General features: G+C 62.0%; 102 protein-coding genes, 1 tRNA gene and 2 pseudogenes (2 of these 105 cut by a window edge). 45 read left to right on the plus strand and 60 right to left on the minus strand.

What is annotated here, in order from left to right; genetic code table 11:
* The 6 genes from PYH37_RS27585 to PYH37_RS27610 form a co-directional block, all read left to right on the plus strand.
* Positions 1-524, plus strand: partial view of an ABC transporter substrate-binding protein gene (locus tag PYH37_RS27585; protein ID WP_280735987.1) — the 3' portion only. It extends 682 nt beyond the left edge of the window; 524 of the gene's 1,206 nt are visible here — the last part of the coding sequence; its start codon lies beyond the left edge, outside the window; the stop codon is at positions 522-524.
* Between the two features lie 13 nt (positions 525-537).
* Complete coding sequence (locus PYH37_RS27590; RefSeq protein WP_280734652.1) at positions 538-1,320, plus strand: ABC transporter ATP-binding protein; 783 nt, start codon at positions 538-540, stop codon at positions 1,318-1,320.
* A gap of 1 nt (position 1,321) precedes the next feature.
* Positions 1,322-2,023: an ABC transporter ATP-binding protein gene (locus tag PYH37_RS27595; RefSeq protein WP_280734653.1), complete on the plus strand. Its 702-nt coding sequence runs from the start codon at positions 1,322-1,324 to the stop codon at positions 2,021-2,023.
* A 3-nt stretch (positions 2,024-2,026) separates the two neighbouring features.
* Positions 2,027-2,914, plus strand: a complete 888-nt coding sequence (locus tag PYH37_RS27600) for a branched-chain amino acid ABC transporter permease (RefSeq protein ID WP_280734654.1) — start codon at positions 2,027-2,029, stop codon at positions 2,912-2,914.
* A 1-nt stretch (position 2,915) separates the two neighbouring features.
* On the plus strand, positions 2,916-3,908 hold the full coding sequence (locus PYH37_RS27605; RefSeq protein ID WP_425336128.1) for a branched-chain amino acid ABC transporter permease: 993 nt from the start codon (positions 2,916-2,918) through the stop codon (positions 3,906-3,908).
* A gap of 141 nt (positions 3,909-4,049) precedes the next feature.
* Complete coding sequence (locus PYH37_RS27610) at positions 4,050-5,645, plus strand: GMC family oxidoreductase (protein WP_280734657.1); 1,596 nt, start codon at positions 4,050-4,052, stop codon at positions 5,643-5,645.
* A gap of 40 nt (positions 5,646-5,685) precedes the next feature.
* On the opposite strand, the gene metH is transcribed toward PYH37_RS27610, so the two are convergent.
* The 4 genes from metH to PYH37_RS27630 form a co-directional block, all read right to left on the minus strand.
* Positions 5,686-9,459, minus strand: a complete 3,774-nt coding sequence (metH, locus tag PYH37_RS27615; protein WP_280734659.1) for a methionine synthase — start codon at positions 9,457-9,459, stop codon at positions 5,686-5,688.
* Positions 9,460-9,774: 315 nt separating this feature from the next.
* Entirely contained in the window at positions 9,775-10,938 is a 1,164-nt protein-coding gene (pmi, locus tag PYH37_RS27620; RefSeq protein ID WP_280734660.1) for a mannose-6-phosphate isomerase Pmi, read from the minus strand.
* Between the two features lie 17 nt (positions 10,939-10,955).
* Positions 10,956-11,450, minus strand: a complete 495-nt coding sequence (locus tag PYH37_RS27625; protein ID WP_280734662.1) for a heme-degrading domain-containing protein — start codon at positions 11,448-11,450, stop codon at positions 10,956-10,958.
* 66 nt (positions 11,451-11,516) lie between these two features.
* Positions 11,517-12,413: an ROK family protein gene (locus tag PYH37_RS27630; protein ID WP_280735988.1), complete on the minus strand. Its 897-nt coding sequence runs from the start codon at positions 12,411-12,413 to the stop codon at positions 11,517-11,519.
* A gap of 237 nt (positions 12,414-12,650) precedes the next feature.
* Here PYH37_RS27630 and PYH37_RS27635 point away from each other — a divergent pair.
* Positions 12,651-12,727: transfer RNA gene (locus tag PYH37_RS27635), tRNA-Arg, on the plus strand.
* A gap of 312 nt (positions 12,728-13,039) precedes the next feature.
* On the opposite strand, the gene PYH37_RS27640 is transcribed toward PYH37_RS27635, so the two are convergent.
* Positions 13,040-14,899: an ABC transporter ATP-binding protein gene (locus PYH37_RS27640; RefSeq protein WP_280734663.1), complete on the minus strand. Its 1,860-nt coding sequence runs from the start codon at positions 14,897-14,899 to the stop codon at positions 13,040-13,042.
* A 324-nt stretch (positions 14,900-15,223) separates the two neighbouring features.
* On the opposite strand from PYH37_RS27640, the gene PYH37_RS27645 reads away from it, so the two are divergent.
* A complete protein-coding gene (locus tag PYH37_RS27645) occupies positions 15,224-16,018 on the plus strand; it encodes a protein-L-isoaspartate O-methyltransferase family protein (protein ID WP_280734664.1) in 795 nt (264 codons plus the stop codon).
* A 424-nt stretch (positions 16,019-16,442) separates the two neighbouring features.
* Positions 16,443-17,522 carry a mechanosensitive ion channel family protein gene (locus PYH37_RS27650; protein WP_280734666.1) on the plus strand — a complete coding sequence of 360 codons (1,080 nt, stop codon included), beginning with the start codon at positions 16,443-16,445 and terminating at the stop codon, positions 17,520-17,522.
* Positions 17,523-18,193: 671 nt separating this feature from the next.
* Here the strand turns inward: PYH37_RS27650 and PYH37_RS27655 are convergent.
* The 3 genes from PYH37_RS27655 to choX form a co-directional block, all read right to left on the minus strand.
* The gene (locus PYH37_RS27655; RefSeq protein WP_280734667.1) at positions 18,194-19,219 is read right to left on the minus strand and encodes an IS110 family RNA-guided transposase; all 1,026 of its coding nucleotides are present in this window, start codon (positions 19,217-19,219) and stop codon (positions 18,194-18,196) included.
* Positions 19,220-19,450: 231 nt separating this feature from the next.
* Entirely contained in the window at positions 19,451-20,269 is an 819-nt protein-coding gene (locus PYH37_RS27660; RefSeq protein ID WP_280734668.1) for an alpha/beta fold hydrolase, read from the minus strand.
* Entirely contained in the window at positions 20,269-21,207 is a 939-nt protein-coding gene (gene choX, locus PYH37_RS27665; RefSeq protein ID WP_280734669.1) for a choline ABC transporter substrate-binding protein, read from the minus strand. Before choX ends, PYH37_RS27660 begins: the two co-directional genes overlap by 1 nt.
* 100 nt (positions 21,208-21,307) lie before the next feature.
* On the opposite strand from choX, the gene betI reads away from it, so the two are divergent.
* From betI to PYH37_RS32525, 3 genes and pseudogenes are all read left to right on the plus strand, one after another.
* Positions 21,308-21,913: a choline-binding transcriptional repressor BetI gene (gene betI / locus PYH37_RS27670; protein ID WP_280735989.1), complete on the plus strand. Its 606-nt coding sequence runs from the start codon at positions 21,308-21,310 to the stop codon at positions 21,911-21,913.
* 213 nt (positions 21,914-22,126) lie between these two features.
* A pseudogene (locus tag PYH37_RS27675) lies at positions 22,127-22,809 on the plus strand (glutathione S-transferase family protein).
* Positions 22,733-22,912 carry a GNAT family N-acetyltransferase gene (locus PYH37_RS32525; RefSeq protein ID WP_425336129.1) on the plus strand — a complete coding sequence of 60 codons (180 nt, stop codon included), beginning with the start codon at positions 22,733-22,735 and terminating at the stop codon, positions 22,910-22,912. Before PYH37_RS27675 ends, PYH37_RS32525 begins: the two are co-directional and overlap by 77 nt.
* A 7-nt stretch (positions 22,913-22,919) precedes the next feature.
* Here PYH37_RS32525 and PYH37_RS27680 read toward each other — a convergent pair whose 3' ends face one another.
* The gene (locus PYH37_RS27680; RefSeq protein WP_280734670.1) at positions 22,920-23,225 is read right to left on the minus strand and encodes a hypothetical protein; all 306 of its coding nucleotides are present in this window, start codon (positions 23,223-23,225) and stop codon (positions 22,920-22,922) included.
* Positions 23,226-23,409: 184 nt separating this feature from the next.
* On the opposite strand from PYH37_RS27680, the gene PYH37_RS27685 reads away from it, so the two are divergent.
* A complete protein-coding gene (locus tag PYH37_RS27685; protein WP_280734671.1) occupies positions 23,410-23,811 on the plus strand; it encodes a hypothetical protein in 402 nt (133 codons plus the stop codon).
* Positions 23,812-24,235: 424 nt separating this feature from the next.
* Here PYH37_RS27685 and PYH37_RS27690 read toward each other — a convergent pair whose 3' ends face one another.
* The 3 genes and pseudogenes from PYH37_RS27690 to PYH37_RS32530 form a co-directional block, all read right to left on the minus strand.
* Entirely contained in the window at positions 24,236-25,261 is a 1,026-nt protein-coding gene (locus PYH37_RS27690) for an IS110 family RNA-guided transposase (protein WP_280734667.1), read from the minus strand.
* Positions 25,262-25,498: 237 nt separating this feature from the next.
* The gene (locus PYH37_RS27695) at positions 25,499-25,846 is read right to left on the minus strand and encodes a YciI family protein (protein WP_280734672.1); all 348 of its coding nucleotides are present in this window, start codon (positions 25,844-25,846) and stop codon (positions 25,499-25,501) included.
* Between the two features lie 380 nt (positions 25,847-26,226).
* Positions 26,227-26,328 (minus strand): annotated as a pseudogene (locus PYH37_RS32530) (META domain-containing protein); the annotation flags it as partial.
* A 157-nt stretch (positions 26,329-26,485) separates the two neighbouring features.
* On the opposite strand from PYH37_RS32530, the gene dxr reads away from it, so the two are divergent.
* Entirely contained in the window at positions 26,486-27,667 is a 1,182-nt protein-coding gene (dxr, locus tag PYH37_RS27705) for a 1-deoxy-D-xylulose-5-phosphate reductoisomerase (protein WP_280734675.1), read from the plus strand.
* Positions 27,668-27,684: 17 nt separating this feature from the next.
* Here the strand turns inward: dxr and hemA are convergent, their stop codons facing one another.
* The 4 genes from hemA to PYH37_RS27725 all read right to left on the minus strand — a co-directional run bounded on the left by hemA (position 27,685) and on the right by PYH37_RS27725 (position 32,934).
* On the minus strand, positions 27,685-28,899 hold the full coding sequence (gene hemA, locus PYH37_RS27710) for a 5-aminolevulinate synthase (protein ID WP_280735990.1): 1,215 nt from the start codon (positions 28,897-28,899) through the stop codon (positions 27,685-27,687).
* 210 nt (positions 28,900-29,109) lie between these two features.
* On the minus strand, positions 29,110-29,907 hold the full coding sequence (locus PYH37_RS27715; protein WP_280734676.1) for an FAD binding domain-containing protein: 798 nt from the start codon (positions 29,905-29,907) through the stop codon (positions 29,110-29,112).
* Positions 29,908-29,922: 15 nt separating this feature from the next.
* Positions 29,923-32,268: a xanthine dehydrogenase family protein molybdopterin-binding subunit gene (locus PYH37_RS27720; RefSeq protein WP_280734677.1), complete on the minus strand. Its 2,346-nt coding sequence runs from the start codon at positions 32,266-32,268 to the stop codon at positions 29,923-29,925.
* Positions 32,269-32,445: 177 nt separating this feature from the next.
* Positions 32,446-32,934, minus strand: a complete 489-nt coding sequence (locus PYH37_RS27725) for a (2Fe-2S)-binding protein (protein ID WP_280734678.1) — start codon at positions 32,932-32,934, stop codon at positions 32,446-32,448.
* 424 nt (positions 32,935-33,358) lie between these two features.
* On the opposite strand from PYH37_RS27725, the gene PYH37_RS27730 reads away from it, so the two are divergent.
* The 4 genes from PYH37_RS27730 to PYH37_RS27745 all read left to right on the plus strand — a co-directional run bounded on the left by PYH37_RS27730 (position 33,359) and on the right by PYH37_RS27745 (position 43,897).
* The gene (locus tag PYH37_RS27730; protein WP_280734679.1) at positions 33,359-33,616 is read left to right on the plus strand and encodes a glycine zipper domain-containing protein; all 258 of its coding nucleotides are present in this window, start codon (positions 33,359-33,361) and stop codon (positions 33,614-33,616) included.
* 233 nt (positions 33,617-33,849) lie between these two features.
* On the plus strand, positions 33,850-35,763 hold the full coding sequence (locus PYH37_RS27735; protein ID WP_280734680.1) for an autotransporter assembly complex protein TamA: 1,914 nt from the start codon (positions 33,850-33,852) through the stop codon (positions 35,761-35,763).
* A gap of 101 nt (positions 35,764-35,864) precedes the next feature.
* Entirely contained in the window at positions 35,865-42,914 is a 7,050-nt protein-coding gene (locus PYH37_RS27740; RefSeq protein ID WP_280734681.1) for a translocation/assembly module TamB domain-containing protein, read from the plus strand.
* Positions 42,915-43,111: 197 nt separating this feature from the next.
* Positions 43,112-43,897, plus strand: a complete 786-nt coding sequence (locus PYH37_RS27745) for an APH(3') family aminoglycoside O-phosphotransferase (RefSeq protein ID WP_280734682.1) — start codon at positions 43,112-43,114, stop codon at positions 43,895-43,897.
* A 32-nt stretch (positions 43,898-43,929) separates the two neighbouring features.
* On the opposite strand, the gene PYH37_RS27750 is transcribed toward PYH37_RS27745, so the two are convergent.
* Together PYH37_RS27750 and PYH37_RS27755 are read right to left on the minus strand one after the other, a co-directional pair.
* Positions 43,930-44,409, minus strand: coding sequence for a VOC family protein (locus tag PYH37_RS27750; RefSeq protein ID WP_280734684.1), 480 nt, complete (start codon positions 44,407-44,409; stop codon positions 43,930-43,932).
* Positions 44,410-44,516: 107 nt separating this feature from the next.
* Positions 44,517-44,948 carry an Lrp/AsnC family transcriptional regulator gene (locus PYH37_RS27755; RefSeq protein ID WP_280734685.1) on the minus strand — a complete coding sequence of 144 codons (432 nt, stop codon included), beginning with the start codon at positions 44,946-44,948 and terminating at the stop codon, positions 44,517-44,519.
* Positions 44,949-45,088: 140 nt separating this feature from the next.
* Here PYH37_RS27755 and rocF point away from each other — a divergent pair, with 140 nt between their 5' ends.
* The 3 genes from rocF (at position 45,089) to PYH37_RS27770 (ending at position 48,065) form a co-directional block, all read left to right on the plus strand.
* Complete coding sequence (rocF, locus tag PYH37_RS27760; RefSeq protein WP_280734686.1) at positions 45,089-46,012, plus strand: arginase; 924 nt, start codon at positions 45,089-45,091, stop codon at positions 46,010-46,012.
* 78 nt (positions 46,013-46,090) lie between these two features.
* Positions 46,091-47,296 (plus strand): ornithine--oxo-acid transaminase, encoded by a 1,206-nt coding sequence (gene rocD, locus PYH37_RS27765; RefSeq protein ID WP_280734687.1) that lies wholly within the window; start codon positions 46,091-46,093, stop codon positions 47,294-47,296.
* 289 nt (positions 47,297-47,585) lie between these two features.
* Complete coding sequence (locus tag PYH37_RS27770; protein ID WP_280734688.1) at positions 47,586-48,065, plus strand: chemotaxis protein CheW; 480 nt, start codon at positions 47,586-47,588, stop codon at positions 48,063-48,065.
* A gap of 76 nt (positions 48,066-48,141) precedes the next feature.
* Here the strand turns inward: PYH37_RS27770 and PYH37_RS27775 are convergent, their stop codons facing one another.
* The 7 genes from PYH37_RS27775 to PYH37_RS27805 all read right to left on the minus strand — a co-directional run bounded on the left by PYH37_RS27775 (position 48,142) and on the right by PYH37_RS27805 (position 56,291).
* Positions 48,142-48,375 carry a formate dehydrogenase subunit delta gene (locus PYH37_RS27775; RefSeq protein WP_280734689.1) on the minus strand — a complete coding sequence of 78 codons (234 nt, stop codon included), beginning with the start codon at positions 48,373-48,375 and terminating at the stop codon, positions 48,142-48,144.
* Positions 48,365-49,192: a formate dehydrogenase accessory sulfurtransferase FdhD gene (fdhD, locus tag PYH37_RS27780; RefSeq protein WP_280734690.1), complete on the minus strand. Its 828-nt coding sequence runs from the start codon at positions 49,190-49,192 to the stop codon at positions 48,365-48,367. Before fdhD ends, PYH37_RS27775 begins: the two co-directional genes overlap by 11 nt.
* A gap of 74 nt (positions 49,193-49,266) precedes the next feature.
* Entirely contained in the window at positions 49,267-52,146 is a 2,880-nt protein-coding gene (gene fdhF, locus PYH37_RS27785) for a formate dehydrogenase subunit alpha (protein ID WP_280734691.1), read from the minus strand.
* 237 nt (positions 52,147-52,383) lie between these two features.
* Positions 52,384-53,940 carry a formate dehydrogenase beta subunit gene (locus PYH37_RS27790; protein WP_280734692.1) on the minus strand — a complete coding sequence of 519 codons (1,557 nt, stop codon included), beginning with the start codon at positions 53,938-53,940 and terminating at the stop codon, positions 52,384-52,386.
* Positions 53,937-54,416: a formate dehydrogenase subunit gamma gene (locus PYH37_RS27795; protein WP_280734693.1), complete on the minus strand. Its 480-nt coding sequence runs from the start codon at positions 54,414-54,416 to the stop codon at positions 53,937-53,939. The genes PYH37_RS27790 and PYH37_RS27795 overlap by 4 nt, the downstream gene beginning before the upstream one ends.
* 186 nt (positions 54,417-54,602) lie before the next feature.
* The gene (locus PYH37_RS27800; RefSeq protein WP_280734694.1) at positions 54,603-55,499 is read right to left on the minus strand and encodes a LysR family transcriptional regulator; all 897 of its coding nucleotides are present in this window, start codon (positions 55,497-55,499) and stop codon (positions 54,603-54,605) included.
* 21 nt (positions 55,500-55,520) lie between these two features.
* Positions 55,521-56,291 carry an SDR family NAD(P)-dependent oxidoreductase gene (locus tag PYH37_RS27805; RefSeq protein ID WP_280734695.1) on the minus strand — a complete coding sequence of 257 codons (771 nt, stop codon included), beginning with the start codon at positions 56,289-56,291 and terminating at the stop codon, positions 55,521-55,523.
* Between the two features lie 173 nt (positions 56,292-56,464).
* Between PYH37_RS27805 and PYH37_RS27810 the strand changes: the two genes are divergently transcribed.
* From PYH37_RS27810 to PYH37_RS27850, 9 genes are all read left to right on the plus strand, one after another.
* On the plus strand, positions 56,465-57,253 hold the full coding sequence (locus PYH37_RS27810) for a DeoR/GlpR family DNA-binding transcription regulator (RefSeq protein ID WP_280734697.1): 789 nt from the start codon (positions 56,465-56,467) through the stop codon (positions 57,251-57,253).
* Positions 57,254-57,360: 107 nt separating this feature from the next.
* Entirely contained in the window at positions 57,361-58,878 is a 1,518-nt protein-coding gene (gene glpD / locus PYH37_RS27815; RefSeq protein ID WP_280734698.1) for a glycerol-3-phosphate dehydrogenase, read from the plus strand.
* Between the two features lie 50 nt (positions 58,879-58,928).
* Positions 58,929-59,999 (plus strand): ABC transporter ATP-binding protein, encoded by a 1,071-nt coding sequence (locus tag PYH37_RS27820; RefSeq protein ID WP_280734699.1) that lies wholly within the window; start codon positions 58,929-58,931, stop codon positions 59,997-59,999.
* Positions 60,000-60,019: 20 nt separating this feature from the next.
* A complete protein-coding gene (locus tag PYH37_RS27825) occupies positions 60,020-61,090 on the plus strand; it encodes an ABC transporter ATP-binding protein (RefSeq protein ID WP_280734701.1) in 1,071 nt (356 codons plus the stop codon).
* Position 61,091: 1 nt separating this feature from the next.
* Positions 61,092-61,958, plus strand: a complete 867-nt coding sequence (locus PYH37_RS27830) for a carbohydrate ABC transporter permease (protein ID WP_280734702.1) — start codon at positions 61,092-61,094, stop codon at positions 61,956-61,958.
* Positions 61,959-61,978: 20 nt separating this feature from the next.
* Complete coding sequence (locus PYH37_RS27835) at positions 61,979-62,800, plus strand: carbohydrate ABC transporter permease (RefSeq protein WP_280734703.1); 822 nt, start codon at positions 61,979-61,981, stop codon at positions 62,798-62,800.
* Positions 62,801-62,812: 12 nt separating this feature from the next.
* Positions 62,813-63,094 (plus strand): DUF2160 domain-containing protein, encoded by a 282-nt coding sequence (locus PYH37_RS27840; protein ID WP_280734704.1) that lies wholly within the window; start codon positions 62,813-62,815, stop codon positions 63,092-63,094.
* A gap of 79 nt (positions 63,095-63,173) precedes the next feature.
* Positions 63,174-64,898 (plus strand): ABC transporter substrate-binding protein, encoded by a 1,725-nt coding sequence (locus PYH37_RS27845; protein ID WP_280734705.1) that lies wholly within the window; start codon positions 63,174-63,176, stop codon positions 64,896-64,898.
* A gap of 447 nt (positions 64,899-65,345) precedes the next feature.
* Positions 65,346-66,263: a DMT family transporter gene (locus tag PYH37_RS27850; protein WP_280734706.1), complete on the plus strand. Its 918-nt coding sequence runs from the start codon at positions 65,346-65,348 to the stop codon at positions 66,261-66,263.
* Positions 66,264-66,267: 4 nt separating this feature from the next.
* On the opposite strand, the gene PYH37_RS27855 is transcribed toward PYH37_RS27850, so the two are convergent.
* Positions 66,268-66,696, minus strand: coding sequence for a Fur family transcriptional regulator (locus PYH37_RS27855; RefSeq protein WP_280734707.1), 429 nt, complete (start codon positions 66,694-66,696; stop codon positions 66,268-66,270).
* 134 nt (positions 66,697-66,830) lie between these two features.
* Between PYH37_RS27855 and PYH37_RS27860 the strand changes: the two genes are divergently transcribed.
* From PYH37_RS27860 to PYH37_RS27880, 5 genes are all read left to right on the plus strand, one after another.
* Positions 66,831-67,736, plus strand: coding sequence for a metal ABC transporter substrate-binding protein (locus tag PYH37_RS27860; protein WP_280734708.1), 906 nt, complete (start codon positions 66,831-66,833; stop codon positions 67,734-67,736).
* Complete coding sequence (locus PYH37_RS27865; RefSeq protein ID WP_280734709.1) at positions 67,733-68,668, plus strand: manganese/iron ABC transporter ATP-binding protein; 936 nt, start codon at positions 67,733-67,735, stop codon at positions 68,666-68,668. Before PYH37_RS27860 ends, PYH37_RS27865 begins: the two co-directional genes overlap by 4 nt.
* Positions 68,665-69,525, plus strand: coding sequence for a metal ABC transporter permease (locus PYH37_RS27870; RefSeq protein ID WP_280734710.1), 861 nt, complete (start codon positions 68,665-68,667; stop codon positions 69,523-69,525). The genes PYH37_RS27865 and PYH37_RS27870 overlap by 4 nt, the downstream gene beginning before the upstream one ends.
* Positions 69,522-70,373 (plus strand): metal ABC transporter permease, encoded by an 852-nt coding sequence (locus PYH37_RS27875; RefSeq protein WP_280734711.1) that lies wholly within the window; start codon positions 69,522-69,524, stop codon positions 70,371-70,373. Before PYH37_RS27870 ends, PYH37_RS27875 begins: the two co-directional genes overlap by 4 nt.
* A gap of 247 nt (positions 70,374-70,620) precedes the next feature.
* Complete coding sequence (locus PYH37_RS27880) at positions 70,621-71,508, plus strand: DUF6030 family protein (RefSeq protein WP_280734713.1); 888 nt, start codon at positions 70,621-70,623, stop codon at positions 71,506-71,508.
* 56 nt (positions 71,509-71,564) lie between these two features.
* On the opposite strand, the gene PYH37_RS27885 is transcribed toward PYH37_RS27880, so the two are convergent.
* Positions 71,565-71,996 carry an Lrp/AsnC family transcriptional regulator gene (locus PYH37_RS27885; protein WP_280734714.1) on the minus strand — a complete coding sequence of 144 codons (432 nt, stop codon included), beginning with the start codon at positions 71,994-71,996 and terminating at the stop codon, positions 71,565-71,567.
* A 124-nt stretch (positions 71,997-72,120) separates the two neighbouring features.
* Between PYH37_RS27885 and PYH37_RS27890 the strand changes: the two genes are divergently transcribed.
* On the plus strand, positions 72,121-73,224 hold the full coding sequence (locus tag PYH37_RS27890; protein ID WP_280735991.1) for a saccharopine dehydrogenase family protein: 1,104 nt from the start codon (positions 72,121-72,123) through the stop codon (positions 73,222-73,224).
* A 183-nt stretch (positions 73,225-73,407) separates the two neighbouring features.
* Here the strand turns inward: PYH37_RS27890 and PYH37_RS27895 are convergent, their stop codons facing one another.
* Together PYH37_RS27895 and PYH37_RS27900 are read right to left on the minus strand one after the other, a co-directional pair.
* Positions 73,408-73,734: a hypothetical protein gene (locus tag PYH37_RS27895; RefSeq protein ID WP_280734715.1), complete on the minus strand. Its 327-nt coding sequence runs from the start codon at positions 73,732-73,734 to the stop codon at positions 73,408-73,410.
* A 7-nt stretch (positions 73,735-73,741) separates the two neighbouring features.
* On the minus strand, positions 73,742-74,536 hold the full coding sequence (locus PYH37_RS27900; protein WP_280735992.1) for a DUF899 domain-containing protein: 795 nt from the start codon (positions 74,534-74,536) through the stop codon (positions 73,742-73,744).
* A gap of 122 nt (positions 74,537-74,658) precedes the next feature.
* Here PYH37_RS27900 and PYH37_RS27905 point away from each other — a divergent pair, with 122 nt between their 5' ends.
* Complete coding sequence (locus tag PYH37_RS27905; protein ID WP_280734716.1) at positions 74,659-75,879, plus strand: helix-turn-helix domain-containing protein; 1,221 nt, start codon at positions 74,659-74,661, stop codon at positions 75,877-75,879.
* 9 nt (positions 75,880-75,888) lie between these two features.
* On the plus strand, positions 75,889-76,575 hold the full coding sequence (locus PYH37_RS27910; RefSeq protein ID WP_280734717.1) for a Vgb family protein: 687 nt from the start codon (positions 75,889-75,891) through the stop codon (positions 76,573-76,575).
* A gap of 155 nt (positions 76,576-76,730) precedes the next feature.
* Here PYH37_RS27910 and PYH37_RS27915 read toward each other — a convergent pair whose 3' ends face one another.
* From PYH37_RS27915 to PYH37_RS27945, 7 genes are all read right to left on the minus strand, one after another.
* The gene (locus PYH37_RS27915; RefSeq protein WP_280734724.1) at positions 76,731-77,135 is read right to left on the minus strand and encodes a F0F1 ATP synthase subunit epsilon; all 405 of its coding nucleotides are present in this window, start codon (positions 77,133-77,135) and stop codon (positions 76,731-76,733) included.
* 125 nt (positions 77,136-77,260) lie between these two features.
* Positions 77,261-78,775, minus strand: coding sequence for a F0F1 ATP synthase subunit beta (gene atpD / locus PYH37_RS27920; protein ID WP_280734725.1), 1,515 nt, complete (start codon positions 78,773-78,775; stop codon positions 77,261-77,263).
* Positions 78,776-78,799: 24 nt separating this feature from the next.
* The gene (locus PYH37_RS27925; RefSeq protein WP_280734726.1) at positions 78,800-79,681 is read right to left on the minus strand and encodes a F0F1 ATP synthase subunit gamma; all 882 of its coding nucleotides are present in this window, start codon (positions 79,679-79,681) and stop codon (positions 78,800-78,802) included.
* Between the two features lie 27 nt (positions 79,682-79,708).
* Positions 79,709-81,238, minus strand: coding sequence for a F0F1 ATP synthase subunit alpha (atpA, locus tag PYH37_RS27930; protein ID WP_280734727.1), 1,530 nt, complete (start codon positions 81,236-81,238; stop codon positions 79,709-79,711).
* Positions 81,238-81,804 (minus strand): F0F1 ATP synthase subunit delta, encoded by a 567-nt coding sequence (locus PYH37_RS27935; protein ID WP_280734728.1) that lies wholly within the window; start codon positions 81,802-81,804, stop codon positions 81,238-81,240. The genes atpA and PYH37_RS27935 overlap by 1 nt, the downstream gene beginning before the upstream one ends.
* Positions 81,805-82,052: 248 nt before the next feature.
* Positions 82,053-82,439, minus strand: coding sequence for an AGROH133_08824 family phage infection protein (locus PYH37_RS27940; protein ID WP_280734729.1), 387 nt, complete (start codon positions 82,437-82,439; stop codon positions 82,053-82,055).
* Positions 82,440-82,602: 163 nt separating this feature from the next.
* Entirely contained in the window at positions 82,603-84,807 is a 2,205-nt protein-coding gene (locus tag PYH37_RS27945; RefSeq protein WP_280734730.1) for a primosomal protein N', read from the minus strand.
* A 173-nt stretch (positions 84,808-84,980) separates the two neighbouring features.
* Here PYH37_RS27945 and fsa point away from each other — a divergent pair, with 173 nt between their 5' ends.
* The gene (gene fsa, locus PYH37_RS27950) at positions 84,981-85,634 is read left to right on the plus strand and encodes a fructose-6-phosphate aldolase (protein ID WP_280734731.1); all 654 of its coding nucleotides are present in this window, start codon (positions 84,981-84,983) and stop codon (positions 85,632-85,634) included.
* A 138-nt stretch (positions 85,635-85,772) separates the two neighbouring features.
* Here the strand turns inward: fsa and PYH37_RS27955 are convergent, their stop codons facing one another.
* Complete coding sequence (locus PYH37_RS27955) at positions 85,773-86,687, minus strand: GNAT family N-acetyltransferase (RefSeq protein WP_280734732.1); 915 nt, start codon at positions 86,685-86,687, stop codon at positions 85,773-85,775.
* A 134-nt stretch (positions 86,688-86,821) separates the two neighbouring features.
* On the opposite strand from PYH37_RS27955, the gene PYH37_RS27960 reads away from it, so the two are divergent.
* Complete coding sequence (locus PYH37_RS27960; protein WP_280734733.1) at positions 86,822-87,757, plus strand: tyrosine recombinase XerC; 936 nt, start codon at positions 86,822-86,824, stop codon at positions 87,755-87,757.
* A gap of 182 nt (positions 87,758-87,939) precedes the next feature.
* Positions 87,940-89,016, plus strand: a complete 1,077-nt coding sequence (locus PYH37_RS27965) for a TraB/GumN family protein (RefSeq protein WP_425336130.1) — start codon at positions 87,940-87,942, stop codon at positions 89,014-89,016.
* Positions 89,017-89,167: 151 nt separating this feature from the next.
* Here PYH37_RS27965 and lpdA read toward each other — a convergent pair whose 3' ends face one another.
* From lpdA to sdhC, 18 genes are all read right to left on the minus strand, one after another.
* Complete coding sequence (gene lpdA, locus PYH37_RS27970) at positions 89,168-90,574, minus strand: dihydrolipoyl dehydrogenase (RefSeq protein ID WP_280734735.1); 1,407 nt, start codon at positions 90,572-90,574, stop codon at positions 89,168-89,170.
* Between the two features lie 24 nt (positions 90,575-90,598).
* The gene (locus tag PYH37_RS27975; protein ID WP_280734736.1) at positions 90,599-91,351 is read right to left on the minus strand and encodes an SDR family oxidoreductase; all 753 of its coding nucleotides are present in this window, start codon (positions 91,349-91,351) and stop codon (positions 90,599-90,601) included.
* Complete coding sequence (locus tag PYH37_RS27980; RefSeq protein WP_280734738.1) at positions 91,348-91,851, minus strand: hypothetical protein; 504 nt, start codon at positions 91,849-91,851, stop codon at positions 91,348-91,350. Before PYH37_RS27980 ends, PYH37_RS27975 begins: the two co-directional genes overlap by 4 nt.
* Positions 91,852-91,853: 2 nt before the next feature.
* A complete protein-coding gene (locus tag PYH37_RS27985) occupies positions 91,854-92,495 on the minus strand; it encodes a LysE family transporter (protein ID WP_280734740.1) in 642 nt (213 codons plus the stop codon).
* Positions 92,492-92,917 (minus strand): VOC family protein, encoded by a 426-nt coding sequence (locus PYH37_RS27990; protein ID WP_280734742.1) that lies wholly within the window; start codon positions 92,915-92,917, stop codon positions 92,492-92,494. The genes PYH37_RS27985 and PYH37_RS27990 overlap by 4 nt, the downstream gene beginning before the upstream one ends.
* Positions 92,918-92,932: 15 nt before the next feature.
* Entirely contained in the window at positions 92,933-93,322 is a 390-nt protein-coding gene (locus PYH37_RS27995; protein WP_280734743.1) for an MAPEG family protein, read from the minus strand.
* A 51-nt stretch (positions 93,323-93,373) separates the two neighbouring features.
* Entirely contained in the window at positions 93,374-94,639 is a 1,266-nt protein-coding gene (gene odhB / locus PYH37_RS28000) for a 2-oxoglutarate dehydrogenase complex dihydrolipoyllysine-residue succinyltransferase (protein ID WP_280734744.1), read from the minus strand.
* A 61-nt stretch (positions 94,640-94,700) separates the two neighbouring features.
* On the minus strand, positions 94,701-97,697 hold the full coding sequence (locus PYH37_RS28005) for a 2-oxoglutarate dehydrogenase E1 component (protein ID WP_280734745.1): 2,997 nt from the start codon (positions 97,695-97,697) through the stop codon (positions 94,701-94,703).
* 257 nt (positions 97,698-97,954) lie between these two features.
* Positions 97,955-98,857, minus strand: a complete 903-nt coding sequence (gene sucD / locus PYH37_RS28010; RefSeq protein WP_280734746.1) for a succinate--CoA ligase subunit alpha — start codon at positions 98,855-98,857, stop codon at positions 97,955-97,957.
* 5 nt (positions 98,858-98,862) lie between these two features.
* A complete protein-coding gene (gene sucC, locus PYH37_RS28015; protein ID WP_280734747.1) occupies positions 98,863-100,059 on the minus strand; it encodes an ADP-forming succinate--CoA ligase subunit beta in 1,197 nt (398 codons plus the stop codon).
* Between the two features lie 28 nt (positions 100,060-100,087).
* Positions 100,088-101,050: a malate dehydrogenase gene (mdh, locus tag PYH37_RS28020; protein WP_280734748.1), complete on the minus strand. Its 963-nt coding sequence runs from the start codon at positions 101,048-101,050 to the stop codon at positions 100,088-100,090.
* A 181-nt stretch (positions 101,051-101,231) separates the two neighbouring features.
* Positions 101,232-102,386 (minus strand): cell division protein ZapE, encoded by a 1,155-nt coding sequence (gene zapE / locus PYH37_RS28025; RefSeq protein WP_280734749.1) that lies wholly within the window; start codon positions 102,384-102,386, stop codon positions 101,232-101,234.
* Between the two features lie 119 nt (positions 102,387-102,505).
* Complete coding sequence (locus PYH37_RS28030; RefSeq protein ID WP_280734750.1) at positions 102,506-103,045, minus strand: protease inhibitor Inh/omp19 family protein; 540 nt, start codon at positions 103,043-103,045, stop codon at positions 102,506-102,508.
* Between the two features lie 142 nt (positions 103,046-103,187).
* A complete protein-coding gene (gene msrA / locus PYH37_RS28035) occupies positions 103,188-103,784 on the minus strand; it encodes a peptide-methionine (S)-S-oxide reductase MsrA (RefSeq protein ID WP_280734751.1) in 597 nt (198 codons plus the stop codon).
* 199 nt (positions 103,785-103,983) lie between these two features.
* Positions 103,984-104,763 (minus strand): succinate dehydrogenase iron-sulfur subunit, encoded by a 780-nt coding sequence (locus PYH37_RS28040; protein ID WP_280734752.1) that lies wholly within the window; start codon positions 104,761-104,763, stop codon positions 103,984-103,986.
* Between the two features lie 18 nt (positions 104,764-104,781).
* Positions 104,782-106,623, minus strand: coding sequence for a succinate dehydrogenase flavoprotein subunit (sdhA, locus tag PYH37_RS28045; protein WP_280734754.1), 1,842 nt, complete (start codon positions 106,621-106,623; stop codon positions 104,782-104,784).
* 7 nt (positions 106,624-106,630) lie between these two features.
* Complete coding sequence (gene sdhD, locus PYH37_RS28050) at positions 106,631-107,011, minus strand: succinate dehydrogenase, hydrophobic membrane anchor protein (RefSeq protein ID WP_280734755.1); 381 nt, start codon at positions 107,009-107,011, stop codon at positions 106,631-106,633.
* Between the two features lie 12 nt (positions 107,012-107,023).
* Complete coding sequence (gene sdhC / locus PYH37_RS28055; protein ID WP_280734756.1) at positions 107,024-107,419, minus strand: succinate dehydrogenase, cytochrome b556 subunit; 396 nt, start codon at positions 107,417-107,419, stop codon at positions 107,024-107,026.
* 305 nt (positions 107,420-107,724) lie between these two features.
* Here sdhC and PYH37_RS28060 point away from each other — a divergent pair, with 305 nt between their 5' ends.
* Positions 107,725-108,360, plus strand: coding sequence for a hypothetical protein (locus tag PYH37_RS28060; RefSeq protein WP_280734758.1), 636 nt, complete (start codon positions 107,725-107,727; stop codon positions 108,358-108,360).
* Between the two features lie 9 nt (positions 108,361-108,369).
* Here the strand turns inward: PYH37_RS28060 and PYH37_RS28065 are convergent, their stop codons facing one another.
* The 5 genes from PYH37_RS28065 to tsaD all read right to left on the minus strand — a co-directional run bounded on the left by PYH37_RS28065 (position 108,370) and on the right by tsaD (position 112,002).
* Positions 108,370-109,026, minus strand: a complete 657-nt coding sequence (locus PYH37_RS28065; protein ID WP_280734759.1) for a class I SAM-dependent methyltransferase — start codon at positions 109,024-109,026, stop codon at positions 108,370-108,372.
* A gap of 4 nt (positions 109,027-109,030) precedes the next feature.
* The gene (locus PYH37_RS28070) at positions 109,031-109,462 is read right to left on the minus strand and encodes an EVE domain-containing protein (RefSeq protein WP_280734760.1); all 432 of its coding nucleotides are present in this window, start codon (positions 109,460-109,462) and stop codon (positions 109,031-109,033) included.
* 6 nt (positions 109,463-109,468) lie between these two features.
* The gene (locus PYH37_RS28075) at positions 109,469-109,762 is read right to left on the minus strand and encodes a YciI-like protein (protein ID WP_280734761.1); all 294 of its coding nucleotides are present in this window, start codon (positions 109,760-109,762) and stop codon (positions 109,469-109,471) included.
* Positions 109,763-109,895: 133 nt separating this feature from the next.
* A complete protein-coding gene (locus PYH37_RS28080) occupies positions 109,896-110,897 on the minus strand; it encodes an NAD(P)H-dependent glycerol-3-phosphate dehydrogenase (RefSeq protein ID WP_280734762.1) in 1,002 nt (333 codons plus the stop codon).
* 10 nt (positions 110,898-110,907) lie between these two features.
* Positions 110,908-112,002 carry a tRNA (adenosine(37)-N6)-threonylcarbamoyltransferase complex transferase subunit TsaD gene (tsaD, locus tag PYH37_RS28085; protein WP_280734763.1) on the minus strand — a complete coding sequence of 365 codons (1,095 nt, stop codon included), beginning with the start codon at positions 112,000-112,002 and terminating at the stop codon, positions 110,908-110,910.
* Positions 112,003-112,077: 75 nt separating this feature from the next.
* Between tsaD and hemC the strand changes: the two genes are divergently transcribed.
* The 3 genes from hemC to PYH37_RS28100 form a co-directional block, all read left to right on the plus strand.
* On the plus strand, positions 112,078-113,007 hold the full coding sequence (hemC, locus tag PYH37_RS28090; RefSeq protein ID WP_280734764.1) for a hydroxymethylbilane synthase: 930 nt from the start codon (positions 112,078-112,080) through the stop codon (positions 113,005-113,007).
* Positions 113,008-113,010: 3 nt separating this feature from the next.
* The gene (locus PYH37_RS28095) at positions 113,011-113,724 is read left to right on the plus strand and encodes a uroporphyrinogen-III synthase (protein WP_280734765.1); all 714 of its coding nucleotides are present in this window, start codon (positions 113,011-113,013) and stop codon (positions 113,722-113,724) included.
* A 166-nt stretch (positions 113,725-113,890) separates the two neighbouring features.
* Positions 113,891-115,061, plus strand: partial view of a COG4223 family protein gene (locus PYH37_RS28100; protein WP_280734767.1) — the 5' portion only. Its footprint extends 62 nt past the window's final position; only the first 1,171 of its 1,233 coding nucleotides appear in the window; it begins with the start codon at positions 113,891-113,893; the stop codon falls past the right edge of the window.

Here is a 115,061-nt window from a genome sequence, read left to right on the forward strand (position 1 = left end):
GGCTCGACACCTCGAACGCGATCAAACAGGCGGCCGAATTCGGGATCGTCCAGGGCGGACAGCGGCTCGCAGCACTGCTCTTCACTATTGCCGAGGTGCACGGCCTCGGTCTGGATGCGGCACAAGGGCTGACGCTCACGGAAGGCTTCTACTGGAATCGCAACGAAGAAACCGCGAAATTCGGCAAGCGCTTCATGGAGCGCACAGGCAGGATGCCGAACATGACGCATGCCGGCACCTATTCAGCCGTCCTGCAATATCTGAAAGCGATCGAAAAGGCCGGCAGCGACGATGCCGACGCGGTCGCCAAGGAGCTGCGCGCTTTGCCGGTCAACGACATCTTCGCGCAAAACGGCACGGTCGCGCCAAATGGGCGGATGATCCATGACATGTATCTGCTCGAGGTCAAGAAGCCGGAAGAGAGCAAGGAACCCTGGGACTATTTCAAGGTCCTCGCGACCATTCCGGGCAAGGAAGCCTTCATCGACCCGGCCAAGAGCGGCTGCGACCTCGTGAAATCCTGACCGGCGACAAGCGATGACCGCAGCGATCTCTTCGCAGAATGAAGCGCCGCGGGTGGTTTTGTCCGCCCGCGGGCTTCGCCGTGACTTCGGCGGCTTCACCGCAGTCAAGGACGTCGATCTCGATGTGCATCATGCCCGCGTGCACGCGCTGATCGGGCCGAACGGGGCCGGCAAGACCACCGTCTTCAATCTGCTCACCAAATTCCTGCAGCCGACCCACGGCACCATCACGCTGCTTGGAGAAGACATTACCCGCACCGCGCCCGAAAAGGTCGCCCGCATGGGTCTCGCGCGCTCCTTCCAGATCTCGGCGGTGTTTCCGCATTTGACGGTGCTCGACAATGTCCGCGTCGCCCTGCAGCGGCCAAACCGCCTTGCCACGCAGTTCTGGAAACCGCTTTCCGCACTCGAAGCCTTGAACGCCGAGGCCGACCAGCTGATCCGTTCCGTAGGACTCGAGAAGGAGCGCAACGCCATCGCCGCCGATCTCTCCTACGGCCGCAAGCGGGTGCTCGAGATCGCCACGACACTGGCGCTCGATCCGAAGGTGCTGCTGCTCGACGAGCCGATGGCCGGCATGGGCCACGAGGACGTCGGCATGGTCTCCGAGATCATCCGCGAGGTGGCGCGCGAGCGGGCAGTGCTGATGGTCGAGCACAATCTCTCCGTCGTCGCCACCCTCTGCCACCATGTTACGGTCCTGCAGCGCGGTGAGATCCTGGCCGAGGGCGACTATGCGACGGTGGCAGAGGATCCGCGCGTGCGCATCGCCTACATGGGTACGGAGGAGGCCTGAGATGAAACCGCTGCTCAAGGTCTCGGGCCTCAACGCCTGGTATGGCGAGAGCCACATTCTGCACGGTGTCGACATGACCGTCGGCGAGGGCGAGATGGTCACCCTTCTCGGCCGCAACGGCGTCGGCAAGACGACCACACTGCGCTCGATCATGGGAATCGTGCGCGAGCGCAAGGGTGAGATCAATTTCGCCGGCGAGGACCTGATCCGCGTGCCGCTCCATCGGGTCGCCCATCGCGGCCTCGGCTTCGTTCCCGAGGAGCGCGGCATCTTCTCGACCCTTTCGGTTTACGAAAACCTCCTGCTGCCGCCGGCGGTCGCCACGGGTGGCATGACGATCGACGAGATTTTCGAGCTCTTTCCCAACCTCCACGAGCGCCGCAACAGCCAGGGAACCAAGCTTTCCGGCGGCGAACAGCAGATGCTGGCGATCGCACGCATCCTGCGCACCGGAGTTCGGATGATGCTGCTCGATGAGCCGACCGAGGGGCTAGCCCCGGTCATCGTTCAGCGCATCGGCGAGGTGCTGAAAAAGCTGAAGGAACGCGGCATGACGGTTCTTCTCGTGGAGCAGAACTTCCGCTTCGCGAGCAAGGTCGCCGATCGTTTCTATCTCATGGACCATGGCCGCATGGCCGGGGAATTCCCGGTCTCGGAACTTTCCGAGCGCATGGACATGCTGCACGACGTGCTCGGGGTGTAAGCCATGACGATGATTTTCGGAATTCCGCTCCAGGCCTTTCTCGGGCAGTTGCTTATCGGTCTCATCAATGGCTCCTTCTACGCGCTCCTGAGTCTCGGCCTAGCGATCATCTTCGGTCTGTTGCGCGTCATCAATTTTGCCCACGGCGCGCAATACATGCTCGGCGCGTTCCTCGCCTGGCTGCTGCTGTCGCATTTCGGCATCGGCTACTGGCCGGCGCTCGTCATCGCGCCGCTTGCCGTGGCCCTGCTCGGCGCCGCCATCGAACGCACCATGCTGCGCCGGCTCTATACGCTCGATCCGCTCTACGGCCTGCTCTTCACCTTCGGCCTGGCGCTGACCGTTGAAGGCACCTTCCGCTATCTCTACGGCGCTTCCGGCCAACCCTATGCGACCCCGGCGCTGCTAACCGGCGGCGCCAATCTCGGCTTCATGTTCCTTCCCATCTATCGCGGCTGGGTCATCGCCTTTTCGCTGGTGGTTTGCCTCGGCACCTGGCTCGTTATCGAGAAGACCAAGCTCGGCTCCTATCTGCGCGCCGCGACGGAAAATCCGGTGCTCGTGCAGTCCTTCGGCATCAATGTGCCTTTCCTGCTGACATTGACCTACGGTCTCGGCGCGGGACTTGCGGCGCTTGCCGGTGTGCTGGCGGCGCCAATCTATCAGGTCTCGCCGCTGATGGGATCGAACATCATCATCGTCGTCTTCGCCGTAGTCGTCGTCGGCGGCATGGGCTCGATCATGGGTGCGATCATCACCGGCTATTTGCTCGGCGTCGCGGAAGGCTTGACCAAGGTCTTCTATCCGGAAGCCTCCAACATCGTGATCTTCGTGATCATGGCCATCGTTCTCTTAATACGGCCGGCAGGCCTCTTCGGCCGGGATGCCTGATATGACGCTTACACTCGAAATGCAGAAACAGAAGGGACGCTCGCCTGTCATCGTTCAGACAGTGTTTCTCGGCGTCGGCCTTGCGCTTCTCCTGCTCGCGCCACTGTTCTTCTACCCCGTCTTCCTGATGAAGCTCTTGTGCTTCGCGCTCTTTGCCTGCGCCTTCAACTTGCTGCTCGGCTATACGGGGCTGCTTTCCTTCGGCCATGCCGCCTTCTTCGGCGGCGCGGCCTATTTCACCGCGCATGCTGTCAAGGAATGGGGTCTGCCGCCCGAACTCGGCATCCTCGTGGGTGTCGCCGGTGCCGCGCTCCTGGGCGCTGTGATCGGCTTTTTCGCCATCCGTCGCCAAGGCATCTATTTCGCGATGATCACGCTGGCGCTGTCGCAGATGTTCTATTTTTTCTGCCTGCAGGCCGAGTTCACGCATGGCGAGGACGGCATCCAGTCGGTACCGCGCGGCCATCTGTTCGGCTTCATCGATCTCTCGCACTGGACGAACATGTATTATTTCGTGCTCGCCGTGTTCGTCATCGGCATCGCCATCATCTGGCGGATAATCAATTCGCCTTTCGGCATGATCCTGAAATCGATCCGCGAAAACGAAACGCGCGCCATTTCGCTCGGTTATTCGGTGAGGAACTACAAGCTCGCAGCCTTCGTCATGTCGGCCGCGCTCACCGGTCTCGCGGGAGGCATGAAGGCGCTCGTCTTCCAGCTCGCAACACTCACCGATGTCGGCTGGCAGATGTCGGGCGAGGTTATCCTGATGACGCTGCTCGGCGGCATCGGGACGCTGATCGGTCCGCTCTTCGGCGCCGGCCTCGTCGTGACGCTACAGAACTATCTGGCGACATCGGAATTCCCGGTGACGATTATCACGGGGGTCGTCTTCATGGCCTGCGTGCTTTTGTTCCGTCGCGGCATCGTCGGCGAGTTTTATAACTCGCGCCTCGGCCGCAAGCTCGGCTTCGAGCATCGCCACAAGCACTGAACACTGGAGCGGGATGAGGAAAAAGCGTGAAGCGGTTTTCTATCCGTATCCCGCTCCAATTTCTTGGAATCGATCACGACGGTTTCGTGATCGGGCGGTCCGGGGCCCAACCACGCCGGACCTGACATTAGAGAAGAGCCTATGGACACGTTCGACTACATTGTCGTCGGAGCGGGCAGCGCCGGCTGCGTGCTCGCCAACCGCATATCGGAAGATCCGGATCGCCGCGTTCTGCTGCTCGAGGCCGGCGGCAGCGACAACTATCACTGGATCCATATCCCGGTTGGCTACCTCTATTGCATCAACAATCCGCGTACCGACTGGTGCTTCACCACCGCGCCTGAGCAAGGCCTCAACGGCCGTTCACTCGGCTATCCTCGCGGCAAGGTGCTCGGCGGCTGCTCCTCGATCAACGGCATGATCTATATGCGCGGCCAGGCTCGCGACTACGACCACTGGCGCCAGCTTGGCTGTACCGGCTGGAGCTGGGAGGATGTGCTGCCGCTTTTTAAGAAATCGGAAGACCACTACCGCGGCGCCGATGACATGCATGGCGCGGGCGGCGAATGGCGGGTCGAAAAAGCCCGCGTCCGCTGGGCCGTGCTCGACGCCTTTCAGAAGGCGGCGAGCGAGGCGGGCATTCCTGAAACGGACGATTTCAACCGCGGTATCAATGAAGGCTCCGGCTATTTCGATGTCAATCAACGTTCCGGCATTCGCTGGAATACGGCCAAGGCGTTCCTGAAGCCCGCCAGGCACCGGCGCAACCTCGTCATCCTGACGAAGGCGCATGTGCGCAGACTGATGATTGAAGAGGGGCGCGTCGCCGGCGTCGAGTTCCAGCACGACGGCGTCGCCAAGCGGGCACGAGCGCGGCGCGAGACGGTGCTGTCGGCCGGCACTATCGGCTCACCGCATATTCTCGAACTCTCCGGCATCGGCGACCCTGAAATCCTGCGGCAGAACGGCATCGAGGTCCGCCACGAATTGCCCGGCGTCGGCGAAAATCTGCAGGACCACCTGCAGCTCCGCCTCGTCTACAAGGTCACGGGCGTTCCGACGCTGAATGAGAAGGCCACCTCGCTCTTCGGCAAGGCCGCGATCGGTCTCGAATATCTCGCCCGCCGCTCCGGCCCGATGGCGATGGCGCCGAGCCAGCTCGGGATCTTCACCCGCTCGGGCCCGGAAAAGGAAACACCTGACCTGCAGTACCACGTCCAGCCGGTCTCATTGGAAAAGTTCGGCGAACCAGTGCACCCCTTCCCGGCAATCACCGCCAGCGTCTGCAATCTGAGGCCCGAAAGCCGCGGCTTGGTGCACCTCAAGGGACCGGATTTTGCCGCCGCGCCCGACATTCGCCCTCGCTACCTGACCGCCGAGGCCGATCGCGGCGTGGCGGTCAACGCAATACGCCTCACCCGCCGCATCGTCTCGCAGCCTTCCTTCGCGCGGTTCAATCCGGTCGAATTCAAACCCGGGCCTGGCTACGAGACGGATGAAGAACTGCAGCGCGCGGCCGGCGATATCGGCACGACGATCTTCCACCCTGTCGGCAGCTGCCGGATGGGCGCCGACGCGGACAGCGTCGTCGACCCGGAACTGCGCCTGCGCGGCCTTGAAGGTTTGCGCATCGCCGATGCCTCGATCATGCCGACCATCACCTCCGGCAACACCAATTCGCCGACGATCATGATTGCCGAGAAGGCGGCAGAGCTGATTCTGGCGTCGAACAGGTAGAACGCAGGCCGAGCGGGCGTCGAGACCGAGGTGGTCGGGGTTACTCCGCCGCCTCGGCTTCCGGTATCGGTACGTAGTTGAGGATCGGCGAAAGCCAGCGCTCGATCTCGCGAACGCCCATGCGCTTGCGCTCGGCGTAGTCCTCCACCTGGTCGCGTTCGATCTTGGCGACGCCAAAATAATAGGCGTCGGGATGGCTGATATAGAGACCCGAGACGGACGATCCCGGCCACATGGCGTAGTTTTCAGTCAGTTGGACACCGATCGCCGTCTCTGCATCGAGCAGCCGGAACAGAGTTTCCTTTTCCGTATGGTCCGGCTGAGCTGGATAGCCGGGCGCGGGGCGTATCCCGGCATAGGGCTCGGCGATCAGTTCCCGCGGGGTGAAGGTTTCGTCGGGAGCATAGGCCCAGAGCTCCTTGCGGACATATTCATGCATGCGCTCGGCGAAGGCTTCGGCGAAGCGATCGGCGAGAGCCTTTACCATGATCGAGGAATAGTCGTCATTGGCGCGCTCGAAGCGCTCAGCGATCGCCACTTCCTCGATCCCCGCGGTGACCACGAAACCGCCAAGGTAATCCTGCTTGCCGCTGTCGGCGGGAGCGACGAAGTCGGCAAGTGCAACATTCGGTCGGCCGTCCCGTTTCGTCAGTTGCTGACGAAGCGTGAAGAAGGTGGCAAGCTCCCGATCGCGTCCCTCGTCGGTGAACAACCGGATGTCGTCGCCGACCGCACCGGCTGGCCAGAAGCCGACGACCGCCTTCGGTGCGAACCATTTCTCCGCGACGATCTTCTCGAGCATCGCCTGCGCATCGTCGAAGAGCTGGCGAGCGGCCGGTCCCTGCTTCTCGTCGTCGAGAATCCTCGGATAGACGCCCTTAAGCTCCCAGGTTTGGAAGAACGGCGTCCAATCGATATAGCGCGCGAGCTCGGCGAGGTCCCAGCTTTCGAAAACGCGCGTGCCGAGGAAGGAAGGCGTTTTCGGCTGATGGGCATCCCAGTCGATTTTATGCGCGTTCGCACGCGCCTGCGAAAGCGGCAGACGTCGCTTCTCCGCTTCATTGCGCGCGTGCGCATCGGCGACTTTGTGATACTCGGCGCGGATGGTTTCGTTGTAAGCGTCGCGCACCTCCGGCGAAAGCAGGCTCGACACGACCCCGACGGCCCGGCTGGCATCGGTGACATAGACCGTCTGGCCGAGGCTGTAGCGCGGATTGATCTTTACCGCAGTGTGCACACGGCTGGTCGTCGCACCGCCGATCAGGAGCGGAATGTCGAAGCCTTCCCGCTCGAGCTCGGAAGCGACGTGAACCATTTCGTCGAGTGACGGGGTGATGAGTCCGGAAAGTCCAATGATGTCGACTTTCTGTTCCTTGGCCACTTCGAGGATCTTTGCCGAGGGCACCATGACACCAAGATCGATGATCTCGTAATTGTTGCAGGCTAGCACGACCCCGACAATATTCTTGCCGATGTCGTGGACGTCGCCCTTCACAGTCGCCATCAGAATCTTGCCGGCGCTTTCGCGCTGTCCATCGCCGCCGTTGGCGCGCTTTTCCGCCTCCATGTGCGGCAGCAGCACGGCTACGGCCTGCTTCATCACCCGCGCCGACTTCACGACCTGCGGCAGGAACATCTTGCCGGAACCGAAGAGATCGCCGACGACGTTCATTCCCGCCATCAGCGGCCCTTCGATGACATGCAGCGGACGTTTGGCGGCAAGCCGCGCCTCGTCCGTATCCGCTTCGATGAATTCGGTGATGCCGTTGACGAGCGCATGTTCCAGACGCTTTTCGACCGGCCACTCGCGCCAGGCGAGGTCCTTTTCTTTTCCTTGCGCGCCGGCCTGCCCGCGATAGCGCTCGGCAATCTCCAGCAGGCGCTCGGTCGCATCCGCACGGCGATTGAGTACCACGTCCTCGCAGGCCTCGCGCAGCTCCGGATCGATCGTGTCGTAGATGGCGAGCTGGCCGGCATTGACGATGCCCATGTCCATGCCCGCCTGAATGGCGTGATAGAGGAACACGACGTGCATCGCCTCGCGCACCGGCTCGTTGCCGCGGAAGGAGAACGAGAGGTTGGAAACGCCGCCCGAGATATGCACATGCGGCAGCTCCGCGATAATCGCGCGCGTCGCCTCGATGAAGTCGACACCATAATTGTTGTGCTCTTCGATCCCCGTTGCGACGGCGAAGATATTCGGATCGAAGATGATGTCTTCCGGCGGGAAGCCTGCCTTTTCCGTGAGCAGCCTGTAGGCCCGGCTGCAGATCTCGACCTTGCGCGTCTTGGTATCGGCCTGGCCCTTCTCATCGAATGCCATTACAACGACGGCGGCGCCATAGGCGCGTACGAGACGCGCATGATGCAGAAACGCCTCTTCTCCCTCCTTGAGCGAGATCGAGTTCACGAGCGCCTTGCCCTGCACGCATTTGAGGCCCGCTTCGATGACTTCCCATTTGGATGAGTCGATCATCACCGGCACGCGGGCGATGTCAGGCTCGGAAGCAACGAGATTCAGGAATTCGACCATGGCCCGTGTCGAATCGATCAGGCCCTCGTCCATATTGATGTCGATGATCTGGGCGCCGTTCGCCACCTGGTCGCGCGCGACATCGAGTGCAGCGGCATAGTCGCCCGCGGTGATCAGCTTGCGGAATTTCGCCGAGCCGGTGACGTTGGTGCGTTCGCCGACATTGACGAAGGGAATGTCCTCCGTGAGTGTGAAGGGCTCTAGCCCGGAAAGCCGCATATGCCGTTCGATTTCCGGGATCTGGCGCGGCGGATGCTTGGCGACCGCTTCGGCGATCGCGCGGATATGCGCAGGCGTCGAGCCGCAGCAGCCGCCGACGATGTTGACGAGCCCATCGCGCGCGAAGCCTTCCACCTGCGCCGCCATCGCTTCCGGGCTCTCGTCGTAACGGCCGAATTCGTTCGGCAGGCCGGCGTTCGGATAGGCGCAGACGAACGTGTCGGCGACCGTCGAAAGCTCGTCGATATGGGCACGCATCGCATTCGCCCCGAGCGCGCAATTGAGCCCGATGGTGAAAGGCTCCGCATGACGCACCGAATACCAGAAGGCGGTCGGCGTTTGACCGGATAGCGTCCGGCCGGAGAGATCGGTGATCGTGCCGGAAATCATCACGGGCAGGCGGATCCCCTTCTCCGTAAAGACTTCCTGCGTCGCAAAGATCGCCGCCTTGGCGTTCAGCGTGTCGAAGATCGTTTCGATCAGGATGATCTCGGCACCGCCGTCGATCAGGCCCCGGACCTGTTCGGCGTAAGCCAACCTCAGATCGTCGAAGCTGACGGCGCGATAGCCGGGATTGTTGACGTCCGGCGAGATGGAGGCAGTACGGTTGGTAGGGCCGAGCGCGCCCGCAACGAAACGCCGCCTGCCATCCGCAGCCTCCGCCCGCTTCGCCGCCCGCCGCGCCAGCCGCGCGCCGTCGCGGTTAAGCTCGTAGACCACATCCTCCATGCCGTAGTCGGCCTGGGCGATCCGGGTCGAGGAAAAGGTGTTGGTTTCGAGGATATCGGCGCCGGCGATGGCGTAGCTGTAGTGGATCTCCTCGATGGCCTTCGGCTGCGTCAACGTCAGGAGGTCGTTGTTGCCCTGCTGGTGACAGGCACAGCCGCCGAAACGCTCGCCACGGAAATGATCTTCGATGAAGCCGAGCTGCTGGATCTCGGTGCCCATGGCACCGTCCATGATCAGAATTCTTTCGCGCGCCGCCTGTCGCAGCGCCTGGGAGATTTCCGAGCCATCGGGCCTGGGCGAAACCTCTCCAAAAAGGAGGTCGACGGCGGACATGGGAAATCTCCCGTTCTGAAAACGACAAATAATTATCGATTTTGTCACATAAAGATATCTTTATGTCAACATACGCGGCGATCACAATATGGCTTTCGGCAAATAAAAATGGCCCGCCGTGGTCACGGCAGGCCATTTTGAACGCATTCGCTCGCCTCGGCCCGGCAGATGAGAGCCTTCGCGCACCCCTCATCCGGCCCGCCGGCCACCTTCTCCCCGCAGGCGAGGCAAAGGAGACTCGCAGAAGGCTCCGAGCTTAAGAACCCCCTCTCCCCGCCTGCGGGAGAGGGTTGGGCTGAGGGCAAAATCAATTACCTACGCACGCATCCGTTTCAGGCAATCCTCGAGTTCGTAGATCGCGCAGACGATGTGATAGAAGCTGCTTGCCGGCGCCGGTTCTTCGATAAATGCACCATCGGCCTGCTGCTTGTCGCGCCAGAGACCGCGGATTGGCGTCTCGAGAAAGCGCTCGAGCGCGGCCGCAGCACGCGCGGCGGAGGCGACATAGCGTTGCCGCTCGGCGCCCTCGGACAACGCCGCGAAACGGATCGCCGCCTTCAGCCATTCGGTTTGCGGCCAGACCCGCGCAACCGCATCGGCGACCGAAAAATCGTCGAAGAGCGTCATCATCGCGACGTCCCGCTTCCGGCAGATCCCGTGCGTCTCGCCGATCTCGAAGAGCCGCCGGGCTTTGATGATCGCTTCGGCGTTGCCGCGCCGTTCCGCCCAGCGGAGAAGAAGCCAGGCCCATTCGAACTGGTGGCCCGGCTCGAGGATACGGCCCTTCTCGCCGGAAAAGGGCATCCAGTCGTGGTCGAAGAACTCGCGCAGCGCTCCCGTCTTGGGATCGATAAAGCGCTCCATCGCGAGATGTGCGATTTCGTCGGCGAGATTGGCCCAGGCAATCCGGTCGAAGCCCTCTATGGCTTCGCTCGCAAGACATGCCTCAAAGAGATGCATATGCGGATTGGAACCGAGCGGCAGGCGTGGCGGGTTGTCCTCCTCGAAACCGGCGACCGGGTGCTTGCAATAGCTTTCGAGCTTTCGCCTGAGATCGTCGCTGCGCGCGATCATCTCCGCCTTTCGCTCGGGAAAGACCTCCGCCAGATAGGCAAAGGCAAGTAGGGCGAAGGCCTGATTGTAAAGGTCGAATGCCGGATCGAGCAGCCGGCCGTCGGCATCCGCAAGCGCGCCGTAAAAGCCGTTTGGCTGCCGGTAGACACGATCGAAATAGGCAAGCCCGCCTTCGCTGACGGTGCGCCAGTCCCCGCGCCAGCCGCGCCGTCCTGCCTCGGCGAAGCAATAGACCTGCCGAGGCTGCACGCGCGAGCGGCGATTGGCCCGGGTCGGCTGTCCTTGCATGTCGATCGTCTCTACGAAGCCGCCCCCCGTTTCATCGACACCCTTTTGGCGCCAGAGCGGCAACGCGGCATCGGCGAGCCAGTCTGCGAGTTCGCCCGCCTGCGAGAAAATATCCATGCCTTGGCCGTTCCTCATCAACTCTCGAGCTTCAGCGCAGCGTGATCCGCACCAAGGAGTTCCGCCAGCGCCTCGACCACGAGATTATGATCGTCGCGTTGCGGCAGCCCGGAGACCGTGACGGCACCGATGCAACCCGTTCCCCTGACGACGATCGGGAAACTGCCGCCATGGGCCGCGTAATCGGCGTCCGGCAGGCCGAGCTTCGCTTGCAGGTTCGTCTGCTGTTTGAGGAGGCTGAGGCCCGTGCCATAGCTGCTCTTGAACAGCCGGAAAACCGTGTTCCGCTTGCGCCGTACCCAGTTCGGGTTGTCCGGCGTCGCGCCTTCCAGTGCCGCGTAGAAAACCTGCATGGAGAAAAGCGTGACGTCGATGACGACGCCGAGCTTGCGCTCGGCTGCCATGCGGCGGAGCGTCGAACCGAGTTTCCAGGCCATTTCGAGGTCGAAGCGCTCGAACTGCAGTTGCCGTTCCTGCAGCGCTATACGGCGCAGATCATTGTCGATATTCATGGTGCCTCCGCTTGTCGTGATCGATTGGGATGCATGAGACGCAAGATGCGGGCGGAAAATTCCCGGCTAGCTCTTCCAAAGCCATGCGGCGCCGCGCACGCCGGAACTGTCGCCGTGCACCGCCTTGCGAATCGGCGTCTCGAAACTGTCGCCAAAGAGATATTTCGTAATTAATTCCGGCAATTCCTCGTAGATCTCGTCTACATTGGACATGCCGCCGCCAAGCACGAAGACATCGGGATCGACGACATTGGTCAGGAGCGCAAGGCTGCGGGCGAGACGATCGACGAACCGTTCATAGATGCCCGCCGCCACCGGATCGCCGGCACGTTTCGCCTCGATGATATCCCGGCCCCGACGGTCGACGCCGGTCGTCGTGCGATAGTCAAGTTCAAGCCCGGTGCCGCAGGCGTACATATCGAGGCAGCCGAGCTTGCCGCACCAGCATTTATGGCCGGGATATTCCTCTTTGGTCATCCAGGGCAAGGGATAGTGGCCGATTTCGGCGGCCACACCCTGATAGCCGGCATGCACCTTCTTGTCGATCGCCAGCCCCCCGCCGTGCCCGGTTCCGACAATCACGCCGAACACCACCCGCGCGTCCTTGCCGGCTCCGTCGACCGCCTCGGAGACGGCAAGGCAATTGGCGTCATTGGCGAGGCGCACTTGGCGACCGAGGGCCGCCTCGAGATCGCGGCCGAGCGGCTTGCCGTTGATGAGCACGGCGTTGGAATTGCGCACGATGCCGGTGCGCGGATTGGGGCTGCCGGGAATGCCGATCCCAATCGATCCGCGCTCGCCGGCCGTCGCTTCGGCAGCAATCACAAGATCGACCACGGCGCGGATGCAATCGTCATAGCCGCTGGTCGGGGTTGGAACGCGATGCCGGGCACGCGTTTCGCCATCGCGACCGAGCGCGATGACTTCCATTTTCGTGCCGCCCCAATCAATTCCGATGAACATATCCGGATCAGGTCTCAGGATGAAGGTCGCTTCAGAAGGGACGGTCATCTCCTCGGCCGCCGCCGGCCTTTGCTTAGCATTCACGGCACCCGCGATGCTAGCCCTACGAGCGCACGGCGTTATCAAAATCGGTAGCGAGGCCGTGAACAGGCAGTGCAACGCAACTCGCAAATCGCCGAGAATTGCGCAAAAACACTTGGCGAAGGGGCCTCGCTTTTGTATGGGTCTATTCCGAGTGGTCCCGTAGCTCAGCAGGATAGAGCACCAGATTCCTAATCTGGGGGTCGCGCGTTCGAATCGCGCCGGGATCACCATTTTTTCCGCGCTTGTCGATTGCCACGCTATTTTGCCTTTCTGATCACTAATGCTGCCTTTTAGGGCAGCATTGCTGACCTAACTCCCGTCGTCGGTCATTCGGAACCAGGGGGAGCGAAATCGACCGGTAGTGCGTATGGCAGGGGCGTCTTCTCTCGACCCCAAAGCAGTCGCCGGTGAACTGCAGGAGAACGTCCCGATTGGGTCGAAGGAGGAAGCTCGAGGGCGCGCACGGGCGGAGCAGCCGTTTTGCGCTTCGCAGCGGACACCCACTGTTGGCAACACGGAACTGAGGCGACTTCAGAGTCGGTTCACGTCGCCTCGACCGTATCGGCAATGTAGCCACCCGTCTGCCGCTTCCATAGCCGCGCGTAGAGCCCGCCTCGTTCGAGCAGTACCGACGGCATTCCCTCCTCGACGATGCGGCCTTTGTCGAGCACGACGATGCGGTCCATGCTGGCAATGGTGGACAGGCGATGCGCGATAGCGATCACCGTCTTTCCCTCCATTAGCAAGGCGAGCTTGTCCTGCACTGCGGCCTCGGCCTCGCTGTCCAATGCTGACGTTGCCTCGTCGAGCACAAGGATTGGCGCGTCCTTAAGTAGGACGCGAGCGATGGCGACGCGCTGGCGCTGGCCACCGGACAGTTTTACGCCGCGGTCGCCGACGAAGGCGTCGTAGCCGGTGCGGCCTTCGCTGTCCTTGAGGTTGGCGATGAAGCCATCGGCCTCGGCCAGCATCGCGGAGCGTTCGATCTCCTCGCGGGACGCACCGGGCCGGCCGTAGCGGATATTGTCGCCAACCGAGCGATGCAGCAGCGAGATGTCCTGGGTAACGACGCCGATATTCTCCCTGAGGCTTGCCTGCGCGACGGAGCGGATGTCTTGGCCATCGATCAGAATCGCGCCGCCCTTCAGGTCGAAGAAGCGCAGGAGCAGGCTGACCAGGGTCGACTTGCCGGCGCCGGAGAGACCCACAAGCCCCACCTTCTCGCCGGCGCGCACGGTGAGCGACAGGCCTTCTATCACCCCCTGTCCCTGCCGGTATTCAAACTGCACGTTCCTGAACTCGACCTCGCCGGCCGTCACCGTGAGCGACCTGGCGTTCGGCGTGTCGATGATCGTCGGCGGCGTGGTCACGACGGGCATGGCGTCGCGGATCGTTCCCACCGCCTGGAAAATCTGCTGCCCCATCTGCAGGAAGGCACGGGAGTTAGCGTTGAGCCGCAGCACGATAGCGATCGAGGCGACGAACGGGCCGATGGTGACGAAACCGCCCACAAGTCCCCAGAAGCCTATGACGGAATTGGCGAGTATGAGGACGATATTGAGCAGGACGACGCTCGTGTCGGTCGTCAAGTGGATGCGCCTTTCGCGCTGCTGACTCTCGACGGCGTTCTCCATGATCTTGCGCATCGCGCCCGCCTCGCTGTCTTCCGCCGCGAACAGCTTCACCATCTGGATGTTGCCATAGAGGTCGGTCATGGCGCCGACGACGAGGCTGCGAGCGCGGGCGGTCCTGCGCGAACGCTCGGAAAAATGTGGCACCGCCGCCACCGCAAGCGCGACGTTGGCGGCAATCCAGACGAAAACCGGGAGCGCCAGCGACCAGGAGAGCGCGCTGAGTAGAACGAGCGAGCCGACAAACTGTACCAGGAAGAGCGGTACTTGGTAGAAGGCCACGACGATCTGCTGCTGCACGGCAGACGCGACCTGGGAAATGCGCGTAGCCACCTGGCCAGCGAAGAGATCGTGGAAGAAGGCGAGGTCCTGCCGTTCCACCGCCTTGTGGCCCTGCCATTGCATCGCGGCCGGCATACATACGGCCACGGTCTGCGAGTTCAGCGTGTTGCCGAGGAAGATCAGCAGCGGCAGCACGGGGAAAATCAGCACGCCGAGGACGGCTAGCGTCGGCCAATCCTCTTCGAGGAAAGCGGCTGCGCCCTTGGCAGTCACCCCGTTCACGACGAAGGAAATGCCCCAGATCGTCGCGAGATTGATGCCTTCGACGGCGATCATGAGGATGGCGACGGCCGCGAGCACGCCGCGGAACATCGAGGCGAAATGCACGAGCAGCGCAAAAGGCCCGCGTGACGGCAGCGGCGTGTAAGGAATATCGAGCGGACGAATGAGCGTCTCGAAGGGACGATAGATGAGATCCGAAAACGACATGGCGGCTCCGGCTAAGCGAGAGAAAGGGGCGGCGCGAAGGGAATCATTGCGACTAGGCACGGATCCTATCTGCCGCGAGAACTCGAGATTTGAATAAATCGGTGCGTCAGCGGCGCCGATCCGGACAGAATGCGAACGGAGCGGGCGCAATGCAACCCCTGATGACAGAGGATCTTAGCTTCTCATCTGAGGGCTGTCTGCTATAGCCTATGTCACCAACGGGAGTGGGCGGGCGGCCGAAAATATCTTGCGGACGGACGGAGGGAGGTAATGACTACATATCGCCGTGCCAGCTTGGATGAGATACGCGCATTCCACGCGAGGATGATGGCGGTTGCCAGCAACTCAGCAGATGAACGGCTTGAGCGGATTTTTGAACTTGTCCCGCGCGAGGCGTTCTTGGGTCCCGGGCCGTGGCAGATCAAGGTCAATCGACGTTACGTAGAGACGCCCAGTGCCGATCCCTGCTACGTTTATCAGAATGTCCTTGTCGCACTGGATGTCACGAAGGGCATCAACAACGGCGAACCCTTGCTGCATGCGGCGTGGATTGGCGCTGCTGCCCCGAAGCCCGGTGAGATGGTAATCCATGTGGGGGCGGGAACGGGCTACTATACCGCGCTGCTAGCGATGCTGGTGCTGCCGAACGGAGATGTTCAAGCTTTTGAGATTGACCGGCGCTTAGCCGACCGCGCGCGGGAAAACCTCGAGCCGTTTGAGGGAGTTGCGGTCACCAATGATGACGCGACGGCTTTGCCCATGCAGAGCGCCAATCTCGTCTATGTGAGTGCCGGCGTCATCGCGCTTCCAGCGCACTGGCTTGAAGCACTGCGCCCAGGGGGCCGGATAATCTTTCCTTGGCAGGCAAACAAGAGGACCGGTCTTGCAGTCCTGATCACGCGGACAGCGGCAGGCTACGAAGCGCGGCCATTGATGCCAGCTTGGTTCATTCCCTGCGTCGGTGCATCGGATAGTGCCGAATGCAGCAAGTTACCAAATTCGGCCGATGCCTGGTCTATACGCTCGGTTTGGCTGACGCGGGATCGCTCGCCAGACGAGACGGCCGTTGCAATCTACAAAGACCTTTGGTTTTCAAGTGCTGACTGCCAGAACTTTTAAGTTTAATCCGCAATTGTTTGGCGACCTTTGATGCCGGCCAATCCTTTCAGCGACTCGGACGCGGCAGCTTTCGTCACCGGAGGAACTCAAACGTCGTGCAACGAGCGAAACAGCGCGCTCGACAATGCCTAGTTCCGCCTTCGACCCATTGCGGAAGGTAGCCATCGCCTCAGCAACTGCTAATCATGGATGGAATGCCTAGAGGCAAGTGCCCATATTTGTTGTTTGATGATGGTATAATGGATTACTCGCTGTCGTAGGCGGTGCGGACGAATTTAGATCAAGCATTGGCCTGCGAAATGACGACGGGCTTGCCCGGACTGTCCATTCAAACCTTGCCACATGGCGAGGCATCACCGGAATGCCGCCGTCGAGGAACGAGAAGACCCTGGCTGGGGGTGTATGGCCACATCGGGGTGAACCCATGGAACGAGGCGACAAGGAACAGGAGAACCTTTCCCGGCTTGAACGGGCCGCGCAACAGACTGCTGATCCAAAAACTATGCAGCAGAAGGCGAAAAAGCCCGAGGAAAAATTTCGCTTCAGCCTTCGCAAGGGAGAGGTCTGGTGGACGGTTGGCTTCGCTGCCGCTGCCTTGCTGCTTTTTGGCATCCAAGTCCTGATCAATTGGCGCTTAGAATGGCTTGACGCGCCTTTGCGCGTTCGCGTGCTGAACTACGTCAAGGGCGGCCTTCTCATTTTCGTTATTCTGACAGTGGCGAATGTTATCGAAGTCTATCTCATTGGCCGAATTCCCAATCGTGTTTCGCGTTTCAACTTGAAACGTATTTTTCGATTGCTCGTCGTCGTCGCCATCGTCTTCGTGGCCATTTCAGTTTTATTTGTAAACTGGTACGCCGCGGTTGTTTCGCTCGGTCTGATTTCATTGATTCTCGGCTTTGCGCTGCAAATGCCGATCTCCAGTTTCATCGCGTGGATTTATATTCTGGCCAGGGCGCCTTATCGCGTTGGTGACCGCATTCGCATCGGCGATGCCCATGGCGATGTCGTTGATGTCAGCTATCTCGACACGACGTTATGGGAATTCGGCGGCGAACATCTTTGGACCGATCATCCGAGCGGACGCATCATCAAGTTTCCGAACTCCACCGTGTTTAACACGCCGGTCTTCAACTATTCCTGGCCGCTGTTTCCCTATGTCTGGAACGAAATCAAGTTCCAGCTCGCGTATGAAAGCGATCTGGAATTCGTAGCGCTAACCATGAGAGAGGTCGTGGAAGAGCAGATCGGCGACATCATGAGCCAGAAGGTGAAGGTCTATAAGCACATCCTATCGAAAACGCCTGTGGACGAACTCGAAGTGAAGGAGCATCCCGTGGTTCATTTTCGCGTCAGTGAAAACACCTGGCTCGAGGCCATCGTGCGTTACCTCGTGCCGCCGAAGGAAGCGGGGCGCACCAAAACACGCTTGATCAAGGAAATGTTGGCGCGAATGAATGCAAAACCCGATCGCGTGCTGTTTCCGAGAAGCAATCTGAGGTGAACTTCCTCACGCCACGCCGGCGAGGAGCCACCCCCGCGCGCGTCGCGGCAGGCAAGTCCGGATACCTCCAGCGTGTGCGTCCAATCCTCCTCGCTCATTCGTGTCTACATGGCTTGCGATCTCCGACTCAGTCGGAACCCATGAACCACAACCGACCCCTCCGAAGAATCCTCATTCCTCCTTCCCCTAATTCGTCCACACGGCCTAGCGACAGCAATCCTTTTCGCCGGGTTGTTCATGCTGTTGATGACACACGCCCGGAAGAGCCCGGTCGAGATGATTGAGATCGGGAAGAGCAACACGAACGCCGCGGAGGAAAACCCTGCGGCTATCAAAGAACTCATCAAACGGCTTGATAAGGCCAACCTATAGCTGGCGCTCTTATCCAAAAAGGAAGCGACCGCTTTCCATCTGTGGACGCCCCCTCAAGCGCAAGTGGTTTTTCTGGAAAGGATAAGCACGTAGTCGGATGCTGCCATCTGTCCGGCCTCTGGGTGCAGTGATAAAGCTGCGGGCCTGTATGGGAGTTCGCGGACCGGATCCAAATCACCCAAAGCGTGCTTGAGAGCACGGTGGAAAGCCCTGGTTCTTCCGGTCCCGTCTCGCCGACTGGGTGCCATACCCTCCTTCGATCCTCCTGCGCCTGCGACGACCTCACATCCGCAGCGGCATCACGCCGCCGCGGCCGGAGCCCGATAAATGCCGCCGCTGGCCAACAGCGCCCAGACGATCCTCGCCATCTTGTTGGCCAGCGCCACCGTCACCAGCATGCGCGGCTTGCGCGCCATCATCTGCCCCAGCCATGATCCGGTCGGCGCACCGCGTCTGCCGGCCTGCAGCACGACGGCGCTCGCGCCGATGATCAGCAGCCGTCGCAACGTTCGCTCGCCCATCTTTGAGATGGCACCGAGCTTCTGTTTGCCGCCGCTCGACTTCTGCAACGGGGCAAGGCCGAGCCAGGCTGCAAAGTCGCGGCCCTTGCGGAACATTCCCGCCGGCGGAGCCAGGGCCACGATCGCGGTCGCGGTGATCGGGCCGACGCCGGGGATGGTCATCAACCGCCGGGCAACCGCATCTTCGCGCGAGCGTCGCGCGATCTCGCCATCCAGGCTGGCAATCTGCTCGTCCAGTACCCGCAGGCTATCGATCAGCACCTTCAAGGCCGTACGGGCGCTCTCCGGCAGCGGGCAGGCCGGATCCTCGATCCCCTCGATGAGCACCGCTATGTGAGACGGGCCCTGCGGCACGATCCAGCCATATTCCATCAGATGGCCGCGCAAGGCATTGATGAGCTGCGTGCGCTGACGAACCAGCAGATCGCGGGCGCGGAAAACAATTGCGCTTGCCTGCTGCTCTTCCTCCTTCACGGCCACAAACCGCATACTCGGGCGTTGTGCCGCCTCGCATATCGCCTCGGCATCGGCGGCATCGTTCTTGTGCCGCTTCACGAACGGCTTCACATAGGCTGGCGGGATCAGCCGAACCGTGTGGCCGAGCCTGCCGATCTCGCGCGCCCAGTAATGCGCTCCGCCGCAAGCCTCTATCGCTACGACGCATCGGGGCTGTGAGGCGAAGAAGCCAAGCAGCTTTGCGCGCGCGATCTTCTTGCTGAAAACAGCCGCACCCGACGCATTCGCGCCGTGCGCCTGAAAAACCCGCTTCGCAATGTCCAACCCGATTGTGCTAACCTCAGTCACGGACGCCTCCTCCAAGTGCTGTTCAACACCTCCACTTTGGCACATCGATGCCGTCAGGGGGCGTCCACCCCATCACCCTTCTGCGGCGGTGGGTGAACGCGAAAAATCGACCCGTTGCAGTCATTGGTGCCCGGCACGACGAATGGCTCGCATGAGCCGGATTGCAGACGCCCGACGATAGCACCAGCAGTTCATCCACTGCCGTCGGCGCTGGAGCTCTGGTGGCCATGGCTAGACCATCCCTGCTTCCGCAAAGAACGAGATCATAAGGGCTGAAACCCTCTGCGGATCTTCCCAATGCGGATTATGTCCATACCCGTCGAGTGTGACGGATCGCACTGACCGGAAGGCCTGGGCAAGCGCCTCGCGATGCGGGCCGGCAAAGAGCGGGTCAGCGGAACCACCAATGCAGAGCACAGGCGCGGCGACCTGCCTGGCGCTATACCGTAAATCGGTTTCGGCAAAGCCTTGCAAGATACCATGCCAGACGGCCGCCGGCATCCCCGCTGCATCCATCCTCATCTTCGACAGAAATTCGGCGGCGACAGGTCGGCTGCAGGAATACCAGTCACGGAGAAATTGCCCTGAGGGATCTATCGGGTCGCGAAGTGCGCGGATTTCGCGCGACAGTGGACTGCCGCCGCCAAAGTCTGGCCTCAGGCTTGCAGACAGAAGCACGAGGGCGCTCACATCATCGCAACGACGAGCGGCAAGCTCAATCGCTGTCATTGCGCCCATGGAATGCCCAATGAGGGCAAATTGCGAAACACCCAGAAACGCCAGAAACCGGTCGATGCTCACAGCAAAATCGCTGACGTGCATCCCCTCGCCAAGGGCGGACGCACCGTGCCCAGGGAGATCGGGAATGATTAGACGGTAGCCGGAAAGAAAGGGCTCAAGCGACGCAAAGCTGCGGCCGGTGTCAGAATAACCGTGCAGCAGCAGAAGCGCCGGCCCGCTTCCGCCGCTGTCGACGAAAGCAATGTGCCTTCCCCCTGGCAGTTCGACGCGCCGCTTGCGGCGATGCCAATCGTCCCCGACGCTGCACATCACAGGCCAATCGCGGCCTTCACCGCGGCAAGGCCCGCTTTGCCGTCGAAAGTCGACACCCCGGCCAACCAGGTTTCCAGCCGCTTTGGCTCGTCTTTTAGGGATTTCAAAGCGGCTTCTTCCGGTTCCATTCCATCGTTCATGATGTAGGACATGCCGCGGTTCTCGTAGCCGACATCGAAAACGAGGTTATTCAAAAGCTTTGCGACATTGGGGCACTCCTGCAGATAGCCCTTGCGCACTTGGGTGGAGACCGTTGCCGCACCGAAATTCGGGCCATAGAACTTGTCACCGCCGGTCAGATACTTCATGTCGAAGACGGTGTTCATCGGGTGCGGGGCCCAACCCTGGAAAACGATGAACGACTTTTTGCGTGTCCGGCGGACCACTTCCGAGAGCATGCCCTGCTCGCTCGACTCCACCACTTCCCATTCCTCAAGGCCGAGGGCCGGGTCCTTGATCGCGTCGAGCATCAGTTGGTTCGAGCCGGGCTCGATGCCGTAGAGCTTCCGTTCGAATTTATCGGCGAACCTCTGCAGGTCGGAAAAGTCCCTGACGCCAGCTTCCCAGACGTAGGTGGGAACGGCGAAGGTGTATTTGGCACCCTCAAGGTTGGTCCGAACCGTCTCGACCGAGCCATCCTCTTTGTACGGCTTGTAGTAGGCGACCATGGCCGGGTCCCAATAGCCGAGAAACACGTCAAGGTCCTCGCTCTTCAGGCTGGTGTAGATGACGTCGATCCCGAGAAGCTGACTCTCAGCCTCATAACCAAGCGCCTTCAGCAAGGTCAGACCGACCCCCGTCGTAAAGGCGAGATCATTCCACCCCGGCTCGGCCATCCGCACGGTTTTGCAGCTTTCCGGCTCTGCCGCAAACACAGGCGCGGCAACGGCAATGAGGGCAAGCGCCGCAGTCCCGGCCTTCAGTAAACGCTTCATCACATTCGCCTTGTCCATTTGGTCATTTTATTGTCCCGTGGGTCAATTATTGATCTTTTCGGAAATTTTGTCAAATGTGGACGAAAGTGAGGGCGTACGAATGAGGCTGACCAAGATCAGCGATATCCGAAAGCGTGAACTCAGACGGGCGGCGTTCGAGGTCCTGCAGCGTGAGGGCATGGCGGGGGCAACGCTGGAGAAGGTTGCTTCTCAAGCAGGCGCATCGAAGGGCATCGTCCTGCATTACTTCGCCAACAAGCAGGAGCTGTTCGAGCATGCGATGCGCGAGGCGAACGCCGCCTTGAGGGATGCCGTGGTGGCGCGCTTGAACCGCGCCACAACCTCGTTAGAACGACTGGAAGCAATCATCGAAGGCAACTTCGAAGAACGCTTCTTCCAGCCTTCCATTTGCCATGCCTGGCTATCGCTCTGCGCCGAGGTGCCGCGCGACCCGCAGCTAGCGCGCATCCAAAAAGTAATTCATGCGCGGATGCGATCAAACCTCATGTCGGCGCTGATCCACCTCCTGCCGGAGGACGAATGCGAGGCCGTGGTTCTTGGCATTACCGCGCTGATCGATGGGCTGTGGCTGCGACTCGGTCTGCAATCGGAGGGACTGACGCGTGAGGATGCGCTTCGTCAGATGCGCGACTATCTCTCTCATCGGCTGACCTCCGCCGCGCAAGCATCAGTCGACGATCTGTAAGGCCCGCACGAAAGGGCGAAATCAAGATTCATGGTGAGTGACTTCCCCCTCTTCTTAGCGCTGGAAAACACTAACAATCGACCCGTTGCTGCCCTTAGATGCCTCCGCTGGAAGGTCTCGATTTTAAGCCCGTAGCGGACATCTGATAATCGCTCAGGTCGCATTCTTGTGTATGGTAAACTCGAACCGGTATCGTTGAAGGACTGACATGGGATGAAACTGTACTTTAGCCGCAATCCCAATCCTCGCCTCGCGGTCGCGGTGGCACGCTATGTTGACGCGAAGGTCGGGTTTGAATTCGCCTCACCCTTCGCTCCGGGCAGGCCGAGCGATATCGCCGGCTAAATCCAAATCTTTCGTTGCCCATACTTGTAGACTCGGGAAAAAGTCTCTGGGAGGCTGACGCCATAGCTTGCCGGCTTTCACGCGACACGCATTCGGATTTCTGGCGCATGGGCGACGACGAACCCGAAATGATCCGCTGGCTCAGTTGGGGAAAAGAGAACTTCGCAAGAGCTTGCGACATCGTGCATTTCGAACGCGGGACCAAACAGAGGTACGGGCTTGGCCCGATTGATCAGAAACGGGTTGAAGAGGGGCTAAGCCACTTCTGCACGGCCGCGGCAATACTTGAGGCCGAGTTTTCCGAGCGACGATGGCTGGTCGGAAATTCGGTTTCCTATGCCGACTTCCGAATGGCGGCCTTTCTCCCCTTCAACGACGTCGCCAGATTGCCACTTGGCGATTATCCTTCTGTCGACCGCTGGTACCGTCAGCTCGAAGAGATCGATGCCTGGCGCGATCCCTTCAAAGGGCTGGATGCGCCCGAATTGCCCCCGCTCCCGGGTCAGACCAAGTCCGGGACCTATTCGGGGCTGCTCAACAACAGAAATTAGCACTCTGTACGTTCAACCGAGGCACCACGGCAAAGGGATCGGTAAAGGCCTGCTGAATGAAGGTTTGCGCAAATGTGCCACCGACGGCGTCCCGCTATTGTGATTGGCTGTCAATTCATAGGCGAGCGCACCGGCTGCGGCTGCCCCGTCTGCGAGGAAAGAGAGCCGGGCCTGGCCTTCAAACACCACTTGCGCCCTGCCTCGGCGACTTGAGCGAGCTTCGCCATCCATTCGATTGTCTTAGCGCGCCGCCATCCTTCGCCTGATCCGCACTCCGCGACCATCTGTTCGGCCGAAGGCACGCCGATCCGACCGAAGAAAAACACATCGACACTTTCGGCAAAGCGGTCCTCGATAGCACGAGCGATTGTCGTTTTTCCCGAACCAGAGGCACCAATCAAAATAATTAAAGGCATGACCCGCTCTCCCAAAGCTAGTGGACTAGCATGAGGAATAACAGCTCAGGGTCGATTCTTCGCTTTCGCCATCCGTCGCAGAAGGGTCGTATGCTGACTTCGAGGACTGCTAGGGACGGCTTGTCGATGGTAGGGTTGGCGGCTAGTTCTGCAAAGAGATGCTGTATCGGACTGAGGTTCAATCATGATCGACAACCGCCTCACCATCCTGAATCTATACGAGCTGAAGAGGACGCCGGAAGACTTCGAGATTGCGGTAGGCTCGCTGGCAACGCGGGTCGAAGCCGAAGGTCATCCAGGAGTCCTGTCCTACAGGTTTTTCGTGAACGCGTCGGAGCGGACAGCGCGCGGCGTCATCGACTACAAAGATCCTGACGCTTGGATCGGGCACCACGACATCGCCATGAGCTGGCCCGAAATGACCGCGCTGCATGCGGCGGCGACGTTGGTGGAAGTCATCTTTCTCGGCCCGCTGACATCCGAAATCCAGGCCTGGATTGAAAGCTCGGCGCTGACGGCACGAGTTCGTGACGGGAATATATTTGCAGGCGGATTCCAGAGGCTGAGTGGCTGGTCGAACGAATGACTGCGCGAGGCTCGAAGCTGTCTTGGTGGGTATTCCAATGAACTTCTGCTTCGGGTCGCAGTAGGTCATAGCGCGAATGTCCGCTTATGAGAGCAGCCAGGAATGTCGGCTTCGGTCCGCACTGCAGTCATTTATCAAGCGCGCAGTGGGCAACAGCTTCCCATCTGTGGACGCCCCCTCAAGCGCAAGTGGTTTTTCTGGAAAGGATAAGCACGTAGTCGGATGCTGCCATCTGTCCGGCCTCTGGGTGCAGTGATAAAGCTGCGGGCCTGTATGGGAGTTCGCGGACCGGATCCAAATCACCCAAAGCGTGCTTGAGAGCACGGTGGAAAGCCCTGGTTCTTCCGGTCCCGTCTCGCCGACTGGGTGCCATACCCTCCTTCGATCCTCCTGCGCCTGCGACGACCTCACATCCGCAGCGGCATCACGCCGCCGCGGCCGGAGCCCGATAAATGCCGCCGCTGGCCAACAGCGCCCAGACGATCCTCGCCATCTTGTTGGCCAGCGCCACCGTCACCAGCATGCGCGGCTTGCGCGCCATCATCTGCCCCAGCCATGATCCGGTCGGCGCACCGCGTCTGCCGGCCTGCAGCACGACGGCGCTCGCGCCGATGATCAGCAGCCGTCGCAACGTTCGCTCGCCCATCTTTGAGATGGCACCGAGCTTCTGTTTGCCGCCGCTCGACTTCTGCAACGGGGCAAGGCCGAGCCAGGCTGCAAAGTCGCGGCCCTTGCGGAACATTCCCGCCGGCGGAGCCAGGGCCACGATCGCGGTCGCGGTGATCGGGCCGACGCCGGGGATGGTCATCAACCGCCGGGCAACCGCATCTTCGCGCGAGCGTCGCGCGATCTCGCCATCCAGGCTGGCAATCTGCTCGTCCAGTACCCGCAGGCTATCGATCAGCACCTTCAAGGCCGTACGGGCGCTCTCCGGCAGCGGGCAGGCCGGATCCTCGATCCCCTCGATGAGCACCGCTATGTGAGACGGGCCCTGCGGCACGATCCAGCCATATTCCATCAGATGGCCGCGCAAGGCATTGATGAGCTGCGTGCGCTGACGAACCAGCAGATCGCGGGCGCGGAAAACAATGGCGCTTGCCTGCTGCTCTTCCTCCTTCACGGCCACAAACCGCATACTCGGGCGTTGTGCCGCCTCGCATATCGCCTCGGCATCGGCGGCATCGTTCTTGTGCCGCTTCACGAACGGCTTCACATAGGCTGGCGGGATCAGCCGAACCGTGTGGCCGAGCCTGCCGATCTCGCGCGCCCAGTAATGCGCTCCGCCGCAAGCCTCTATCGCTACGACGCATCGGGGCTGTGAGGCGAAGAAGCCAAGCAGCTTTGCGCGCGCGATCTTCTTGCTGAAAACAGCCGCACCCGACGCATTCGCGCCGTGCGCCTGAAAAACCCGCTTCGCAATGTCCAACCCGATTGTGCTAACCTCAGTCACGGACGCCTCCTCCAAGTGCTGTTCAACACCTCCACTTTGGCACATCGATGCCGTCAGGGGGCGTCCACCCCATCACCCACCCGAGAACTCCGAGAACGGGTAGATTCGACCCGTTGCTGCCCTCGGCACAAGCACGCGGAACGACAGGTTCGAGCCCGAATCGGCCATTCCGGCCGCCTATTGGCGTCTCGGAGGCGGACGTTTACGGCCGGTGGTAGTAGCCGGGGCATTTCGAAGCTAAAAACCGGCGGTCTCGCGCACCTCGATCGCCCCCATCCGCGCGAGCGAGTCCCGCTCCGCGATCTCCATCGCCTCCGCAAGGTCCTTCGCTTCGATGAGCAGGAAGCCACCCAGATGCTCCTTGGTCTCTGCGAAGGGCCCGTCGGTCCAACTCGCCTTGCCGGCACGAACGCGCAATGTCTTTGCGGTCTTTGGATCGGCAAGAGCGTTGGAGGCGAGATAGTGGCCTGATCGCTTGAGATCTTCATTGGAAGCTAGGGACTCCCGGTCGATCTCGGCCCATTCCTCCTTGCTGGCGGCGTCAGCAAGGTTTTGATCGATGTAGAAGAGACAAAGGTAGCGCATCCGGTTCCTCCATGGTGCAGTCGATGTTAGTCGCAGGTGGCGACCGCGATTCGACAATGAGCGGAAGAAATCCTGCCAATTCCGCTTAAGGGAAGTTGTCGGCGATCATCTACCGGCGCGGATCGATCAATCCACGCGAGTAACCCATTCGCGATTGCCACCGGCGTAGGCGTGGTTGTGCAGATCGCTCTTGGGGGTCTTCCGGAGAGCCTCCAGGCTAGCCGTCCTCGGTGCGTCCATAAACGAAGTCATCGTCGTCGCGATATTGCTTGAACTGTCGATGCCGCGTCCAGCCACCCAAATCAATGTCAGCAATTGGCGCGTCCCGCTGGTTCTAACACCTGAGCCGCGGAATGCCAGAAATGAGCGTCGAAGGACTGGCCGACGAGTTCCTTCGGCACGTTCTCGGCGGCAACCGGGTTTATCGAGGCAAGTTCGATCAACACGCAAGCGCAGGAGACGGCGGTGAACGCTTTCAGCATGGAGAAATTCCTGTTCGGGAATCGGCAAGTTCGCCGCTGCCAAACCGATTCTTAGCCGAGTGCCGTGTAACATAGAAGACGGCACTCCGCCCTTGTTGCCGACGGGTTTCGGCTGTAGAGCCTAACTGGCAAAACGAGAAAAATACGGGATTTGGCAATGGCATCCGGCGAGGACACGAGGCGCCGTCTGACGATACTGGGCTCCACAGGATCGATCGGAACCAATACGCTCGACGTCGTCGACCGGCTCGGCGGACGGGACCGCTTTGAAGTCGCGGCCCTGACTGGCAACGGCAATATACCGCTTCTTGCCGAACAGGCGCGCCGGCTGCGCGCGGAATTGGCGGTGACGGCCGACGAGCATCGTTATGACGAACTCAAGACGGCGCTCGCCGGCAGCGGCATTGCGGTCGCCGCCGGACGCAGCGGCCTGATCGAAGCGGCTGAGCGGGACGCCGGTTGGGTGATGGCGGCGATCGTCGGCAATGCGGGCCTCGCCCCGACGCTCGCGGCTGCGCGGCGCGGCGCCGATATCGCGCTTGCCAACAAGGAATGCCTCGTCTCGGCCGGCAGTCTCTTTCTCGAAGCCGTCGCCCGGGGTGGCGGGCGGCTTTTGCCCGTCGACAGCGAGCACAACGCCATCTTTCAGGTGCTGGAAAATGATCAGCGCCACGCCGTCGAGCGCGTCATCCTGACGGCCTCGGGCGGCCCCTTCCGCACGAAGACCCTCGACGAGATGCGGCATGTGACGGCCGACGTCGCCCGCGCCCATCCCAACTGGTCGATGGGCCTGAAGATTTCGATCGACAGCGCCTCGATGTTCAACAAGGCGCTGGAGATGATTGAGGCGCGCCATCTCTTCGGCCTTCGCCCGGAACAGATCGAGGTGGTCGTCCATCCGCAGTCGGTGATCCATTCGATGGTCGGCTACAGCGACGGATCGGTGCTTGCGCAGCTCGGCTGCCCCGACATGCGCACCGCCATCGGCTATGCTCTTTCCTATCCGAAGCGCTGCGCGCTGCCGATCGAACGGCTTGATTTCGCAAAGCTCGCGCGGCTCGATTTCGAAGCACCGGACGAGACCCGCTTTCCGGCGCTTCGCCTGGCGCGGCGCGCGATGGAGGCGGGCGGCGTTCAGGGTGCTGTGCTGAACGGCGCCAAGGAGACCGCACTCGAGGCCTTCATCAAGGGGCGGATCGGCTTCCTTGCCATGGCGGAAATCGTCGAAAAAGTGATGGACAAGCTATCCAATCTGCCGGCGGCGGCAACCATGGACGATGTCTTTGCCGCCGACGAAAAAGCCCGGCAGACGGCTGCCGGGCTCATCCCAATCCAATAGCACTCGTTCGTCGAAACTTACGCTACCGCCCTCGCCAGCGCGCAGCGCGACCAAAGCGAATGCAGCGCGCCGACCAGATGGTCGATATCGGCATCCGAATGCAGCGGCGTCGGCGTGATGCGCAGGCGCTCGGTCTTCTTCGGCACGGTCGGATAGTTGATCGGCTGAACATAGACGCCGAAATTATCGAGCAGCAGGTCGGAGATCCACTTGCACTTGGCCGCGTCGCCGACAATCACCGGCACGATATGGCTCGGATTGACCATGTGCGGAATGCCGCGCTGGTCGAGCAGCGACCGTAGCCGCCGAACCCTCTCCTGATGCGCGAAACGTTCGACCTGGCTTTCCTTGAGATGCCGGATCGAGGCGAGCGCGCCCGCCGCCAGCGCCGGTGGCAGCGCAGTGGTGAAGATGAAACCGGAGGCGAAGGAGCGGATGAAATCGCAAAGCGCCGCCGAGCCGGTGATATAGCCGCCCATGACGCCGAAAGCCTTGCCGAGCGTACCTTCGATCACCGTCAGGCGATGCATCAGGCCCTCGCGTTCGGCAATGCCGCCGCCACGCGGGCCGTACATGCCGACCGCATGCACTTCGTCGAGATAGGTTATCGCGCCGTATTTATCGGCGAGGTCGCAGAATTCCTTGATCGGCGCGATGTCGCCATCCATGGAATAGACGGATTCAAACGCAATGATTTTGGGCGCACGCGGATCGGCCGCGGCGAGCTTGGCTTCGAGATCGGCCACCGAATTGTGCTTGAAGATGACGCGTTCGCATTTCGAATGACGGATCCCCTCGATCATCGAAGCGTGATTCCCGGCGTCCGAGAAGACGATGATGCCAGGAATCTTGGAACAGAGCGTTCCGAGTGCTGCCCAGTTCGAGACGTAGCCGGAGGTGAACAGCAGCGCCGATTCCTTGCCGTGCAGGTCGGCGAGCTCGCGCTCGAGCAGGACATGATAGTGATTGGTGCCGGAGATGTTGCGCGTTCCGCCTGCACCGGCGCCGCATTCGTCGATGGCGCGTTTCATCGCTTCCGTGACGATCGGATTCTGGCCCATGCCGAGATAGTCGTTCGAGCACCAGACCGTGACTTCCTGGGTGCCGTCTGCCGTGTAGCGCGTCGCCTTCGGGAACTCACCGCGCTGGCGAGCAAGATCAGCGAAAACCCGATAGCGGCCTTCCTGATGCAGTCCGTCCAGCTCGTCTTTGAAGAAACTCTCGAAATCCATCATCAACTCCAGTGCCCTGCCGCCTTTCTTCATTCAAAGCGACCGGGGGTCAACCCCGGAAAAGGTCCCGCCACACACCTGCGGCAAAAGGCCTCTTTTGAACTATTCCAAAATGGCTAGTGCAACTCAATCCCCTCAACATTGATCGAAGTCAAGCAATCCGCAAAAAAGGACGGCCGCAGCCGCCCTTTTCAATACCTAAGTAGGCCCTCAGGCCGCCGCCACGGCGCGTTTCGTCATCACCTTGACGAGGTTGGCGCGATAGGCAGCACTCGCATGGAGATCGGAAAGCAAATCGGCAGCGTCGACCGTCACGTTTGCGACGGCGTCCGGTGACCAATTGGCGGCAAGCGCCGCCTCGAGGCCCTGGTGGCGGAAGACGCCGTTCGAGCCCGCGCCGGTGACGGCAACACGAACATCGCCATTGTCGCGCTGCGCAACGAAGACGCCGGTGATCGCGTAGCGCGAGGCGGGGTTGCGGAACTTCTGGTAAGCGGCCTTAGCGGGCGCCTCGAAGCGGACGGCGGTGATGATCTCGCCCTCCTCCAGCGCCGTTTCGAAGAGGCCGGTGAAGAAGTCGCCCGCCGTGAGCTCGCGATTGTTGGTGACGATCACCGCATCGAGCGCCAGCATCGCGGCCGGATAATCGGCCGCCGGATCGTTGTTGGCGATGGAGCCGCCGATCGTGCCCATGTGACGCACATGCGGATCGCCGATCTGGCTGGCCAGCCCGCAAATGGCGGGACAGACCGCTTTGAGCTCGGCGGAGGTGGCAACCTCTTCGTGGGTGGTTGCCGCGCCGATCCGTACCGACCGGCCGGTGACGGTGATTCCCTTCATTTCGCCGATGTGGCGGAGATCGATCAGATCGCTCGGCGCAGCAAGCCGCTGCTTCATCGTGGGGATGAGCGTCATGCCTCCCGAAAGATATTTTCCTTCGGCCGCATCGCCCATCAGCTTGATTGCCTCCTGGACCGACGAGGCTCTGTGGTAATTCGTCTCGTACATCTCCCGTCCTCCGGATCAATTGCTGGAATGCATCGCCACCCAGACCTTCTGAGGTGTGGCGGGCATGGTGAGCGTATTGTTGCCGATCGCATCGGTGATCGCGTTGATCAGCGCCGGCGGCGAACCGATCGCACCCGCTTCGCCGCAGCCCTTGACCCCGAGGGGATTGTTCGGGCAGGGCGTGTTCGAGGTCGATACCTTGAAGGACGGCAGGTCGTCGGCCCGCGGCATGGCGTAGTCCATGTAGCTCGCCGTCAACAACTGGCCGCTCTCGTCGTAGTGCACGCCTTCGAGCAGCGCCTGGCCAATGCCCTGCGCAAGCCCGCCATGCACCTGTCCCTCGACGATCATCGGATTGATGATATTGCCGAAATCGTCCGCCGCGACAAACTGGACGATCTTCGTCTGACCCGTCTCAGGATCGACCTCCACCTCGCAGATATAGCAGCCAGCCGGGAACGTAAAATTGGCCGGATCGTAGAAGGCGCCCTCCTTGAGGCCGGGTTCCATGCCGGCAGGCAGGTTGTGGGCGGTATAGGCGGCAAGCGCCATCTGGAACCAGGGAACCGCCTTGTCGGTGCCGGCGACCTTGAGCTCGCCGTTTTCGATGACGATGTCGCTCTCGTCCGCCTCCATCAGGTGAGCGGCGATCTTCTTCGCCTTCACCTCCACCTTGTCGAGCGCCTTGGCGACCGCCGACATGCCGACGGCCCCCGAGCGCGAGCCGTAGGTGCCCATGCCCATCTGCACCTTGTCCGTATCGCCGTGAACGATATTGACGCTGTCGATCGGCACGCCGAACCGCTCGGCGACGAGCTGGGCAAAGGTCGTTTCATGCCCTTGGCCGTGGCTGTGCGAACCGGTCATCACCTCGATCGTTCCGACCGCGTTGACCCTGACCTCCGCCGATTCCCACAGCCCGACGCCGGCGCCGAGCGAGCCGGCCGCGGCGGAAGGCGCCAGCCCGCAAGCCTCGATATAACAACTCATGCCGATGCCACGCTTCATGCCGCGCCGCTCGGCCTCTGCCCTACGCGTTGCAAAGCCGTTCCAGTCGGCGGCCGCCATCGCCGCACTCAGCGACGTTTCATAATCTCCCGCGTCGTAATTCATGATCACCGGCGTCTGGTGCGGGAAGGAACGGATGAAGTTGATGCGCCGGATTTCGGCTGGCGACAGGCCAAGTTCGCGCGCCGCGGTTTCCATCGTGCGTTCGAGGAGATAGGTCGCCTCCGGGCGCCCGGCGCCACGATAGGCATCGACCGGAGCGGTGTTGGTGTAGACGGTGCGGACATTGGCATGGATCGCCGGGATATCGTATTGCCCGGAGAGCAGCGTCGCATAGAGATAAGTCGGCACGCAGGAGGAGAAGAGCGACATGTAGGCGCCGAGATTGGCGATCGTATCGACCTTCAACGCGGTGATCCGGTTGTTGGCGTCGAACGCCATCTTCACCGTCGACACGTGATCGCGGCCATGCGCATCCGTCAAAAAGGCCTCTGTGCGGTCGCAGGTCCATTTCACCGGCACACCGGTCCGCTTCGAGGCCCAGAGGCAGACGATTTCCTCCGGATAGATGTAGATCTTCGAGCCGAAGCCGCCGCCGACATCAGGGGCGATCACTCTTAGCTTGTTTTCCGGCGCGACATTGTAGAAGGCGCTCATCACGAGCCGTGCCAAATGCGGATTCTGGCTCGTCGTATAGCAGGTATAGTGATCGTCGCCCGCGTCGTAGATGCCGAGCGTGGCGCGCGGCTCCATCGCATTGGGCGACAGACGGTTGTTATAAATCTTCAGCTCCGTGACATGCGCCGCACCTGCAATCGCCCGGTCGACCGCAGCAGCATCGCCGAGTTCCCAATCGAAGATCAGGTTGTTTTGGGCTTCCGGATGGATCTGCGGCTGGCCTTCGGCCATGGCATCCACCGGATCGGTGACCACCGGCAGCGGCTCGTAGTCGACGACCACCGCCTCCGCGGCGTCGCGTGCTTCGGCAACACTGTCGGCGACCACAATGGCAACGGCATCGCCCACATAGCGCACGGTCTTGTCGGCAAGCGGCCGCCAGGCGCCCATCTTCATCGGCGAGCCGTCCTTCGAATGGATCATCCAGCCGCAAATGATATTGCCGATACCATCGCCAAGCAGTTGCTTACCGTCGAGCACGTCGATGACGCCGGGCATCGCCTTGGCCGCCGTTGCATCGATCCTGGCGATCGTCGCATGCGCGTGCGGACTGCGTACAAAGACAGCGTATTTCATTCCCGGCACCGTCATGTCGTCGGTGTAGCGCCCCTTGCCGATCAGGAAGCGCTTGTCTTCCTTGCGCGCTACCCGCGCGCCAATGCCTTCAACGCCCATTGCTATCTCCTCCCGAGATCACGATGCTTTTGGCTTGCGACAACCCGAAATCATGAACGTGATCGATTCTAGTAGTTAGAGTCGGATGCGAGCGGAAAACCGCATACACTTTTCCTCGTCCCGCTCGAATATTCAGCGAAGTTCTGCAGCGAAATTCCGGTCGAGCGGTTTCCGCGCTCATTCCGCAGCCTGACGGGCACCGCCCATTTCGGCGGCGGCAGCCAGGATCGCCTTGACGATGTTATGATAGCCGGTGCAGCGACAGATATTGCCTTCGAGCTCGGCACGCACCGTTGCCTCGTCCAGAGTGCTGCCATGGCGGCGGATCATGTCGACGGCCGTCATCACCATGCCGGGCGTGCAGAAGCCGCATTGCAGGCCGTGATGCTCTTTGAAAGCCGCCTGGACCGGGTGAAGTTCGCCATTCTGCGCCAGTCCTTCGATCGTTGTGATCGACGAGCCCGCGGCCTGTGCGGCGAGGATCGAACAGCTTTTCACCGATTGCCCGTCGAGATCGATGACGCAGGCGCCGCACTGTGCGGTGTCGCAGCCGACATGCGTCCCGGTCAATCCGAGGTTTTCGCGGATAAAGTGCACCAGCAACGTCCGGTCATCGCAGACGCCGCTGACGTCGCGGCCGTTGACCGTCATCGTTATTTTCGCCATTTCGCTCCTCCGGGGGGTCGGTCAGTGCCAGGATGAGCGCGGCTTCAAATCGGGTGAGATATGTTCACGCGACCCAAAGTACGCGCCACTGATATCAATGCCCTTGCCAGCGGCCCTCCTCCGAACCGACATGGCGACATTGTATCATTTGTCTTTTTTTAAAATGTCGCAACCGTCTCAGGCCACCGCAGGGCAAAAAAATCCGGCGCCGCATGTAACGCCGGAAACAGCGCCTTCATCTTCTGTTCAGGAAAGATCGCATTATCTTGCGGCGGGAAGATTCGTCGCCTCCAGTGGACTTTCCTGGGCGGCGGGTTATTTTCCGAATGCAAGTTCAAGTGGAGGCGGCGTTCCGTCGGCCTTCTTTTCACCCAAGGCACGGACGAAGCGAAGGCTGAAATCCGTAGAGATCGGAGAGGACAACATGAAAAAAGCCATCGCACTGGTGCTGGTCGCCCTGTCGGTTGCAAGCTGCACGCAGACGGAGAAGGGTGCCGGCATCGGTGCCGTTTCCGGGGCAATCATCGGCGGCGCGGTCACCGGCAACGTTCGCGGAGCTGCTGTCGGCGCGGCAATCGGCGGCGTGTCCGGCGCGGTCATCGGCCACGTCACCGAGCAGCCCGGCCAGTGCTACTACCGTGATCGCTACGGTCGCCGCTACATCGACTCCTGCCCGCGCTGAAGCATACGTTTCAACAAGAGGCATGGCGGCCCCGGAGCAATCCGGGGCTTTTTTGTGCCCTGGAGACAACATACAGGCGCTTTTTCCCCGATTTCCGGGCGATTCTCGCCCTGAGTGGTGGATGCGGCACCCCGTGATCGTTAACAAATGGAAAACTTTGCCATGCTATGGTGACCATTGCCGCACATGCAGGTAGTGAGTAAAGAGTCGCCTGAAACGGGATGCGGAGAGGAATGTCTCCACCACGGTCGAGTATCGCGTACTGGAAGGCAGCGACGGCGCTCGCCATTGCGGCCTCGGCGGCGCTCGGTCCGTTTTTCGCCGATCCGGCCCACGCAATCAGAATCTTCGGCATGCGCTTCTTCGAAAGCGCCGAAGAGGAGGCGCAGGTGATCGACCCGGTCAATTACGCGCTGACCTTCGAGACCGGAACGGACGATGAGGAACTGCGCGAGGCGCTCGAAAACAGTTCGCGACTCTTCCAGGACAAGGAAGAGCCAGTCTCCGGCGACTTAGGCCTTGCGATCAAGGCTCGCGACGACCGGGAGCGCATCCTCGCAGCGCTTTATGAAAAGGCGCGCTACGGGGGAACGGTCAGCATCCTCATCAACGGGCAGGACATCGACAGCCTGCCACCGGATCCATCCTTTCCCGATGACAAGGCGGTGCCGGTCACCGTCAGCATCACGCCTGGGCCCGCGTTCACACTAGGTTCGGTGAGGTTGGAAGGCGATGCCAAAGGGCTCGATCCTGCCACCTACGATCTGAAGCGTGGCGCCCGCGCCGACTCGACGCTGATCATCAAAGCGGGCGAGCAGATCGTCAATGATCTGAAGGAACAGAGCCGGCCGCTGGCGAAGCTTACCGAACGCAGCGTCATCGCCGACCATGCCACGTCCACGGTCGACGTGACGATCAGCGCCGACGGCGGACCGGTTGCCCCGGTCGGGCAACTCACGGTCACGGGTACGAAGACCGTCGATCCGGAATTCGTCAGAGACTATTCCCGGCTCAATCACGGCCGGCCCTATTCGCCGGAAAACATACGCAAGGCTGCCGAGCGCCTGCGCCTGCTGAACGTCTTTTCGAGCGTCACGATCAACGAAGCCGATGCACTCGCGCCGGACGGCACGATGCCGATGAACATTCAGGTGTCAGAAGGCAAACACCGCTATTTCGGCTTCGGAGGGCAGGTCTCGACGACGGACGGCCTCGGTCTCCAGGGCTATTGGGGCCACCGCAACCTCTTCGGCCGGGCGGAATCGCTTCGGATTGAAGGATCGGTCGACCGTATCGGCGAGACGACGGATGTCGGCGGCCTCGACTATTCCGCCGCTGTTCTCTTCGCCAAACCCGGCGCCTTCGGACCTGCATCGACCTTCACCGCAAGTGTCAGGGCCGCCATCGTCGATCCCGATGCCTATCGCGCAAAGACGATCACGGCCGCGGTCGGAGCAGGCTTCGAGCTTTCGCCGCAGGATACGGCGTCCGTCGGCGCGGAGCTCGGTTGGGCGGATATCGAAGACGCGTTCGGTTCGAATTCCTATCTCACCGCCAGCATTCCGCTCGAATATGTCCGGGATACGCGCGACGACAAGCTCAACGCGACCGAAGGCTATCGGGCGCTGATCAATGCCAGGCCGAGCTACGAGATCGAGGGCAAGACCTTCTTCAGCTCGTTCGAAGCCTCCGCGTCCGGCTACTATGCGCTCGGCAGCGAAAAGCGTTTCGTGCTGGCCGGCAAGCTTGGCGCCGGTGTGCTTGTCGGCGGCGACGAACTTGCCGATATACCGGCGACCCGGCGCTTCTTCCTTGGCGGAGGGGGGTCGGTGCGCGGCTATTCCTATCAGGAAATCAGTCCGCGCAACGCCAGCAACGATCTGACCGGCGGCCGCTCCTATGTGAGCGGCTCGCTCGAAGCCCGCATTGCGGTCACCGAGACGATCGGCATCGTGCCGTTCATCGACGCCGGCAGCGTGTCGGCGAGCACGACACCGGATTTCTCTGACATTCGTACCGGCGCTGGCATTGGCCTGCGTTATGCGACGCCCTTCGGGCCGATACGACTCGATTTCGCTGTGCCACTCAACAAATATCCCGGCGGCACCGACTATGGCATTTATGCAGGCATCGGCCAGTCCTTCTGAATTTGCTGGCGTGCCGTGCTAGAATTGGCAAATCCGCCCACGGGCAAAGCCTTTCCGTTCTGCCGATTCCAGAGCGGCGCAACATAGGCTATGGATAGGACATGAATCAGGTCATCCGCATTCTTGGAGCCACACTGCGCTACTTTTTTGCCGTCCTCGGCACGCTCGTGGTCGTGCTCCTTCTGCTCGTCGCGTTCTTAGGCTTCACTGTACCCGGCGCGCGTGTCGTCGCATGGGCTCTCGAGAAATATGCGGCAACCCCTGACCAGATCGTCCGCATCTCGGATCCAAGCGCGTTGCTGACCGGCGATTTCACGGCGGGGACGGTGACGCTCTTCGACGGAGAGGGCATCTACGGGGAGGTTCGCGACCTGTCGGTCCATTGGTCGCCGGCGGAACTGTTCTCGCTCCGCTTCGACGCGAGCAACATCTCGGCAGGTTCGATCCGCCTGGAGCGGCTGCCGATTCCGTCGACCGAAACGAAGGAAGTGCGCTCGACACTCGCCCTTCCTGTCGACGTAAAGATCGATGCCTTCGACCTCAAGGAGTTCGTGGTCGGAAAAGAGATCGCCGGTCAGGACCAGTTTCTGACGGCGAACGGTAAGGTGGATGCCACCAATTCCAGCATTGCGCTTGCCTTTGACGCCGCCCAGCGCGACCGCCCGGAGGCACGCGCAGTCGCCGATCTCGTTTTCAATCCTGCCGGCAACCAGCTGAAACTCGAAGCGCAGATCGCCGAACCGAAGGGCGGCCTGGTCACCAAGCTGCTTCGCCTGCCGGGCGAGCCCGCCATCAACATGACGCTGACCGGAGAGGGCCCGCTCTCCGACTGGACGGGATCGGGCACAGCCGCACTCGATGGCACCGAGGTCCTCCGTCTCAACGGGCGCCATGTGCTGGCGAGCGAGGGGATGCACAGGCTTACGGTTTCCGGTGGCGGCGCCCTCGGTTCGCTGATGCCTGCGGTTTTCAAGCCGCTCTTCGAGGGGACGACCAGCATCGATCTGACGGCCGCATTCGATGGCAAGAGCCTGGTCAAAATCGAGGCCGGCAAGCTTTCGACCGGGGCGCTGACGCTCAATGCTTCCGGAACGGTCAACAGCCAAGGTGAGAACAATCTTCAGGCAAGCCTTACCGGCATGAGCGGCGCGATCGATTTCCGTTGGCCGCTGGAACAAGGCGAGCTCCGGGCACTGATCAACACCGCCAATCTGTCGCTGATCGGAGACGGCCAATCGGCAATCCTCGACGTCGCCGCCGACGTTTCGTCCGTCCAGCTGCCGCACGGGGAACTCAGCGCCGTTCGGCTTTCGGCGCAAAGCGATGCCTTCAACCTGGAAACCCAGTCCGGGTCGCTGCAGACGACAGTCCAGATAAGCGAGAGCCGGTTTTCAAGCGCCGATCTCGATCGGGCGATACGGGCGCCGTTGAAAGCGGACGGCACGCTTGCCGTCACGCCGGAGGCCATCCGTTTTGATCCCTTGACGATCGAGAGTGCCAGTATCGGCGGCACTGTCACTGGCAGCCTGAAGCGGGCCGATGCGTCCATCGAAGCGGCCTTCAAGCTCTTCGCCGTACCCCAGGTGCTGCCGCCGGCACTGGCCGGCAAATTCGACGGTACGATTGCTCTTTCCGGCAATGTCGAGACCGAGGAGGACGGCAGAGTTCAGGTGAGCGGCCTCGACGTCAAATCCGGAACTGTGGAGGCCTCGGGCTCCGTTGCGCTCGCAGGCGAAACGCTGACGGCGGATATTCAAGGCACCCTGCCTGATCTCGGCAGGTTGCTTGCCGATGCCAAAGGCACGGCGGCCTTCCACGCCGCAGCATCCGGTCCGCTGAGCAAGCTCGGCATCAAGGCGGAAATGACTTCCAGCGGTGTGACGCTCGCCGGGCGCGCGCTCACCGATCTGGTGGTGAATGCCGATGCGACGGCGACGCCGGATAGCCCGCAGGCGAAACTGACGGCGACCGGCAGTCTCGACGGTCAAGCGATCGACGTTCGGGCCGATGTGATCTCCGAGGACGGTCGCACCTCGATCCCGACCCTGGAAGCAAAAATCGGCAACAACCGGCTAACGGGCGCGCTCAACCTAACGCCCGACTTCAAACCGGACGGCACGGTCGACTTCACCCTACCCGACCTCGGTCTGCTCGCCGCCATGGCCGGCCAACAGGCATCCGGCGATCTTGCCGGTTCCGCGACGATTAGCACCGCCGACGGCGTCACCTCGGTCGTAGTCAAAGCGAATGGCAACAGCATCCAGCGCGACGCCTTGACAATCGCCAAGCCGGCCGCCGACATCAGCATCGCCGACGTCGCAAAGCTTGCCATCAACGGCAGCATCAAGGCGGAAAGCATCGCCCAGGGGCAAAACCGCATAGCGAATGCCAGCCTCGTTTTCGACCGGCAGGCGGAAAAAACCGGCTTTTCGCTCGGGGGCGAATATGACGGTGCGCCGGTGACGGCGACGGGCGATCTCACAAGCAATGCCGGCCGCACCGAAATCCGCCTCGCCTCCTTTATGGCGGCGCCGAAGAAGATCCCGCTGCAGCTCGCAAGGCCGGCCGTCGTCGCCATCGAGAACGGCGTCGCGCGGCTCGACGCTCTGACGGTCCAAGCCTCGTCCGGCAGCATTGCCGTCACCGGCACGGCCGGCGATAGGCTTGAGATCACGGCAGGGATCGACGCCCTGCCTGCGGTCCTGATCGACACCTTTGCGCCGACGCTCGGCGCGCAAGGCCTGATCGCAGGCACCGTCGAGGTCGAAGGTCCAGCGCAGGCGCCGGTGGTCGCATACGATCTCGCCTGGAGCGCCGCGTCGATCAGTTCGGTGCGATCGGCCAACATCGCCGCACAGGATATCGCCGCAAAAGGTTCGATCGCCGTCACCGACGACCGCATTCGCTTCGATCCGCTGACGGTCGAAAGCGCCGGCTTCCGCGGCAACGTCACCGGCAGTCTCGACCGGACCGATACGACCGCGGAAGCGAGCTTCAAATTCTTCGCCGAACCCGGCCTGCTGCCGCCCGGCCTCGCAACGAAGTTCGACAAGACCATCGCGATTTCCGGAACCGTCGAAACCGGCGGAAACGGCAATATCAAGCTCAGTGCGCTCGATATCAAATCCGGCACGGTCGATGCCAGCGGTTCTGCGACGTTTAGCGAAGGCGCACTGACGGCTGCGGTCGAGGGCGCCCTGCCCGATCTCGGCAAATTGCTCGCCGACGCGCAAGGCGAGGCGGCATTCACCGCCGACATTTCCGGTCGCCTCGACGAGATCGGCATCAAGGCGGAATTGACCTCCAGCGGCGCGATGCTGGCCGGCCGTTCGCTGACGGATCTGGTAATCAAAGCCGACGCGACGGCGAAACCGGGTAGCCCGCAGGCGAAACTGACGGCGACGGGCGGACTGGACGGCCAGCCGATCGACGTTCGGGCCGATGTGATCTCCGAGGGCGGCCGCACCGCGATCCCGACCCTGGAAGCGAAGATCGGCGATAATCGGCTGACGGGGGCGATCAACCTGACGCCGGACTTCAAGCCGGATGGCACTCTCGAATTCAACCTCCCCGACCTCGGTCTGCTCGCGGCAATGGCCGGCCAGAAAGCTTCCGGTGACCTCGCGGGATCGGCAACCGTGCGCACCGCCAACGGCATCACCTCCGTCTCGCTCAAGGCGACGGGCAACAGCATCCAGCGCGACGCCTTGACAATCGCCAAGCCGGCCGCCGACATCAGCATCGCCGACGTCGCAAAGCTTGCCATCAACGGCAGCATCAAGGCGGAAAGCATCGCCCAGGGGCAAAACCGCATAGCGAATGCCAGCCTCGTTTTCGACCGGCAGGCGGAAAAAACCGGCTTTTCGCTCGGGGGCGAATATGACGGTGCGCCGGTGACGGCGACGGGCGATCTCACAAGCAATGCCGGCCGCACCGAAATCCGCCTCGCCTCCTTTGCGGCAACGCCGAAGAAGATCCCGCTGCAGCTCGCAAGGCCGGCCGTCGTCGCCATCGAGAACGGCGTCGCGCGGCTCGACGCTCTGACGGTCCAAGCCTCGTCCGGCAGCATTGCCGTCACCGGCACGGCCGGCGATAGGCTTGAGATCACGGCAGGGATCGACGCCCTGCCTGCGGTCCTGATCGACACCTTTGCGCCGACGCTCGGCGCGCAAGGCCTGATCGCAGGCACCGTCGAGGTCGAAGGTCCAGCGCAGGCGCCGGTGGTCGCATACGATCTCGCCTGGAGCGCCGCGTCGATCAGTTCGGTGCGATCGGCCAACATCGCCGCACAGGATATCGCCGCAAAAGGTTCGATCGCCGTCACCGACGACCGCATTCGCTTCGATCCGCTGACGGTCGAAAGCGCCGGCTTCCGCGGCAACGTCACCGGCAGTCTCGACCGGACCGATACGACCGCGGAAGCGAGCTTCAAATTCTTCGCCGAACCCGGCCTGCTGCCGCCCGGCCTCGCAACGAAGTTCGACAAGACCATCGCGATTTCCGGAACCGTCGAAACCGGCGGAAACGGCAATATCAAGCTCAGTGCGCTCGATATCAAATCCGGCACGGTCGATGCCAGCGGTTCTGCGACGTTTAGCGAAGGCGCACTGACGGCTGCGGTCGAGGGCGCCCTGCCCGATCTCGGCAAATTGCTCGCCGACGCGCAAGGCGAGGCGGCATTCACCGCCGACATTTCCGGTCGCCTCGACGAGATCGGCATCAAGGCGGAATTGACCTCCAGCGGCGCGATGCTGGCCGGCCGTTCGCTGACGGATCTGGTAATCAAAGCCGACGCGACGGCGAAACCGGGTAGCCCGCAGGCGAAACTGACGGCGACGGGCGGACTGGACGGCCAGCCGATCGACGTTCGGGCCGATGTGATCTCCGAGGGCGGCCGCACCGCGATCCCGACCCTGGAAGCGAAGATCGGCGATAATCGGCTGACGGGGGCGATCAACCTGACGCCGGACTTCAAGCCGGATGGCACTCTCGAATTCAACCTCCCCGACCTCGGTCTGCTCGCGGCAATGGCCGGCCAGAAAGCTTCCGGTGACCTCGCGGGATCGGCAACCGTGCGCACCGCCAACGGCATCACCTCCGTCTCGCTCAAGGCGACGGGCAACAGCATCCAGCGCGACGCCTTGACAATCGCCAAGCCGGCCGCCGACATCAGCATCGCCGACGTCGCAAAGCTTGCCATCAACGGCAGCATCAAGGCGGAAAGCATCGCCCAGGGGCAAAACCGCGTTTCGGGGCTCACGCTTGTCTTCGACCAGCAGGGCGGCAGAACGGGATTCTCGATCGACGGCAGATATGACGGCGGACCACTCGCGGCCAAAGGCGACATGGTGGCAATCGGCGGTCGCACCGAAATCCGCCTAGCCTCCTTTGCGGCAACGCCGAAGAAGATCCCGCTGAAACTCGCAAGGCCGACTGCGGTTGTGGTCGAGAACGGAAGCGTGCGGCTCGACGCTCTGACGATCCAGGCGTCGAACGGCACCATTGCCGTCGCCGGTACGGCGGGCGCAACGCTCGACATTTCGGCAAAACTCAACGCGCTGCCGGCCGCTCTGATCAACACTTTCGCGCAGACGCTCGGCGCCGAAGGCACGATCGACGGCACGGTCGAGGTGGAGGGAAGCGCGGCCGCTCCGGTCGTCACCTATGATCTTAGATGGCGCGGCGCCTCGGTTGCGGCAGCGCGCGGCGCCGGCGTCGCGGCGCTCGAGGTCGTCGTGAAAGGGCGTTTCGCCAACAATCGCCTTACGCTCGACGCCACGGTGTCCGGACCAGGCCGCCTCTCCTTCCGGGGCGGTGGCCATGTCGACGTCGGTGGAAACATGCCGATGTCGATGAAATTTGCCGGCGATGTGCCCTTCGCGCTGCTCGCCAACACCATGGCGGAGAGGGGCTTCACGCTCACCGGATCGGCCACCGTCGATCTTTCGCTCACCGGATCGGCCAGGGCGCCGCAGATTACCGGTACGATCACCACAAGCGGCGGCCGGCTCGTCGACGTCCGCCGCAATCTCGCCCTCAACAATCTGGCTGCCAATATCGCGCTTGATGGCAGGCAGGCGACGATTTCCAGGCTCTCCGCCAATCTCGCCACCGGCGGAACGGTCGAGGCGAGCGGAACGATCGGGGTCGCGGCGGGTTCCGGCTTCCCGGCGGACCTGCGGATTCGTCTGAACAACGCCACCTATGTCGATGGCACGCTCTTCACGGCAAATCTCGTTGGCGACCTGACGCTGAGAGGCCCGCTCGTTGCCACGCCTGTGCTCGGCGGCAGGCTGACGATACGCAGAGCGGCGATCACCGTTCCGGAGAAGTTGCCGACCTCGCTCTCGGAGATCGACATCAAGCACAGGAACGCGCCGGCCAGAGTGCGACAGATGGCAAGCGACATACGCAAGGACACGTCCGCAGGCGCCGGAGCCAGAGCCGGCGGCATCATCGCCTTCGATCTCGCAGTCAGTTCGCCAGGACAGTTTTTCGTGCGCGGGCGCGGCATCGATGCCGAACTCGGCGGCGACCTGACCATACGCGGCACTGCCGTCCAACCGATCGTTTCCGGCGACTTCGACATGCGTCGCGGGCGACTCGAAATCCTTGGCAAGCGCCTGACGTTCACAGAAGGCCATATTGGCTTCGGCGGCGCCCTGATCCCGACCCTCGATCTCGACGCGACCTCGACGGCCGGTTCGACGACCATCACCGTCAATATCGCCGGGCCCGCCAACAATCCGGCGGTAACCTTCTCCTCCTCTCCGGCGCTGCCGCAGGATGAGATCCTGGCGCAATTGATCTTCAACCGGTCGCTCAACAACCTGTCGGCATTCCAGATCGCCCAGCTTGCCTCCGCCGCCAGCCAGCTTGCCGGTGGCAGCTCGACCTCGCTGCTCGACGGCCTGCGCAACAAGCTCGGCGTCGACGACCTCGACATCACGACGGACGAAAGCGGTGGCGCTCAACTCCGCGCCGGCAAATACCTCAACGACCGGACCTATATCGAACTGCAGCAGGGCTCGGATTCGGCCTCCAGCAAGGCGATCATCAACCTCGATGTCGGCCGGGGCGTGAAGCTCAAGGGCGAGGCAGCCGGAGACGGCTCCGCGGCCGGCGGCATATTCTACGAAAGGGAATACTAGGCGCGACTGCCCCTTCACCCTGACCCTCTCCCCGCAGGCGGAGAGAGGCATTGAGAGCTCGTGGCGAGTCCCTTCGCCCCGCGAACGGGGAGAGGTCGCGGCGGCGGGCTGAGGGACAACCTCCCTTGGAAGCTGAGCGATACGACTATCGGCTGCGGCTCCCGAGAGCTGCGCAAGATCAACTGTCGAGTTTATCCATGCAAACGCAAGAAATCGAGTTGCCGCCCAGATTCCGCGCCAGACTGGCGGGCTACTCGTTCGAAAAGGACACTCTCGGGCAATCCGCGTCGACCGTGTTCCTGCTCAAGGCAGAGGGTCGAGCCCGCCTTGTTCTGAAACAAGAACGCGCCGGCCCTTTCGCCGAGTTGGCGCAGGAGGCGGCGCGGTTGGAGTGGCTCGCGGCAAAGGGCCTGCCCTGCCCGCGGATCCTTGCCCATGAGGTTCATGCCGAGCGAAACTGGCTGATGATGGAAGCCGTTGAGGGCGTCGACCTCGCGTCCTCACCGCTCGCGCCCGGTCAACGCATCACAATTCTTGCCGAGGCCCTCCGCCGACTGCACCAGCTCGACATCGCTGACTGCCCCTTCGACCGCCGTTTGGAAACCAGCATCGCGATGGCGAAGGCGCGGATGGAAGCGGGCCTTGTCGACGAAGCCGATTTCGATGATGTGCGGCTGGGCAGGACGGCAAAAGACCTTTTCGGTGAACTTGGGGCACGCAGGCCGAGAGACGAGCAACTGGTCGTAACGCATGGCGACGCCTGCCTGCCCAACATAATCGTGCAGGACGACGGGGTGGCGGGCTTCATCGATTGCGGCCGCCTCGGCGTCGCCGACCTCCACCAGGACATTGCTTTGGCCTGCCGCAGCATCGCCTACAATCTGGGGAACGACTGGGTTCAGCCATTCCTTAACTTATGTGGCTTGCCGAACCCAGACCCGGAAAAGCTCTTCTACTACTGCCTGCTCGACGAGTTCTTCTAGGACGAGGAGGCTTAATCTGATGCTGCGGTGCTTCACGCGGCATTCCGATCGACCCCAAACGCGTGAGCGGCCTCGGTCGCCTCTGTCGCGCTGAACAGCGCCCAAATATGCCCAAAGGGATCGATGAGTGCGGCGACTCGATCTCCCGTCGCCAGGGTTTCGGCGGCGTTGCGCAGGCTTGCGCCGGCGCCGAGCGCCCGTCCCAGCACGCGATCCACGTCATCGACGTGAAGCTCGAGGATCGCCGCGGTTGTTCCGAGCGCATGCGGCGAGCGCGGGCCGCCGAGCCGCGGTTCAGCGTCCCTGCGTGGATTGGCACCGGCCACCCGGAAGATCGAGTCGCCTATGATGAGATCGGCGCTCGTCAAAACGCCGCTCCATTCATGCCGCTGGAGAAGCTCGGCACCGAGGACGTCACGGTAGAAGGCGATTGCCTGCTCCTCGTCACCATGTCTGACGAACAGTTTTATGCAAATCTGTCGCGCCGCTGGCCCGCCACCATAGATGGGCATGACATCCTCCCTTGTTCGCTGAGGTGGAATATCTTATCGGCGGCTCGGAACAAATCAAGAACAAAAATGCTCAAGCTCGGAGTTTTCCCGGCCGAATGGGGCCGCGATCAGAACGCAGTCATCTTGCTGGTCTTCAGAAGAATGTTCGTTTCCGTGACGCTAATACCATCGATGAGACGGATCCGCCGTAGTGTCTCGTCAAAACTGACAAGATCGCGGTCCTCGAGTTCGGCGATGAAGTCCCACCGCCCGTTGGTGCTGTGCAGCGCCCTCACCTGCGGCAGGCCGCGCAATTGCTCGGCAACGCGGTCGGCCATCTTGCCATGGACCTCGATCATGACGACGGCCCGGACACCGGAAGCGGGGATTTCCGATCCCGTCCGGATTGTGAAGGCCGCGATCGTTCCGTTCGCCACCAGCCTGTCGATACGGGCGGCAACGGTCGCGCGTGATACGCCGGTCATGGCAGAAAGCTTTGATACAGGCGTGCGGGCATTCTGCCTGAGCGCGCTGATAAGCATCTGATCGAGATCATCCATCCAGTATCACTTTGACAAATGCGACCTATCAATCTGTTGATTATAGCCTTCCGATCGGCAGTTTTCCATCTTTTTGCCGCCACAGGTTTTGATGATAATCTGCCTGACTTCGAGGTATTCAAAAGAGGAAAAGGGCGGACATGAAGAGCATCACGCTGATCGGCGCACCGATCGAGGAAGGGTCGGGACGTCGCGGCGCGGCTATGGGGCCGACGGCGCTACGGATCGCCGGCATCGATACGGTGCTTGCGGAACTTGGCCATACGGTTCACGACGAGGGCGATGTCCGCCCGCTGCCGGCACGCGACCTTGCCAATCATCCGGGCGCCAACAATTTGCAGATGGTCGGAGCCTTTGCCCGAGCGCTGCATGACGCCGTGCATGAGACCGCCCGCAAAGGCCATTTCCCGATCATTCTCGGCGGCGACCATGCCCTATCGATGGGCAGCGTCTCCGGCATGGCCCGCCATGCCGACGAACTCGGGCGGCCGCTCTTCGTGCTGTGGCTCGACGCCCATGCCGACTTCAATTCGCCGCTCACGTCGCCTTCCGGCAACATGCACGGCATGCCCGTCGCCTTCTTCTGCGGCGAAGCGGAATTCGCTCCGATCCTCGCCGGCGACCGACCGCTGGTCGACCCGAAGAGGGTCTATCAGGTCGGCATCCGCTCGGTCGACGCGCGCGAGCGAGAGGAAATCGCCGAAAACGGCGTCAATGTCTATGACATGCGTGCCGTCGACGAGATGGGCATGGCCAACATAATCCGCGAAATTCTCAATGACGTTCGCGCCGCCAACGGCTTGCTGCATGTGAGCCTCGACGTCGATTTCATGGATCCGGAAATCGCCCCCGGCGTCGGCACGACCGTTCCGGGCGGCGCCACCTTGCGAGAAGCCCATCTGATCATGGAGATGCTCTGCGACAGCGGTCTCGTTTCGTCTCTCGACGTTGTGGAACTCAACCCTTTCCTCGACGATCGCGGCAAGAGCGCGCGCATCCTGGTGGAGCTGACGGCGAGCCTCTTCGGCCGGCGTATCTTTGACCGGCCGACCCGCAGCGCCTGAGAGTTACGTGCAGACATACTCAACGACACCGCGGATCCCCGATGGCGCCCGCTGGATAGATAAACCGGAGAACGATTGATGACGACGACCGCAGCCTTGATCGAAACCGAATACCGGCTCGGCGCCCACAACTATAAGCCCCTCGACGTGGTGCTGTCGCGCGGCGAGGGCGTCTATGTCTGGGACATCGATGGCAACCGGTATCTTGACTGTCTGTCGGCCTATTCCGCCGTCAACCAGGGCCATTGCCACCCGAAGATCTTCGAGGCGATGATCGAGCAGGCGCAGAAGCTGACGCTCACATCGCGTGCCTTCCGCAACGACCAGCTCGCGCATTTCTACGAGGAGGTCGCAGCCCTCACCGGCTCGCACAAGGTGCTGCCGATGAATTCCGGCGCCGAAGCGGTGGAGACGGCGATCAAGGCCGTTCGCAAGTGGGGATACGAGGTCAAGGGCGTCGCCGATGACAAGGCCGAAATCATCGTCTGCTCCAACAATTTCCACGGGCGCACCATGGGCATCGTCGGCTTCTCGACCGATCCGGATGCGCGCACCGGCTTCGGGCCCTTCGCGCCGGGCTTCAAGATCGTCCCCTTCGGCGACATCGACGCGTTTCGTGAAGCGATCACCGAAAACACCGTCGCCTTTCTCGTCGAACCGATTCAGGGTGAGGCGGGAGTGGTCGTGCCGCCCACCGGATATTTCCCGGCGGTTCGCGAGCTTTGCACCAGACACGGCATTACTCTCATTCTCGACGAGATTCAGACGGGGCTCGGCCGCACCGGCAAGCTGCTTGCCGAGGAGCACGAAGGCATCGAAGCGGACGTGACGCTGATCGGCAAGGCGCTGTCCGGCGGCTTTTATCCGGTCTCCGCCGTGCTCTCCAATTCGCAAGTGCTCGGCGTCTTGAAACCCGGGCAGCACGGATCGACCTTCGGCGGCAATCCGCTCGCCTGCGCGATTGCCAGAGCGGCGCTGAAGGCGCTCACCGAGGAGGGCATGATTGAAAACTCGGCCCGCATGGGCGAGCGCTTCCAGAGCGGCCTGCGCGACATTCGTTCCAACATCATCAAGGATGTGCGCGGCCGCGGCCTCATGCTCGCCGTCGAATTGGTTCCGGAAGCCGGCGGCGCCCGCAAGTACTGCGAAGCGTTGAAGGAGCGCGGCATTCTCGCCAAGGACACCCATGGCGACACGATCCGCATAGCACCACCGCTCGTCATTACCGAAGATCAGGTCGATTGGGCGGTCGAGCATTTCGCGGCCGTGCTTGCATCCGTCTGATCTCCGGGTTGTTCCGCCTCGGGCCACACTACGCAAGGCTGGGGCGGAACGCATTTCGGAACCGCTCAAAATCAAGTCTTAACGAATCCGAGACTAAAGTGCCCTTCCAAAGCGCAAAGCGGGTTCCCCGCGCATGATGCAGCTTGCGCCCTCGCCGGATGCCGTCGGCGGACCACACCACTCCTGATTGGAAAGGCGCTTGCCGCTTGCGGACAGCATCCACGGGAGCGTCACAAGTTTGGCGAGGTCGCGCCGCGGGCGTCGACCGGAAAGCTGGAAGGACCTTTCGATGACAGGCACACTGAGGATGGCCGGATTTGACGGCGAGACGCTCGAGATCATAGCGTTCCGCCTCCATGAACAGGAATTTTGCGTCAAGACCACGACGATTCGCGAGATTCGCGGCTGGGCGCCCTCGACGCCGATCCCGCATTCGCCGCCGGAAGTGATCGGCGTGATGAACCTGCGCGGCACGGTGATCCCGATCATCGACCTTGCCCATAAGCTCGGCATGAAATCGACCGTCGCCAACGAGCGCAGCGCCATCGTCGTCGCGGAAGTTCACAGCATGGTCATCGGCCTCGTGGTCGACCGCGTCTCCGATATTCTTACCGTTCAAGGCAGTCAGGTGCAGCCGGTACCGGAAGTGACCAGCTCCTTCGACAAGAGCTCCGCGGAAGGCATCATTGCCAATGAATCCGGCATGATCTGCTTCCTCAATCTTGCGCGCATGTTCAAGGAAAGAGACGTCGAAGAACTCGCCGCCTGAGCTTCGGCCCGTTCTGAAAAAAAGCCGCTCCACCATCGGTGATGCGGCCTTTTCGTTTCGGCGCGAGTGAGCCGGGCTATGCCGCCTCCGGGCGGCGGATCTTTGAAGCCGCCTCGATCACCAGCGGGTTCAGTCCTTCGCCACCCCGCTCGATGTGCTCGAAAAGCTTCCGCCGCATGCGTGGCTCCCAATATTTGTTGATATGCGTCGCCACCCCTTGAGCCGCCACTTCGGCCGGCTGGCTCTGGAAGAAGGTGGCGATCTGGTTCGCCATGTAGATAAGCTTTGCATTAAGATTGTCAGGCGACATCGGCAACAGCTCCGGTATCAATGCGCTCGGCATGGGTGAAGATTTCGAATTCGTCGCCGCGCACCAGCGCAATGAGCGTCATGCCGGCCTCCTGTGCTGTGCGTATGGCGAGCGCCGTCGGCGCCGAAATGGCGATGATCACCGGGCTTCCAACGATCGCAGTCTTCTGGACCATTTCGACGGACACGCGCGATGTGACGACGACGGCGCCTTCCGCGCCCTTGAAGCCGGCGCGCGCCGCGGCACCGGTCAATTTGTCGAGCGCGTTGTGTCGACCGACATCCTCACGGACGGCAATCAAGCCTCGTCCCGGCACATAGAAAGCCGCACCGTGCACGGCGCGTGTTTCGAAGTGCAGCGGCTGCTGGCCGTTGAGAAGCGCGACCGCCTTGATCACGTCCTGCTGCGAGAGCCTGAGCGGTGAAGCCGAGACATCCGGGGTGGCGCGAACGGCCTGCTCGATCGATTCGATACCGCAGAGGCCACAGCCGACAGGCCCTGCCATATGGCGGCGGCGCAGGCGCAAAGCCTCGTTCAGCTCGTCTTTGAGCGTGATCTGCAGGTCGATGCCCTTATCCTCGGCGACGACATCGATGTTTTCGATCTGGTCGGGATCGGTGATGATACCTTCGGTCAAGCTGAAGCCGACGGCGAAATCTTCGAAATCTCCGGGCGTCGCCATCATCACCGCATGCGTCGATCCGCCATAGGTGAGCGCGATAGGCGTCTCCTCCGGCACGACGCGCGACTGGGTGACGAGAGCGCCGGCGCGCCACGCAGCCTCGGGAATCTTGAAGGTCGTCTTGAAACGAGCCATGTCAGACACTCCGCACCTCGACGGGCATAGCGGAAGTCCGCAAGGAGGAAAATCGCGATTTCGCCATCCCGCTCCTACTCCGCTGCCTCCAGCTTGCCGGCAATCCGACGCGACTGGCGCGCCTGTTCATCATAATCGCGCTGCCAATCGGATGGGCCGTTCGACGGCGAAACCTGTACCGCGGTCACTTTGTATTCCGGGCAGTTGGTCGCCCAGTCTGAGAAATCCGTGGTGATGACGTTCGCCTGCGTCGTCGGATGATGGAAGGTCGTATAGACGACGCCCGGCGCAACGCGATCGGTAATCAGCGTCCTGAGTGTCGTTTCGCCCGCACGGCTGGCGAGCCTGACCCAATCGCCATCGCGGATGCCGCGCTGCTCGGCATCGTGCGGATGAATCTCCAGGCGATCCTCCGCATGCCAGACGACGTTGTCGGTGCGCCGCGTCTGGGCGCCGACATTGTACTGGCTGAGGATTCGGCCGGTGGTCAGCAGCAGCGGGAAGCGCGGACCGGTCCGCTCGTCCGTCGCCACATATTCGGTGCGGATGAACTTGCCCTTGCCGCGCACGAAGCCGTCGATATGCATGATCGGCGAGCCAAGCGGCGCCTTTTCGTTGCACGGCCACTGCACCGAGCCCATCTTGTCCAGATAGTCGTAGGAGACCATGGCGAAGCTCGGCGTCATCGCGGCGATCTCGTCCATGATCTCGGACGGATGGCGATACTTCCAGTCGAGCCCCATGGCCTGGGCAAGCTTCAGCGTCACTTCCCAATCGGCATAGCCGTTCCGTGGCGTCATAACCCGGCGCACGCGGTTGATGCGCCGTTCGGCATTGGTGAAGGTGCCGTCCTTCTCGAGGAAGGTCGAGCCGGGCAGGAAGACGTGGGCATAGTTGGCCGTCTCGTTGAGGAACAGGTCGTGCACGACGACGCATTCCATCGCGGCAAGGCCGGCGGCCACATGCTTGGTATCCGGGTCGGACTGGAGAATATCCTCTCCCTGGATGTAAAGCGCCTTGAAAGTACCCTCGACGGCGGCATCCAGCATGTTGGGTATGCGAAGCCCGGGCTCGTTGTTGAGAGTCACGCCCCAGAGCTTTTCGAAAGTCTCGCGCGTCGCATCGTCGGAAATGTGGCGGTAGCCCGGGAGCTCGTGCGGGAAGGAGCCCATGTCGCACGAGCCCTGGACGTTGTTCTGGCCGCGCAGCGGATTGACGCCTACACCCGGCCGGCCGATGTTGCCGGTCACCATGGCGAGGTTGGCGATCGCCATCACCGTCGTCGAGCCTTGGCTGTGTTCGGTAACCCCGAGCCCGTAATAGATTGCGCCGTTGCCGCCGGTGGCGTAGAGCCGCGCGGCGCCGCGAACCAGTTCGGCGGGAACGCCAGTGTAGGCCTCTGTCGCTTCCGGGCTGTGATGGGGTTCGGCGACGAAAACCGCCCAATCCTCGAATTCCGACCAGTCGCAGCGCTCACGGATGAAGGCTTCGTTGGCAAGCCCTTCGGTGACGATGACATGCGCCAACGCCGTCAGGATGGCCACGTTGGTCCCGGGTTTCAGCGGCAGATGGTAGGACGCCTCGACATGGGCCGAGCGGACGAGATCGATCCGCCGCGGATCGATGACGATCAGCTTGGCGCCTTCGCGCAGCCGCTTCTTCAGGCGCGACGCGAAGACCGGATGCCCATCGGTCGGATTGGCACCGATGATGATGGCGACATCCGTGTGTTCGACGCTGTCGAAATTCTGGGTGCCGGCCGAAGTACCGAAGGCCTGGCCGAGGCCGTAGCCGGTCGGCGAATGGCACACACGGGCGCAGGTGTCGACATTGTTGTTGCGGAAGCCGGCGCGCACCAGCTTCTGCACCAGATAGGTCTCCTCATTGGTGCAGCGGGACGACGTGATGCCGCCGACGGAATCGCGGCCATATTGATACTGGATGCGGCGGAACTCGGAAGCCACATGCGCAAAGGCTTCTTCCCAGGTGACCTCGCGCCACGGATCAGAGATCCTCTCGCGGATCATCGGATTGAGAATGCGGTCCTTATGGCTCGAATAGCCATAGGCAAAGCGGCCCTTGACGCAGGAATGGCCGCGGTTCGCCTGGCCATCTTTCCACGGCACCATGCGCACCAGTTCCTCGCCGCGCATTTCCGCCTTGAACGAGCAGCCGACGCCGCAATAGGCGCAGGTGGTGATCACCGAATGCTCCGGTTGGCCGATTTCGATCACTGACTTTTCCGTCAGCGTCGCCGTCGGGCAGGCCTGCACGCAGGCGCCGCAGGAGACGCATTCGGACGAGACGAAGTCCTCGTTCATGCCGGCGGAAACGCGAGAATCGAAGCCACGTCCGCTGATCGTCAGCGCGAAGGTGCCCTGCACCTCCTCGCAAGCGCGTACGCAGCGCGAGCAGACGATGCACTTCGCCGGATCATAGGTGAAATAGGGATTGGACTCGTCCTTCGGCGCCCATTTGAGGTTGGCTTCCCCATTGTTGCGCGCCGTGACGTGGTTGGAGCCGTCATAGCCGTAGCGCACGTCGCGCAAGCCTACGGCGCCCGCCATGTCCTGCAATTCGCAATCGCCGTTGGCGGCACAGGTCAGGCAGTCGAGCGGGTGGTCGGAGATATAGAGCTCCATGACGCCGCGGCGAACGTCCTTCAGCCGCTGGGTCTGGGTAGACACCACCATGGCGGGTGCGACCGGTGTCGTGCAGGAGGCCGGCATGCCGGCGCGTCCCTCGATCTCGACGAGGCAGAGGCGACAGGAACCGAAGGCTTCCATCATGTCCGAGGCGCAAAGCTTCGGCACCTCGATACCGGCCTCCATCGAGGCACGCATGATCGAGGTTCCTTCCGGCACGGTAATCTCACGCCCGTCGATCGTCAGCGTCACCGGCTTTTCGGATGTGGAAGCAGGAGTGCCATAATCGATTTCATCAATGAGAGACATGACGGGGCTCCTGAGAAGATGCGTTCAGGGCAGATGCGAACGATCTACCCCCCTCTGGCCTGCCGGCCATCTCCCCCACAAGGGGAGAGATCGGTCCGCGGCGGGCCACTCGTATCAATGGGAATGCTTGTGTATGCGGAACGACCCGGTAGGCACCCGGTGCGGGCCGCATGCGATCTCCCCGCTTTTGGGGGAGATGGCCGGCGGGCCAGAGGGGCGTGACTTGCGTCGCCATCTTCATTCCGCAGCCTCCACCGCCGGCGCCGGCGAAAAATCCTCCGGGAAATGCGTCATCGCGCTCATCACAGGATAGGGCGTGAAGCCGCCGAGCGCGCAGAGTGAGCCGAATTTCATCGTGTTGCAGAGATCGGCGAGCAGCTTGCGGTTCTTTTCCGGCTCGACGCCGGCCGCGATCTTTTCCGCAACTTCCACGCCGCGCGTCGATCCGATACGACAGGGCGTACACTTGCCGCAGCTCTCGACCGCACAAAACTCCATGGCGAAGCGCGCCTGCTTCAACATGTCGACCGTATCGTCGAAGACGACGATGCCGGCATGGCCGATCAGCCCGTCCTTCGCCGCGAAGGCCTCGTAGTCGAACGGCGTATCGAACAATGCGCGCGGGAAATAGGCGCCGAGCGGACCGCCGACCTGGACCGCCTTGACCGGCCGGCCACTCGCGGTGCCGCCTGCGATGTTGTCGACGATCTCACCGAGGGACAGGCCGAAAGCGATCTCGTAAAGACCGCTGTGCTTGACGTTGCCGGCAATCTGGATCGGGATCGTGCCGCGCGACCGACCCATGCCGAAGTCACGGTAGAAGGCAGCGCCCTTGTCCATGATGACCGGCACCGAGGCGAGCGAAATGACGTTGTTGATGACCGTCGGACAGTCGAAGAGGCCTTTATGGGCTGGCAGCGGCGGCTTGGCGCGGACGAGACCACGCTTTCCTTCGAGGCTATTCAGCAGCGCGGTTTCCTCGCCGCAGACATAGGCCCCGGCGCCGGTGCGCACTTCCATGTCGAATGCATGGCCAGAACCGAGCACCGCGCCGCCGAGTACGCCGGCGGCGCGGGCGATCTCGATCGCCTCGGTCATTGCCGCGATCGCATGAGGATATTCGGACCGCGTGTAGACGTAGCCCCTGGTTGCGCCGGTCGCGATCCCTGCGATCGCCATGCCTTCGATCAGTACGAAGGGGTCGCCCTCCATGATCATCCGGTCGGCAAAAGTGCCGCTATCGCCCTCGTCGGCGTTGCAGACGATATATTTGCGCGAACCAGCGGCCTCGAGGACCGTCTTCCATTTGATGCCAGTCGGGAAGCCGGCACCGCCGCGACCGCGAAGGCCGCTCTCGGTGACTTCCGCGACGATTGCCGCCGCCTGCATGGCGACCGCCTTTTCGAGACCGCGCAGCCCGCCATGGGCGCGGTAGTCGTCAAGCGAGAGCGGATCGATGACGCCACAGCGGGCGAAAGTCAGCCGCGTCTGCTGCTTCAGGAATGGGATTTCATCGGTCTTGCCAAGACAGAGAGGGTGCTCGCCGCCCGATAGGAGCCCGGCGTCGAGAAGCGAGGCCACATCGCGCCCCTTCACCGGCCCATAGGCGATGCGGCCCTCCGCGGTCTCCACTTCGACCAGCGGCTCCAGCCAGTGCATGCCACGCGAACCGTTGCGGATGATCGAGGCATCGAGCCCGCGCGCGGCAATTCCATCGGCCATTGCCTTCGCCACCTGTTCGGCACCAAGGGCGAGCGCTGCGGCGTCACGCGGAATGTAAATCTTCACGCTCATCGGCGCGCCTCCGTGACCAGCGCCTCGAGGTCCGCACCATCGACCCTTCCATGCACCTCTCCGTCGAACATCGCGGAGGGTGCGCAGGAACAGAGCCCGAGACAGTAGACGGGCTCGAGTGTCACGGCACCGTCGGGAGTCGTCTCGTGAAAGTCGATCCCCAGCAATTGCTTGGCGCGCTCGGCGAGCCGGTCGCCACCCATCGACTGACAAGCTTCGGCACGACAGAGCTTGAGCACATGGCGTCCTGCGGGATGATCGCGGAAATCATGATAGAAGGTGACGACGCCGTAGACTTCCGCGCGCGACAGGTTCAATTCGCGGGCGAGCAACGGCAGGCTCTCCTGCGGCACATAGCCGAACTCTTCCTGGATTTCGTGCAGAATGGGAAGAAGCGGACCCTCGAGCCCTTTGAGTTCGTCAATGATCGCCAGCGTTCGCTCGCTGACGTCTGCACGCGGCAGATGAATGTTCACGCGGGGAGCCCTCCCGGCTCGCGGCACGCTGCGGTCTCAGGCTTGACGCCCGACCGTCACCGCACCGAAGGTCTAATTACACATTGGCAAGGACCGGAGCCTCGTCGGTCTTTGCCCATAGAAATAAACTTCGCGCTTATGGCCGGGTGGGTCAATAAGGCTAAACCGTCGATCGATAGAAAAAACCTATTGATCTGCGTTGCGCTCGCCGATGATGCGCGCTTCGTGCAGAAGGGCGGACACCAGGGGCGTGAAGGGTTCGCGGTAGGTGGCGACGAGCCCGACGGTGTGGCGCACGTCCGGTTCGACGATCGGGATCATCCGGATATCCTCGTGAAAACCAAACGATTTCGCGACGTTATAAGGCATGATGCTCGCCCAGCGGCCGGTCCGCACGTGCGAAAAAAGTACGATCATCGAGTTCGATTCGAGTGTCGGGGTCGCGACCGCGCCCGCCTCGGCAAAATGCTGGTTTATGATCCGCCGGTTCTGCATATCCGCCGTCAATAGACAAAGCCGAATGCCGCTAACCTCTTTCCAGGTCACGCTTTCACGATCCGAAAGCGGCGTGCCGGCGGCGGTAACAAGATGATATTGCTCGATCTGCAGCGGCACGCTCGTCACGCGGCCGAGCGGCTCGTTCTCCAGATAAGTCAATCCGGCATCGATCTCGAGGTTTTCGAGGAGTGCCAGAATCTGCAGCGACGTGGTCGAAAGCACGGAAAATGTGACGTCCGGATGCTTCTCCTGAAACGGTGCCGTTATCATCGGCACCATCGCGAGCGTCGTCGGTATCGCCGCAAGCCGGATATGCCCCGACAGGCCCTTGCGCGCCGCACGCATCTCCTCGCGCATGGTGCGCGTATCGCTGACGATCCGTCGCGCCCATTCCAGCACTCGCTGGCCCTCCGGCGTCAGCCCCTGAAAACGCGATCCCCGATTGACCAGGATCACGCCGAGCTGATCTTCGAGTTGGCGGATCGCGGCGGAGAGCGTCGGCTGCGTCACCCCGCACTCCTCCGCCGCCCGGCCGAAATGCCGTTCGCGGGCAAGCGCGAGAAAAAACTCCAGCTTATCGATCATTTCCAGGGCTCAAATTTGATCTCAGCACATGAGCTGACCGCCATTTACCTCCAGCACCTGGCCGGTGATGTAGCCGGAAAGCGCGTGCGACGCGAGAAAGAGATAGGCGGGAGCGCAATCCTCGGCAGTGCCGAGCCGCGCAAGCGGTATTGTTTTGCGCGTCGCCTCCAGTTTCTCCGGCGAGGAGTAGCGCGCGTGGAAATCGGTCGCGATCGTGCCGGGAGAGACGCAGTTGACGCGGATACCTTCCGGCGCCAGTTCGCGCGCCAGCGCCTTCGAATAGGTGGAGACGAAGGCCTTGGTGGCGGAATAGACGGACGAGCCGGTGCTGCCGCCGCTGCGCGCCGAGATTGATACGGTGTTGACGATCGCCGGATGTGTGCCCTTGCGCAGGAGCGGCAGCATCGCCCGGGTCATTTCGACGACCGAGGTCTGATTGAGTTGGACGACGGTCCGATAGTCCTCGTCGGTCAGTTCCGCCGCCGCGAAGCGGCCGACCATGGTGCCGGCGTTGTTGACGAGCGCTTCGAGGCTCTCGAAGCGGCTCCTGACCTCATCGGCGAGGCTCTCGACCCCGCCGGGGACAAGAAAGTCGGCGGCGCACAGGAAGGCCCTGCCCTCGCTCGCCGCCAGCTCGAGAAAATCGTGGCGCTCGCGGTCGATGGTCCGGCCCATGTGGACCAGAACCCGCGCGCCGCAATCGAGGAACTGGCGCGCAACCTCGAGGCCGATGCCGCGGCCCCCGCCGGTCACCACCACATTCATGCCCTTGAACAAGGCCGGATGATACATGCTTTGTCTTCCTCTCTCGGTGAGACAGGCTGGCGCATCCCTCGACAGATTGCAACTGTCGCGCCGGTCTCTCGACGCGCCGAAAATCGAACTCGCTGGAAACGCTGATTCTGAAATTGCGCGCCTTTCGTTTTTGCATATTATGAAAGAAAACGAAACCGAGGGTGCGGGGCATGTATCTCAGCGGCCGACAAGCGGAAATTCTGGATCTGGCGAAGAGCGAAGGCCGCGTGCTCGTCGACGAACTCGCGCAGCGCTTTTCGGTAACGCCGCAGACGATTCGCAAGGACCTCAACGATCTCTGCGACGCCAGAGTTTTAAACCGCATTCATGGCGGCGCCATCTTCCCGAGCGGCAAAGAGAACGTGAAATACGATGCCCGCCGCCAGATCGCGGCGGCGGAAAAGCAGGCGATCGGCCGTGCGGCAGCAGCGCTGATCCCTGACAATGCGTCGCTTTTCATCAATATCGGCACCACGACCGAGGCGGTCGGAGAAGCGCTGCTCGATCATCGGGAATTGATGGTCATCACCAATAACATCAATGTCGCCAACCGCTTGCGCGTGTTCCCATCGATCGAAGTGGTGATCGCCGGGGGCGTGGTGCGCGGCTCCGATGGCGGCATCGTTGGAGAAGCCGCCGTCGATTTCATCAAGCAGTTCAAGGTGGATTTCGCCGTCATCGGCGCCTCCGCAATCGACCATGACGGCGCACTGCTCGATTTCGACTATCGCGAAGTGAAAGTCGCCCAGGCGATCATCGCCAATGCGCGCCACGTCATCCTCGTTTCGGACTCGACCAAATTCGAACGCACCGCGCCAGTGCGCATCGCCCATATCTCTCAGGTGCAAACCTTCATCACCGACCGCTGCATCATTGAAAACGTACGGAAAATTTGCACCGAACAAGGCGTGCGGCTGGTAGAGACCGAAGCTGAGCCGAGGCGCGTTGGCGCCGCCTAAGATTCGGGAAACATTCGTTTGACATTCGAAATGTTTTCGTTTTTACTGCTTTCACTTTCGCGAGGCGTTTTAAATTGTGCATTGCGAAATGTGGAGGGGAACTTACAGTGTCAGAGCAGGCAATCTTCGACGTCTTCATCATAGGCGGCGGCATCAACGGATGCGGCATTGCCCGTGATGCGACTGGTCGGGGATATTCCGTCGCGCTCGCCGAAATGAACGATTTCGCCTCCGGTACCTCGTCCGGTTCCACCAAGCTCATCCACGGCGGCCTGCGCTATCTCGAACACTACGAGTTCCGCCTCGTGCGCGAAGCGTTGATGGAGCGCGAAGTGCTCTGGGCGATGGCGCCGCATGTCATTTGGCCGATGCGCTTTGTTCTTCCCTATCACAAGGGCGGTCCGCGCCCGGCCTGGCTGATCCGCCTTGGCCTTTTTCTCTACGATCATATCGGCGGGCGCCAGCTGCTGCCGGCGACAGGCACACTGGACATGACCCGCGATCCGGCGGGGGCGCCGTTGAAGCGGCTTTTCACCAAGGCGTTCGAATATTCCGACGGTTGGGTCAACGATGCTCGTCTGGTGGTGCTTAATGCCCGCGACGCCGCCGATCGCGGCGCGCAGATCATGGCGCGCACCCGAGTCGTGGCCGCGCACCGGAAGGACGGCCGCTGGGCGGTCGAAACCGAGAACATGGCGACAGGCGCGCGGGCGACCGTACGCGCCCGCATGCTCGTCAATGCCACCGGCCCATGGGTGGATCAGGTGCTCGCGGGCGCGATCGGCAAGAACGACGTTCACAATGTGCGCTTGGTCCAGGGCAGCCATATCGTGGTGAAGAAGAAATTCGACGATCCACGCGCCTATTTCTTCCAGAATCCGGACGGGCGGATCATGTTCGCCATTCCTTACGAAGACGACTTCACGCTCATCGGCACCACGGACCGGGATTACACCGGCAATCCTGCGGATGTGCGCATCAGCGATGCCGAGATCGACTATCTCTGCAGCGCGGCGAGCGAATATTTCGCCGACCCCGTCACCAGGGGCGATATCGTCTGGACCTATTCGGCCGTGCGCCCTCTTTACGACGACGGCGCAAGCAAGGCGCAGGAGGCGACGCGCGACTACGTGTTGCGGCTTGAGAGCCAGAACGGGGAGGCTCCGCTTCTGAACGTCTTCGGCGGTAAGCTCACCACCTACCGGCGGCTTGCGGAATCCGCGCTCGAGAAAATCGGCGAGGCGATTGGCGTCAGGGGCGGGAAATGGACCGCCGGATCGCACCTGCCGGGCGGCGATTTTCCGGCGACCGGGTATGACGCAGAGGTCGCGAAACTGAAAGCAAGATATCCCTTTCTCGCCAAGCCGCATGCCCGACGCCTGGTGCGTCTCTACGGCACGGAGACGGGACGGCTTCTCGGAAGTGCCGCGAGCGAGGCGGATCTTGGAAGGCATTTCGGCGCGGATCTCTACGAAATCGAAGTCGATTGGCTGATTGGGCAGGAATGGGCGCGCCGCGCGGAGGACGTGCTCTGGCGCCGCACGAAGCTGGGGCTTAAGCTCTCGCCGGCAGAAGCCGTGGAGCTGGAGGGATATATGCGCGACGCAGCCAACGCCGCCGCCTGATATCCCGCAATTGAAACTGCCGATGGCTGGGTGGAACACCGGAGAATTCAATGCTTGAAATGAAGAATATAACCAAGGTCGTGGGCGGGGAGACGCATATTCACCCGACCAACCTTGTGCTGGAGAGGGGGTCGCTCAACGTGCTGCTCGGCCCGACCCTTTCCGGCAAGACGTCGCTGATGCGGCTGATGGCCGGTCTCGACAAGCCTGCCTCCGGTTCGATTCACTTCGACGGCGCCGACGTCACCGGCGTGCGCGTGCAGCAACGCTCCATCGCGATGGTTTATCAGCAGTTCATCAATTATCCGGCGATGACGGTCTACGACAACATCGCCTCGCCGATGCGCATCAAAGGCGCCGACGCCGCCACGATCGACCGGGAAGTGCGCAAGGCGGCAGAGCTCTTGAAACTCACTCCCTATCTCGACCGCACGCCTTTGAATCTTTCCGGCGGCCAGCAGCAACGAACCGCGCTTGCGCGCGCCATCGTCAAGAATGCCGACTTGGTGCTGCTCGACGAGCCGCTTGCCAACCTCGACTACAAGCTGCGCGAGGAACTGCGCGAGGAGCTTCCGAAGATCTTCTCCGCCTCCGGCGCGATCTTCGTCTATGCAACGACCGAGCCGTCGGAGGCGCTGCTGCTCGGTGGCAACACCGCGACCCTGAGCGAGGGACGCATCACCCAGTTCGGGCGCACCATCGACGTCTATCGCCGTCCGGCCGATATCGTCACCGCCCGCACCTTTGCCGACCCGCCGTTAAACACGATCGAACTGGTGAAGACCGGAACCAGCTTCACGCTCGATGCGAAGCCGATCCTTTCCGTTCCCGGTCATCTGTCCGCGGTTCCCGACGGGCCCTGCACGGTCGCGTTCCAGCCGCATCACATTTCTTTCGATCCGCCTAACGGAGGCGACAACCGGCTCACCGTCAAGACGGCGATTTCCGAGATCGCCGGTTCGGAAAGCTTCATTCACGTCGGTTTTGCCGGCGCGCGCTGGGTCATGCTCGCGCCCGGCATTCACGACATCGAACCGGACGCGGTCCTCGAGGTCTTTGTCGATACCCGTCACCTGATGGCCTTCGGGCCGGATGGGCGGGCGATCGGCGGAACCGCCTGAGGAGGCGCTGGGAGGACACCATGGCACGCATCGATCTTGAACATATCCGCCACGCCTACGGCCCCAAGCCGAAGTCGGAGTCCGATTACGCCCTGAGGGAGGTCCATCACGAATGGAACGATGGCGGCGCCTATGCGCTGCTCGGTCCTTCCGGCTGCGGCAAGACCACGCTTCTCAACATCATTTCGGGCCTTATCAACCCATCGGAAGGCCGCATTCTCTTCGACGGCCACGATGTGACGCATCTGTCCACCCAGGAACGCAACATCGCCCAGGTGTTCCAGTTCCCGGTCATATACGACACGATGACCGTCTACGACAATCTCGCCTTTCCGCTTCGCAATCGCCACGTGCCGGAAGCCGAAGTCGACCGCCGTGTCAAGGAAATCATCGACATGACTGGCCTCGGCGGCTGGGCGAAGAAGACCGCGCGCGGATTGACGGCGGATCAGAAGCAGAAGATCTCGCTCGGCCGCGGTCTCGTTCGCTCCGACGTCAGCGCCATCCTCTTCGATGAGCCGCTGACCGTCATCGACCCGGAAATGAAATGGGTACTGCGCTCGCAGATCAAGCGACTGCACAAGCAGTTCGGCTTCACCATGGTCTATGTGACGCATGACCAGACCGAGGCACTGACTTTCGCCGACAAGGTCGTCGTCATGTATGACGGCCAGATCGTCCAGATCGGCACGCCCGCCGAACTTTTCGAACGGCCGCGGCACACCTTCGTCGGCTATTTTATCGGCTCTCCGGGCATGAACGTGCTGCCGGCAAAGATAGCCGGAAACACGGCGGCAATCGGCGGCGAGAATATTGCCTTGAACTTCCTGCCGAAGATCAAGCCCGGCGCGAAGACCGAACTCGGGATCCGCCCGGAATTCGTCTCGCTTGGCCGCGAAGGCATGCCGGTCGCAATCGCCAAGGTCGAGGACATCGGGCGCCACAAGATCGTCCGCGCGCGCTTCGCCGACCTGCCGATCTCCATCATCGTCGACGAGGACCGCGAGATTCCCGCCGAACCGCGCGTCACCTTCGATCCGAAGGCGATCAACATCTATGCCGATTCCTGGCGCGTCGGCGAGGAGGCCTGACATGGAAAAGACCTGGAACAACAAGGCCTGGTTCATGGTCCTGCCAGTGCTGGTGCTCGTCGCCTTCTCTGCCGTGATCCCGCTGATGACCGTCGTCAACTATTCGGTGCAGGATACGTTCGGCAACAACGAGTTCTTCTGGGCCGGCACCGACTGGTTCCGGGAAGTGCTCGAATCCGACCGCTTCTGGGATGCTCTCGCCCGTAATCTGATCTTCTCGGCGATCATCCTGGCGATCGAAATCCCGCTCGGCATCCTCATCGCGCTCAACATGCCGAAAAAGGGCATCGGCGTGCCGATCTGCCTGGTGCTGATGGCACTGCCGCTCCTCATTCCGTGGAACGTCGTCGGCACCATCTGGCAGGTCTTCGGGCGCGTCGACATCGGCCTGCTCGGCCGCACGCTGGAATCGCTCGGCATCAACTACAACTACGTGCAGAACCCGATCGATGCCTGGGTGACACTGATCATCATGGACGTCTGGCACTGGACAAGCCTTGTCGTGCTGCTCTGCTATGCCGGCCTCGTCTCGATCCCTGACGCCTACTATCAGGCCGCCAAGATCGACGGTGCATCGCGCTGGTCCGTCTTCCGCTACATCCAGCTTCCGAAGATGAAGCGCGTGCTCCTGATCGCCTTCCTGCTGCGCTTCATGGACTCGTTCATGATCTACACGGAACCCTTCGTCGTCACCGGCGGCGGCCCTGGGAACTCGACCACCTTCCTATCGATCGACCTCGTCAAGATGGCCATCGGCCAGTTCGATCTCGGCCCGGCGGCAGCCCTCTCAATCATCTACTTCCTCATCATCCTGTTGCTCTCGTGGATCTTCTACACCGTGATGACCACCAGCGACGCTCAGGGCTGAGAAAGGAGGGAGGAGACATCATGAAAACGACACAACCGATTTCGCAGCGCCTCTCCTGGCTGGTACCGACGATCTACATCGTCTTCCTGCTGCTGCCGATCTACTGGCTCGTTAATATGAGCTTCAAGGAGACGAGCGAGATTCTCAGCACCTTTTCGCTGTGGCCGCAGAATCCCACGCTTCGCAACTACACGGTGATCTTCACCGATCCTTCTTGGTATAACGGCTACATCAACTCGATCACCTACGTGGTGTTGAACACGCTGATCTCGGTGACGGTGGCACTGCCGGCGGCCTATGCTTTCTCGCGGTACCGCTTCCTCGGCGACAAGCACCTGTTCTTCTGGCTGCTCACCAACCGGATGGCGCCGCCGGCGGTTTTCGCGCTGCCCTTCTTTCAGCTCTATTCCGCCTTCGGCCTGATCGACACGCATATTGCGGTGGCGATCGCACATTGCCTGTTCAACGTGCCGTTGGCTGTCTGGATCCTCGAAGGCTTCATGTCGGGGGTTCCGAAGGAGATCGACGAAACTGCCTATATCGACGGCTATTCCTTCCCGCGTTTCTTCGTGAAGATTTTCGTGCCGCTGATCGCTTCCGGCATCGGCGTCGCCGCTTTCTTCTGCTTCATGTTCTCGTGGGTCGAACTCTTGATCGCCCGCACGCTGACGACGACCGACGCCAAGCCCATCGCCGCGACGATGACCCGGACGGTCTCCGCCTCCGGTCTCGACTGGGGTGTGCTTGCGGCCGCCGGCGTCCTGACGATCATCCCCGGCGCGCTCGTGATCTATTTCGTCCGCAACTACATCGCCAAGGGCTTCGCCCTGGGCCGCGTCTGAGGAGGTTTCGTCATGAATTTTTCATGGATGGCATGGACGCTGCCGACGGCTTTGTTCTTCCTGTCGATCGCGCTGATGCTCGTCAGCATGGGGGTATGGGAATATTTCTCGCCGGGCGGCAATCCGCGCGTGGGCATTCTGCGCTTCGAGACGACGCGCGGCGACCGGCTCTTCGTCTCGCTGCTCGGAAGCGCATTCATTCACCTCGCCTGGTTGGGGCTCGTCGGCACGAATCTCTGGTGGGCGCTCGCGCTCTCGGTGATCTACGCCATCGGCGTCTTCCGCTACGTCTGAGGTACGGAATGAAGGACGCCGGCCGGCGTCCTTCGAAACTGCAATGGAACGCAATCGCAAAACCCAAAGGGAGGAAATTATGCGACGGCATCTTTTGACAACGACGGCAGTGATGCTGCTGGCTTTTACAGGAACGGCCTTCGCCGGCATGGAGGAGGCAAAGCAATTCCTGGACAAGGAAATCGGCGATCTCTCCTCTCTCGACCGCGCGTCCCAAGAAGCGGAAATGCAATGGTTTGTCGATGCGGCAAAGCCTTTTGCCGGCATGGAGATCAAGGTCGTTTCCGAAACGATCACCACGCATGAATATGAATCGAAGACCCTTGCCAAGGCCTTCTCCGACATCACCGGCATCAAGATCACGCATGACCTGATCGGCGAAGGCGACGTCGTCGAAAAGCTGCAGACGCAGATGCAGTCGGGCGAAAACGTCTATGACGCCTACATCAACGATAGCGACCTGATCGGCACCCATTGGCGCTATCAGCAGGCCCGCAATCTGACCGACTGGATGGCGAACGAAGGCAAGGACGTCACCAATCCAAACCTCGACATCGATGACTTCATCGGCAAGTCCTTCACCACCGCTCCGGACGGCAAGCTCTACCAGCTTCCCGACCAGCAGTTCGCCAACCTCTACTGGTTCCGCTACGACTGGTTCAACGACCCGAAGATCCAGGAAGAATTCAAGGCCAAGTACGGCTACGATCTCGGCGTTCCGGTCAACTGGTCTGCCTATGAGGACATCGCCGAGTTCTTCAACGGCCGCGAGATCGACGGCAAGAAGGTCTACGGCCACATGGACTACGGCAAGAAGGACCCGTCGCTTGGCTGGCGCTTCACCGACGCCTGGCTGTCGATGGCCGGCAACGGCGACAAGGGCATCCCGAACGGCCGCCCGGTCGACGAATGGGGCATCAAGGTGGACGAAAATTCTCGTCCGGTCGGTTCCTGCGTTGCACGCGGAGGTGATACCAACGGCCCGGCAGCGGTCTATTCGATCGAGAAGTACCTGACTTGGCTCAAGAGCTACGCGCCGCCGGAAGCTCAAGGGATGACCTTCTCCGAATCCGGTCCGGTGCCGGCTCAGGGCGCGATCGCCCAGCAGATGTTCTGGTACACGGCCTTCACCGCCGATATGGTCAAGGATGGTCTACCGGTCGTCAATGCCGACGGTACGCCGAAGTGGCGCATGGCGCCCTCACCGCATGGCGTCTACTGGAAGGATGGCATGAAGCTCGGCTATCAGGACGCCGGTTCCTGGACGCTCCTGAAGTCGACCCCGGACGATCGCGCCAAGGCCGCCTGGCTCTATGCGCAGTTCGTGACCTCAAAGACAATCGACGTGAAGAAGAGCCATGTCGGCCTCACCTTCATCCGCCAGTCGACACTCGATCATCCGAGCTTTACCGAGCGCGCACCGAAGCTCGGCGGTCTGATCGAGTTCTACCGCTCGCCGGCCCGCCTGCAGTGGTCGCCGACCGGCACGAACGTGCCTGACTATCCGAAGCTTGCTCAGCTCTGGTGGCAGGCGATCGGTGACGCTTCTTCCGGCGCCAAGACCGCGCAGGAAGCCATGGACTCGCTTTGCGCCGAGCAGGAGAAGGTGCTGCAGCGCCTCGAACGCGCCGGTATCCAGGGCGACATCGGTCCTCAACTCGCCGAAGAGCACGACCTCGAATACTGGAACGCGGAAGCCGTTAAGGCCGGCAACCTCGCTCCTCAGTTGAAGGTTGAGAACGAAAAAGAAAAGCCGGTCACCGTCAATTATGACGAACTGGTCAAGAGCTGGCAGACGAACTGAGCCTGACGTAAAAGCGCCGCCCGAAATGTCTCGGGCGGCGTAAGAATACGGGAGATGCGGCGCCGGGGCTGGAAACAGCCCCGGTTTTCTTGTGTCCATTTCTTGCTTGAGGCGTGCGGGCCGGGCGCCGTTCTTGGCAGCACGAGGTCGCCCATCTGATGGATGTGGAATTCGCCGCTCGACACCATATCGAGCACCCTGAAATTTTGCAGGAAACCCGGATCCGCAGTGCCGCCGTCTATCGCCGCACTGACACTTCGATCAAAGTCGAAGCATCTGCGTGTCCAAAGAGGTTAGAAGAACGCCATAGTCCAGATCACGATGATCTTAGGTCGGATCGACCTAAATCATGAACGTGACCGATTCTAATAAGTTAGCGCGGGATGCGGGCGGAAAACCGCGCACACTTTTCCTCATCCCGCGCCAGCCGAAAGGACCTGATCGACGATGGCCACGACGAAGACTAATTTCGCCTTCGAATTGCTGCTTCTTCTCACCCTTGCGACCCTCTGGGGCGCGTCCTACACCTTCATCAAAATCGGCGTCGAAACCATTCCGCCGATAACGCTCATCGCCGCCCGCACCCTGATTGCCGGGGCGATCCTTCTCGCCGTCATCGGATGGCGCGGTCTATCCTTGCCGCGCGACGCGGCCACGTGGCGGCGGTTCGTGTTGCAGGCCTGCCTCAACAGCGTTTTTCCCTTTACGATGATCGCCTGGGCCGAACGCACCATCGACGCCGGCGTCGCCGCGATCCTCAATTCGACCACGCCGATCTTCGCCTTCCTGCTGACGGCGCTGATCACTCGCCACGAGCCCTCCACTGCGCGCAGGTTTCTGGGCGTCGTTGCAGGTCTGACCGGAACGACCCTGATCATCGGCTTCGAGGCGCTTCGCGGTGTCTGCGAGCAACTCGTGCCGCAGATCGCGATCGTAATAGCAACCATCTGCTATGCGGGTGCTGCGATTTTCGGCAAGAGCTTCAAGGACCTGGATCCGATCATCCCGGCCGCCGGATCGCTGATCTCGGGCGCCATCTTGCTTATTCCGGCAAGCCTGATCATCGACCAGCCGTGGACGCTCACCCCTTCGCCACAATCGCTGATCGCGCTCCTCTGCCTGTCGGCGTTCTCGACAGCGCTCGCCTTCGCCATCTACTTCCGGCTGATCCAGACACTCGGTTCCGTCGGCGCAACCGCCCAGGCCTATGTACGCGTCCCCGTGGGCGTCGCGATCGGCGTTCTGTTTCTCGGCGAGACGCTGTCATCGACGGTCTGGGGCGGCCTCGTCTGTATCATCCTCGGTGTCGCGGCGATGACTATACCCGCGCGGCGTATCTTGCCGGCAGCTCTTGTAAAGGGCTGATCCGTCAATCCTTGCGCTTCCGGCAGTAGAGTTCCAGCCGGTGGCGTACCAGGTCGTAGCCGAGCTCGGCGGCGATTTCCGCCTGCAACTGTTCGATCTTGTCCGAGCGAAACTCGATCACCGCGCCGGTATCGATGTCGATCAGATGGTCGTGGTGCGGCGCATCGGCCGTCTCGAATCGGGCGGTTGCGCTCTCGAAGGCGTGACGCTGCACGACCCCTTGCTGCTCCAGCGCCGATAGTGTCCGGTAGACCGTCGACAGCGATACAGTCGCGTCGATTTCCTTCGCGCGCCGGTGCAATTCGCTCGCATCGGGATGATCTTCGGCTTCGGCCAGAATCTTCAGGATCGCCGCGCGCTGGCGGGTGACGCGCACGCCTCCATCGCGGAGCAGCCCCTCCAGTTCCTTGATCCGATTCTTGCTCTGTCTCATGCGGCGACACTAGCCAAGGGCGGCCGCTTTGAAAATAGCTAGTTGCGAATGGTTCTCATTTGCATTGACTTATGCAACTCATTCGCCTACCCATAGTGCCGGCTTAAACCGTGACGTGGTCAGAGGAGTGGTGAATGATCGATCGCACGAGGCGCATGATACTCGCGGCAGCAGCGGCAATGGCTGCCTCTTTCCTCGTTCCCGGCGCGGCGCAGGCGCAGGAAAAACTCAAGGCAGTCACCACCTTCACGGTCATTGCCGACATGGCGCGGAACGTCGCAGGCGATGCCGCAGTCGTCGAATCGATCACCAAGCCGGGAGCAGAGATCCACAACTATCAGCCGACTCCGCGCGACATTCTCAAGGCGCACGATGCGAAACTCATCTTCTGGAACGGCCTGAACCTCGAACTCTGGTTCGAAAAATTCTTCCAGAACTTCGACGACATTCCGGGTGTCATCGTATCCGAAGGCGTCGAGCCCATGGGCATTGCCGAGGGCCCCTATACGGGCAAACCGAACCCGCATGCCTGGATGTCGCCGTCGGCCGCCCTGATCTACGTCGATAACATTCGCGACGCTTTCGTCAAATTCGACCCGCAGAATGCGGAAATTTACAAGGCAAACGCCGAAGCCTACAAACGGAAGATCGAGGGGACGATCGCGCCTATCAGGGCGGAGCTCGACAAGATCCCGCCGGAAAGGCGCTGGCTGGTTTCGAGCGAGGGCGCCTTCAGCTATCTTGCCCGCGATTTCGGCATGAAGGAGCTTTATCTCTGGCCGATCAACGCCGACCAGCAGGGCACGCCGCAGCAGGTGCGCAAGGTGATTGATGCGGTGCGGGCCAACCACATTCCGGTGGTCTTTTCCGAGAGCACGATTTCGCCCGATCCGGCGAAGCAGGTGGCGCGTGAGACGGGTGCAAAATATGGCGGCGTGCTCTATGTCGATTCTCTAAGCGAGGCCGATGGCCCCGTGCCGACCTATATCGATCTTCTGCGCGTCACATCCGAAACGATCGCGAAAGGTCTATCGCAATGAACCTTCAGGTAAAGGCACGAGCCCGCGCTCAGCCGGCTCCGGCAGACCAGGGAAGCGGTATTCGCGTCAGCGACGCAACGGTGACCTACCGCAGCGGTCATCGGGCGCTGCGCGATGCCTCCTTCGAGATCCCGACCGGCACGATCACGGCTCTGGTCGGCGTCAACGGCAGCGGCAAATCGACACTGTTCAAAGCGATCATGGGCTTCGTCCGGCTGGCGAAGGGCGATATTTCGATCCTCGGCCTTTCTGTGTCGCAGGCGCTTAGGCAGAATCTCGTCGCCTACGTCCCGCAAGCGGAAGAAGTGGACTGGAATTTCCCGGTCCTCGTCGAGGATGTGGTGATGATGGGCCGTTACGGCCACATGAACATGCTCCGCACGCCGAAGAAGATCGATCATGAGGCGGTAGCGGCGGCATTGGCGCGGGTTGGCATGAGCGATTTCCGCAAGCGCCAGATCGGCGAGCTTTCCGGCGGGCAGAAAAAGCGGGTTTTTCTCGCCCGCGCCCTCGCGCAGGACGGCCGGGTCATCCTGTTGGATGAGCCCTTCACCGGCGTCGACGTGAAGACCGAGGACGCCATCATCCGCCTGCTGATCGGTCTTCGGGAGGAAGGACGGGTCATGCTCGTCTCCACCCATAACCTCGGCAGCGTACCGGAATTCTGCGACCGCGCCATACTGCTCAAGAACACCGTGCTTGCCTACGGTCCGACGGAAACCACCTTCACCCGCGACAATCTCGAGGTCGCCTTCGGCGGCGTGCTGCGGCACTTCGTGCTCGGCGGCGCGAACCTGCACGACGACGCCGATCCACGCCAGCTTTCCGTCATCAGCGACGACGAGCGCCCGCTCGTCATGTACGGCGCTCGAGACCGGATGGTGGCGCAACCGGCGAAGCCCGAAACGGAGCCGGAGGCGGACGAAGAATGATCGCCACGCTTAGCGAGCCGTTCACCTACGATTACATGCTGAACGCCATGTGGGTCAGCGCGCTCGTCGGCGCCGTCTGTGCCTTTCTGTCGGCTTATCTCATGCTCAAAGGCTGGTCGCTCATCGGCGACGCGCTCTCCCATTCGATCGTGCCCGGCGTTGCAGGCGCCTATATGCTCGGCCTTCCTTTTTCGCTCGGCGCTTTCTTTTCCGGCGCGCTAGCCGCCGCCGCCATGCTGTTCCTCAATCAGCGAACACGGCTGAAGGAGGATACGATCATCGGTCTCATCTTCACCTCCTTCTTCGGTCTCGGCCTTTTCATGGTGTCGCTGTCGCCGACCTCGGTGAACATCCAGACAATCGTGCTCGGCAATATCCTCGCCATCACGCCCGCCGACACGCTGCAGCTCGCGATCATCGGCATCGTCTCGCTGGCGATCCTCTGGGCGAAATGGAAAGACCTGATGGTGACGTTCTTCGACGAGAGCCACGCCCGCTCGATCGGCATCAACACAACCTTCCTGAAGGTGCTGTTCTTCACCCTGCTCTCGGCCTGCACGGTCGCCGCCCTGCAGACCGTCGGCGCATTCCTCGTGATCGCCATGGTCGTGACGCCCGGGGCAACCGCCTATCTGCTCACCGACCGTTTTCCGCGGCTGATTGTAATCAGCATCGTCATCGGGGCGCTGACGAGCTTCGTCGGCGCCTATTCGAGCTACTTCCTTGACGGCGCCACCGGCGGCATCATCATCGTTCTGCAGACGCTGATCTTCCTTCTCGCCTTTCTCCTCGCCCCAAAACACGGATTGCTCGCCGCCCGTCGCCGAGCGTCCGAGGCGCTGGAGGCGGCGCCATGATCTCGCTCGACATGCTGCTCGCCGTCTTCGAATTCGAGTTCATGCGCAATGCGCTCCTCATATCGGTTCTGGTCGCGGTCCCGACGGCGATGCTTTCCTGCTTTCTGGTGCTGAAGGGCTGGTCGCTGATGGGCGACGCGATCTCGCACGCGGTCTTCCCCGGCGTCGTGCTCTCCTACATCCTGGGCCTGCCGCTCGCGCTTGGCGCCTTTGTCGCCGGCATGTGCTGCGCGCTCTTCACCGGCTATCTCAAGGAGAACAGCCGCATCAAGCAGGACACTGTGATGGGCATCGTCTTTTCCGGCATGTTCGGCTTCGGCCTGGTGCTCTACACCAAGATCCAGAGCGATGTGCATCTCGACCATATCCTTTTTGGCGACATGCTCGGCATCGGCTGGGGCGATATTCTGGAGACGGGCGTTATCGCCCTGCTTGCGGCCGGCATTCTCGGCCTGAAATGGCGCGATCTGCTGCTGCATGCCTTCGACCCCGCCCAGGCGCGCGCCGTGGGCCTGCCAGTCGGATGGCTGCACTACGGCTTGCTCGCGATCCTGTCACTGACGATCGTCGGCGCGCTCAAAGCCGTGGGGCTGATCCTCGCCATCGCCATGCTGATCGCGCCCGGGGCAATTGCCTATCTCCTGACCCGAACGTTTGGCGCCATGCTGATCGCTGCAGTGGCGGTGGCCGTCATCGCCTCCTTCTCGGGCGTCTACCTCTCCTTCTTCATCGACAGCGCGCCGGCTCCGACCATCGTGATGCTCATGACCGCGATCTTCCTCATCGCCTTCGCCTATTCCATCTGGAAGGCGGCTCGCATGGAGGCGCGGCGGACGAGCGTCGACTAACGCAGTCGGGTGCGAAGCACAGCGAGGCGGATCTTCGGCCGATGCGGATCACCTGGAATCCCCTTCATTGCGGGCGATGCCTCCTCTGCATGTTTCCCTAAATCGGAACCGATTTAAGGATAAAAAACATGCAGCAATTCAAAGTGCTACAACGACCTTTGTGCGTCTGAAAAGACGCACGGCGCTGTTGGACGCCGATGCCATGATCACGTATTGTGCGCCGTCCAAGGCGGAGCAATGAGGCAACATGGAGAGAAAGCAGAAAGGCCGTTCCGGCATCGCTTTCTTCTTTGCCGCCGTCGGGCTGGTTTTCACTGCTATCCTGGCGACGGTGCTCCTCGCCAACGAGCAACGCAATCTAAAGCATCTCCTGGCCGCATTCGGGCTGCCGACGAGCTCGCTCGAAGCAGAGAAGCAACCCCAACCGATTCCCGAAGTTGCCAAGAAACTGCAACCGCCAACCACGCTCCTGCCGGCCCGCATATTCGACGATCTGCATACCCCGGAGCAGCAGTTTCTCCGCCAAATCCGCAGTGACCCCCGCGCGCTCTGCGAAGGCTTGCGCGAGGCGGGGTTTAGCGAGCTCGCGTGGAAGTCCGCCGAGAGCGGCAGATGGGAGTGCTCGTCCCTCGTTCCCTTTGCCCGCCCAGACGAGGAGAAGAGTTCCTCCATTTTCATCTTCGTCAAAGGCAGCGGCGAGGATGAGATCACGTCGTTCCGGGTGAAGCTGAACATCGAGCACGCCGAAGACACCCAGGCGGTCACAAGCGCCGCGGCCACGGCGGCTTCGGTCTTCCTCACCCAGGTCCGCTGGGCGGATAGGGAGAGCATCGCCTTGAAGATCCAGGCGCTGCACGAGTTCGATCTCAAGCGCTTCGGCAGTCGCATCCAGTTCAAGCAGGAGTCGGGCGACACGCCCCGCTACAATTTCCTCGCCAATCAGGCGGCGCGGACGAGACCGAAGAGCATCGCGGAACTCTATTTCGATCGCGCGAAATGGCTGACGCCCGGCGATGGCTCGATGGCTTCTTTCGTTCGTGGGCCGGACGCTTGGAATGAGCCGTCCAGTTCGTCCGGAGAACGACAGGAAGCGACCTCCGATCACCGGGCGGATGAGCGATCCAAGCGCCGATAGAGCGGGCTGAGGAAAAGTCTGCACGGTTTTCCGCCCGATCTAAAAGACGCGGGAGCTCAGCGGTCTATGCGCGTCGAAAGGATGATCGACGACAAGGTTTTTTCGACACCTTCGATTTCGCCGATACGATCGATCAGCAGGTCGAGTTCGCTGATGGAGGCCGCCGCCACGATCGCGATCAGGTCGAAACTGCCGCTGACCGAATGCAGTGTGCGGATCTCGCGGATCGCACTGAGTTCAGGGGTGACCCGGCTCAGAGCCCGCGACGCAATCGTGATCAGCACATGCGCCTTCACCAGGCCCCTCTCGTAGCTTTCCGAAAGGCGCACGCCGTAGCCCGCGATGACGCCCTCCCGCTCCAGTCGTTCAATGCGCGCCTGCACCGTCGTGCGCGAGAGGCCGAGCCGGCGCGCAATCGTTGCCGTCGGCATGCGGGCGTTTTCGCTCAGGATGGCGAGGAGCTCGCGGTCTTTGTCCGTCACCTGCATATCGTCGATCCGCTTCGGCGAAATGCCGAATATTGGCCAGCGATTTAGCCATTTTCGCGCTTCAAATCAACCTGCCGCCGCAGGACAATGAGCAATGAAGAAGCTCATACTCCGGGGGAAAAGAATGAAGGACATCGTCGTTATCGGCGCCGGCAAGATCGGTTCGACCATCGCGCGAATGCTGGCGCATTCCGGCGATTATCGCGTCTGCGTCGCCGATCGCAGCGCCGAGCAGTTGCGCCAGATCGAAGAGCACGACGCCATCTCGACCGCCACCGTCGACATTGCCGACAAAAAGACTCTTGTCACTCTGCTTGCCGGCAAATTCGCGGTTTTGAGCGCCGCGCCATTCCAGCTCACGGTTGCCATTGCCGAAGCCGCCGCAGACGCCGGGATTCACTATCTCGACCTGACGGAGGACGTCGAATCGACCCGCCTGGTCAAGGCGATCGGCGCTAAGGCGAAGACCGCTTTCATTCCGCAATGCGGCCTTGCACCCGGCTTCATCTCGATCGTTGCCAATGACCTTGCTAAGCGCTTCGACACCCTTGAGAGCGTGCGCATGCGCGTGGGCGCCCTGCCGCAATATCCGTCGAACGCGCTCAACTATAATCTCACCTGGAGCACGGACGGCGTCATCAACGAATATATCGAACCCTGCGAAGCGATCGTCGAAGGTTCGCTGATCGAAGTGCCGGCGATGGAAGAGCGCGAAGAATTCTCGCTCGACGGCGTCACCTATGAAGCATTCAATACGTCCGGCGGTCTCGGGACGCTCTGCGAAACGCTCAAGGGCAAGGTCCGGACGCTGAACTATAAGACGATTCGCTATCCCGGCCACGCCGCGATCTTCAAGGCGCTCCTCAACGACCTCGGCCTGCGCCACCGCCGTGAGGTGCTGAAGGACATTCTTGAGAACGCGCTGCCGACCACGACGCAGGACGTCGTCGTCGTCTTCGTGACCGTCTCCGGCTTCCGCGATGGCCGGCTCATCCAGGAGACCTACGCAAACAAGGTCTATAGCGGCGTGGTCGCCGGGCGCATGCACAGCGGCATTCAGATCACCACCGCAGGTAGCATCTGCGCCGTTCTCGATCTGCTTGCCGATGGCAATATCCCGACGAACGGCTTCGTCCGCCAGGAGGATATCGCCCTCGATACCTTCCTCGCCAACCGCTTCGGCCACTACTACGCCCCGAAGACCGAACTGGAGCGCGCCGCAAGCTGAGCTTTGGCGACCGCTTAAAGAGACCGAAATGCCCGGACAGCATCCCGGGCATTTTATTTTCCGGACAGAATGGCAACGCTCCGCCGGGACAAGCGCGACGGCCGCTTGCAAAGCTGTGTCTCCATCTCGCCGCCAAAACGGTGACGACCTTGGAGTCATAGCGGGCGAAAGCTAGCCGTCCGCTTACACGATACTTCTCTCCATCTTCTGCCCTCGGCTGGAGACCAGCTTCAGCCATGGCGCCGAATGGAAGGCGGCCATGAGCAAGTACATCGGAACCATTCCGTTCAGCGGTGAAGCATCTTGCGTCGAAGAGCAGATCATATCGGCACCACCTGTAGCGGCCGTCAGCAGCGCCATGATCGCGAATGTCGGCGCGGCAGCGAGGGATAGCCAATCAGCTATGCCTCGCGCTGCCGCACTGGCAGCTCCGGCACTGGCACCACCGGCAACGGCAGATCCATCGCCGGCAGTCGACCTTCCATTCGGGCGGTCTGAGTGGAGTGGCATCGGAACCTCAACTCCGACCATACTCGTCATGGAGACGCCACCAGACACCGCTCTCGTTGCGCCCCTTGGGGGCACGGTCGAGCCATTGATACATACCCCATAGGCCGTCCAGTCCGCGCGCATAGCTGGAATAGGTATGATAGACGTTGCCGTCGTCGAGCACGAACGCGCTTACGCCCGGCCTGTCGCGCGTATATGTGGCAACGTCGGTTCCAGTCATCGCTGCGATTTGCGCGACCGGTCCCTCGCCGGGTGACTGCCATTCCTGCATGGTCTTGCCTGCGAGCAGCTCGGGTGCCGGCGGCTCGCGGCGAAAGTTGTATTCTATGCTGCCCTCCCGCTGCTGCTCCTCAGTGAACCAAACGCTGAAGTCGCGGTTAAAGTCGCCGTCGTTCGAGGACGCCCAAGGGAAGGTCCAGCCCATCCGCCGCTTGAACCCTTGCAGCTTTGCGAGCGGTGCACGCGACACCGCGGAGAAGGCGACATCATGATTCTCAAGATGAACGACGATGCCGTTGAAACCATCCGCGATCGACGAGCAGGACGGGCACCCGGCCGTATAGTCGGGTCCGAACATGAAATGGTAGACGAGGAGCTGCGAGCGCCCACGGAAGAGGTCCTTAAGCGAGGCGCTCCCCTGTTCGGTCTCGAATCGGTATTCCTTATCGACCCGGACCCACGGTAAATCCTGGCGTCGCCGCGCCAGCTCGTCGCTGCGCCGCGTCAGCTCTTTCTCCGCCGCAAGCAGTTCGAGCCGCGCTGCCAGCCACTTTTCACGTGTTCCAGTCACATGTGCCGTCATCATTCTTCTCCCTTGCCTATCTGTCGTCGCACCATTCCTGGCGCGACGTGTTGCTTGCTGGTCGTGAGGTAGAATAGAACCGGATATCGAATGGTGAGAGTTACAAGTGTGACGGGATTCCGATGGACTCGCTGATCACCGCTGCAGCGCGGGCGCTTGCGGCCGGTGATCCGCTCGGCGCATTGAAGCGGGTCGCCCTGCGTGGCGATGCGCCTGCACTCGCACTCAGAGGCATTGCAATGGCGCAGCTCGGCGATCTCGTTCGAGCAAAGGCTCTCCTCAAAAGTGCTGCACGCGCCTTCGGTCCGAAAGAGGCGGTGGCGCGCGCGCGGTGCGTCGTCGCCGAAGCCGAGGTTGCACTGGTCTCGCGCGACCTCTCCTGGCCTGCCAAGGCGCTCGACGCCGCGCGGGCGACGCTCGAAGCGCACGGCGACCGCATAAATGCCGCGCATGCGCGGCATCTTAAGGTCCGGCGCCTGCTCTTGATCGGTCGCCTCGACGAGGCCGAGCGCACACTCGCCGTGCTCGATCCCACGCCGCTCCCGGCCGCGTCGAGGGTCGCTCATGAGCTGGCGGTTGCGGGAATCGCTGTTCGGCGCCTGAAGACGAAGGAGGCGCGCACTGCGCTCACTCGGGCCGAGCACGCCGCGCGCGAGGCGGATATCCCCGCGCTGACGGCGGAGGTCGAAAGCGCATCCCTCATCCTGAAGACGCCCGCGGCGCGGCTGATTGCGCGTGGCGAGGAACGCCCCCTCCTGCTTGAGGAGGTCGAAGCGCTCCTGTCGTCAGGCACGCTCGTCATGGACGCATGCCGCCATGTCGTCCGGGGCGAAGGCCCGGTGGTTTCGCTCGCGACACGCCCGGTGTTGTTCGCGCTTGCCCGCGCGCTTGGTGAAGCCTGGCCCGGAGACGTGCCGAGAAGCACGCTCGTTCAACGCGCCTTCCGGGCGAAGCATGCCGATGAATCGCATCGCGCACGGTTGCGGGTCGAAGTCGGGCGGCTTCGCCTCGAGCTTCGGATGCTGGCAGAGGTGAGGGCGACGAAGCGAGGCTTTACACTGGCGCCGCGCCGTGCCCGCGAGGTCGTCGTGCTGGCGCCGCCGGCCGAAGAGCAGCATGCCGCAGTGCTCGCCTTTCTCGCCGACGGCGAGTCGTGGTCGAGCTCGGCGCTCGCGATTGCGCTTGGAGCCAGCCCGCGCACCGTGCAGCGGGCGCTCGATCAGCTTGCGGCGGCAGGCAAGGTGCAGCCGTTCGGTCGCGGGCGAGCGCGACGTTGGGTGACCCAGCCCATGCCGGGATTCCCGACAATCTTGTTACTCCCCGGTCGACTGCCAAGTGATTAGGATGGAAGCATGAAACGAACCAAAGCCGAAATCCTCCGTGAATATGGGCCCTTTCCGGGTGCCGACCAGGTGCATGGGGTTACGTTTGACGGCCAGCACGTCTGGTTTGCGTCCGGAGACAAGCTGAACGCCTTTGATCCTGCGAGCGGGGAGGCGGTGCGCTCGATCGACATCGCCGCACACGCGGGAACGGCCTTCGACGGCCAGCACCTGTTTCAGATCGCCGAGGATCGCATCCAGAAGATCGACCCGAAGACCGGCCGTGTGCTCGCGACGATCCCGGCGCCTGGCGGCGGCGGTGACTCGGGGCTCGCCTGGGCCGAAGGCACGCTCTGGGTCGGGCAGCATCGCGGCCGGAGGATCCATCAAGTCGATCCCCAAACGGGGGCAATTCTTCGCACCATCGAATCGAACCGCGTCGTCACCGGGGTCACCTGGGTCGACGGGGAGCTCTGGCACGGCACCTGGGAAGGTGACGAGAGCGAGGTCAGGCGCGTCGATCCTGAAACGGGAGAGGTCCTGGAGAAGCTCGACATGCCTCCCGGTGTGGGCGTGTCAGGGCTCGAATCCGACGGCGGCGATCAGTTCTTCTGCGGCGGCGGAGCGGGCGGGAAGGTGCGGGCCATCCGCCGGCCTAGGCGAGGCCCTGCAACGGGCCGTCGCTCAGAGACCCCCGTCGGCTCCAAGCGCAAATAACCGAAGCCCTGAAGAACAGCTTTGCGCAAGTGGCCCTTCCGACCGCGAGTGGTCCCCCGACGCCGTGTTAACGAGCGCATGCTGTTTGGGGCACAAAAAAACCCCGCCTGAAGCGGGGCTCTTCCTGTGCCTTATCCCTTGTCGGGATGTCCCTTTCAGGCCGGGATGACGATCTCCCCGAGCTTCGTCAGTTCGGCGATGAACTGTTCGAGACGGGTCCTCTTCTCGTCGTTGGCGCCTTCCAATTCGGCGCGAACCGCATCGATGCGGTTCTCGAGGACCGTGGGGTCGAGCTCGTCGACATGAACCGCCGATTCAGCAAGCAGCGTGCATCCGGTCGGCAGGACATCCGCAAAGCCACCGAAAACCGCGTAGCGCTCGGTCTTCCCGTCGGCCGTCTTGACCGTTACCACGCCCGGCTTGACGGTCGTCATGGTCGGCGCGTGATGGGCCATCACGGTCATCTCGCCCTCGGTCGCCGGAATGACGACTTCCGTCACCTTTTCTGAGAGCAGCAGCCGCTCCGGGGAAACAAGCTCAAAATTGAAACTCTCGGCCATGACCATTCACTTCTGGTAAGCGCGCTGCGAAACGACAGCGGGCTGTGCATCTTCTCTGCCCCTTCACATCGCGGCAGAATGAAAACCGCGGCGCGAATTAGCCGCGCCACGGTTCGCAATGCTGGTTAAGCGGCTTCGGCAGCCAGCTTCTTGGCCTTTTCGATCGCTTCCTCGATGGAGCCGACCATGTAGAAGGCAGCTTCCGGCAGGTGGTCGTAATCGCCGTTGACGAGGCCCTTGAAGCCCTTGATCGTGTCTTCGAGAGCAACCAGCTTGCCTGGCGAACCGGTGAAGACTTCGGCCACGAAGAACGGCTGCGACAGGAAGCGCTCGATCTTGCGGGCGCGGGCAACGGCGAGCTTGTCCTCTTCGGAAAGTTCGTCCATGCCGAGGATGGCGATGATGTCCTGAAGCGCCTTGTAGCGCTGCAGAGTCGACTGCACCTTGCGCGACACTTCGTAATGCTCCTCGCCGACGATCATCGGGTCAAGCATGCGCGAGGTGGAGTCGAGCGGATCCACAGCCGGATAGATGCCCTTTTCGGCGATCGAGCGCGACAGAACGGTCGTGGCATCGAGGTGCGCGAACGAGGTTGCCGGCGCCGGGTCGGTCAAGTCGTCGGCCGGAACGTAGATCGCCTGAACCGAGGTGATAGAGCCCTTGGTCGTGGTGGTGATACGCTCCTGCATCGTGCCCATGTCGGTCGCGAGCGTCGGCTGATAACCCACGGCCGATGGGATGCGGCCGAGCAGAGCCGACACTTCCGAACCTGCCTGGGTGAAGCGGAAGATGTTGTCGACGAAGAACAGAACGTCCTGGCCTTCGTCGCGGAACTGTTCGGCAACAGTCAGGCCGGTCAGCGCGACGCGTGCACGGGCACCCGGCGGCTCGTTCATCTGGCCGTAGACCAGCGCAGCCTTGGAGCCTTCGCCACCGCCGTGCTTGTTCACGCCGGATTCGATCATTTCGTGGTAGAGGTCGTTGCCTTCGCGGGTGCGTTCGCCGACGCCTGCGAAGACCGAGTAACCGCCGTGCGCCTTGGCGACGTTGTTGATCAGTTCCATGATCAGAACGGTCTTGCCGACGCCTGCACCGCCGAAGAGGCCGATCTTGCCGCCCTTAGCGTAAGGAGCGAGCAAGTCGACGACCTTGATGCCGGTTACGAGGATCTGCGCTTCCGTCGATTGTTCGACATAGGCCGGCGCTTCCTGGTGGATGGCGCGGCGTGCAGAGGTTTTGAGCGGGCCGGCTTCATCCACCGGCTCACCGATGACGTTCATGATACGGCCGAGCGTTTCCTTGCCGACCGGAACCGAGATCGGCCCGCCGGTATCGGTGACCGACTGACCGCGAACCAGACCTTCGGTCGAGTCCATCGCGATCGTGCGGACGGAATTTTCGCCGAGATGCTGCGCGACTTCAAGAACAAGGCGGTTGCCTTTGTTGTCGGTTTCCAGCGCGTTCAGGATCTGCGGGAGCTGACCTTCTTCGAAAGCCACGTCGACCACGGCGCCGATGACCTGCGTCACGCGGCCGACCGCACCCGTAGCCGTAGCGACTGTCTTGGCGGTAGCTGCCTTCTTCGGAGCAGCAGGCTTCTTCGCCGCTGCGGTTTCTTTCGGGGTAGCTGCCTTAGCCATGATTCTTACCCTCTTCTCGTAACCTTAGAGCGCTTCCGCGCCAGAGATGATTTCAATGAGTTCCTTGGTGATCTGCGCCTGCCGCTGACGGTTGTAGTTGAGCGTCAGCTTGTTGATCATGTCGCCGGCATTGCGCGTCGCATTGTCCATGGCGCTCATCTTGGCGCCCATTTCGCCCGCGACGTTCTCGAGCAATGCCCGGAAGATCTGCACGGAAATATTGCGCGGAATGAGATCGCTGAGGATGGCGCCGGCGTCCGGCTCATACTCGTAGATCGCCGATGCGTCCGCGGTACCGGCCGAAACTTCGCCGTCCGAAGCCGGGATGAGCTGCTGGGCAGTCGGAACCTGCGAAATGACGGACTTGAACTCGGAATAGAACAGCGTGCAGACGTCGAACTCGCCGTTTTCGAAGAGCCCGATCACCTTGTGGCCGATCCGATCGGCATTTTCGAAGCCGACCTTCTTGACTTCACGCAGGTCGACGCGGTCGATGATCAGCGACGCGAATTCACGGCGCAGAATATCGAAGCCCTTCTTGCCGACGCAGATGATCTTCACCGTCTTGCCCTGCGCGAGCAGCTTGCGTACGTGGTCGCGCGCGAAGCGGGCGATCTGCGAATTGAAGCCGCCGCAAAGCCCGCGTTCCGCCGTGCAGACGATCAAGAGATGCGTATCGTCCCCGCCGGTCCCGGTCATCAGCCGCGGCGCGCTGTCGTCCGCGCCGACCGCCTGGGCGATATTGGCGAGAACGGCAGCCATACGCTGCGAATAGGGCCGGGCGGCCTCGGCCGCCTCCTGCGCGCGCCGAAGCTTCGCCGCGGCGACCATCTTCATCGCCTTGGTGATCTTCTGCGTCGCCTTTACGGAGGCGATCCGATTTTTCAGATCCTTAAGTGAAGGCATCCGTTGTCCGTCCTAACTGAAATCCGCTCAGGCGAAAGACTTGGCGAAGCTGTCGATCGCAGCCTTCAGCTTGCCCTTGGTGTCGTCGGAGATCGCCTTTTCCTTGCGGATGGCTTCCAGCACGTCCTTGCCTTCGGAACGCAGGTAGGAAAGCAGACCCTGTTCGAACTTGCTGACCTCGCTGACCGGCAGCTTGTCGAGATAGCCGTTGACGCCGGCGAAGATCACCGCGACCTGCTCTTCCGTCTTCAGCGGCGAGAACTGCGGCTGCTTCAGAAGCTCGGTCAGGCGGGCGCCGCGGTTCAAGAGCCGCTGCGTCGCGGCATCGAGATCCGAACCGAACTGCGCGAAGGCCGCCATTTCGCGGTACTGTGCGAGCTCACCCTTGATCGAACCTGCAACCTGCTTCATCGCCTTGATCTGGGCCGAGGAGCCGACGCGCGAAACCGACAGGCCGACGTTAACAGCCGGACGGATGCCCTGATAAAACAGGTCGGTTTCGAGGAAGATCTGGCCGTCGGTGATCGAGATCACGTTGGTCGGAATGAACGCCGACACGTCGTTGCCCTGCGTTTCGATGACCGGCAGAGCCGTCAGCGAACCGGCACCTTGGTCATCGTTGAGCTTTGCAGCGCGCTCGAGCAGGCGGGAATGCAGGTAGAAGACGTCGCCCGGATAGGCTTCGCGGCCCGGCGGACGACGCAGGAGCAGCGACATCTGGCGGTAGGCGACGGCCTGCTTGGAAAGGTCGTCATAGCCGATCAGGGCATGCTTGCCGTTGTCGCGGAAATATTCGCCCATCGTGCAGCCGGCGAACGGTGCGAGGTACTGCATCGGAGCCGGATCGGAAGCCGTTGCCGCAACGATGATCGAGTACTGGAGAGCGCCACGCTCTTCGAGAATCTTCACGAACTGCGCGACCGTCGAGCGCTTCTGGCCGATGGCGACGTAGACGCAATAGAGCTTGTCCTGCTCCGGGCCGTTGTCGTGGATCGGCTTCTGGTTCAGGAAGGTATCGAGGATGATGGCGGTCTTGCCGGTCTGGCGGTCGCCGATGACGAGCTCGCGCTGGCCGCGGCCGACCGGAATGAGCGCATCGATCGCCTTGAGGCCGGTCGACATCGGCTCATGAACCGACTTGCGCGGAATGATGCCCGGCGCCTTGATGTCAACGCGGGAGCGCCGCTTGGCATTGATCGGGCCCTTGCCATCGATCGGATTGCCGAGCGCGTCGACGACGCGGCCGAGCAGTTCCGGACCGACCGGAACATCCACGATGGCGCCGGTCCGCTTGACGGTGTCACCTTCCTTGATGTCACGGTCCGAACCGAAGATAACGACACCGACGTTGTCGGCTTCGAGGTTCAGCGCCATGCCGCGAATTCCGCCCGGGAATTCGACCATCTCGCCTGCCTGAACATTGTCTAGACCGTAGACGCGGGCGATACCGTCACCGACGGAAAGCACCTGGCCGACTTCGGAGACTTCTGCTTCCTGGCCGAAATTTTTAATCTGATCTTTGAGAATTGCGGAAATTTCCGCGGCGCGGATATCCATCAGCCGACCTCTTTCAGTGCAAGCTTAAGGGTAGAGAGTTTGGTGCGAAGGGAGGTGTCAATCTGGCGGGAACCGACCTTGACGATCAGACCTCCAAGAATAGACGGATCGACGGTGACGTTGACCGCCACGTCTTTGCCGGTGACGCCTTTCAGCGTCGCCTTCAATTCAGTTTGCTGCGCTTCAGTCAGCGCATGCGCCGACGTGACGTCGGCAGAGATCTCGCCCCGGTGGCGCGCGGCGAACAGGCGGAAAGCCTTGATGATGCCCGGCAGCACAAAGAGGCGGCGGTTGCGCGCGACGACCTTGAGGAAGTTGCCGACCAGCCCGGGAAAACCAGCCTTCTCGACGATCGCCGAAATGGCCTTGAACTGGTCGTCGGCAGAAAAGACAGGGCTCACGATCAGCCGCTTGAGATCGTCGCTGCCGTCGATCAGCGCCTGAACACGGTCGAGATCCGAACCGACCGCCTCGACCGAACCGGCATCGAGCGCAAGCTCGAAAAGCGAGGACGCATATCTTTCTGCAACACCGGAAATAAGCTGGGATGTGTCTGCCACGGGCACAAGCTTCTCTCAAATTCATCCAAGAACGTCAGCTGCGGCGAACCGTTGACTTAACATTCTGAATTTGCTGCAATAACTCGCAGGATATCGAGGCCGTCAGACCCACTTCCCCCGCAATTCGCGGTTCGTCTAGCATAGGATGTTTGGACTCGCAACACGCCAACGGCAGGAATGCGGCATTACTCGGTCCTGTTCGGCCGAATTTTGCCGTAAATTCCGTCGCAGCCCGCTGCGCTTGCCTTCGGCGGTCAGATCAGCCCGAAAACATAGGCAAGCGGCAAGAACGCGAGCGTTGACTGGATGGCGAGCGCGGTCCAGTTGAAAAGTGTCGCGCCATTGTCGCTCATCATCGACAGGATGCGGCCGAAAACGGCCAGCGCAAAGGCGGCGCCGACGGCGAGATAGACCATCGGCTGAGCCAGCAGAATGGCTCCAAGCCCTAATCCCAGATGCATGCCGCCCATGGTGGAGCGGGCCTCCGCCAGGCCGCCGCGCCGCCCCTCAGCGACCCCGATGCCGGCCGCGCGAAAGGTGAGACGGGGAGCAAAGAGCATGATGAAGCCGATCAGCGCCGCCGCTGCGGCCGCACAAAAAGCCAGGAACTCTCCGGTCTCCGTCGGAATATAGAACTCCATGGCCATCCCCGCGGCAAATCATCTCAGTGCAGGCGCCACGAGCGATTCTTCGCAGGCGCGTCATTGGGTCTAGCGCATGTCGGCGGCGAAGGGAATCAGCTGTTAGCGGGATGCGAGCGGAAAATCGCGCATGCTTTTCCTCATCCCGCTCTTGCCGGTCCGATCACAGGAAACTCTGCGGATCGATGTCGAGTTGCACGTTGATCGATCCGCGTTCCTTCGGGCCGGCAGCGATCATGGCCTTGACGAAAGACTGCATGTCGCTGTTGCGGCGCCCGTGGACGAGCAGGCGGAATCGATGCCGGCCGCGGATGAGAGCAAGCGGCGCCTCCGCCGGACCGAGGATCGAGATGCCGTCGACACGCGGGGCGGCGTTGCGAAGCCCGCGCGCATGACCCTCGGCATCGTGGCGCGTATCGGCGGAGACGATAATGGAGGCGAGCCGGCCGAAGGGAGGCAGGGCGGCCCGCTCCCGCTCATGGATCTCGCGTTCGTAGAAGGCATCGGAATCGCCGGAAATGATCGCCTGCATAACCGGGTGCTGCGGCTGATAGGTCTGAAGCAGACCAAGACTCTTCAAGCCCGTCCGGCCCGCGCGCCCGGTCACCTGCGAGAGGAGCTGGAATGTTCGCTCGGCGGCGCGCGGATCGCCGTTGGCAAGGCCGAGATCGGCGTCGACGATGCCGACCAGCGTCATCAGCGGAAAATTGTGTCCCTTGGCGACCAGCTGGGTGCCGATGACGATGTCGGCTTCGCCGCGCGCGATCGCTTCCAGCTCCAGCCTCAGTCGCTTGACGCCCATCAGATCGGAAGAGAGCACGATGGTGCGAGCTTCCGGAAAATGCCGCTCGACCTCCTCGGCGATGCGCTCGACACCCGGGCCGCAGGCGACGAGATGATCGAGCGTGCCGCATTCGGGGCAGGCCTCCGGCGTGCGCTCCGAATAGCCGCAATGATGGCACTGGATCTGGCCGCGGAAGCGGTGCTCGACCAGCCAGCTTGAGCAGTCCGGGCATTGGAAACGATGGCCGCAGACGCGGCAGAGCGTCAGCGGCGCGTAACCGCGCCGGTTCAGGAACAGCAATGCCTGCTCGCCGCGACCGACCGCCTTGCCAATCTGGTTGACGAGCACCGGCGAGAGAAATCCGCCACGCTCCGGCGGGTGGCGGCGCATGTCGACGACGCCGAGATGCGGCAGCGCCGCATCGCCGAAACGGGTCGGCAGGTGGATCGGCCTATAGCGGCCCACCTCCCCGTTGACGCGGCTTTCCAGCGAAGGCGTCGCTGAAACCAGCACGACCGGGAAACCGCTAATCCTCCCGCGCACGACCGCCATGTCACGGGCATTGTAGAAGACGCGATCCTCCTGCTTGTAGGCAGGGTCGTGCTCCTCGTCGACAATGATCAGGCCCAGTTCCTCGAAAGGGAGAAACAGCGCCGAACGGGCACCCGCGACGACGCGCACCCGGCCGGTCGTCACCTGCCGCCACACCTTTTCCCGCATGCGCGGCGCGAGGTCGGAGTGCCACTCCGCCGGTTTCGCGCCAAAGCGATCTTGGAAACGTTCAAGGAAGCTCGCGGTCAGCGCTATCTCCGGCAACAGGATCAGCACCTGTTTGCCGGCGCGCAGCGTCGCGGCGATCGCCTCGAAATAGACCTCGGTCTTGCCGGAGCCAGTAACGCCGTCGATGAGCGAGACGGAAAACTTGCCTTCTTCGATCGTGGTCAGCAGATCGGCAGCAGCCTCCTTCTGCGGACCTTCAAGCCGGGGTGCGGCGAAATCCGGATCCGGCGCGGCAACCACCGGCGGCGGTGGCATGAACACCGTTTCGAACACCCCCTGCGCCGCGAGGCCGTCAATGACGCTAGACGAAGCACCGGCGGCGTGCGCGAGCCCTGAGCGCGTCCAGGCAAGTCCGTCGCTCGCTGCGGCGATGACGCGTTCGCGTGCGGCAGTCATGCGCTCCGGGCGTCTATCCGTCAGCCGCAGCGCTTCCACCATCGGCTCGGGGTCGAAGGCGGTCGGCGCGCGGAGCGCCATTCGGGCGACGAGCCCGGGGGGCGTCACCGTATAGGCAGCCACCCAATCGAGGAAAGCGCGCATGTCACGATTGAGCGGCGGGCAGTCGAAAACCTTTTCGATCCGCTTCAGCTTCTTCGGATCGACGGTACCGTCGTCATCGCCGTCCCAGACGACGCCGACGACCAGGCGCGGCCCGAGCGGCACCTGCACGATCGATCCCGGCTCGACCGCCAACCCATCCGGCACCCCATAGGAATAGGCCTTCAGCGCCGGCATCGGGACCAGGACGGGCACGATGCGGCGGTCGAGTACCGCCCCGAATAAATCGGTTGAATCAAGCGTCATTTTGCCGTGACCTTGCCACCGGTTTCAGCTAAAGAAACTGCGCAGCGGAACCGCTGCCCTACAAGTTCAGGGTTTGTCACGGTTCCATCAGAGTTTCAACGCGCGCGTTTCTGCCATGGATTTGCTCCCGGTGGATACCCGCCCGAACGGCCGACTGCCAAGGGAGATACCCTATGAAATTTTTCGTTGATACCGCCGACGTCAAGGAAATCCGGGAGCTGAACGATCTCGGTCTTCTCGACGGCGTCACCACCAATCCCTCGCTGATCCTGAAGTCCGGCCGCGATATCGTCGAAGTCACCAAGGAAATCTGCGGTATCGTCGACGGACCGGTTTCGGCGGAAGTGACGGCGACGGAATACAGCGAAATGATGAAGGAAGCGGCCGCGCTATCGCAGATCGCCGACAATATCTGCATCAAGCTGCCGCTGACGCTCGACGGCCTCAAGGCGTGCAAGGCGCTAACGTCGGACGGCCATCAGACCAACGTCACGCTCTGCTTCTCAGCCAACCAGGCGCTGCTCGCAGCAAAGGCCGGCGCGACTTTCGTTTCGCCCTTTATCGGCCGCCTCGATGACATCGCCGTCGACGGCATGGATCTCATCCGTGAAATCCGCCACATCTTCGACAACTATGGCTACGAGACCGAAATCCTCGCCGCCTCGATCCGCACGGTGAACCACGTCAAGGAGGCGGCCCTCATCGGCGCGGACGTGGTCACGGCGCCGCCGGCAACGCTGAAAGCGCTGGTCAAGCACCCGCTGACCGACAAGGGCCTGGAAATGTTCCTGGCCGACTGGGCCAAGACCGGCCAGAAGATCGTCTGATCTATCTTCGACACGAAATCACCAGGGCCTCGCAGCGATGCGGGGCCTTCTTGCTTTCGGTCCGCCTCAACTGCAGTGCTATCGCCCCGCTTGCGGGAGAAGCTGGCCGGCAGGCCGGATGAGGGGGCAAATACCTTCCTACGCCACCCCGGCGGGCGACGTGAACGCCGCATCGCTATCCCGCGCGAGCTCGAATACCGTGTGGCGTTCAAGCGCCCGAGTAACCTCTGTCGGGTCGCCGTCGAGCGCTTCCGGAGCGATGAGATTGCCGATGCGGAAATCGAAAAGATCGCCCTTCTTGTTCAGAAGCTCGTGGAACACCGTCATGTCGCGCAGCTCCGTCGACCATTTGGCGAACCAATAGAAGAGGCCGGAATTGCGGGCGCTCATGTGCACCGGCAGGATCGGCAGCGCGTATTTGCGCGCAAACGTGACAGCGGAGCTTTTCCAGGGGCGTTCGTTGAGACGCCCGTCCGCCCAGTAGGCGATGCGGCCGGAAGGAAACAGCACCGTCGCTTTGCCCGCTTCGATTGCGCGATTGGTAACCTGCAGCGTTTCGCGGGCCTTGAGCTTGCTCTTGTGCTCCTCGCGCCACTCGACCGGAATGACCATCTCGACGAAACGCGGATTGACGCGGATTGCATCGCGGTTGGCGAAGAACATCATGTCCGGGCGGCGGCTCTTCAGAAGATCGAAAATCGCTATGCCGTCGGCGATACCCGTCGGGTGATTGCTGACCAGCAGAAATCCGCCGCGTGCCGGTATGCGCTCCGCCCTGTCCACCCGAATATCCAGCGCCAGCAGCGAGCTTAGGTGCTCGAAGGCCTGAAAGCCCGGCATATTGCCGACGGCGTTGGCGAACTCGATCGCCTTGCGGTAATTGAGCAGCGTGTAGAGAAAGGGCCGCATGACGGGCCACAACGGATGACGAACGATCCTCTGGCCGCGCTCCGCTATCAGCGTGTCTACGATGTGACCCGGCCGCCCTTGCGAGACTAGCGCAATTGCCTCTGCAAAATGCGCCAACGCGCTCGCCGAATCACGTCTCGCCATAGTCCCATCCGCGGTTGCTGACCGACCATTGCAGTTCAATATGATCGAAGAATGACAAATTCCAAGAGCACGTTAGCAAAAACATAAGACGCTCGATGGCATTCTCGACGGCATCCTTGATTGCCGGAACGACAATGCACGAGCTTCTTGTAATAGGCCATCCCGAAGTCATTGCGGAACGCCAGCGCTGGCTCAGAAGCCTTGCCGAGGAGCGCCGCCTTTCCGAAAAGACCGTCGAGGCTTATGAGCGCGATACACGGCAGTTCCTGATCTTCCTGACCGGCCACCTTGCCGGCCCTCCTCGCCTCTCCGACATCCGCACCCTGCGCCCCGCCGACCTCCGCGGTTTCCTCGCGCAACGACGCAAGGGCGGAGCGGGAGCACGCACGCTCGGGCGCGGGCTTGCGGGCCTGCGTTCCTTTCTGCGCTATCTGGAAAAAAACGGCCTTGCCAATGCCGCGGGCGCTGCCGCCGTGCGCTCGCCGAAACAGCCGAAATCGCTGCCGAAGCCCCTGACCGACCGGGACGCGCTCAAGGTGGTGACGTCGGATGCGCAGCTCGCCGAAGAGCCCTGGATCGCGGCACGAAACGCCGCCGTGCTGACGCTTCTCTACGGCTGCGGCCTGCGCATATCCGAAGCGCTTGATTTGGCGCCCGCCGATTTCAGCGCTGCCGCCAGCTCGCTGCGGATCACCGGCAAGGGCGGCAAGACGCGGATCGTCCCGTTGATCGCCGCGGCAACGGAAGCGGTCGCGATCTATCGGAAACTCTGCCCTTACCAACTCGCCGCCGATGCGCCGATGTTCCGTGGCGCGCGCGGTGCGAGGCTCCAGCCGGCGATCATCCAGCGCGAAATGCAGAAGCTTCGCGCAGCACTCGGCCTTCCCGATTCGGCAACGCCGCATGCCTTGCGCCATTCCTTCGCCACGCATCTTCTGGCCGGCGGCGGGGACCTCCGCACCATCCAGGAACTGCTTGGCCATGCGAGCCTCTCGACCACGCAGGTCTACACCGGCGTCGATTCGGCACGTCTCCTGGAAATCTATGACCGCGCCCATCCACGTGCCTAGTCACGACGATTCTGGGTTGAATCGGCCCAAAATCAAAACGTGACTGATGCAGGCGGAAAACCGCTCACGCTTTTCTTCATACCGCTCTAAAATCCGGCACGCTTCTCCATTAACCAAGCTTATTAAGGAACCTGTGACCGCAGCGGCGTAGTGTCCGAACACCAGTGCGGAAAGCAATGCTCATGACAATCACCAGACCCGTTCGCAATCTCGCCGTCAGGGCGGCTGACAGTTTACTGCGGCTGATCGTGCTGCTGCATGTGCTGATGGCCGCAAGCCTTGTTGTCGCGTTGCTTTCCATCTCCAATGCAAGGGCGGCGGAAGGAACCGACTGCGGCGGCAGCAACATTTTGACCGGTCTCGAGCGCACGGATCCGGTCCGCCTGGCCGCGCTAAGGCACGAAGCCGACGAGGTCCCTAATGGCAAGGGCCTCTTCTGGAAGATCGAAAGGCAGGGCCTGGCACCCTCCTGGCTGCTCGGCACTATGCATGTCGCGGACCCGCGCGTCCTGGCCATGCCCCACGGTGCGGCCGATGCCTTTGCCGAGGCTCGGACCGTCGTCGTCGAATCGGACGAGATCATCGACGAGAAGAAGGCTGCCACTGCCATACTGATGAGGCCCGACCTCACCATGTTTGCCGGTGACAAGACGATCGACGATTTCCTGAAGCCTGAAGACCGCTCGCGGCTGGAGAGCGGCCTCAAGCAGCGGGGCATATCCCTGCCGCTCGTCGCCAAGATGAAGCCCTGGATGATTGCGAGCTTCGTCGCGCTTCCGGCCTGCGAATTTTCGCGCAAAGCCGCCGGCGCGTCCTTCCTCGATAAGAAGCTCGCCGAAGATGCCGTAGAACAGGGAAAGACCTTGAAAGGTCTGGAAACGCTGGTGGAGCAGCTTTCCGCCATGGATTCTTTGCCAGTCGAACTGCATCTGCAGGCGCTGATCGAAACGCTGGCACTCGGCAAGACGATCGACGACGTCATGGCGACGACCACCGATCTTTATGTTTCGGGCGAAACCGGCATGATCATGCCGATGATGAAATCCGTGTCCGAACAGGTCTCGTCGGGCGACTTCGGCTACGCCGAGTTCGAGCAGCGCATCATCATCGATCGCAACAAGACCATGGCGGTGCGCGCCGAGCCGATCCTGAAGGAAGGGAATGCCTTCATGGCCGTCGGCGCGCTGCATCTTCCAGGCAATGAAGGTCTTGTCGAGCTCCTGCGCCAGCAGGGATTCACAGTCACGCGGGTAAACTGATCACCGCAGGTGTTTCGACGGCGCCCCATGCTTCTTTTTCAGACGCACAAAGGCCGCTGCAACACTCTGCACTGCCGCAGGTGATCTGCACGGACCCGCCGTCGCTATCGCGCGAGACAGGGGCCGCTTTGCTGCGACCCCCGCCCAAGTGTCACATGTGGATAGGCTTGAAGAAGGTGGAGAGTGCCGCTTCCTTCACCGCTTCGGACATTGTCGGATGGGCATGGCAGGTGCGACCGAGGTCCTCCGACGATCCGCCGAATTCCATCAGCACGGCAATCTCATGGATCATTTCGCCGGCGCCGAAGCCGACGACATGGCCGCCGAGCACCCGATCGGTTTCCTTATCGGCGAGGATCTTGACGAAACCGTCCGTCGCCTGCATCGCACGGGCGCGGCCATTGGCGGTAAACGGGAACTTGCCGACCTTGTAGGCCACTCCGGCAGCCTTCAGTTCCTCCTCCGTCTTGCCGACCGAGGCGACCTCAGGCTGGGTATAGACGACGCTCGGGATGACGTCGTAGTTCACGTGGCCGGCCTGTCCGGCGATGATCTCCGCCACGGCAACGCCTTCGTCCTCGGCCTTGTGGGCGAGCATCGGCCCGCGCACGACGTCGCCGATCGCGTATACGCCCGTTATGCTCGTCTGAAAGTGACGGTCGATCTCGATCCGGCCGCCCGCGTCGAGGACAACACCCGCCTTTGCAAGACCCAGGCCTTCGGAGCAAGGCTTGCGGCCGGTCGCGATCAGCACCACCTCCGCATCGAGCGTGATCGCCTCGCCGCCCTTGACCGGCTCGAAGGTGACTCTCGCGCCGCTGCCCGGTTTCGCGACGCCGGTCACTTTGGCGCCGAGCTTGAAATCGATGCCCTGCTTCGTCAACATCCGCTGCAGTTGCTTGGCGACCTCGCCGTCCATGCCGCCGAGGATCGTGTCGAGGAACTCGACGACGGTCACCTTGGCGCCGAGACGCGCCCAGACCGAGCCGAGCTCTAGACCGATGACGCCGCCGCCGACGACGATCATGCTTGCTGGCACCTTTTCCAGTTCCAGCCCACCGGTCGAGGAAATGATGATCTTCTCGTCGAATGCGACTTCGACACCTGGAATGCCGGCGACGTCGGAACCGGTCGCGATGACCACGTTCTTGGCTTCGAGTATCTGCTCCTCACCCTTTTCATTGGTGACCGACACCTTGCCTTGGCCGAGAAGCTTGCCCGTGCCCTGGAACCCCTCGATCTTGTTCTTCTTGAACAGGAAGGAGACGCCGTCGACGTTCGACTTAACGGTCGCGTCCTTGTGGGCCATCATCTTTTCGAGATTGAGCGTCGGGCTCGCGACCTCCACGCCCAGCGCATCCAATCCGTGCGAAGCGTGATGGAACATCTCGGAAGCATGCAGCAGGGCCTTCGAAGGGATGCAGCCGATGTTGAGGCAGGTGCCGCCATAGGTGCTGCGCTTCTCGACGACGGCAACCTTCATGCCCAACTGCGCCGCTTTGATGGCGCACACATAGCCGCCCGGGCCGCTTCCGATAACGACGAGATCATAAGCCATTTGATAATCCTTCTTTCAGGGCGCTTATCGTCCGCCGCTGACATTGAGAATGGCTCCCGTCACATAAGTCGCCTTATCCGACAGGAGATAGAGAATTGCATCGGCAACTTCGCCGGCGCTTCCGGGACGCTGCATGGGAATAGTTGGAGCCAAGTCACGGGCGCGGTCCGGCAGTCCGCCGGAAGCGTGAATATACGTATCAATGATGCCCGGGCGAACCGCGTTCACGCGAATGCCTTCTGACGCAACTTCGCGCGCCAGGCCGACGGTGAAGCTGTCGATCGCGCCCTTCGAGGCGGCATAGTCGACATATTGCCCCGGCGCACCCAGGACGGCAGCGACGGAAGAGAGATTGACGATCGAACCGCCCCGACCGCCGTGATGCGTCGACATCCGGAGCACCGCTTGCGCCGCGCAACGGATCGCCCCGGTCACATTGACGCGGAACATCCGCTCCAGCCGTTCGGGCGAAATCTGGTCGACACGCTGCGGCGAGCCGATGATGCCGGCGTTGTTGACGAGGCCGTCCAGCCGACCAAAGGCGGCGTCGACGGTGGAAAAGATTGCCCTGACTCCGTCTTCTGATCCAACATCGCCTTCAATCGCGATCGCAGACCCGCCCGCTTTCGAGATGAGACGGACGACATCCTCGGCCGCCTGCCGATTGGATGCGTAATTGACCGCAATTCGCCAGCCCTCGCTTGCCGCTCCAATACAGACGGCAGCACCGATGCCGCGGCTGCCGCCGGTGACGAGAAGAACGCGCCCGTCACTCATTCAGCACATCCCCTGAGCTGAAATACATCAGAACTGTCGGAATTGGCCTTGCCCTCGCCCCAGGCGCTGGAAAGGCGCAGCGACGGACCGAAATCCGGAAGCAAGATCTGCTCGGCGGCAGGTTCATCTTCCGCAGCGAGCAGGCCAATCTTGCCCGCCTTGTCGACCGTGTACATCACGCCCTGCCAGACGGTGCAGGCACTGAGCTCCGCGCCGGTGACGTCGCCTTCCGGGCAGTTGTGCATCACTATCCCGTTCGGGCGCTCCGGCTCGCCGGACTGCATCACCACGCCATCGAGCAGCAGCCCAGTTTCCCCAACCTTGACCTTGAAATGATTGCTGGTGACGGCGCTTTCCGAACCGACCGGCTCGAAACGCAGTTCGTAGATGCCAGCGGGATCGGCATAGATCGCATGCGCCTGCTTGCACTCCTCTGCAAACGCAGGCGTGGTGATCAACGCGATCGCGAGCGACGCAAAAAAGGCGTTGCGCCCGCTCATTCTCACGCCGCCTTTTCCGTCGCGAGTTTCAGGCCGAGCGCGATGAAAACGAGACCGCTTGCCCGGTCGATCCACTTGCTGGCGCGCGTGAAGGCGGCCCGCATCCGCGGCGTCGTCATGAACAGGCTGACGCCGACGAACCAGAGGATCAGTGAGTTCGCCATGACGAGGCCGTAGCCGAACTTGATCATCATCGGCGTCTGCGCGCTGACGACGGTCGAGAAGATGGACAGGAAGAAGAAGACCGGCTTGGGGTTAAGTGCATTGGCCGCGAAGCCGAGGCCGAAGGCCTTCAGTGCCGACTGCCTTTTGCCCGAGCCGGTGATCTGTCCCGCCTCCACGGATATCCCTGTCTGGCTGGCACGCAGCGCTTTGATGCCGATATAGATGAGGTAGGCGACGCCGCACCATTTGACGATGTTGAAGAGATAGATGGACTGGGAAATGATCAGTCCCAGCCCAAGAATCGTATAGGTGACGTGGAACATCAGCGACGTGCCGATGCCGAACGCGGTGATGATCGCCTGGCGGCGGCTATGGACGAGCGACTGCCGCATCACCATCGCGAGGTCCGCGCCGGGCGAAACGATGGCGAAGGAGAAAATCACCATCAGCGATGCCAGTTCGACCAGGTAATTGCTCATGATTTTGCGACCGGTGCGTTGAAGGCCCAGATGTGGCCGAAGGGATCCTCGATGCGCGCATAGCGTGCTTCCCAGAACGTATCCTGCGGCTCCATCACTGTCGATGCCCCTGCAGCGACCGCCTTGGCGTAAGCCGAATCTACCTCTTCCGGTTTCGGTAGATTGATGTTGATCGCAACGCTCGCGCCTCCGGCCGTGTGCGGCGACTTTATGCTCATGCCGAATTCCGGAAACTCGTCATGCAGCATGATCTCGCCACTAAAAAGGGCGAGATTGGCATGCATCACGCGTTTGCCGTCCTCGGCCATCTGGTGAAACGTGTTCACGGCGCCGAACGCCTTCTCGTAGAAGGCGATAGCGGCAAGACCGCCGTTGACGCAAAGATGCACTTGAATGGGGGGAATTTTCCCTTCGGATGTCATGCCTTTCTCCTCCGTCTAGATGAGAATGCCCGCAAGCATCAGGACAAGGCCCGCCGCCGATACCGCCCATACCGCCGAACGAACCAACCCGAGGCCGCCGACATAGATCGGCAGATAGGCGGCCCTTGCCCAGAACCAGATCACAGTTCCACACTCGGTCAGTGCTCCGCTTCGCCCGGTGAACTCTACGACGATGACGAGAACGACAAACACCGGATAGGTCTCGTGGAAATTGCGAAGCGCCCGCGTTGCCCGTCCTGTGAGCACATCCGCCGGCGGCTGGATGTCGCGGTTGGGGTCAACCTCGACAATCCCGTTCTGCAAGCGATAGGCACCTGCCTGCGCCGTAACATAGGCGAAGGCAAGCACGGCGCTCCAGAGCAGGTAACTTAGTTCCAGCGACATTTGCGCATCCCAGAGAAAGAAACGGGGGCTGCAATCGTGCCCCCGCCGTCCTTAGAGATCGAGCACCAGGCGTTCCGGATCTTCGAGGCTTTCCTTGACGCGCACGAGGAAGGTCACCGCTTCCTTGCCGTCGACGATACGGTGATCGTAGGACAGAGCCAGGTACATCATCGGGCGGATGACTACCTGGCCGCCGATCGCGACCGGCCGGTCCTGGATCTTGTGCATGCCGAGGATGCCCGACTGCGGCGCGTTGAGGATAGGCGAGGACATCAGCGAGCCGTAGACGCCGCCGTTCGAAATGGTGAAGGTCCCGCCCTGCATATCGGCCATAGACAGCATGCCGTCGCGCGCAGCCTTGCCGAGACGGCCGATTTCCTTCTCGATCTCGGCGATGGACATATGATCGGCGTCACGCACGACCGGCACGACAAGACCCTTTTCCGTTCCGACGGCGACGCCGACGTGGCAGAAGTTCTTATAAATGATGTCGGTGCCGTCGATCTCAGCGTTGACCGCCGGCAGTTCCTTGAGTGCGTGGGTGACGGCCTTGGTGAAAAAGCCCATGAAACCTAGCTTCACGCCGTGCTTCTTCTCGAAGACGTCCTTGTACCTGTTGCGCAGGCTCATGACCGCGCTCATGTCCACCTCATTGTAGGTGGTGAGCATCGCGGCGGTGTTCTGCGCGTCCTTGAGCCGCCGGGCGATCGTCTGACGAAGCCGGGTCATCTTGACGCGCTCCTCGCGCGCGGCGTCTTCGGCCGTTGCCGGCGCGCGGGCCTGGACCTTGACTGGCTCTGCGGGAGCGGGCGCCGAAATTCCCTTGGCGACAGCGGCGAGCACGTCGCCCTTCAGCACTTGCCCGCGCTTGCCCGAGCCGTCGAGCTGATCGGCGGAAAGGTTGTTTTCGGCAATGAGCTTGGCGGCGGCGGGCGCCGGCGGCATCGAAGAGACGGCTTGGGGGGCCGGCGCGGCAGCGGCGGGCTGTGCAGCTGGAGCGGCAGCCGGCTGTGCGGCCGGGGCAGCGGCAGCGGGTTCGACCTTTTTCTCGGCGGCAGCCGGAGCTGCGGCGGCACCGGCGCCTTCGGCAATCTGGCCGAGCAGCGCACCGAGGCCGACGGTCTCGCCCGCCTGGACGACGATTTCGGAAAGCGTGCCGGTGGTCGGCGCCGGAACTTCGATCGTCACCTTGTCGGTCTCGAGCTCCAGGATCGGCTCGTCGGCCTTGATCGGGTCGCCGACCTTCTTGAACCAGGTGCCGACGGTCGCTTCGCTGACGGATTCGCCAAGGGTGGGAACGCGGATTTCTGTTGCCATGATTTTTGTTCCGTTGATCAGATATCTGTTTCTGTCGATTGGCAGGCCGTGGGGGGCACGATCAGCCCCCCAGCGCGTCCTCGAGGAAGGCGACAAGCTGCGCCATGTGCTTGGACATGAGGCCCGTTGCCGGCGAGGCGGCAGCCGGCCGTCCGGTATAGCGCACTCGCTGGTACTTGGCGTCGATATGGGCGAGAACCCATTCGAGATAGGGATCGATGAACGACCAGGCGCCCATGTTCTTCGGCTCTTCCTGGCACCAGACCATCTCCGCATGGCGGAAGCGGCTGAGCTCATTGATGAGCGCCTTGGCCGGGAACGGATAGAGCTGCTCGACGCGCAGCAGATAGATATCGTCGATACCGCGCTTCTCGCGCTCTTCGAGCAGGTCGTAGTAGACCTTGCCGGCGCAGAGCACGACGCGACGGATCTTCGAATCCTTCTGCAGCTTGATCGGGCCGTCCTTGACAACCTCCGCATCGTCCCAGAGCAGCCGGTGGAAGGAGCTCTCGCCGGCCATTTCGGAAAGGCTGGAGACCGCCCGCTTGTGGCGCAGCAGCGACTTCGGCGTCATCAGGATCAACGGCTTGCGGAAGTCTCGTTTCACCTGGCGGCGCAGGATATGGAAGTAATTTGCCGGTGTCGTGACGTTGGCGACCTGCATGTTATCTTCCGCGCAGAGCTGCAGGAAGCGTTCGAGACGCGCGGAGGAGTGCTCCGGACCCTGTCCTTCATAGCCGTGCGGCAGCAGGCAGACGAGACCCGACATGCGCAGCCACTTGCGTTCGCCGGACGAGATGAACTGGTCGAAGACCACCTGCGCGCCATTGGCGAAGTCGCCGAACTGGGCTTCCCACAGCGTCAGCGCGTTCGGGCGGGCGAGCGAGTAGCCATATTCGAAGCCGAGCACCGCCTCTTCCGAGAGCATCGAGTTGATGACCTCGTAGCGCGCCTGGTTCGGCGACAGATTGGCGAGCGGAATATAACGTTCTTCGGTCTCCTGGTCGTAGAGGACCGAATGGCGCTGCGAGAACGTGCCGCGCTCGCAGTCCTGGCCCGAAAGGCGGATCTTCGTGCCCTCGGTGACGAGCGTCCCGAAGGCAAGCGCTTCCGCCATCGCCCAGTCGATGCCCTCGCCGGTCTGGATCATGTTGGCGCGGTTTTCCATAAAGCGCTGGATAGTCCGATGCGCATTGAAGCCGGCCGGAATCTCGGAAATCTTGCGGCCGACTTCCTTCAGTTGCTTCATTGGCACCGAGGTCCTGCCGCGGCGTTGCTCGTCCTGATTGTCGGCGGTGCGCAAGCCCGACCAGACGCCGTCGAGCCAATCGGCTTTGTTCGGCTTGTAGGACTGGCCGGCCTCGAACTCCTGTTCGAGATGCGCGCGCCAGTCGGCCTTCATCTTTTCCACCTCGCCTTCGCTGATCAGACCTTCGGCGACCAGGCGTTCGGAATAGAGTTGAACCACCGTCTTGTGGGCACGGATGACCTTGTACATCTTCGGCTGCGTGAACGCCGGCTCGTCGCCTTCGTTGTGGCCGAAGCGGCGGTAACAGAACATGTCGATGACGACCGGCTTGTGGAACTTCATCCGGAACTCGGTCGCGACCTTCGCCGCGTAAACAACGGCCTCCGGATCGTCGCCGTTCACGTGGAAGATCGGCGCCTCGATCATTTTCGCCACATCCGACGGATAGGGCGAGGAACGCGAGAAGGCCGGGTTCGTGGTGAAGCCGATCTGGTTGTTGATGATGAAGTGCACCGTGCCGCCGACGCGGTGGCCGCGAAGACCGGAAAGGCCGAGGATTTCGGCGATGACACCCTGGCCCGCGAAAGCCGCGTCACCATGCAGCAGGAGCGGCATGACCTTGACGCGCTCGCGCAGCGGAATGATGTCGCCTTCGAAGACGGTCGCTATCTGGTCCTGCTTCGCACGCGCCTTGCCCATGACGACGGGGTTGACGATTTCGAGATGCGAAGGGTTCGCCGTCAGAGACAGATGAACCTTGTTGCCGTCGAATTCGCGATCGGACGACGCGCCGAGGTGATATTTCACATCGCCGGAACCTTCCACGTCATCGGGCGCATAGGATCCGCCCTTGAACTCGTGAAAGACCGCGCGGTGCGGCTTGCCCATGACTTGGGACAACACGTTGAGGCGGCCGCGGTGGGCCATGCCGAGAACGATTTCCTTGAGGCCGAGCTGGCCGCCGCGCTTGATGAGCTGCTCCAGCGCCGGGATCAGCGATTCGCCGCCGTCGAGGCCAAAGCGCTTCGTGCCCTTGTACTTGACGTCGATGAACTGCTCGAAACCTTCGGCTTCGATGAGCTTCTGCAGAATGGCCCGCTTGCCCTCGGGGGTGAATTCGACACCCTTGTCCGGCCCTTCGATCCGCTCCTGGATCCAGCCCTTCTCTTCCGGGTTGGACATGTGCATGAATTCGACGCCGATCGTCGAGCAATAGGTCCGCTCGAGGATTTCGACCATTTCGCGCACCGTCGCGTATTCGAGGCCGAGCACGTTGTCGATGAAGATCTTGCGGTCGTAATCCTTCTCCTCGAAGCCGTAGGTCTTCGGCGAGAGCTCGTCGTAATCCTCGACCGGATCGGCGAGGCCCAGCGGGTCGAGCTTGGCGTGCAGGTGGCCGCGCATGCGATAGGCGCGTATCATCATGATCGCGCGGACGGAATCGCGCGTTGACTGATGAACCTCGGCCTCGCTGATCGGTATGCCCGTGACGGCGGCGGCTTCCTCGGCCTTCGCCTTGACCTTCTTCTCGACGATCTTTTCAACCGTGCCCCAGTCGCCATCGAGCGCGGACACCAGTTCGCCGTTGGCCGGGATAGGCCAATTGCTCTTCTTCCAGGAGGCGCCCTTGGCCGCCTTCACGACATCCTCAGGCCTGTCGGCAAGTGCCTTGAAGAAGGACTGCCACTCGGCCGAAACGGAAGACGGATCCGTTTCGTAGCATGCATAGAGCTGCTCGATATAGGCGGCGTTGGCGCCGTCCAGAAACGATGTGAGCTGGAATTGCTCGTTGGCCTCTTGCCTTGTCATGTCTCTCGCGAACCTTTGGTCCGCCTCCTGACTGAAGTTGGGATGCCGGGTTGTCCCGGTCGTTCATGTTTGCTCGGCGCCTTGGATCAGGATGGTCTTGAACACTCAAAATAGGTCTGATCGGGCTTCCGTCAGTCAGAGCGGGAGGCGGGATGGAGCTGCTTTGCCCACTTCATCTCGCTCTGATCGGTCATCTTGGCGCTATTCATGGCTCCAATGGGGCGGCACCGAGGCCACCCCATTGGACTGATGTAGGCTCAGCCCTTCAGGACTTCGACCAAGGTCTTGCCGAGACGGGCCGGCGATGGCGAGACGCGGATGCCGGCGGCTTCCATCGCCGCGATCTTGTCTTCCGCGCCGCCCTTGCCGCCGGAGATGACGGCACCGGCGTGACCCATGGTGCGGCCGGGAGGAGCGGTGCGGCCGGCAATGAACCCAACCATCGGCTTCTTGCGACCACGCTTGGCTTCGTCCTTCAGGAACTGCGCCGCGTCCTCTTCGGCCGAACCGCCGATCTCGCCGATCATGATGATCGACTTTGTCTCGTCGTCGGCGAGGAACATCTCCAGCACGTCGATAAACTCGGTGCCCTTGACCGGATCGCCGCCGATGCCGACGGCGGTCGTCTGGCCAAGACCCTCGTTCGAAGTCTGGAAGACCGCTTCGTAAGTGAGCGTTCCAGAGCGCGAAAGGACGCCGACCGAGCCTTTACGGAAAATGTTCCCGGGCATGATACCGATCTTGCATTCGTCCGGGGTTAGCACGCCCGGGCAGTTGGGGCCGATGAGGCGCGAAGACGACTTCTCGAGCCGCGCCTTGACCTTGACCATGTCGGCAACGGGAATGCCCTCGGTGATGCAGACGATCAGCGGGATTTCCGCGTCGATCGCTTCGATGATCGCAGCGGCTGCGCCTGCCGGCGGCACATAGATCACCGACGCGTTGGCGCCGGTCGCATCGCGGCCTTCGGCAACGGTGGCGAAAATCGGCAGTTGCTCGCCCTTGGCGCCGGTCCAGGTTTCGCCGCCCTTCTTCGGGTGGATGCCGCCGACCATCTTCGTGCCGTTATAGGCGAGCGCCTGCTCGGTGTGGAAGGTGCCGGTCTTGCCGGTCAGGCCCTGCACGAGAACCTTGGTATCTTTGTTGATGAGGATGGACATAAGCCTCAGGCTCCTTTCACGGCTGCAACGATCTTCTGGGCGGCATCGTCCAGATCATCGGCGGAGATGACATTGAGGCCCGATTCATTAATGATCTTCTTGCCAAGCTCGACATTGGTGCCTTCGAGGCGCACGACGAGCGGCACCTTGAGGCCGACTTCCTTGACCGCAGCCAGAACACCCTCGGCGATGACGTCGCACTTCATGATGCCGCCGAAGATGTTGACGAGGATGCCCTTCACCGCCGGATCGGCAGTGATGATCTTGAAGGCGTGCGTGACCTTTTCCTTCGAGGCGCCGCCACCAACATCGAGGAAGTTCGCCGGCTCCGCGCCGTAGAGCTTGATGATGTCCATGGTCGCCATCGCAAGGCCGGCGCCATTGACCATGCAGCCGATATTTCCGTCGAGGGCGACATAGGCGAGGTCGTGCTTCGAGGCTTCGATTTCCTTCTCGTCCTCTTCGGTCGTGTCGCGCAGCGCGACGATGTCCTCGTGGCGGAAGAGCGCGTTGCCGTCGAAGGAAACCTTGGCGTCAAGCACGCGCATGCGCCCGTTCTTCATGACGATCAGCGGATTGACCTCAAGCAGGCTCATGTCCTTCTCGACAAAGGCCTTGTAGAGGATCGGGAAGAGCGTTTCGGCGTCGGCGCGCGCCTCGCCTTCGAGCTGCAGCGCATCGGCAAGCGTTTTCAGGTCGTCGGCGGTCACACCCCTGTCCGGGTCGATCGCGACGGTGACGATCTTCTCCGGCGTATGCTCGGCGACCGCCTCGATGTCCATGCCGCCTTCGGTCGAAACGACGAAGGCGACGCGTCCGACGGAGCGATCGACGAGGATCGAGAGGTAAAGTTCACGGTCGATGTCGGCACCGTCCTCGATATAGAGGCGGTTGACCTGCTTGCCGGCCGGGCCGGTCTGCTTGGTCACGAGCGTGTTGCCGAGCATTTCCTTTGTATTGGCGACGACCTCTTCGACCGACTTCGCCAGGCGCACCCCGCCCTTGGCATCGGGGCCGAGCTCCTTGAACTTGCCCTTGCCGCGCCCGCCGGCATGAATCTGGCTCTTCACCACGTAAAGCGGGCCCGGCAGCTTCTTCGCGGCCGCTTCGGCTTCGTCGGCGGAGAAGATCGCAACGCCTTCCGCGACCGGCGCGCCATAGCTCTTCAAAAGAGCCTTGGCCTGATATTCATGAATGTTCATCGGTTCTTTCCTGTCAGATTGGCGACGGTTACTTCAGGCTGGGCGCGATGGTGATGCAGGCTTCGCACAGGCCGGCGACAGCGGCCACCGACTTGTCGAAGGCTTCCTTCTCGCCCTTGTTGAGGTCGATCTCTATGATGCGCTCGATGCCACCGGCACCGATCACCGTCGGCACGCCGACATACATGTCCTTCACACCGTATTGGCCGGAGAGATGGGCCGCGCAGGGGAGCACGCGCTTCTTGTCCTTGAGATAGGCTTCTGCCATTTCGATCGCTGAAGCCGCCGGCGCATAATAGGCCGAACCGGTCTTCAACAGCCCGACGATCTCGGCGCCGCCGTCACGGGTGCGCTGGACGATCTCTTCGAGCCGCTCCTTGGTGACCCAGCCCATATGGACGAGGTCGGTCAGCGGAATGCCGGCAACGGTCGAATAACGGGCGAGCGGCACCATCGAGTCGCCGTGGCCGCCGAGCACGAAAGCGGTGACGTCCTGAACCGAAACGTTGAATTCCTGGCTGAGGAAGTAACGGAAGCGCGCGGAATCGAGAACCCCGGCCATGCCGACGACCTTGTTCTTCGGCAGCCCGGAGAACTTCTGCAGCGCCCAGACCATGGCGTCGAGCGGATTGGTGATGCAGATGACGAAGGCATTCGGTGCGTATTTCTTGATGCCGGCGCCGACCTGCTCCATGACCTTGAGGTTGATGCCGAGCAGATCGTCGCGGCTCATGCCGGGCTTGCGCGGCACGCCCGCCGTGACGATGCAGACGTCGGCACCCTCGATTGCCGAATAGTCGCTGGCGCCCGTCAGCGAAGCGTCGAAACCTTCGACCGGTGACGACTGAGCGATGTCGAGGCCCTTACCCTGAGGAATGCCGTCGGCAATATCGAAGAGGACGATATCGCCCAGTTCCTTCAGACCGGCGAGATGCGCCAGCGTGCCACCAATCATCCCTGAACCAATAAGTGCAATCTTGTTGCGCGCCATGAAAGTGCTTCCTTTGTGATCCATGATCGAGGCCTGAAACGCGGCAAACGCCAAACCTTCGCGGGGAAAGCCCTTAAACGGCAAACGGTGAAATATCAATCGATACTTTGACAGAGAACAATTTCAATCGGTTAAACCATTAAATTCTTACGTAAAGGTAAGAATTTCTGTCACCGTTGCGTCACGGAACAGCAAGATTCTCCGAATGTCCGGCGGCATATTCCTCGCTCTGCATCTCAATGAGGCGTGACACCGTCCGGTCGAACTCGAAGCCTTCAGTGCCCTTTTTTGCGGTCAAAAGGTGCTGCGGCTCCGCGACGGCCGAGGCGAAGAGGCGGGCGCCCTGATCGTAGACGGCGTCGACGAGGATGATGAAACGCTTGGTCTCGTTGCGCAGATGTGGACCCAAATGCGGCACGTGATCGAGGAAGATCGTGCTGTGCTGCGAGAGGATGGCGAGGTAGTCGGCGGCACCGAGCGGCTGCGCGCAAAGATCCGCGAAAGTGAATCGAGCCGTGCGGCCCACAGCCACCGGCACGCGGATCTTGCGGCCCTTGCGGCCGATCTCAGTCGATCTAACCGGCGCTCCCCCCGTCTCGCGATACCAGGCGCGGTCCATTGCCGCCTCCGTTTCGGGCCCAAGCGGTGACAGCCAGACCGGGCTTCCGTCGGTTTTCTGAAGGCGATAGTCCGTCTCGGTATCGAGCGAAAGGATCTCCGCGTTCGCCTTCAGAAGATCGATGAACGGCAGAAAGAGGCCGCGATTGAGCCCGTCGCGATAGAGGTTGTCAGGCTCGACGTTCGAAGTCGCGACCAGAACGCAGCCCCTGGCGAAGAGTTCGCCGAAGAGGCGCGCCAGGATCATCGCGTCGGCGATGTCCGTCACCGAGAATTCGTCAAAACACAGGAGCCGCGCTTCGCCGAAAAGCTCGGAGGCAACTGGAGGGATGGGATCCGCCTGCTTCGTCTCACCGTTTTTGAGTCTTTGCCGATGCTTGTAGATGCGCTCATGCACATCGGCCATGAATTCATGGAAATGCGCCCGACGCTTGCGCTGGATGGGCACGGCATCGAAGAACATGTCCATCAGCATCGTCTTGCCGCGGCCGACCCCACCATGGATGTAGAGCCCCTTGACCGGCTCGCGCTCCCTCTTGCGAGAGGCGAACAGCCAGCCGAGTGCATTGGACTTGCGCGACGGTCGGCTGGCAAGCAGTTCCGCCGTCAGGTGATCGAGCCGTCTTGCGATTGCAAATTGCGCCGGATCACGCTGCCGCTCGCCGGCTGCAACAAGTGTTTCGAGCTTGTGATGAATGCTATCGTCAGGATTGAGCACGCTGCACCCGAGCGGAGACAGGAACCGCCTTTAGAAAACTGCGGCGGGATGACGGAACTCTTCGCACTTTTTCTCATCCACTTCGGGTGCGGCGCGAAGCCGAGCCGGTAACCAGCCCGTCAGCGGCTGAGGCTGACCGGCTGGCCGCCGTTGGTCGAACCGTCGAAGCGCGCATCCGCCGTCTTGTAGAGACGCGCGATCGCATTACCGTTTCGATCCTTCAGCACCACCTGCTTGCCGGCCACTTCCCAGGATCCCATCGCAGTCAGTTCGCCGGCGCAGCCGCGCGTGCCGCCGCGCGATCCGCTGCCGAGATTCGTCAGGGTCAGGAACATGTCGCAGGAACTGCCGGCGCTGGAGACGCGCCAGTTGCCGACCATCGATTCCTTGGTGACGTCGAGCGCATTGGTGGCGGCAGCAACCTGGGTTCCGGGCTGCGTGCCGCCGGGCGTCGCGGTACCGCTGGTCGGAGCGGTGGGGAACTGCGATGTGTTGGTCGTCGGATCCGGAAGCTGGCTCGATGAAACAGTCGGCACGGGCTGCGCCTGCAGGGGAGCGGGAGAAACATCCTGAGAACCAAAACCACCCATGGATGTCCGCTGGCACCCGGTCAGCGCAAGCACAACCGCCAACCCGGCCGCCGCATGAAGAACCCGCATATCTTTACCCCCGTTTTCGTCCGCGAACCATGATGCAACGCGATAATAAAGGCCGAATTACAGCAAATCCACCTGACAAATCAAGGTAAGGCATTTCAGCCCTGCCTGTTGCAGGATTGAAACGGCATCCGATCGACTACAATCAGTGATTGACGCCCGCATAGGCGCGGTCGCCCCAGAGCGCTTCGACCGTTCTGTTTCTGCCGCAGCCATTGCGATAATACCAATAGCGGATCGGGTTCCGCGCCCCGAAGTCCTGGTGATAGTCCTCGGCCGGCCAAAATTTGACCGCACCCTCGACCGGCGTGACGATCGGCCTGCCGAGCTCGGCCTCAGCCTTGATCTTTTCGGCTTTCGCATCCATCGACTGCCGATCGTTCAGGGCGTAGATCGCAGTCGTATAAGCAAAGCCGCGATCGCAGAACTGGCCGCCGCCATCCGTGGGATCCGTGGTGCGGAACAGGATCCCCACAAGCTCGGAATAGGAGACCTTGTCGGGATCGAACTTAATTTGGACCACTTCACGGTGCCCGCCTCCGGCGTAGTCTTCATAGGTCGGATTTTGGGTCTTGCCGCCGGCATAGCCGGAGACCGTCTCCAGAACCCCCGGCACGGCGTCGAAGTCGGTCTCGACGCACCAGAAGCATCCCCCCGCAAAGATCGCGAATTGCGGCTCGGCCGCCCGCGCCGGCAACAGCAGGAGGCAACTGGCGATAAATCCAAGCAGAAGGCGAAGCATCGGCGACCTCCATCCCTGACTAATAGCTACGCCGGTCGCCGGAAGTTTCAAATCACTTGCCAACACGTCGATGTGAGGATCGTGATAGAGCGGGTTGAGGAAAGTGGGTGTGGTTTTCCGCCCGCACCCGCATCGTGAAACTCAAGCAAACGGCGGGCCAAGCCCGCCATCGAATTGCAGCATGATCGAAGCGCACAGATCAGAACCTGCGCTCCACCAGCATCTTCTTGATTTCGCCGATCGCCTTGGCCGGGTTCAGCCCTTTCGGACAGGCTTGAGCGCAGTTCATGATCGTGTGGCAGCGATAAAGCCGAAACGGATCCTCGAGATCATCGAGGCGCTCGCCGGTCGCTTCGTCGCGGCTGTCGATCAGCCAGCGATAGGCCTGCAGGAGAACGGCCGGCCCGAGATAGCGGTCGCCGTTCCACCAGTAGCTCGGACAGGAGGTCGAGCAGCAGGCGCAGAGAATGCACTCGTAAAGGCCGTCGAGCTTGAGGCGGTCCTCGTGGCTCTGTCGCCATTCCTTGGCCGGCGTCGGCGACACTGTCTTCAGCCAGGGCTCGATCGAGCGATGCTGGGCATAGAAATTGGTCAGATCCGGCACCAGGTCCTTGACCACTGGCATATGCGGCAGCGGATAGACCTTCACAGCGCCATTGATCTCGTCCATGCCCTTGGTGCAGGCGAGCGTGTTGGTACCGTCGATGTTCATCGCGCAGGAACCGCAGATGCCCTCGCGGCAGGAGCGGCGAAGCGTCAGCGTCGGGTCGACCTTGTTCTTGATGTAGAGCAGACCGTCGAGCACCATCGGACCGCAATCATCGATATCGATATAATAGGTATCCATGCGCGGGTTCTTGCCGTCGTCCGGGTTCCAGCGATAGACCCGGTATTCGCGGAGCTTCGTCGCGCCGACCGGCTTCGGCCAGACCTTGCCTTCGGTGACCTGCGAGTTCTTGGGAAGAGCGAGTTCAACCATGTCCTGTTTTCCTCGAGATCAATAGACGCGCGCTTTGGGTTCGATCTTTTTCGGATCGATGCCGTCGGCGATCAGGCTGGTGTGAACCGGGCGATAGTCGAGCTTGACCTCGCCGGTCTCGTTGACCCAGGCGAGCGTATGCTTGCGCCAGTTGACGTCGTCGCGGCCGCCGAGCGGGCCGTCCTTGTAGTCTTCCCGCGCATGCGCGCCGCGGCTTTCCTTGCGCGCTTCGGCGCCGTAAACGGTCGTAATGGCGTTGGCCATCAGGTTGTCGAGCTCCAGCGTCTCGACGAGGTCCGAGTTCCATATGATCGAGCGGTCGGTGACCTTGATATCCGCCAGTTCCTTCCAGATCGCCGACAAACGGCGGCAGCCGGATTCGAGCGATTCCTGGGTGCGGAACACGGCTGCGTCATCCTGCATGGCGCGCTGCATCTTGTCGCGCAGCAGCGCCGTCGGCGTACTGCCATTGGCATGCCGCAGATTGTCGAAGCGTTCCATGATCCGATCGCTGGCAGCCTTGTTGATCTCCGGAACCGCCTCGTTGCGGTCGATGATCTGACCAGCTCGGATCGCCGCCGCGCGGCCGAAGACGACGAGATCGATCAGCGAATTCGAGCCGAGGCGGTTGGCGCCGTGCACCGAGGCACAGCCGGCCTCGCCGACGGCCATCAGGCCGGGCGCGATGCGCTCGGGATTCTGGCCGTCCGCATTCAGGACCTCGCCCCAATAGTTGGTGGGCACGCCGCCCATATTGTAGTGAACGGTCGGCAGCACCGGGATCGGCTCGCGGGTCACATCGACGCCGGCGAAGATCTTCGCCGATTCCGAAATACCCGGCAGGCGCTCGTGCAGCACCGCCGGATCGAGATGGTCGAGATGCAGGAAGATGTGGTCCTTGTTCTTGCCGACGCCGCGGCCTTCGCGGATTTCCATCGTCATGCAGCGGGAAACGACGTCACGTGAGGCGAGGTCCTTCGCCGATGGCGCATAGCGTTCCATGAAGCGCTCGCCTTCGGAATTGACGAGGTAGCCGCCCTCGCCGCGCGCGCCTTCAGTGATAAGGCAGCCGGCGCCGTAGATGCCGGTCGGATGAAACTGCACGAATTCCATGTCCTGCAGCGGCAGGCCGGCGCGCGCGATCATGCCGCCGCCGTCGCCGGTGCAGGTGTGTGCGGAGGTGGCGGAGAAATAGGCACGGCCGTAGCCACCGGTCGCCAGCACGACCATTTTGGCGGCAAAGCGATGGATCGTGCCGTCATCGAGGTTCCAGGCAATGACACCGGTGCAGCGGCCATCGTCCGACATGATCAGGTCGATCGCGAAATATTCGATGAAGAATTCCGCGTTGTTGCGCAGCGATTGGCCATAGAGCGTGTGCAGGATGGCATGGCCGGTGCGATCGGCGGCCGCACAGGTCCGTTGCACCGGCGGGCCTTCGCCATAATTCTGCATGTGCCCGCCGAACGGGCGCTGGTAGATCTTGCCTTCTTCGTTGCGCGAGAAGGGCACACCGTAGTGCTCGAGCTCATAGACCGCCTTCGGCGCTTCCATGGCGAGATACTGCATGGCGTCGACATCACCGAGCCAGTCCGAGCCCTTCACCGTGTCGTAAAGATGCCACTGCCAGCAGTCCGGCGTCATGTTCTGCAACGAGGCGGCGATGCCCCCCTGGGCGGCGACCGTATGGGAGCGCGTCGGGAAAACCTTGGTGACGCAGGCCGTCTTCAGACCTTGCTCGGCCATGCCGAGCGTAGCGCGCAAACCGGCGCCGCCGGCGCCGACCACAACGACGTCGAAGGCGTGGTCGACATATTGGTAGGCCTTGCCGTTCGCAGCCGGTGAACTGATCGATGCCATGACGAAATTACCCTGCAAATGCGATCTTCAGGACGGCGAAAAGACAGAGAGCGCCGACTGCGATCGCGAAAAAAGTGTTGAGCATGAAAAGGACGATCTTGGCGCCTTCGGCATGCACGTAGTCCTCGATGATGACCTGCATGCCGATCTTCATGTGAATGAGACTGGCGATGACCGTCAGACCCATGATCACGGCGACGAACGGGTTCGAAAGCGCCGCGACGACCTCCGCATGCGGCGCTCCGGCATAACGCATCAGAAAGATCACGAAGAACATCAGCAGTGGCACGCTGGCGACCGCCGTGACGCGCTGGCGCCAGAAATGCTCGGTCCCTTCCTTTGCCGAACCGAGACCGCGGACCTTGCCGAGGGGAGTACGCATTGTCATTTACATCTTCCCTCAGTAGCGAGCCAGGTAGCCGACGATCCAGATCAACAGGGTAAGGAGGACCGAGGCGACGATCGTCGCCTTCGCCATCATCGTCGCGAAATGCTTTTCGTAACCGTAGCCGAGATCCCAGCCGAAGTGCCGAAATCCGCCGATCATGTGGTGCACCAGGGCCCAGGTGTAGCCGAAGAGCACGACCTTGCCGATCAGCGTGCCGAACAACCAGTTCACCCAATCGTAGTAGGCAGCACCCGAGGCTGCTGCGATCAGCCACCAGGCGACCAGGATCGTGCCGAAATAAAGTGCACCGCCGGTAATGCGGTGCACAATCGACATGATCATGGTGGGAATTGGCTTATAGATTTGAAGGTGCGGCGAGAGCGGCCGGCTTCTTGTGACATTCGTCATCGGAACCTCACGGAATTACCGGATTTCCGTCCAGAAGTGGACTAGTTTTGTCCGGTATAGCACCCGATTGTGCGCAATTCAGTCATTCGGACCTTTAATCACCAGAATGCTTAACGACAAGTGTGTTTGCGGTGCAAAATAAATTTAATCGATTAGACGAAAAGCGGCATTTTTAGGTCTGACGAAGACATTGGCCAGCGTTAACGCTGAGGGGCAAAAACCTAAGCAAATCCGTGACATTTGCCTGCAACTGGCTCAGGATGCGATTAACGATTTGTTAAACGTAATCCGAAGGGCACGGCAGCATGAATCTGTTACAGGCGGTCCGTGCGACTAAAGTTCTACTGCTGGCCTGCGCGCTTGCGCTGCCGCCCAGTCTGCCGGTGAAAGCCGCCGACGGGCAGGGATTGCCCGAAGTCCAGACTCGTGTCCGCCATATCCGGCTCCATCATCGGCCGCCGCACCACGCATCGCGCAAATGGCACGGCAGCCGCCGCTTCTTTGCCGGCCATAGACGGCATCGCTCCGTCATCACCAGCATCGACCGTTTCGCTTCATTCGCCCCCCGCGGCCTACCTGACGTCCAGACCCGTACCCGGCATGTGCGCTTGAAGCATCGTCTGCCCCGCCATGCATGGCGCAGTGGGCATCACGGTCCCACTATCTTTATAATCGGCGGGAACTACGGCTCCGCCAATTATGGCGGCTATGATTTTCCTTCTGTAACGCCCGGCATCGGCACCTATGCCGGCGGCATTTCCGCGTTCCGGGAGGAGGGCAACGGCATCTATTTCAGCCGGGACGGCGGCTACGGCTACTTCGCGGAGAATATCGCCGAGCCCACACCACCGGCGAAACGCGCAAAGATCATCATTGTCTCGCCGCAAACGAATGCGAGCGCCTGCTCATGGGAACATGGCGTCTGCGTCGTTCGGCCGTAGATCTGAGCGTCAAGCGCCAGTGGTTCCATATCGCCAGACCGTCGTACGCTTCACCTCGCTATCCTCGAGAGCACGGGTGACCGGCACCTCATAAGCCGCCAGCGCCGTCATCAGCTCACGCGGGCAATAGGCGCGCCCTGGATCGCCGACGAGAACGACGGCGCCGGCACGCGCAAGCTCGTTGAACCACGGCCGGAGAAGATCGGCAAAGCCCTTGTCGTAGAAGACGTCTCCGGCAAGATACACATCGGCAATCTTCTCCCGCCCGATGATATCCTCACCTTTGAAGACAAGTTCGACGCCATTCAGTTCGGCGTTCATGTGCACCGCCGTTTCCGCCCATGGGTCGATGTCGACGGCCAGCACCGAGGCAGCCCCGGCCATCTTCGCCGCGATGGCGACGAGGCCGGAGCCGGAGGCGAAATCGATTATCCGTCGTCCGCGCACCGTTTCCGGATGATCGAGAATGTATCGCGCCACCCCTTGGCCGCCAGCCCAAGCGAAGGCCCAGAACGGCGGCGGGAGCCCGATCGCCTCCAGTTCCTCCTCTGTCTTCAGCCAGAGATCATGCGCTTCGCTGGCGAGGTGCAGGCGAATTTCCGGCACGTGCGGCGGCGAGAGAATGCCGGTGTTCGCACGGATGAAGCTTTCTGGGTCGGTCTTCAACGTCTCAGCGCGGCGGATTGTCGAGCCCGCCCATCCGGCAGGCTTCGAGCCATTCGTCCTCGGTCACCGGCTGCACGGAAAGCCGCATCGAGGTTACCAGCGACATTTTCGCAAGCTTTGGATTTTCCTTGATCTCCTTGAGAGAGACCGGGCGCGGCATGTCCATGACAGCGCGGATGTCGACGCAATCCCAGCGGGCGTCTCCTTGCGCCGTCGAATCCGGATGCGAGAGCGCGCAGACCTCGGTGATACCGACGATCTCCAGCCCCTCGTTGGAGTGGTAGAAGAACCCTTTATCGCCGATCTTCATTGCCCGCATGTTGTTGCGCGCGAGATAGTTTCGCACGCCGGTCCACTCGGTGCCCTTCTCTCCGGCGTCCTTCTGCATCTGCCAAGACCACTTGGCGGGCTCGGATTTGTACAACCAGAAAGCCATCGCCCCTCAAGCCTCCGGATTGTTGAAGACCCAATTATAGGCCTTGATCTCGACATTCGAGAAGAGACTCGCCTTCGCATAGGGGTCGGCCTCGGCGATCGCCTTCGCTTCCTCGAGCGTCTCGGCCTTGACGATCACCAGGCTTCCCGTCGGTTTGCCGTCATCGCCGAGAAACGGACCGGCGATCTTGAGGATGCCCTTGGCGTTCAGCTCGTTGAGATAGGCGACGTGGTCCGGGCGGGTGTCGAGCCTCAATTGCAGCGCCCCGGGCTTGTCCGTGCATAGAAGTGCGAAGAGCATGGTTCCTCCTGACGAGATTATTCCCTCTGCATGTTTCCTTAAATCGGAACCGACTTAAGGACAAAACCATGCACCAATTCCAAGTGCTGCAGCAATTCTTGCGCGTCTGCCGCGCGGCGCTGCAGGTGCCGAATCACTCCTGGGTGATCGGGCGCGACATCAACTGTTCGAGCGCGGTGGCGACATCGAGCTTTCCGTCGATGATGGCGGCGACCGCCTCGGTGATCGGCATGTCGATCCCGAGTTCGCGGGCTACGCGGGCCGCAACCGATGCGGCAAAAGCGCCTTCAACAAGCTCTCCGCCCGGTTCGCCGGCACCGCCATTCTTGCCGAGCGCGATGCCGAAACGCAAATTGCGCGACTGGTGGCTCGTGGCCGTGAGCACCAGATCGCCGAGGCCCGAAAGACCGCGAACCGTTTCAGGCTCGCCGCCACGGGCGACCACGAACCGCGACATTTCCGCAAGACCGCGCGAGATCAGCGCCGCGCGGGCCGAATCTCCGAGCCCCGCGCCTTCGACGATACCGCAGGCAATCGCCAGCACGTTCTTCAGCGCGCCGCCGAGCTGAACGCCGATGCGGTCGCCCGAGGGATAGAGCCGGAACGTCCGTCCGGAAAGCGCTTCAGCGAGTTCCGTTGCAATCTCCGTGTCGGGCGCGGCGATGACCATCGCCGTCGGCAGGCCCTTGGCAATGTCGGTAGCAAAGCCAGGCCCGGAGAGCACACCGATGCTGTGTCCCGGCAGTTCTTCGTCGAGCACGTCGGTCAAGAGCCGGCCTGTCGACTGTTCCATGCCCTTGGCGCAGGTGACGATCGTCGCGTTGGAACTAATCGCCGGACCGTAGCTCCGCGCCGCGTCCCGATGCGCCTGCGACGGCATTGCGAAGAGCACGATCTCGGCGTCGACGAGCACAGCCATATCGGAGGAAAAAGCAAGACTGGCCGGCAGCGAAATGCCGGGCAGTGCCGCTTCGTTGCGTCCGGTCTGGCGGCATTCCGCAGCCACTTCCTCTCGCCGCGCAAGCAGCGTCACGTTGGCCTTCTCCCTTGCCGCCGCGACGGCGGCCAGCGCCGTTCCGAAGGCACCCGCACCGACAACTACGATCTTTGGCCCGATCCTTGGATTGCCGCTCATCTTCCGTCCATCATGCCTTGGCGCCGCGCCTGCCGGAGCCGATCAATGCCTGTGCTTGACTGTCGAGCGGCCAGCGCGAGCGCGGCGCGACGTCGAGACCGTCCGGAGGCAGGCCCACCGCTAGGCGCTCGGCCCCGGCCCAGGCGATCATCGCCGCATTGTCGGTGCAAAGGTGATGCGGCGGCGCGACGAAACGGAAGCCGTGTTGATCGCAAAGCGTCTGCAAGGTTTCCCGCAGCTTTTGATTGGCGGCGACACCTCCCGCGACGACGAGCGCCGGATTTTCCGCTGCCGCAAATTCGGCCTTGAACCGCTTGAGCCCGCGTCCGACGCGATCCTTGAGCGTGCGCGAGATCGCGCGCTGGAAGGAGGCGCAGATATCGGCGATATCCTGCTCCGTCACCGGCTCCAGCGATTGCGCCGCCTGACGCACCGCCGTCTTCAATCCGGAGAAGGAGAAATCGAGCCGGGCGTCGCCGACAAGCGGCCGCGGGAAATCGAAACGCTCCGGGTTCCCTGTGCTCGCGGCGCGCTCCACCGCCGGCCCGCCCGGATAAGGCAGGCCAAGCAGCTTCGCCGTCTTGTCGAACGCTTCGCCAAGCGCATCGTCGATCGTCGTGCCCCAGCGCTCGTAGTCGCCGACGCCCTTAACGAGGATCAGTTGCGTATGGCCGCCCGAAACGAGCAGCATGAGATAGGGGAAGGAGAGCCCGTCCGTCAGCCGCGCCGTCAGTGCATGGCCTTCGAGATGGTTAACGGCGTAGAGCGGCTTGCCCGCTGCACGAGCGATCGCCTTGCCGGTCATAAGCCCGACGATGAGGCCGCCGATAAGCCCGGGGCCGCTTGTCGCGGCGATCGCGTCGATGTCCTGAAGCGTAACTCCAGCGCGCAGCAGCGCTTCCTCGATCAGCGTGTCCAGCGCCTCGACGTGGGCACGGGCGGCGATCTCTGGCACGACACCGCCATAGGCGCTATGCTCTTCCAACTGGCTGAGCACCACATCGCCGAGGATCCGGCCGCCTCCGTTTTCGTCGCGCAACACAACGGAAGCCGCGGTTTCGTCGCAGCTTGTCTCTATGCCGAGGATGCGCAAAGGCGGGGACATGTGTGGTCTACTCGATGATTGCGGTCGCACCGAAAGGTGGGTACACGGAACTCCGGTAACAACGGATCGTCAAGGATGCAAACAAAACCTTTCCGCATCGGCACGCGCGGCAGCCCTCTGGCGCTAGCCCAGACTCATGAAACGCGCGACCGCCTGGCCGCCGCGCATGGTCTGCCGCCGGAAATGTTCGAGGTCGTCATTCTCTCCACCAAGGGCGACCGGATCACCGACCGCCCGCTCGCGGAGATCGGCGGCAAGGGCCTGTTCACCGAAGAGCTCGAACAACAGCTTCTGTCCGGCGACCTCGATTTCGCGGTGCATTCGTCTAAGGACATGCCGACGAAGTTGCCCGAAGGGCTGTCTCTCTCCGCTTTCCTGCCGCGCGAAGACGTCCGCGACGCCTTCGTCGGCCGAACGGCGCCGAAGCTTGTTGACCTGCCGCAAGGCGCGACAGTCGGCTCGTCGTCGCTGCGCCGCCAGGCGCTCATCCGACGGCTCCGGCCGGACATCAATGTCATCACCTATCGCGGCCAGGTCGAAACGCGGCTGCGCAAGCTCGCCGAAGGCCATGCCGACGGTACGCTGCTCGCCTTTGCCGGCCTGAAGCGGCTCGGCATGGCAGACGTCCCGACCGAACTGCTCGATCCGGACGAATTTCCGCCGGCACCGGCACAGGGCGCGATCTGCATCGAAAGCCGCATCAGCGATAGCCGCATCAATACGCTGCTTGCCGCCATCGACGACCCACGCACCCACGAGGCCGTCGACTGCGAACGCGGCTTCCTGGCAACGCTCGACGGCTCCTGCCGCACGCCGATCGCCGGCCATGCCGTGTCGGACGGCGCACATATCCGCTTCTCGGGCATGATCCTGACGCCAGACGGCACGACCTGCCACCGCATCGCGATCGAGGGCAAAGCGGCGGACGCGACCGAACTCGGACGCAAGGCCGGCGAACAGATCCGCGCCAAGGCGGGGCCGGGATTCTTTTTGAGCTGGACGTAGCCGATGCGTGTGCTCGTGACCCGGCCACGACCGGCGGCCGAGAGAACGGCGCCGAAGCTCGAGGCAATGGGTCACCAGGCGGTCGTTCTGCCCCTGATGCAGGCGCACCATTTCGTCGCCGCCCTCCGCACAGCATTGGACCGGCCGCACGAGGCGATTGCCTTGACCAGCGCCGAGACTGTCCGCGTTCTCGCGGCGCTCGGTCCTGCGCTCGGGCCGCACGTGGCGACACCGCTCTTCTGCGTCGGCAAAGCGACCGCGCGCGCCGCCGCCGATCTTGGTTTCTCAGATGTTCGCATAGGGCCGGGAACGGGCGAAAGGCTCGCCGAGACGATCGCCGCCCTTATTCATCCGGGTGACAGCAAGACGCTGCTCTATCTCACCGGGTCACCGCGCTCGGATGGCCTTGAGCGGGCGCTGCGCGACCGGGAGATCGACCATATTACGGTCGAGTGCTATCGGATGATGCCCGTCACCTATGCGCCGGAAGTCCTGTCCGATCTAACGCGTTCGGGAGCCTTCGACGCGGTGCTGCTCTATTCGCGCGAAACAGCGCGGCGTTTGACGGCCCTGCTGCAGGAGAGCAGTATCGATCCTGTGGCCTTTTCAGCGCGTTACCTCTGCTTGAGCGCGTCCGTCAAAGAGGTTCTGCCGGGCGGCGTCGCCGCCAAAATCGCCGCGACGCCGAACGAGGAAAGTCTTTTCGACCTCCTCTAGGCGGAATCAGCAAAGACGATATCGGTTTCCCGCCCGCGTCCGAGATCTTACTGAAGTCATCTCGATGCATTTACTGCAAAAACGGACCGGGGGGCTTTCCCTCATCGGTCTCGCTGACTAGGTTTGGTCTGAGAGCCGACAGGCAACGAAACGGTAAGAGGTCACCATGGTATCGGAAAACCCGCCGCGCCGCTCGAAATCCGAGAAGGAACCGCTGACGATCGACCTCGAGGCGGAAAAGAGCGTGACCGAAGAGGCGGAATCCGTCGCCAGCCGCGAATCGGTCACCGATGAACCGGGGGATATTTCGGCGGACCAGGCGCTCGGTGCAAGCGAAGCGGAGGCGTCGGAGGAAACCGCAGAGGAGCGCGCCGATGCAGCCGCGGCAGCCTTCGACGAAGAGCCTCCGCACTTGAGCAATGGCGCCGTGCCCGAACCCGCGCCAAGGCAAACGCCGACCGCCGGCGCGCTTGCAGCCGGCATTCTCGGCGGCCTCGTGACGCTCATCGGCGCCGGCGGGCTGCAATATGCCGGCTACATTCCGGCACTCGGACCGGACCGCGGCAACACGGCCGTGGAGCAGGGCCTGATGAACGATATCGAGGCCATCAAGACGCGGCTGCAAACTCAATCCGCACCTGCTGCGGCGGTCGACACCGCCCCTCTTGAGAACCGCATCACCGCGCTGGAACAGTCCGCGACGACCGGCGCGGGCGCAGCGGACATAACCGCGCTCGAAGCCCAGGTCGACAATCTCACCAAGGAAATCGCCGCATTGAAGACCAGCCTCGCCGAGGCTCAGCAGTCGGCGGCAGACACCAGGGCGGAACTTGCCGGCCGTATCGATCAGGCGGAGCAAAGGCTCAACGAGCCGGTAAACGATATTCAGATGGCAAAAGCCGTCGCCGTCACCGCGTTGAAGACGGCTATCGACCGCGGCGGACCGTTTCTTGCCGAACTCGATGCCCTTCGCAGCATTGCCTCCGAAGAGGCGACGGTAAAGGAACTGGCGCAGGATGCCGCAACGGGGGTAGCCACACGGACCGAACTGCGCGGGGCGTTTCCGCAAACGGCCGACGCCATGCTCGATGCCCTAAACCAGCCCGATCCGAACGAAGGCATCTTCGGCCGTCTGCTCTCCAGCGCCATGTCCGGAATCCGCGTGCGGCCGGTCGGCAGCGTCGAGGGCGACACTCCGGAAGCGGTGATCGCGCGCATCGAGGACAAGCTTAACAACGGTGACCTCAAGGGCGCATCGCTCGAATGGGCCAACCTTCCCGAGATCGCGAAATCCGCCGGTCAGGACTTCAAGGAAAAGCTCGACCGGCGGCTGCGCG

The sequence above is a fragment of the Sinorhizobium numidicum genome (genome assembly GCF_029892045.1).
In the GTDB taxonomy this organism is placed as follows: domain Bacteria; phylum Pseudomonadota; class Alphaproteobacteria; order Rhizobiales; family Rhizobiaceae; genus Sinorhizobium; species Sinorhizobium numidicum.

Coding starts and splice junctions, on each gene's coding strand:
- PYH37_RS27630 (WP_280735988.1), bottom strand. CDS start 12,413: ATGTTCATCGGAATTGATTGGGGCGGCACGAAAATGGAAGTCATCGCG.
- PYH37_RS28080 (WP_280734762.1), bottom strand. CDS start 110,897: ATGAGCGGCAATCCAAGGATCGGGCCAAAGATCGTAGTTGTCGGTGCG.
- PYH37_RS27860 (WP_280734708.1), top strand. CDS start 66,831: ATGATCGATCGCACGAGGCGCATGATACTCGCGGCAGCAGCGGCAATG.
- mdh (WP_280734748.1), bottom strand. CDS start 101,050: ATGGCGCGCAACAAGATTGCACTTATTGGTTCAGGGATGATTGGTGGC.
- PYH37_RS27745 (WP_280734682.1), top strand. CDS start 43,112: ATGCAAACGCAAGAAATCGAGTTGCCGCCCAGATTCCGCGCCAGACTG.
- PYH37_RS27990 (WP_280734742.1), bottom strand. CDS start 92,917: ATGACATCCGAAGGGAAAATTCCCCCCATTCAAGTGCATCTTTGCGTC.
- PYH37_RS27910 (WP_280734717.1), top strand. CDS start 75,889: ATGAAACGAACCAAAGCCGAAATCCTCCGTGAATATGGGCCCTTTCCG.
- pmi (WP_280734660.1), bottom strand. CDS start 10,938: ATGGATATTTTCTCGCAGGCGGGCGAACTCGCAGACTGGCTCGCCGAT.
- PYH37_RS27870 (WP_280734710.1), top strand. CDS start 68,665: ATGATCGCCACGCTTAGCGAGCCGTTCACCTACGATTACATGCTGAAC.
- PYH37_RS27805 (WP_280734695.1), bottom strand. CDS start 56,291: ATGTATCATCCGGCCTTGTTCAAGGGCATGAATGTGGTGGTGACCGGC.
- PYH37_RS27725 (WP_280734678.1), bottom strand. CDS start 32,934: ATGGCGAAAATAACGATGACGGTCAACGGCCGCGACGTCAGCGGCGTC.
- PYH37_RS27590 (WP_280734652.1), top strand. CDS start 538: ATGACCGCAGCGATCTCTTCGCAGAATGAAGCGCCGCGGGTGGTTTTG.
- PYH37_RS28075 (WP_280734761.1), bottom strand. CDS start 109,762: ATGCTCTTCGCACTTCTATGCACGGACAAGCCCGGGGCGCTGCAATTG.
- PYH37_RS27865 (WP_280734709.1), top strand. CDS start 67,733: ATGAACCTTCAGGTAAAGGCACGAGCCCGCGCTCAGCCGGCTCCGGCA.
- PYH37_RS27800 (WP_280734694.1), bottom strand. CDS start 55,499: ATGATCGATAAGCTGGAGTTTTTTCTCGCGCTTGCCCGCGAACGGCAT.
- PYH37_RS27975 (WP_280734736.1), bottom strand. CDS start 91,351: ATGAGTGACGGGCGCGTTCTTCTCGTCACCGGCGGCAGCCGCGGCATC.
- PYH37_RS27600 (WP_280734654.1), top strand. CDS start 2,027: ATGACGATGATTTTCGGAATTCCGCTCCAGGCCTTTCTCGGGCAGTTG.
- PYH37_RS28060 (WP_280734758.1), top strand. CDS start 107,725: ATGAATCTGTTACAGGCGGTCCGTGCGACTAAAGTTCTACTGCTGGCC.
- PYH37_RS27645 (WP_280734664.1), top strand. CDS start 15,224: ATGATGGCGGTTGCCAGCAACTCAGCAGATGAACGGCTTGAGCGGATT.
- PYH37_RS27660 (WP_280734668.1), bottom strand. CDS start 20,269: ATGTGCAGCGTCGGGGACGATTGGCATCGCCGCAAGCGGCGCGTCGAA.
- PYH37_RS27650 (WP_280734666.1), top strand. CDS start 16,443: ATGGAACGAGGCGACAAGGAACAGGAGAACCTTTCCCGGCTTGAACGG.
- PYH37_RS27840 (WP_280734704.1), top strand. CDS start 62,813: ATGAATTTTTCATGGATGGCATGGACGCTGCCGACGGCTTTGTTCTTC.
- PYH37_RS32525 (WP_425336129.1), top strand. CDS start 22,733: ATGCGCCCGAATTGCCCCCGCTCCCGGGTCAGACCAAGTCCGGGACCT.
- sdhD (WP_280734755.1), bottom strand. CDS start 107,011: ATGACAATGCGTACTCCCCTCGGCAAGGTCCGCGGTCTCGGTTCGGCA.
- msrA (WP_280734751.1), bottom strand. CDS start 103,784: ATGCTTCGCCTTCTGCTTGGATTTATCGCCAGTTGCCTCCTGCTGTTG.
- PYH37_RS27720 (WP_280734677.1), bottom strand. CDS start 32,268: ATGGGCGTTGAAGGCATTGGCGCGCGGGTAGCGCGCAAGGAAGACAAG.
- hemA (WP_280735990.1), bottom strand. CDS start 28,899: ATGGATTTCGAGAGTTTCTTCAAAGACGAGCTGGACGGACTGCATCAG.
- PYH37_RS27895 (WP_280734715.1), bottom strand. CDS start 73,734: ATGCCACTCCACTCAGACCGCCCGAATGGAAGGTCGACTGCCGGCGAT.
- sucC (WP_280734747.1), bottom strand. CDS start 100,059: ATGAACATTCATGAATATCAGGCCAAGGCTCTTTTGAAGAGCTATGGC.
- PYH37_RS27890 (WP_280735991.1), top strand. CDS start 72,121: ATGAAGGACATCGTCGTTATCGGCGCCGGCAAGATCGGTTCGACCATC.
- PYH37_RS27825 (WP_280734701.1), top strand. CDS start 60,020: ATGGCACGCATCGATCTTGAACATATCCGCCACGCCTACGGCCCCAAG.
- PYH37_RS27750 (WP_280734684.1), bottom strand. CDS start 44,409: ATGCCCATCTATGGTGGCGGGCCAGCGGCGCGACAGATTTGCATAAAA.
- PYH37_RS27855 (WP_280734707.1), bottom strand. CDS start 66,696: ATGAGACAGAGCAAGAATCGGATCAAGGAACTGGAGGGGCTGCTCCGC.
- PYH37_RS27610 (WP_280734657.1), top strand. CDS start 4,050: ATGGACACGTTCGACTACATTGTCGTCGGAGCGGGCAGCGCCGGCTGC.
- PYH37_RS27755 (WP_280734685.1), bottom strand. CDS start 44,948: ATGGATGATCTCGATCAGATGCTTATCAGCGCGCTCAGGCAGAATGCC.
- PYH37_RS27945 (WP_280734730.1), bottom strand. CDS start 84,807: ATGACGCTTGATTCAACCGATTTATTCGGGGCGGTACTCGACCGCCGC.
- PYH37_RS27850 (WP_280734706.1), top strand. CDS start 65,346: ATGGCCACGACGAAGACTAATTTCGCCTTCGAATTGCTGCTTCTTCTC.
- atpD (WP_280734725.1), bottom strand. CDS start 78,775: ATGGCTAAGGCAGCTACCCCGAAAGAAACCGCAGCGGCGAAGAAGCCT.
- PYH37_RS27775 (WP_280734689.1), bottom strand. CDS start 48,375: ATGTCGCCTGACAATCTTAATGCAAAGCTTATCTACATGGCGAACCAG.
- PYH37_RS27680 (WP_280734670.1), bottom strand. CDS start 23,225: ATGCCTTTAATTATTTTGATTGGTGCCTCTGGTTCGGGAAAAACGACA.
- PYH37_RS27875 (WP_280734711.1), top strand. CDS start 69,522: ATGATCTCGCTCGACATGCTGCTCGCCGTCTTCGAATTCGAGTTCATG.
- dxr (WP_280734675.1), top strand. CDS start 26,486: ATGGCATCCGGCGAGGACACGAGGCGCCGTCTGACGATACTGGGCTCC.
- PYH37_RS27820 (WP_280734699.1), top strand. CDS start 58,929: ATGCTTGAAATGAAGAATATAACCAAGGTCGTGGGCGGGGAGACGCAT.
- PYH37_RS28030 (WP_280734750.1), bottom strand. CDS start 103,045: ATGCGGGTTCTTCATGCGGCGGCCGGGTTGGCGGTTGTGCTTGCGCTG.
- PYH37_RS27915 (WP_280734724.1), bottom strand. CDS start 77,135: ATGGCCGAGAGTTTCAATTTTGAGCTTGTTTCCCCGGAGCGGCTGCTG.
- PYH37_RS27625 (WP_280734662.1), bottom strand. CDS start 11,450: ATGAATATCGACAATGATCTGCGCCGTATAGCGCTGCAGGAACGGCAA.
- PYH37_RS27955 (WP_280734732.1), bottom strand. CDS start 86,687: ATGGCGAGACGTGATTCGGCGAGCGCGTTGGCGCATTTTGCAGAGGCA.
- PYH37_RS27905 (WP_280734716.1), top strand. CDS start 74,659: ATGGACTCGCTGATCACCGCTGCAGCGCGGGCGCTTGCGGCCGGTGAT.
- metH (WP_280734659.1), bottom strand. CDS start 9,459: ATGTCCGCCGTCGACCTCCTTTTTGGAGAGGTTTCGCCCAGGCCCGAT.
- PYH37_RS27770 (WP_280734688.1), top strand. CDS start 47,586: ATGACAGGCACACTGAGGATGGCCGGATTTGACGGCGAGACGCTCGAG.
- PYH37_RS28095 (WP_280734765.1), top strand. CDS start 113,011: ATGCGTGTGCTCGTGACCCGGCCACGACCGGCGGCCGAGAGAACGGCG.
- hemC (WP_280734764.1), top strand. CDS start 112,078: ATGCAAACAAAACCTTTCCGCATCGGCACGCGCGGCAGCCCTCTGGCG.
- PYH37_RS27695 (WP_280734672.1), bottom strand. CDS start 25,846: ATGCGCTACCTTTGTCTCTTCTACATCGATCAAAACCTTGCTGACGCC.
- PYH37_RS27715 (WP_280734676.1), bottom strand. CDS start 29,907: ATGTACGAGACGAATTACCACAGAGCCTCGTCGGTCCAGGAGGCAATC.
- PYH37_RS27940 (WP_280734729.1), bottom strand. CDS start 82,439: ATGGAGTTCTATATTCCGACGGAGACCGGAGAGTTCCTGGCTTTTTGT.
- PYH37_RS28005 (WP_280734745.1), bottom strand. CDS start 97,697: ATGACAAGGCAAGAGGCCAACGAGCAATTCCAGCTCACATCGTTTCTG.
- PYH37_RS27830 (WP_280734702.1), top strand. CDS start 61,092: ATGGAAAAGACCTGGAACAACAAGGCCTGGTTCATGGTCCTGCCAGTG.
- PYH37_RS27885 (WP_280734714.1), bottom strand. CDS start 71,996: ATGCAGGTGACGGACAAAGACCGCGAGCTCCTCGCCATCCTGAGCGAA.
- PYH37_RS27880 (WP_280734713.1), top strand. CDS start 70,621: ATGGAGAGAAAGCAGAAAGGCCGTTCCGGCATCGCTTTCTTCTTTGCC.
- PYH37_RS27740 (WP_280734681.1), top strand. CDS start 35,865: ATGAATCAGGTCATCCGCATTCTTGGAGCCACACTGCGCTACTTTTTT.
- PYH37_RS27995 (WP_280734743.1), bottom strand. CDS start 93,322: ATGTCGCTGGAACTAAGTTACCTGCTCTGGAGCGCCGTGCTTGCCTTC.
- PYH37_RS27595 (WP_280734653.1), top strand. CDS start 1,322: ATGAAACCGCTGCTCAAGGTCTCGGGCCTCAACGCCTGGTATGGCGAG.
- atpA (WP_280734727.1), bottom strand. CDS start 81,238: ATGGATATCCGCGCCGCGGAAATTTCCGCAATTCTCAAAGATCAGATT.
- sucD (WP_280734746.1), bottom strand. CDS start 98,857: ATGTCCATCCTCATCAACAAAGATACCAAGGTTCTCGTGCAGGGCCTG.
- PYH37_RS28070 (WP_280734760.1), bottom strand. CDS start 109,462: ATGGCTTTCTGGTTGTACAAATCCGAGCCCGCCAAGTGGTCTTGGCAG.
- betI (WP_280735989.1), top strand. CDS start 21,308: ATGAGGCTGACCAAGATCAGCGATATCCGAAAGCGTGAACTCAGACGG.
- PYH37_RS27605 (WP_425336128.1), top strand. CDS start 2,916: ATGACGCTTACACTCGAAATGCAGAAACAGAAGGGACGCTCGCCTGTC.
- PYH37_RS27985 (WP_280734740.1), bottom strand. CDS start 92,495: ATGAGCAATTACCTGGTCGAACTGGCATCGCTGATGGTGATTTTCTCC.
- PYH37_RS27640 (WP_280734663.1), bottom strand. CDS start 14,899: ATGTCGTTTTCGGATCTCATCTATCGTCCCTTCGAGACGCTCATTCGT.
- rocF (WP_280734686.1), top strand. CDS start 45,089: ATGAAGAGCATCACGCTGATCGGCGCACCGATCGAGGAAGGGTCGGGA.
- PYH37_RS27960 (WP_280734733.1), top strand. CDS start 86,822: ATGCACGAGCTTCTTGTAATAGGCCATCCCGAAGTCATTGCGGAACGC.
- odhB (WP_280734744.1), bottom strand. CDS start 94,639: ATGGCAACAGAAATCCGCGTTCCCACCCTTGGCGAATCCGTCAGCGAA.
- sdhA (WP_280734754.1), bottom strand. CDS start 106,623: ATGGCATCGATCAGTTCACCGGCTGCGAACGGCAAGGCCTACCAATAT.
- choX (WP_280734669.1), bottom strand. CDS start 21,207: ATGAAGCGTTTACTGAAGGCCGGGACTGCGGCGCTTGCCCTCATTGCC.
- fdhD (WP_280734690.1), bottom strand. CDS start 49,192: ATGGCTCGTTTCAAGACGACCTTCAAGATTCCCGAGGCTGCGTGGCGC.
- sdhC (WP_280734756.1), bottom strand. CDS start 107,419: ATGACGAATGTCACAAGAAGCCGGCCGCTCTCGCCGCACCTTCAAATC.
- PYH37_RS27735 (WP_280734680.1), top strand. CDS start 33,850: ATGTCTCCACCACGGTCGAGTATCGCGTACTGGAAGGCAGCGACGGCG.
- PYH37_RS27685 (WP_280734671.1), top strand. CDS start 23,410: ATGATCGACAACCGCCTCACCATCCTGAATCTATACGAGCTGAAGAGG.
- PYH37_RS27790 (WP_280734692.1), bottom strand. CDS start 53,940: ATGAGCGTGAAGATTTACATTCCGCGTGACGCCGCAGCGCTCGCCCTT.
- rocD (WP_280734687.1), top strand. CDS start 46,091: ATGACGACGACCGCAGCCTTGATCGAAACCGAATACCGGCTCGGCGCC.
- fsa (WP_280734731.1), top strand. CDS start 84,981: ATGAAATTTTTCGTTGATACCGCCGACGTCAAGGAAATCCGGGAGCTG.
- lpdA (WP_280734735.1), bottom strand. CDS start 90,574: ATGGCTTATGATCTCGTCGTTATCGGAAGCGGCCCGGGCGGCTATGTG.
- PYH37_RS27845 (WP_280734705.1), top strand. CDS start 63,174: ATGCGACGGCATCTTTTGACAACGACGGCAGTGATGCTGCTGGCTTTT.
- PYH37_RS27980 (WP_280734738.1), bottom strand. CDS start 91,851: ATGAGCGGGCGCAACGCCTTTTTTGCGTCGCTCGCGATCGCGTTGATC.
- PYH37_RS28040 (WP_280734752.1), bottom strand. CDS start 104,763: ATGGTTGAACTCGCTCTTCCCAAGAACTCGCAGGTCACCGAAGGCAAG.
- PYH37_RS27925 (WP_280734726.1), bottom strand. CDS start 79,681: ATGCCTTCACTTAAGGATCTGAAAAATCGGATCGCCTCCGTAAAGGCG.
- PYH37_RS27810 (WP_280734697.1), top strand. CDS start 56,465: ATGTATCTCAGCGGCCGACAAGCGGAAATTCTGGATCTGGCGAAGAGC.
- PYH37_RS27900 (WP_280735992.1), bottom strand. CDS start 74,536: ATGACGGCACATGTGACTGGAACACGTGAAAAGTGGCTGGCAGCGCGG.
- PYH37_RS27730 (WP_280734679.1), top strand. CDS start 33,359: ATGAAAAAAGCCATCGCACTGGTGCTGGTCGCCCTGTCGGTTGCAAGC.
- fdhF (WP_280734691.1), bottom strand. CDS start 52,146: ATGTCTCTCATTGATGAAATCGATTATGGCACTCCTGCTTCCACATCC.
- tsaD (WP_280734763.1), bottom strand. CDS start 112,002: ATGTCCCCGCCTTTGCGCATCCTCGGCATAGAGACAAGCTGCGACGAA.
- PYH37_RS27835 (WP_280734703.1), top strand. CDS start 61,979: ATGAAAACGACACAACCGATTTCGCAGCGCCTCTCCTGGCTGGTACCG.
- PYH37_RS27965 (WP_425336130.1), top strand. CDS start 87,940: ATGACAATCACCAGACCCGTTCGCAATCTCGCCGTCAGGGCGGCTGAC.